General features: G+C 69.4%; 85 protein-coding genes and 1 pseudogene. 12 read left to right on the top strand and 74 right to left on the bottom strand.

Annotated elements, in window-relative coordinates; all coding sequences use genetic code 11:
- Positions 1–130: 130 nt before the first annotated feature.
- The 58 genes from ACWDAS_RS29155 to ACWDAS_RS28870 form a co-directional block, all read right to left on the bottom strand.
- Entirely contained in the window at positions 131–319 is a 189-nt protein-coding gene (locus ACWDAS_RS29155; protein WP_450396839.1) for a DUF4314 domain-containing protein, read from the bottom strand.
- Between the two features lie 85 nt (positions 320–404).
- Positions 405–584 (bottom strand): hypothetical protein, encoded by a 180-nt coding sequence (locus ACWDAS_RS29150; RefSeq protein WP_450396836.1) that lies wholly within the window; start codon positions 582–584, stop codon positions 405–407.
- Positions 585–696: 112 nt separating this feature from the next.
- The gene (locus tag ACWDAS_RS29145; RefSeq protein WP_450396834.1) at positions 697–1,908 is read right to left on the bottom strand and encodes an N-6 DNA methylase; all 1,212 of its coding nucleotides are present in this window, start codon (positions 1,906–1,908) and stop codon (positions 697–699) included.
- A 92-nt stretch (positions 1,909–2,000) separates the two neighbouring features.
- Positions 2,001–2,243, bottom strand: a complete 243-nt coding sequence (locus tag ACWDAS_RS29140; RefSeq protein ID WP_450396831.1) for a hypothetical protein — start codon at positions 2,241–2,243, stop codon at positions 2,001–2,003.
- On the bottom strand, positions 2,240–3,124 hold the full coding sequence (locus ACWDAS_RS29135; protein ID WP_450396829.1) for a hypothetical protein: 885 nt from the start codon (positions 3,122–3,124) through the stop codon (positions 2,240–2,242). The genes ACWDAS_RS29140 and ACWDAS_RS29135 overlap by 4 nt, the downstream gene beginning before the upstream one ends.
- Positions 3,125–3,198: 74 nt before the next feature.
- Positions 3,199–3,408, bottom strand: coding sequence for a hypothetical protein (locus tag ACWDAS_RS29130; RefSeq protein ID WP_450396827.1), 210 nt, complete (start codon positions 3,406–3,408; stop codon positions 3,199–3,201).
- A gap of 70 nt (positions 3,409–3,478) precedes the next feature.
- Positions 3,479–4,093 (bottom strand): hypothetical protein, encoded by a 615-nt coding sequence (locus ACWDAS_RS29125; RefSeq protein WP_450396825.1) that lies wholly within the window; start codon positions 4,091–4,093, stop codon positions 3,479–3,481.
- Between the two features lie 62 nt (positions 4,094–4,155).
- Positions 4,156–4,470: a hypothetical protein gene (locus ACWDAS_RS29120; RefSeq protein WP_450396822.1), complete on the bottom strand. Its 315-nt coding sequence runs from the start codon at positions 4,468–4,470 to the stop codon at positions 4,156–4,158.
- 97 nt (positions 4,471–4,567) lie between these two features.
- Positions 4,568–5,659: a PP2C family protein-serine/threonine phosphatase gene (locus ACWDAS_RS29115; protein WP_450396820.1), complete on the bottom strand. Its 1,092-nt coding sequence runs from the start codon at positions 5,657–5,659 to the stop codon at positions 4,568–4,570.
- Positions 5,660–5,736: 77 nt separating this feature from the next.
- A complete protein-coding gene (locus tag ACWDAS_RS29110; RefSeq protein WP_450396817.1) occupies positions 5,737–6,138 on the bottom strand; it encodes a hypothetical protein in 402 nt (133 codons plus the stop codon).
- 61 nt (positions 6,139–6,199) lie between these two features.
- Positions 6,200–6,481: a hypothetical protein gene (locus tag ACWDAS_RS29105; protein ID WP_450396815.1), complete on the bottom strand. Its 282-nt coding sequence runs from the start codon at positions 6,479–6,481 to the stop codon at positions 6,200–6,202.
- A 67-nt stretch (positions 6,482–6,548) separates the two neighbouring features.
- Entirely contained in the window at positions 6,549–6,923 is a 375-nt protein-coding gene (locus tag ACWDAS_RS29100; RefSeq protein WP_450396812.1) for a hypothetical protein, read from the bottom strand.
- Between the two features lie 271 nt (positions 6,924–7,194).
- Positions 7,195–7,776 (bottom strand): hypothetical protein, encoded by a 582-nt coding sequence (locus ACWDAS_RS29095; protein WP_450396810.1) that lies wholly within the window; start codon positions 7,774–7,776, stop codon positions 7,195–7,197.
- Positions 7,777–8,495: 719 nt separating this feature from the next.
- On the bottom strand, positions 8,496–12,248 hold the full coding sequence (locus tag ACWDAS_RS29090) for a CHAT domain-containing protein (protein WP_450396808.1): 3,753 nt from the start codon (positions 12,246–12,248) through the stop codon (positions 8,496–8,498).
- A 7-nt stretch (positions 12,249–12,255) separates the two neighbouring features.
- Entirely contained in the window at positions 12,256–12,666 is a 411-nt protein-coding gene (locus tag ACWDAS_RS29085) for a hypothetical protein (protein ID WP_450396805.1), read from the bottom strand.
- Positions 12,667–13,138: 472 nt separating this feature from the next.
- Positions 13,139–13,528 (bottom strand): hypothetical protein, encoded by a 390-nt coding sequence (locus ACWDAS_RS29080; protein WP_450396802.1) that lies wholly within the window; start codon positions 13,526–13,528, stop codon positions 13,139–13,141.
- A gap of 81 nt (positions 13,529–13,609) precedes the next feature.
- Positions 13,610–14,068 (bottom strand): hypothetical protein, encoded by a 459-nt coding sequence (locus ACWDAS_RS29075; RefSeq protein ID WP_450396799.1) that lies wholly within the window; start codon positions 14,066–14,068, stop codon positions 13,610–13,612.
- Between the two features lie 90 nt (positions 14,069–14,158).
- Positions 14,159–14,554 carry a hypothetical protein gene (locus ACWDAS_RS29070; RefSeq protein ID WP_450396797.1) on the bottom strand — a complete coding sequence of 132 codons (396 nt, stop codon included), beginning with the start codon at positions 14,552–14,554 and terminating at the stop codon, positions 14,159–14,161.
- Positions 14,555–14,572: 18 nt separating this feature from the next.
- The gene (locus ACWDAS_RS29065; RefSeq protein ID WP_450396794.1) at positions 14,573–14,758 is read right to left on the bottom strand and encodes a hypothetical protein; all 186 of its coding nucleotides are present in this window, start codon (positions 14,756–14,758) and stop codon (positions 14,573–14,575) included.
- Positions 14,755–15,099 (bottom strand): hypothetical protein, encoded by a 345-nt coding sequence (locus tag ACWDAS_RS29060; protein WP_450396792.1) that lies wholly within the window; start codon positions 15,097–15,099, stop codon positions 14,755–14,757. Before ACWDAS_RS29060 ends, ACWDAS_RS29065 begins: the two co-directional genes overlap by 4 nt.
- 42 nt (positions 15,100–15,141) lie before the next feature.
- Positions 15,142–15,576 (bottom strand): hypothetical protein, encoded by a 435-nt coding sequence (locus ACWDAS_RS29055; protein WP_450396790.1) that lies wholly within the window; start codon positions 15,574–15,576, stop codon positions 15,142–15,144.
- Positions 15,573–16,022 (bottom strand): hypothetical protein, encoded by a 450-nt coding sequence (locus ACWDAS_RS29050; protein ID WP_450396787.1) that lies wholly within the window; start codon positions 16,020–16,022, stop codon positions 15,573–15,575. Before ACWDAS_RS29050 ends, ACWDAS_RS29055 begins: the two co-directional genes overlap by 4 nt.
- Before the next feature lie 76 nt (positions 16,023–16,098).
- Positions 16,099–18,897 (bottom strand): DNA cytosine methyltransferase, encoded by a 2,799-nt coding sequence (locus ACWDAS_RS29045; protein ID WP_450396785.1) that lies wholly within the window; start codon positions 18,895–18,897, stop codon positions 16,099–16,101.
- 57 nt (positions 18,898–18,954) lie between these two features.
- A complete protein-coding gene (locus ACWDAS_RS29040; RefSeq protein ID WP_450396782.1) occupies positions 18,955–19,134 on the bottom strand; it encodes a hypothetical protein in 180 nt (59 codons plus the stop codon).
- Between the two features lie 65 nt (positions 19,135–19,199).
- Complete coding sequence (locus ACWDAS_RS29035; RefSeq protein ID WP_450396779.1) at positions 19,200–19,871, bottom strand: hypothetical protein; 672 nt, start codon at positions 19,869–19,871, stop codon at positions 19,200–19,202.
- A gap of 96 nt (positions 19,872–19,967) precedes the next feature.
- Positions 19,968–20,558, bottom strand: a complete 591-nt coding sequence (locus ACWDAS_RS29030) for a hypothetical protein (RefSeq protein ID WP_450396776.1) — start codon at positions 20,556–20,558, stop codon at positions 19,968–19,970.
- An 89-nt stretch (positions 20,559–20,647) separates the two neighbouring features.
- Positions 20,648–20,956, bottom strand: coding sequence for a hypothetical protein (locus ACWDAS_RS29025; RefSeq protein ID WP_450396773.1), 309 nt, complete (start codon positions 20,954–20,956; stop codon positions 20,648–20,650).
- Between the two features lie 79 nt (positions 20,957–21,035).
- On the bottom strand, positions 21,036–21,938 hold the full coding sequence (locus ACWDAS_RS29020) for a hypothetical protein (RefSeq protein ID WP_450396770.1): 903 nt from the start codon (positions 21,936–21,938) through the stop codon (positions 21,036–21,038).
- 65 nt (positions 21,939–22,003) lie between these two features.
- Positions 22,004–23,152: a PD-(D/E)XK nuclease family protein gene (locus ACWDAS_RS29015; protein ID WP_450396767.1), complete on the bottom strand. Its 1,149-nt coding sequence runs from the start codon at positions 23,150–23,152 to the stop codon at positions 22,004–22,006.
- 58 nt (positions 23,153–23,210) lie between these two features.
- On the bottom strand, positions 23,211–25,454 hold the full coding sequence (locus ACWDAS_RS29010) for an LAGLIDADG family homing endonuclease (protein WP_450396764.1): 2,244 nt from the start codon (positions 25,452–25,454) through the stop codon (positions 23,211–23,213).
- 27 nt (positions 25,455–25,481) lie between these two features.
- Positions 25,482–25,832: a hypothetical protein gene (locus ACWDAS_RS29005; RefSeq protein ID WP_450396761.1), complete on the bottom strand. Its 351-nt coding sequence runs from the start codon at positions 25,830–25,832 to the stop codon at positions 25,482–25,484.
- A gap of 231 nt (positions 25,833–26,063) precedes the next feature.
- Positions 26,064–26,621, bottom strand: coding sequence for a hypothetical protein (locus ACWDAS_RS29000; RefSeq protein WP_450396759.1), 558 nt, complete (start codon positions 26,619–26,621; stop codon positions 26,064–26,066).
- A 69-nt stretch (positions 26,622–26,690) separates the two neighbouring features.
- The gene (locus ACWDAS_RS28995; RefSeq protein WP_450396756.1) at positions 26,691–27,275 is read right to left on the bottom strand and encodes a hypothetical protein; all 585 of its coding nucleotides are present in this window, start codon (positions 27,273–27,275) and stop codon (positions 26,691–26,693) included.
- Between the two features lie 128 nt (positions 27,276–27,403).
- On the bottom strand, positions 27,404–27,640 hold the full coding sequence (locus ACWDAS_RS28990; protein ID WP_450396753.1) for a hypothetical protein: 237 nt from the start codon (positions 27,638–27,640) through the stop codon (positions 27,404–27,406).
- Entirely contained in the window at positions 27,637–27,861 is a 225-nt protein-coding gene (locus ACWDAS_RS28985) for an Acb2/Tad1 domain-containing protein (RefSeq protein ID WP_450396750.1), read from the bottom strand. Before ACWDAS_RS28985 ends, ACWDAS_RS28990 begins: the two co-directional genes overlap by 4 nt.
- A 5-nt stretch (positions 27,862–27,866) precedes the next feature.
- Positions 27,867–28,739: a glycoside hydrolase family 25 protein gene (locus ACWDAS_RS28980; protein ID WP_450396748.1), complete on the bottom strand. Its 873-nt coding sequence runs from the start codon at positions 28,737–28,739 to the stop codon at positions 27,867–27,869.
- A 60-nt stretch (positions 28,740–28,799) separates the two neighbouring features.
- The gene (locus ACWDAS_RS28975) at positions 28,800–29,159 is read right to left on the bottom strand and encodes a hypothetical protein (protein WP_450396745.1); all 360 of its coding nucleotides are present in this window, start codon (positions 29,157–29,159) and stop codon (positions 28,800–28,802) included.
- Between the two features lie 66 nt (positions 29,160–29,225).
- A complete protein-coding gene (locus ACWDAS_RS28970; protein WP_450396742.1) occupies positions 29,226–29,534 on the bottom strand; it encodes a hypothetical protein in 309 nt (102 codons plus the stop codon).
- A gap of 19 nt (positions 29,535–29,553) precedes the next feature.
- On the bottom strand, positions 29,554–32,580 hold the full coding sequence (locus ACWDAS_RS28965; protein ID WP_450396740.1) for a hypothetical protein: 3,027 nt from the start codon (positions 32,578–32,580) through the stop codon (positions 29,554–29,556).
- 3 nt (positions 32,581–32,583) lie between these two features.
- On the bottom strand, positions 32,584–33,672 hold the full coding sequence (locus tag ACWDAS_RS28960; protein ID WP_450396737.1) for a hypothetical protein: 1,089 nt from the start codon (positions 33,670–33,672) through the stop codon (positions 32,584–32,586).
- Position 33,673: 1 nt separating this feature from the next.
- Entirely contained in the window at positions 33,674–34,615 is a 942-nt protein-coding gene (locus tag ACWDAS_RS28955; protein WP_450396735.1) for a hypothetical protein, read from the bottom strand.
- A 10-nt stretch (positions 34,616–34,625) separates the two neighbouring features.
- Positions 34,626–35,525 carry a phage distal tail protein gene (locus tag ACWDAS_RS28950; protein WP_450396732.1) on the bottom strand — a complete coding sequence of 300 codons (900 nt, stop codon included), beginning with the start codon at positions 35,523–35,525 and terminating at the stop codon, positions 34,626–34,628.
- Positions 35,525–40,339 carry a phage tail tape measure protein gene (locus ACWDAS_RS28945; RefSeq protein WP_450396729.1) on the bottom strand — a complete coding sequence of 1,605 codons (4,815 nt, stop codon included), beginning with the start codon at positions 40,337–40,339 and terminating at the stop codon, positions 35,525–35,527. Before ACWDAS_RS28945 ends, ACWDAS_RS28950 begins: the two co-directional genes overlap by 1 nt.
- On the bottom strand, positions 40,340–40,645 hold the full coding sequence (locus ACWDAS_RS28940) for a hypothetical protein (protein ID WP_450396726.1): 306 nt from the start codon (positions 40,643–40,645) through the stop codon (positions 40,340–40,342).
- A 26-nt stretch (positions 40,646–40,671) separates the two neighbouring features.
- Positions 40,672–41,277, bottom strand: a complete 606-nt coding sequence (locus ACWDAS_RS28935) for a hypothetical protein (RefSeq protein ID WP_450396723.1) — start codon at positions 41,275–41,277, stop codon at positions 40,672–40,674.
- Between the two features lie 17 nt (positions 41,278–41,294).
- Positions 41,295–41,780 carry a phage tail tube protein gene (locus tag ACWDAS_RS28930; protein WP_450396720.1) on the bottom strand — a complete coding sequence of 162 codons (486 nt, stop codon included), beginning with the start codon at positions 41,778–41,780 and terminating at the stop codon, positions 41,295–41,297.
- A 146-nt stretch (positions 41,781–41,926) separates the two neighbouring features.
- Positions 41,927–42,370 carry a hypothetical protein gene (locus ACWDAS_RS28925; protein ID WP_450396717.1) on the bottom strand — a complete coding sequence of 148 codons (444 nt, stop codon included), beginning with the start codon at positions 42,368–42,370 and terminating at the stop codon, positions 41,927–41,929.
- A 29-nt stretch (positions 42,371–42,399) separates the two neighbouring features.
- Positions 42,400–42,810 carry an HK97 gp10 family phage protein gene (locus tag ACWDAS_RS28920; protein ID WP_450396715.1) on the bottom strand — a complete coding sequence of 137 codons (411 nt, stop codon included), beginning with the start codon at positions 42,808–42,810 and terminating at the stop codon, positions 42,400–42,402.
- Positions 42,810–43,193, bottom strand: a complete 384-nt coding sequence (locus ACWDAS_RS28915) for a hypothetical protein (RefSeq protein ID WP_450396712.1) — start codon at positions 43,191–43,193, stop codon at positions 42,810–42,812. Before ACWDAS_RS28915 ends, ACWDAS_RS28920 begins: the two co-directional genes overlap by 1 nt.
- A gap of 78 nt (positions 43,194–43,271) precedes the next feature.
- Positions 43,272–43,691, bottom strand: coding sequence for a DUF6093 family protein (locus ACWDAS_RS28910; RefSeq protein ID WP_450396709.1), 420 nt, complete (start codon positions 43,689–43,691; stop codon positions 43,272–43,274).
- A 4-nt stretch (positions 43,692–43,695) separates the two neighbouring features.
- Positions 43,696–44,139 carry a DUF6093 family protein gene (locus tag ACWDAS_RS28905; RefSeq protein ID WP_450396706.1) on the bottom strand — a complete coding sequence of 148 codons (444 nt, stop codon included), beginning with the start codon at positions 44,137–44,139 and terminating at the stop codon, positions 43,696–43,698.
- A gap of 37 nt (positions 44,140–44,176) precedes the next feature.
- Positions 44,177–44,353, bottom strand: a complete 177-nt coding sequence (locus ACWDAS_RS28900; RefSeq protein ID WP_450396703.1) for a hypothetical protein — start codon at positions 44,351–44,353, stop codon at positions 44,177–44,179.
- A gap of 128 nt (positions 44,354–44,481) precedes the next feature.
- A complete protein-coding gene (locus tag ACWDAS_RS28895; RefSeq protein WP_450396700.1) occupies positions 44,482–44,754 on the bottom strand; it encodes a hypothetical protein in 273 nt (90 codons plus the stop codon).
- The gene (locus ACWDAS_RS28890) at positions 44,738–44,953 is read right to left on the bottom strand and encodes a hypothetical protein (RefSeq protein WP_450396698.1); all 216 of its coding nucleotides are present in this window, start codon (positions 44,951–44,953) and stop codon (positions 44,738–44,740) included. Before ACWDAS_RS28890 ends, ACWDAS_RS28895 begins: the two co-directional genes overlap by 17 nt.
- 65 nt (positions 44,954–45,018) lie before the next feature.
- On the bottom strand, positions 45,019–45,837 hold the full coding sequence (locus tag ACWDAS_RS28885) for an aminoglycoside phosphotransferase (protein WP_450396695.1): 819 nt from the start codon (positions 45,835–45,837) through the stop codon (positions 45,019–45,021).
- A 79-nt stretch (positions 45,838–45,916) separates the two neighbouring features.
- The gene (locus tag ACWDAS_RS28880) at positions 45,917–46,111 is read right to left on the bottom strand and encodes a hypothetical protein (protein ID WP_450396693.1); all 195 of its coding nucleotides are present in this window, start codon (positions 46,109–46,111) and stop codon (positions 45,917–45,919) included.
- Between the two features lie 3 nt (positions 46,112–46,114).
- Complete coding sequence (locus tag ACWDAS_RS28875; protein WP_450396690.1) at positions 46,115–47,218, bottom strand: radical SAM protein; 1,104 nt, start codon at positions 47,216–47,218, stop codon at positions 46,115–46,117.
- Positions 47,219–47,469: 251 nt separating this feature from the next.
- Entirely contained in the window at positions 47,470–47,883 is a 414-nt protein-coding gene (locus tag ACWDAS_RS28870) for an ATP-binding protein (RefSeq protein ID WP_450396688.1), read from the bottom strand.
- Positions 47,884–48,078: 195 nt separating this feature from the next.
- Here ACWDAS_RS28870 and ACWDAS_RS28865 point away from each other — a divergent pair, with 195 nt between their 5' ends.
- The gene (locus tag ACWDAS_RS28865) at positions 48,079–49,383 is read left to right on the top strand and encodes a helix-turn-helix domain-containing protein (protein ID WP_450396685.1); all 1,305 of its coding nucleotides are present in this window, start codon (positions 48,079–48,081) and stop codon (positions 49,381–49,383) included.
- On the opposite strand, the gene ACWDAS_RS28860 is transcribed toward ACWDAS_RS28865, so the two are convergent.
- Positions 49,380–49,916 (bottom strand): NUDIX hydrolase, encoded by a 537-nt coding sequence (locus tag ACWDAS_RS28860; RefSeq protein ID WP_450396683.1) that lies wholly within the window; start codon positions 49,914–49,916, stop codon positions 49,380–49,382. The genes ACWDAS_RS28865 and ACWDAS_RS28860 overlap by 4 nt on opposite strands.
- 102 nt (positions 49,917–50,018) lie before the next feature.
- Between ACWDAS_RS28860 and ACWDAS_RS28855 the strand changes: the two genes are divergently transcribed.
- Positions 50,019–50,597 carry a hypothetical protein gene (locus ACWDAS_RS28855; RefSeq protein WP_450396680.1) on the top strand — a complete coding sequence of 193 codons (579 nt, stop codon included), beginning with the start codon at positions 50,019–50,021 and terminating at the stop codon, positions 50,595–50,597.
- Between the two features lie 10 nt (positions 50,598–50,607).
- On the opposite strand, the gene ku is transcribed toward ACWDAS_RS28855, so the two are convergent.
- Together ku and ACWDAS_RS28845 are read right to left on the bottom strand one after the other, a co-directional pair.
- Entirely contained in the window at positions 50,608–51,366 is a 759-nt protein-coding gene (gene ku, locus ACWDAS_RS28850) for a non-homologous end joining protein Ku (protein ID WP_450396677.1), read from the bottom strand.
- 59 nt (positions 51,367–51,425) lie between these two features.
- Positions 51,426–51,995 carry a hypothetical protein gene (locus ACWDAS_RS28845; RefSeq protein WP_450396674.1) on the bottom strand — a complete coding sequence of 190 codons (570 nt, stop codon included), beginning with the start codon at positions 51,993–51,995 and terminating at the stop codon, positions 51,426–51,428.
- 495 nt (positions 51,996–52,490) lie between these two features.
- Between ACWDAS_RS28845 and ACWDAS_RS28840 the strand changes: the two genes are divergently transcribed.
- Positions 52,491–52,691: a hypothetical protein gene (locus tag ACWDAS_RS28840; protein WP_450396671.1), complete on the top strand. Its 201-nt coding sequence runs from the start codon at positions 52,491–52,493 to the stop codon at positions 52,689–52,691.
- Positions 52,692–52,819: 128 nt separating this feature from the next.
- Here the strand turns inward: ACWDAS_RS28840 and ACWDAS_RS28835 are convergent, their stop codons facing one another.
- Complete coding sequence (locus ACWDAS_RS28835; protein WP_450396670.1) at positions 52,820–53,095, bottom strand: hypothetical protein; 276 nt, start codon at positions 53,093–53,095, stop codon at positions 52,820–52,822.
- Between the two features lie 499 nt (positions 53,096–53,594).
- On the opposite strand from ACWDAS_RS28835, the gene ACWDAS_RS28830 reads away from it, so the two are divergent.
- Positions 53,595–53,747 (top strand): hypothetical protein, encoded by a 153-nt coding sequence (locus ACWDAS_RS28830; RefSeq protein ID WP_450396667.1) that lies wholly within the window; start codon positions 53,595–53,597, stop codon positions 53,745–53,747.
- A gap of 702 nt (positions 53,748–54,449) precedes the next feature.
- Here ACWDAS_RS28830 and ACWDAS_RS28825 read toward each other — a convergent pair.
- From ACWDAS_RS28825 to ACWDAS_RS28810, 4 genes are read right to left on the bottom strand one after another with little or no spacing between them, the layout of a single operon-like run.
- On the bottom strand, positions 54,450–57,710 hold the full coding sequence (locus ACWDAS_RS28825; RefSeq protein ID WP_450396664.1) for a type I restriction endonuclease subunit R: 3,261 nt from the start codon (positions 57,708–57,710) through the stop codon (positions 54,450–54,452).
- Positions 57,707–58,933, bottom strand: coding sequence for a restriction endonuclease subunit S (locus ACWDAS_RS28820; RefSeq protein ID WP_450396662.1), 1,227 nt, complete (start codon positions 58,931–58,933; stop codon positions 57,707–57,709). The genes ACWDAS_RS28825 and ACWDAS_RS28820 overlap by 4 nt, the downstream gene beginning before the upstream one ends.
- Positions 58,926–60,548 (bottom strand): class I SAM-dependent DNA methyltransferase, encoded by a 1,623-nt coding sequence (locus ACWDAS_RS28815; protein ID WP_450396659.1) that lies wholly within the window; start codon positions 60,546–60,548, stop codon positions 58,926–58,928. Before ACWDAS_RS28815 ends, ACWDAS_RS28820 begins: the two co-directional genes overlap by 8 nt.
- A gap of 17 nt (positions 60,549–60,565) precedes the next feature.
- Positions 60,566–62,704, bottom strand: coding sequence for a hypothetical protein (locus tag ACWDAS_RS28810; RefSeq protein ID WP_450396657.1), 2,139 nt, complete (start codon positions 62,702–62,704; stop codon positions 60,566–60,568).
- Between the two features lie 241 nt (positions 62,705–62,945).
- On the opposite strand from ACWDAS_RS28810, the gene ACWDAS_RS28805 reads away from it, so the two are divergent.
- Complete coding sequence (locus ACWDAS_RS28805) at positions 62,946–63,542, top strand: hypothetical protein (RefSeq protein ID WP_450396655.1); 597 nt, start codon at positions 62,946–62,948, stop codon at positions 63,540–63,542.
- A gap of 354 nt (positions 63,543–63,896) precedes the next feature.
- On the top strand, positions 63,897–64,415 hold the full coding sequence (locus ACWDAS_RS28800; protein WP_450396652.1) for a hypothetical protein: 519 nt from the start codon (positions 63,897–63,899) through the stop codon (positions 64,413–64,415).
- Positions 64,416–64,501: 86 nt separating this feature from the next.
- Here ACWDAS_RS28800 and ACWDAS_RS28795 read toward each other — a convergent pair whose 3' ends face one another.
- Positions 64,502–64,645 (bottom strand): hypothetical protein, encoded by a 144-nt coding sequence (locus ACWDAS_RS28795; protein ID WP_450396650.1) that lies wholly within the window; start codon positions 64,643–64,645, stop codon positions 64,502–64,504.
- Between the two features lie 1,288 nt (positions 64,646–65,933).
- Here ACWDAS_RS28795 and ACWDAS_RS28790 point away from each other — a divergent pair.
- Together ACWDAS_RS28790 and ACWDAS_RS28785 are read left to right on the top strand one after the other, a co-directional pair.
- Entirely contained in the window at positions 65,934–68,393 is a 2,460-nt protein-coding gene (locus ACWDAS_RS28790) for an AAA family ATPase (RefSeq protein WP_450396648.1), read from the top strand.
- The gene (locus ACWDAS_RS28785) at positions 68,393–68,773 is read left to right on the top strand and encodes a hypothetical protein (protein ID WP_450396646.1); all 381 of its coding nucleotides are present in this window, start codon (positions 68,393–68,395) and stop codon (positions 68,771–68,773) included. Before ACWDAS_RS28790 ends, ACWDAS_RS28785 begins: the two co-directional genes overlap by 1 nt.
- Positions 68,774–68,877: 104 nt before the next feature.
- Here ACWDAS_RS28785 and ACWDAS_RS28780 read toward each other — a convergent pair whose 3' ends face one another.
- From ACWDAS_RS28780 to ACWDAS_RS28765, 4 genes and pseudogenes are all read right to left on the bottom strand, one after another.
- The gene (locus ACWDAS_RS28780) at positions 68,878–69,651 is read right to left on the bottom strand and encodes a hypothetical protein (RefSeq protein WP_450396644.1); all 774 of its coding nucleotides are present in this window, start codon (positions 69,649–69,651) and stop codon (positions 68,878–68,880) included.
- Between the two features lie 167 nt (positions 69,652–69,818).
- A pseudogene (locus tag ACWDAS_RS28775) lies at positions 69,819–69,992 on the bottom strand (hypothetical protein); the annotation flags it as partial.
- Positions 69,993–70,188: 196 nt separating this feature from the next.
- A complete protein-coding gene (locus ACWDAS_RS28770; RefSeq protein ID WP_450396641.1) occupies positions 70,189–71,082 on the bottom strand; it encodes a hypothetical protein in 894 nt (297 codons plus the stop codon).
- Complete coding sequence (locus ACWDAS_RS28765; RefSeq protein ID WP_450396639.1) at positions 71,079–74,543, bottom strand: hypothetical protein; 3,465 nt, start codon at positions 74,541–74,543, stop codon at positions 71,079–71,081. Before ACWDAS_RS28765 ends, ACWDAS_RS28770 begins: the two co-directional genes overlap by 4 nt.
- Before the next feature lie 387 nt (positions 74,544–74,930).
- On the opposite strand from ACWDAS_RS28765, the gene ACWDAS_RS28760 reads away from it, so the two are divergent.
- On the top strand, positions 74,931–75,236 hold the full coding sequence (locus ACWDAS_RS28760; RefSeq protein WP_450396637.1) for a hypothetical protein: 306 nt from the start codon (positions 74,931–74,933) through the stop codon (positions 75,234–75,236).
- Between the two features lie 600 nt (positions 75,237–75,836).
- Here ACWDAS_RS28760 and ACWDAS_RS28755 read toward each other — a convergent pair.
- Positions 75,837–76,909 (bottom strand): IS630 family transposase gene (locus ACWDAS_RS28755; RefSeq protein ID WP_450396635.1). Its coding sequence is split into 2 segments (ribosomal slippage): positions 75,837–76,454 and positions 76,457–76,909, totalling 1,071 coding nucleotides; the frame shifts between segments, so codons are not numbered across the junction.
- Positions 76,910–77,075: 166 nt separating this feature from the next.
- On the opposite strand from ACWDAS_RS28755, the gene ACWDAS_RS28750 reads away from it, so the two are divergent.
- Positions 77,076–78,485, top strand: a complete 1,410-nt coding sequence (locus ACWDAS_RS28750) for an IS701 family transposase (RefSeq protein ID WP_450396632.1) — start codon at positions 77,076–77,078, stop codon at positions 78,483–78,485.
- 684 nt (positions 78,486–79,169) lie between these two features.
- Here the strand turns inward: ACWDAS_RS28750 and ACWDAS_RS28745 are convergent.
- Together ACWDAS_RS28745 and ACWDAS_RS28740 are read right to left on the bottom strand one after the other, a co-directional pair.
- Positions 79,170–79,850: a hypothetical protein gene (locus ACWDAS_RS28745; protein WP_450396630.1), complete on the bottom strand. Its 681-nt coding sequence runs from the start codon at positions 79,848–79,850 to the stop codon at positions 79,170–79,172.
- 1,230 nt (positions 79,851–81,080) lie between these two features.
- Positions 81,081–81,257: a hypothetical protein gene (locus ACWDAS_RS28740; protein WP_450396627.1), complete on the bottom strand. Its 177-nt coding sequence runs from the start codon at positions 81,255–81,257 to the stop codon at positions 81,081–81,083.
- A 377-nt stretch (positions 81,258–81,634) separates the two neighbouring features.
- Between ACWDAS_RS28740 and ACWDAS_RS28735 the strand changes: the two genes are divergently transcribed.
- Positions 81,635–82,012, top strand: a complete 378-nt coding sequence (locus tag ACWDAS_RS28735) for an effector-associated constant component EACC1 (RefSeq protein WP_450396625.1) — start codon at positions 81,635–81,637, stop codon at positions 82,010–82,012.
- Between the two features lie 2 nt (positions 82,013–82,014).
- Positions 82,015–84,202 (top strand): caspase, EACC1-associated type (locus ACWDAS_RS28730; protein WP_450396622.1); only part of this gene is annotated, 2,188 nt, incomplete at its 3' end.

Below are 84,202 nucleotides of genomic sequence, written 5' to 3'. Positions count from 1 at the left end.
GGCACCGGCCGCACGCAGCGGGAGCTGTCCACCGCCGACGAGTGGTTCCGCGTCCTGGCCGGTACCTTCGGCATGACCCTGGTCGAGATAGACGCCGGGCCGGCGGGGCGCCGGGGGAGGTGGTGCGGGGTTAGGCGATGCGGCGGACCTCGTCGCCGTCGTCGAGGAGCATCGACAGGCGGGAGCCGCTGTCCCAGGTGACGTTGAGCTGCTGGAGGGCGTGGTTGAAGGAGCGGACGGTGCCCTCGTCGCCGGGGCGGAGCTCGGTGTGGTTGTCGGTGGTGCGGACGAGGGCGATGCGCTGGCCGGCGCGGTACATGGGCCGCCTTCCTCTTGCGGCGGTTTCGGTGGACTGGTGTGGCACATGTGCCGGGCGGTGGATCGCCGCCGCCCGGCACGGCGGTTCAGGACGTCTGAGGAACCTCGGCGGTGGTGCTGCCGTCCTCGTGGCTCAGCGTCGTGACGCTCAGCAGCGCGCCGAAGGCCCAGACGCGCGCGATGGACTTTCCGTCCTCGTGCGTGACCTCCAGCTTCCAGCTCCCGTCGAAGACGGTCGCGGTCGCGCTGATCGGCTGCTCGCTCATTCAGTTCTCCTCGCATCGTGGGCCCGGGCTCTCCCCTTGCCCATCCCTCGTATTCTACAGGCATTCAGCGCCGGACGCAAGAAAAAAATGACGTTTCCGCAGGTCAGAGACCCTATGCCCTGGTCATGAGCCGGTCGGCGAGCCGCATCGCCTCCTGGAACGCCTCGGCAACCGCGAACCGGCCCAGGATCTCGTCGCGCTCCTCGAACAGGTGCGTGCGCTCCCGCGCCGCCCGGTTCGCCAGGTCGCCGTCGGCGAGGGTGTCGCCGCAGGCGATGACCACACGCGGGCCCAGGCCCCACACGATCGCGTTGACGGCCGCGCCGGCCGCCGCGAGCGGGTCGAGCTCGTTCAGCCACCACTCGTAGTCGGCCGGGTCGCACTGCAGGTGGCGCAGGTGCTGGGCGAGGGCCCGGAACATGCCGCCCGTTCCGCCGGCGGGCTCGTGGAACTTCTGGCCCTTCGGCGGCGCCTCCGGGCAGTTCATCGCGGCCATCATGTCGCACAGCTCGGGCGGGGTGTGGTACTCGCCCATGCCCTGGCGGGCGCCGTGCGAGCGCAGCGAGGTGATCGTCCACGACATCACGTCGGTGTCCGAGCGGTGGTAGGGGTCGGGGTCGCCGGTCAGCTGCAGGATGCCGTACTTGAGGGCCGTGTCGGTCACCCGGCGCACCGCGTGCGCCTTCTCCTGCACGCCGTCCTCGGTGAGCCAGGCCATCAGCGGAGCCATGCGGGCTCCCAGCTCGGGCCGGTGCGCCCAGGCGTTCACGTAGATCTCGCGGTAGCCCTGCAGGAGCTGGTAGTCGCTGCAGCTGCTGATGATGCGGGCGACGTCCTCGCTGTGGCCCTTGATCGGGAACAGGGCCAGGCCGCCGATGATGCTGACGGGGATGTCGATGCGGTACCCGCCCCAGTTGGAGGCGTGCCAGGTGTCGGCGACGGCCTCGCCGAGGCGCTGCCCGGCGTCGCGCGGGTTGCCGATCAGCAGCGGCGCGATACGGCGCGGCGCGGGGATGGGCGTCTGCACGGACGGCAGCTCGGGCCGGGGGTCGGCGAACAGGCCCTCAGGCTCGTCGGCGGCCACGGCCGGGCGGGGTGCGGGCGCGGCGGCCGGGCGGGGCGCGGGCGCGGGGCGGGCGGTGAACGTCGCCGGGATCTCCTCGGCGAACAGGCTCTCGGGCTCCTCGTCGGCGACCACGACCGGGCGGGGCTCGGGCGCGGGGCGAGGCGCCGGCGCGGCAGCCGGGCGGGGTGCGGCCGCGGGGCGGGCGGTGAAGGTCGCCGGGGTCTTCTCGGCGGGCGCGAACAGGTCGAGCTGGTCCATCGGTTGCTCCTTGGAGGTGTGGGCATGGGGGCGCCCCGCCGCCCGGGCCGTGGTCGGCCGGGGCGGCGGGGCGCTGTCGTGCGTGGGCGGTGTTACGCGGTGCGGTGGCGGCCCGGCGCGTGGCGCGGGCACTGACACGGCGGCCAGGCCCAGGGCGACGCGAGGGGCGCGAGGTTCTGTGCGCTGGTGATCTCGCGCAGCGGCTGTTCGTCGGTGACCTTGCCGTCAGGGCCGACGCGGTAGGTGCGCAGCGTCATCAAGACGATGGTCGGGAGCCTGGCCTCGGCCGGCTGCTCGTCGGCGGCTTCGGTCGGCTCGGGTGCCGTGGTCGTCACTGGCCTTCCTCCGCGTCCGTGAGGGGGGCGGAGGCTTCCTCCGGGCGGGGCAGGCCGCAGCCCTCGCAGTGGAGCTCGTGCCAGTCCGAGTGGGCTCCACAGGCGCACCACCAGGTGGCGAAGTGCCAGCCCCATCCGCCGCCGCCGATGCTGTACAGGCCCTCGGCGTTGGGCTGGATGATCGAGGCGCCGGTGTTCTCTTCGTCGTGCCACTGCCAGCTGACGTGGACGACGACCGCTCGGGGCTCGCCCGCGCGGGTGCCGCCGTCGATGACGTGGATGGTGTCGACGCTGTCGTGGCCGCGCTCGTCGGCCGCCTGCTGTGTCTGGGCGGCGATCCGGCGGGCGGTGTCGAGGGTGAAGTGGGGCTTCAGCCAGCCGTTCCACCGGTTGGCGGGGTCGACTACGGCATCGAACGGGCCGAGCGAGTCGTCGATGCAGACTCGGGTCTGGATCTTGCGGTTGTCGACGGGCCGCTGCTGCCGGTCGGCCCAGAGGATGCGGCGCTTGAGGACCCAGTTGGTGCCCTCGGCGTTGGGCTCGTAGATGGCGAGGAGGTCGGTGTGGAGCACGTAGGCGTACTCGTACTGCCCGCCCGCGGTGCCCTCCTGGGTGAGCAGCCCCATGTCGATGCGGTCGCTGTGGTCGCCGCTGTGGCAGTAGCACTCGCCCGCGTTCCCCCTGCGGGGCAGGCTGACCCAGCCGTTGGGGTGCTCGTCGAGCAGGGCGCGGGCCGCGGCCTCGACGTCGCCGCGGTGAACATCGGAGACCAGGTAGCCGAGGGTGAAGATGCGGCCGGCGGGGTCGCCGTCGCACTGGACGTGGCGGCCGGCGAAGCCGCCGTCCGCGGTGGGGCGGGCAAGGATGGACTTGGTGGCCATGGATTCCTCCGGGCATGGAAGGGGCCGGGCGCCCGCGGTTGCGGGGCCCGGCCCAAGGGGTGGGTGGAGCGGGGTCAGGGGCGGTCGTTGGCGCGCGTGATCGTGTCGGCGAGGTAGAGCACCGCGGCGGTCAGGCCGCTGATCGCCGCGGCGATCTCGTCGGCGTCGTGGGACGTGAGGTCGCTGGGGACGAGCTGGGCGGTGTCCTCGGCGATCTGCCGCAGTTCGCGCCTGGTCGGGCTGGTGCGCGCGGTCTTTGCTTCCGGCTTGCTGGTGTCGGGCACGGTGTTCTCCTTGGGGTGCGGCCGGGCCGGGCCCGCGGTTGCGGGGCCCGGCCCGGTGGTCGGGGTGGGGTCAGAGGTCGGAGGTGGCGGCGGCGAGGGTGTTGACGAGGAGCGCGACGGCCTCGTCGTTGCGGTCGTCGGCCGCGAGCGCGGCGTACCGGTAGAGGGTCGAGGCGACGGTCAGCGGCAGCTGGTCGGCGTACTGCTCGAACGTCAGCTCGCGCTGCCGCCAAGGCCGGTGCTGGTATCCGGCGCGGAGCGCGGCCGTGGCCATGGCGTCGGCGTACCGGACGGCCTGACTGGTCAGGTCCAGGTCCCGCGCGGCGCTGTTGAGGGCCTGAGTGGCGACGGCGAGGACCTGGTCCACGTGCCGGGCGGCGGTGGCGTGGCGGCGCCGAGAGGGGCAGGCGGGCCGGCGGGCGCGGATGCTGCGGATGCGCTCGACGTCGTGCAGTTGCCGGGCGGTGCGCCGGGCTTCCTGGCTGTCGGCGGCGTCCACCTCGTAGGAGGACAGGCAGGCGACCCACAGGTCGATGCGCAGCCTGTCGCAGGCGCCCTGGTCTTGGGGGGCGGGCTCGACGGCGACGATGCGCATCCCGTACGGCTCGTCGTTGAAGGCGACGATCCAGCGGCCGCGGGGCGGGTCGAGGTTGGTCATGCGGGTCTCCAAGAGGTCGATGGTCAAACGAGCGTTGTGGCATATCTGAGGTCGGGGCGGCGGGGTTGCCCGCCGCCCGGGCCGGGGGGTCAGCGGCTGATCTGGCCGATGTGGACGTGGATGTCGGTGGCGACGAGCCACAGGCTCTTGGCGATCAGCGCGGTCTCGAAGAGTGAGCGGTAGAACAGGCAGGCGGTCTGCGTGAACTGCTCGTGGGTCAGGCCGTGCTCGCGGTCCTTGGGGAGGAAGAAGTCGCCGGCCTCGAAGGCCATGGCGATCGCCTTGTTGACGAGGTCGGTGGCGTCTCGGACGTCGGCGCCGGTGACGTCGTGGCGGTCGACGATGTCCACGATGTCGAGCCCGGCGGGAAGGGGCGGGGGCGTGAGGGTTGAAGCGGTGGTCATGTTGCTCTCCAAGAGGTCGGGTTGGGGGGCGGCCTGCCCTCCCTGCTGCTCTTATTCTACCACCCTTCGGCGCGTATGCCCTGGTGGGCCGGACTTTTCAGGCGGTCAGGCGGGGGAAGGCGACCACGAGCGCGGTCGCGTTGTCGCGCCTCTCGTCGAGGCGGCGACCCACGGCCAGGGCCTCGGACACCAGCGAGGCCGCGCTGTCCTTCGCGTCCAGCGCGAGCTCGGCGATGGCCTCCAGCAGGCCCGGCTCGTGGGTCTCCAGCGGGTGGTACACCCCGTCCGAGCACAGCAGGAGCTGGGCGGTGATCTCCACCGGCGTCTCGGCCGTGCCGATGTCGCCGTCTTCGAGGTTCGCCATCACCGAGTTGTGGTCCCACTCCTTGGGGGTGCGGCCGGCGTCGAGGAGGTGCTGCGCCCAGTTGTGGTCCTTCGTCAGCTGCTCCAAGGTGCCCAGGTGGGACAGCCGGTAGGCGCGGGCGTCACCGGACCAGGCCAGGCGCACCACCGGCTCGGCGGGGTCGTGGACGGCGACGACCGCGACCGCGCCCGGGTCCATGTAGTGCCAGCGCCGCGCCCGCAGCCGCGCCTCGATCCGGGCGCGGATCTGGGCGATCGCGTCGGCCGGGTCGCCCGAGCGGGCGGCTTCGCGGGCCAGGGCGGGCGCCCACATGCGCACGTGGTCCTGGACGTCCTGCTCGTCGCCGATGCCGTCCAGGACGACGTACGCCCACCGTCCGCTGTCGCGGTCGCGGTGCACGGCGTGCGCGTCGCACTGCAGGTCGCGGGTGCCGATGGCCTGGGCGGCGGACACCTCGGGTTCGGCGACGGCCGCGAACGCGCGCTTGAGGCGGGCCCAGTGCGCGACCAGCTCGGCGCTGGCCGGCGGCAGCGGCTGCAGCAGGCCGTCGCGGTCCGGGGCGCCGGTGACGATGACGGGGCCGCGCAGGTCCGGGCCGGGCGCGCCGGCCAGGTCGTGCCAGGTGCTGAGCGCGACCTGGTTGCGGGGGGCCTGGTGGGCGGCGGGGTTGGCGTGGACGGTCAGGTGGCGGCCGAGCCGCCAGGCGGTGACCGGCCCGTCGAGTTCGCCGGCGATCGCCTGGTGCTGGCGGTCGGTGTCGCCCGCCAGGGGGAAGTCCTCGATGTGGCCGCCCGGCTGGACGTACAGGGCCTCGTAGGTGTTCACGGTTTCCTCTCGGGTGAAAAGGGAGCGGGGCGGCCGGGCCCGTGGTGGGCCCGGCCGCCCGCGCGGGAGGCAGGAGGTCAGGAAGTGGCCGCGGTGTAGCGGGCCTTGAGGGCGTCGACGATCTGCGGCAGGACCTGGCGCACCGGCTCGGGCACGTCGGTGTGCTGCAGCGCCTGGTCCAGGGAGCCCAGCAGGACGACGTCGCCCACCAGCGGCAGCCGCAGCTGCTGCAGGCGGACGGCGTTGATCAGCGAGGTGGCGAACAGGTTCGGCGGCTTCTTCCGGGCGAAGCCGTCGGCGTCCACGGCCACCGACAGGCGGTGGGAGCCGTCGGGGCGGCCGTAGTGGGCGATCTCCACCCAGCCGTCCACGACCAGGCGCAGCGCCGCCGACAGGCCGTCGTCGGCGGGCAGTTGGAGGTCCGTGATGCGGCCGTCGGCGTCGAGGCGGATGGCCTGGATGGTGCGGATGGTGCTCATGGCTCTCCTCATGGGTGTGGGCCGGGGGCCGCCGCGGTGGCGGCCCCCGGCCGGGAAGGGGTCAGGCGAACCAGACGCCCAGGAACGCGTCGAGCGGCTCCAGCAGGTCCGAGAGCTTCTGTGGGCGGGTGTGAACGACGCTGACCGCGTCGATCGGGCCGCGCTCGGGGTCGACGGCAACGAGCTGGACGCGCAGCTCGCCGACGGCCTGCGTGCTGAGCACGACCTTCAAGACCCGCGGGTCGTCGGGGAAGCGGACGTAGAGGTTGTCGCCGATGCGCGCGACGCCCTGCTCGAACCGCTCGGCGAGGTTGGTGGCGAGCAGGCCGATGATGTGGTCCATGGATGCCTCCAGGCGGAGAGTTGTGGCACATCCGGGGGCCGTCGCGGTGGCGGCCCCCGAACGCGGATCAGCGGTGGCGGATGACGATGGCGAGCTCGGCGAGCACCTGCCGCGCCATGCGCAGCTCGTGCGCGGCGCCGAACTCGTCGTCCTCGGCGCGGGCCGCCAGGTCCACGAGGCACTTGAGCAGCGTCTCGGGCATCCGGCGGATCCACGTGGTGTAGTCCTCGCCGTAGGCGGCGGACTGCCAGGTGTCGTGAAGCGCCGCGGCGGCCGCGTGCGCGGCCGTCGCGGCGGACTCGGTGCCGAACTCGTACCGCTCGGCGAGCAGGCGCGGCAGGGCCGGGCCGCCGAGCAGGACGTCGGCGAGGCGGTCGGTGGCCTCACCGCCGGTCAGCGTGTACGGCCCGGCGAGACGGTCGGCGACGTCGGTTGCGAACATGACTTCCTCCAAGAGGTCGTTGGTCAAGGGTTGTGGCACACCTGGGGCGGTGTCCCGCCCCAGGCCCTCGCGGTCAGCTGCCGGCCGCCTCGCGGATTCCCTCGGCGGACCGGGCCGCCAGCCAGCGGCCGAACGTCGAGTCCTCGAACTCGCCGTCGACCGGTTCGGCCGTGCGGTCCTCGGCGTCCTTCACGTGCGCCTCCTTCGCGGTACGTCGGGGGGACCTTCCCCTCGCCTGCTCCCTCTTATTCTAGCTGCCAGCCTGGCCACGTCAAGCATTTTTTTCGCATATCAGCAGGTCAGAGGGCTGCTGGCCGGGCGTGTGGTCGGGCCACGGCACGGCCTCCAGCGCCCGGCTGTGCGTGTCGGGCACCGGCGCGAGCGGCCAGCCGGCCCAGTGCAGGCCCATCGCGGCGAGGATGAACGCGTCGGCTTGGTCGTACTTGCCGGGGCCGGTGCACTCGATGCCGTACCGCTGCGCGACCGCGTCACACACCATGCCCTTGGTGATGCGGGCCCGCTTCTCCTTCGGGTAGTCCTTGGCCGGGTTGGCGCTGCCGGTGGCGTAGATGGTGCGGGAGGCCGGCGCCACCACCACGTACGGGATGCCACGGTCGTACAGGTCCTGCGTGAGGATCCACCACGGGCCGGCCAGTTCGTGATGCCCGGCCTGCCCGCCGCGCCCGTACGCCGCGCCCTCGATGACCACCAGGTCGGCCAGGCGGGTGCGGTCCCGGATCTCGCGGCGCAGCCAGCCCAGGCGCTGGTGGCCGCAGGCCTTGGTCCGCAGCGCGTCGGCCCAGCCGTCGCCGGCGATGCCGGTGCACGTCAGCGACGGGTCCACGCCGATCACCAGGCGGCGGTGATCAGGCTGGCCTGGTTGGCGAGCACACAGAAGCTGCAGGACAGGCTTTTCCGAACTACTGAGATTCACAGCCTCATGTCGCAGGGCTAGGTGGCCGAGTAGCCGGGGGAGTCGCACCCCCCCGGCTACTCGGCGGGCTAGGTGTCCTCAACTGCGAGGAAGGGCCACGCGATCCCGGCCGGGGACCGCCCCCGTTGGCAGGAGTGGACGGACATGCCGTCCTTGTCGGCACCGCCCGTCTGTTCGGTGACGCCGCATCAACAACAACGAACTGGCCCCCGTTGCAGCTCTGCGATGTGTCCAGAGCCCCTATCGAGTCATCCCCTCTTGATCAGGGGTTCTGTCGCATCATCGGTGGTCGAAGTCGCTCCTGATGAGAATCCGCGTCGGGGGCGGGTCCGGTGAGGTCGTGCTGGCCGCGGGTGTGGCTGGGCAGTCATCTCCGGCCCAGCCACACCGGGCGGTCACCTTCGGGGCGGGGCCGCTGGGTGGCGGGCGTTCGTGCGCTGCCGCGGCACCCGGGACAACCTGCCTGCAGGCTCGCAACGCCAGGAGAACTCCATGATCTTGGAAGCCCGTGTCTGCTTCACTTCGAGAACGCCCACCTGCAGCCAGAATCACACGAACTGGACGCCTGGCTACTTCACCGAAGGCCTGCCCAGCTGGCCGATGCGGACTGGTCTCCGACCTCGCCGACCTGTTCGAGCTCACCCTGCGGTCTCATACCACAAGGTCACCGTTGCCAGCCATGGCGCGAAGGTACCGGGGCCGGGCCCGATGATCAGGAGCTGAGAGTCTCCAGAATTGCCGAGCCGGACGTCCGGGACGGACGATCCGGCGTGCCGCCGCACATCTGCCCTGGTCAGGACCGCACCCTCGGGGAGTGTCACCATGACGAGGTAAAGGAAGCGCCGACTACCCCAGACGTCGCGATACCGGTGCCCTCGGCCAGCCCGCCGAACCAACCCGTTCTTGTCGATGACGATCTGGCCGGGGATTCCGTCGTACCGGTAGGCGACCTCGCCTGGGACCCTGGTCCAGCAGTCGACGTCCATCACGAAGGCGTCGGTGGGCGCGTCGTGCTCCCGTGTCGGGTAGCGGATGTAGACGGGCGGCACGAGTGTCCTGGGCGGAATGTCCAAGATCAGTGATTGAGTGCGGTCGCCGATGATCTGGACATGGCATTCGCGGCCCCACGGCCCGCTCCCGGCCACGACGGCGCACTCGTCGGCCGACCGTGCGCGGGCGAGGAGGTCCCGGCGCTCGGCTGCCGATGTCCCGTCGGCCCGCAGTCCCGTCAGCACGTCGATGAGCAGGTTCCGCCGGGTGCCCAGGGCGGCAGCCAGCGGGATCCGGTGGGTGCTGATGATCTTGACGAGCTCGGCCCGCAGCGAGGGTGGCCCGGTGGGGAACTCCGCCAGGGTCCGCGTCGCCGCGTCGACGACCCCCGTGCCCAGCGCATGATCGGATCCCCTGGCCGCGGCCCTCAGACCGAGCTCGGCGTACATCCGGAGCTCCTCCCAGGCTAGGGCCGGGTCCCGTAGGTCGCAGGCGATCCGGTGGCGTTCCCGGGCCCGGACGGCGGCCTCGGCGTACCGCCGGGTGGCGTGCAGGATCTGGATGAGGGCGAGGTCGGCGTCCCACCATGCGCCACCGGATTCCGGAGGAAGGGATTCGGCGAGCTCCCGCGCCATCCGCTCGGCGGCCGCGGCGTCGCCCCGGTTGAGTCGGAGCAGCGCGAGCTGGGCGCGGGTGATGCCGACGCTGCGTTCGTCGCCAGCCGTCATCAGCAGCGGCAGCGCCGCCTCCAGGCCAGCCTCTGCCTCGTCGAGCCGGCCGGCGGCCCGGTAGAGCGCGGCCAGGTTCGAGCAGATCCTTCCCTCGTCGCCAGGGTTGCGGGCGTGGTGGAGCGCGCCCAGATAGATCGGTTCGGCGGGACGGCCTGTCCGGTCCGCGATGAGGGCTGCGGTGTTGAGGAATTCGGCGGGCCGCTTCAGCTTCGCCGCCGCCTTGATAAGGGCATCGTCGTCGATGTCAGGCGGTTCGTCGGGGACGGGTTCCTTAGGATTGGTCAGGACCGCGGCGGTTCGCAGTACCGTCCGCCAGCCGTCCTCGAGGCGTCCTGCCCGGGCGAGGAGATCAGTCATGGCTGCCAGATGCTCTACGACCGAGCGCCATCGGTTCTTTACCGCCGTCAGCCGCGTGTCGTCGGCCAGGGCGTCCTCCCATGAGCGCAGTGCCCTCTCGTGGGCGGCGATGACTTCGCTCAGCGTGGTCCGTCCCGTCGCGGCCAGCGTCGCCCAGTAGCTCACGTCGTAGTCGGCTAGGAGCGCGGGGAGCTGCCGTCCGTTCACGAGGTTGTGCACCTCGAACGCCGCGGACGGGTCGGCCTCGGCGTGGGCGCGCAGGTCGTCGGCGAGGGCGCGTGCAACCCGCTCGCGGATGAAGGCCGCCGTGGTGAGCTGGTCGGAGCGGATCAGGTCTTGTGCGAGGGCATAGACGATCGGCAGGCCGTACTCGGCGATCTCGCAGCGCTGCCGGTCGTCGATGAGCGGAGCCAGCCGGGCCGGCATGCTGGGCAGGCCGACGAGGACATAGGCATACCGGTCGTCATAGGGGACGTGGTCGCTCGCGCCAATCGCCTGTCGCAGCGCGCCGCCGATCGGGACCTCCGCGGCGGAGGTCAGGGCACCGATCAGGGCCGCGCAGATCCGTCCCGCTGCCATCGCCCGGACGGGCCAGAGCGTGCCGATGTAGGCCCGGGCCCCGGCCGTCACGAAGGCTGCGCCGGTGGTGTGGCGGCTGCCGCACGAATTGTTCACCACGACAGGAGCGCGGCGCAGCCGCCAGGCCGCGACCTCCGCCGCCGTGAGCGGCCCGTCCGCGAGCTCGACGAAGTCGGCCTCGCCATGGCAGGTCAGCATGATCAGCTCGGCGGGGAGCCCACCCGCAGTACCGCTGACGAACTCCTTGGTCGCCTCCGTGCCGCGCAGTCCCACCGGCCGAGCCGCTGTAGCCGCCGCGGCGGCGCGCATGCCCTCGAGACCGGACTCCCCGCTGTCAAACGCTTCTACGATCAGGGACGCGCCGAACCTCGGGACGGGGGCACTCTGCCGATTGAGCGACCGCAGCAATAGCGCCGGCGCCTGAGCATCCGGGAGCGTCCCGGTCTCCACCTGGTCGGCCCACCGACCGTCCCCGGCCGGCAGTAGCGAGTAGGCGAAGCCCCGGGTGAAGGCCACGGCGCGTTCCGGGGGTTCGGCGGGCAGGTGGGGTGCGATCAGCTGCTCGGCCTGCCGGGCGAGCTCCACCCGGTACCGCTCGATCCTGATCTCCAGGGGTTCTGGATGCGCCGCCGACCAGTCCGGCGGAGGTACGGGTTCCTCGTCGATGTCGAGGAGTTCGAGGGCGTATCCAGCACGTGCTGCATAGGCGGCGGCGATGACCCGGACACATGGCTCGGGCGAGTCACACACCACGAGGCCGGAGATTGGCTTGGTGGTGGACAGGTTTTCGTAGACAGCCTGTGCCGGATCCCCGTCGATCAGGACTGCCGGAGCGTCCGGCGACAGAGCCGCAGCGACCCCGCGGTACCAGTCATCCGGCCCGGTGCCGATCGTCACGACGCACTCTTGCTCAAGACCGAGCAAATCGGCCGAGCCGGCGAGGGTGTCCACGACGACGGCCCGGCCGATGCCCAGATCGGCGAGCAGCCGCCCCGCCTCGGCCATCTCGCTGTCCGAGGCGACGGGGAGCACCACGGCGAAGCGGTCCCCTGAGGTCAGATGGGCGGCCGCCGTAGCGGCAGCGTCGCCGGGCCGGACGAGCAGCGCGGTGCGGTCGATCTGGAGGCCCGGGACTCCGCCCCGCACTACCAGCAGGACGACGTGGTCGCCAGCTGGCAGGTCAATCCAGAGGCGGTCGCCGTGCGCGTGAACCTCTTGCTCGGCCGAAATCCACACCTGCAGCCCGCTAGGAAGGAGGTATCCGCCGTCCGCCTCCGCGCTCAGACCCGGGCAGTGAGCCTCCCATCGGTGGGGCCGCTCCAGGGAGTAGGTCAATTTGACCGCCGCGACCGCGTCGGCGCCGTCGAGCTCCTGATAGAGCAGATTGCGCTGGTGCCGGGGAGCGGTTTCGCCATTGACCTCCTTGCGGAGTTCCTTTTCGATGCCCGCCGAGACCTTCCGTTCCATTTCGAAGGCCATCGGATTTGCTCGATACGGCAGGCCCAGCCGCTCCAGTCCCTGGCTGATTTCCGGTTCGAGCGTCTCGAGCCCCAGCTGACCTGCCCACGAGTGGCCCTTCGTGGTGACGCAATCCGTGTCACCCGCGTGGGGAGGTGCGGTCTCTCGGAACTGGACGGGGTCGCGAGCGTGCTGGCTGTCGCTAATTCCGGTAATGGCGCCCTCGTCATCGAGTAGGAAGCAGATCCCCCCGTGGCGACCGAACCGTACGGACATCGCGCCCTCAGCCCGGTTCCGTCGTCGCAGCGGGGACGGGGTCGGCCGGGGAGCGCGGGGTCCCGTACCAGGTCGTGCCGATCGCCGCGCCGAGCAGGACGACCGCCGTGATCGCGGCCACCCGGGAGCAGGTCAGCAGGCGGGCGGCGGTCCGGGCCTCCCGCCGATACCGGGCCCTGATGTAAGGACCCGAGTAGGTCTCGACCCTGCGTGGAGTCCCCTGGGCCGCGAAAGCGCCGAGGGTGATCGCGGTGAGGGCGGCCGTGGCCGCGCCGGCAAGTAGGACCCCCGTCAGCACGTAGCCGATGTCGTTCTGGATCTTACTGATGTCGGCCGGCCCCTTGACGACCAGCACTACGCCGAAGACACTCATCACCGCGCCGAGGCTCGCGACCCACCGCTCGGCCGCGGCCCGCAAGTTCGGCAGCTCATTAAACGCTAGCTCCGCCGCCCGCTCCTCCCAGCGCAGGTCCTCTAGTGTCGCCGGGCGCGCGGCGACCGCCCTCGGGCGCGGCTCAGGACCATTCGAGCTCGACGACGGCATAGGCGCCGCACCCCCTACTTCCGTCGGGACGTCCAGCATGCTCGGCCCCGCAGGCGCACCGCACGACGACCCGATCCTGGCCGTCGTCCCGGGAACCCGGCCCTAGATACGTCGTGATCCCACCGGAATCCAGCCGTTTCACGGTCCGGTGCGCGCACCGAGGGCAGTCCCCTGCGAACTCCCATCCGTCACCGCCCTCCTCGAATCGGAAGGTCTGCAGAACGGCCTCGGCCCACGCGGCGGTACTCACCAGTTCATACGGAACGCTCAGATCGTCCAGCCCCCTCCAGCCCTCCGTGTCCGGCCCTCTCACGATAAGGCCGGGCGCCGCCCGCCCGAAAGATCCCTACCGGGCCGCGATATCGAGAAGCATCAGAAGCCGCGTGTGTACCCGCCGGGCCAGCCGTCGCGGGGGACGGGAGGGCGCGGTGGCCTGACAGTTACCGCAAGCGCCCCGACAGAAGCTGTCCTCAATGATCGAGACCAGACGGTGACCCGAGGTGGTGACGGCTGCCTGGGCTGCGGCCAGGTCGCGGGTGCCCGGCCATTCGACGTCGCCGAGGTCGCAGTGCACGACCTGCACGCGGTCGCGGACGCCGGCGGCGTCGGCGAGCTGCACGACGTGGTGGAGCATCGCCTGGCTGTCCTTCCCCGCGCTGGAATTGGCCAGGATGAGGTCGGCGTCGGCGAGGTCGGGCAGGGGTGGCGGTTCGGGCTCGAACAGGGCTACCTGCACGGGTGGGTTCCTTGTCTTCGGTTGGGTGGGCCGTGCCCGCGGGGGTGGTGGACACCCGCGGGCACGGCCCGGCTTGAGGGGTCAGTGCGGGTGGACGGCGGGCGTCTCCTCGGCGGCGGCCAGCTCCTCCTGCTCGATCTGAGCGAGGCGGGCGACGTAGCCGACGATCGCGGTGACGGAGTGCGCCCAGTCCTCGCTGCTGGCGCGTGCGGCCGTGGCGTACAGGGCCTCACAGGTCGCCGTGTCGCCGTTGAGGAAGGCGGTGATGAACCGCAGGGCGAAGGTGTGCGCGGGGTGGCGGGGGCCGTCGGCCGGGTCGGGCGCGACCAGCACCCACAACGTCTCGGGAGACGGGTGACCGTACACGCGGATGAGGGTCTGCCGTCCGGTCTCCGCCAGGGCGCAGCACACGCCGTACATCTGCTGGCCGTCGCTGCCTTGCGCGATCTCGGCCATCAGCCGCATGGCCTCTTCGTGGTCGTCGTTGGCGGCGTTGCGCAGGACGTCCATGGCGAGTTCGGCGCGGCGAGAGGTGTCCATAGGGGGCTGTGCTCCTTGACGTGGGGTTTGGCCTGCGCCCGCGGGGGTTGGTGGACACCCCGCGGGCGCGGCCGGCTTGAGGGGATTGGGTCAGACGGGCAGGAGGGCGAGGCTGTCGGCCCATGTGCGGCCGCCGGATGCCCACGCCACGGCGTGCAGGGCCAGGCGCTTGTTGGTCTCGTCCAGGGAGTTCAGGTCGGCCAGGGACAGGGCGTGGCGGCCGGTCAGGACGCACGCCAGGCGCAGGACCTGCCACTCCGAGAGGGTTCCGATCAGGGGGCCGTCGGCGGCGGTCAGGCACGCGGAGGCGACCTGGCGCCAGGCGATGCGGGATTGGCCGTCGGTGTCGGCGATGACCAGCTGGGTGCGCTGCAGCTCGCCCAGCCAGTGGCCGTGTGTGGCCAGCAGCCACACGGCGGCTTCTTCCTGCCACGAGCTGGCGGCGCGCTCTCCGAGGCGGGCGCCGAGGGCGGTGATGTCGTTCACGGGGTTCTCCTTGGGGTGTCAGCGGGTGGTGCGGGGCTTGGGGAGGTGGCCGACGTGCCAGCCGCCGCAGGTGCGGTTGCGGCACGGGTAGGCGTTCAGGCGGACGGCGCCGCCTGCGGTGAGCCGGTCGCGTTCCTCCACGGCTTCCTGATGGGTGTCGTGGCGCTTCTTGCCGGTGCAGGCCCGGTTCTTGGTGCGGATCACTTCGGGCCGCCGGGCGCGTCTTCGGCGCGGACGCAGGTGACTTCCACGGGGGTGGTCTCGACGCGGCCGGTCACGGTGCGGCTGAGTTCGCCGGTGCGGCTGGTCGGTTTCGCCACGCCGAGGTTGGGGGCGCCGATCGCCTCGGCAGCCCACAGCTCGAAGACGCCTGGGCGGGGGTAGTACAGGAACACGCGCAGGCCCACGGTGCGCTGGCCGCCGGCGTGAACGTGGTCGACCTCGATGCCGTCGGCTTCCAGGCCGGGGTGCGAGGTGGCCAGGACAGCTCCGGCGATGAGCGGCTGCAGGGCCTGGCGCACTGGGCGGGTGGTGGTGCGGGTCACGGTCGTCTCTCCAGGGGGCGGGGCGGGGCGGTGGGATGTGGGTCAGGCGGCGGGGACGAACAGCTCCAGCTGCTGGGCCGTCTCTTTCTCCGCCTTGCGGCGCGCGGAGATCTGGCGGGCCACCTGGCGGCAGGAGGCGCAGGCCCGTTCGCCGTGGCGGTTGTGGTCGCGGGCTCCGGCTTCTGTGCCGCAGGAGGCACGCAGCTTCGGCTCGGCGAGCTCCTCGTCGCTGACGACGTCGAGCGAGTCGATGACCTCGCCGTTGCACCAGAGGCGGCCGCCGGCGATGCCGTCGAACAGGACCTGGACGGGCTTGATCAAGGCGATGCACTCGGCGCGGAACGGGCACGGCTTGCAGCAGCCCAGTTGGGCCGTGCACAGGCGCCGCAGTTCGGCGGTGTTGCGCCAGTGGTCCTCGCTGGGGGCGAAGCCGTCCTTGCCGCGGCAGGGTGCGCGAGTGGTCCAGTCGGGCCTCACAGCTCCGCCTCCGGGTCGAAGAAGCGGTTGGCGACGATGGCGGTGACCGTGTAGTCGGCAGCCTCGGTGGCCGCTTCCATGCGGTCCTCGGGCATGTCCTCGTCGGGCACCCACTGCAGGTCCTCCTGCAGGCCTTGGATGTGGCGGGCGTGGCTCTCGCAGTGCTCCACGGCGGCCTCGCGGCTGGTGTAGTAGCCCAGCGAGAAACCGGAGTGCGAGGCGAGCCACATCCGGCCGTCGTCGGCCGGGGGTGGGGCGAGAGCGGCGTGGGCGTGGGCCATGGCGGTCAGCAGTCCGGCGATGCGCAGCGCCCGGTCGGCGGGCTCCTCGCCGAAGGCGATCTGCTGGGGCTGGGCCGCGCCGCCCACGGTGGCGCCGTTGCGGTAGACGGCTTCGGCTTCGGCCAGCAGCCGGGCGGCTTCCGCCCGGTGGTAGGTGGTGGTCACAGGGGTCTCCAGAAACGTGGCGTGGGGTGGGGGAGGGGCGGCGGCCAGGCCGGGTGGGGCCTGGCCTGCCGGGCGGCTACAGGGCGGCCTTGATGCGCTCGCCGATGTGCCGGGCGACGTTCACCGACACCGCGTTTCCGGCCTGCATGGTCTGCTCGGCCTGGGTGCCGATGACGATGTACCGGTCGGGGAACCGCTGGGCTCCCAGCTGCTCGCGGGGCTTGAGCATCCGGAAGTGGCAGTCCTCCATCGCGGGCGCGGAGCGCAGCAGGGCGGCGGAGTCCCGGGTGGACAGGGTGTGGACGGGCTCGCCGGCCGTCTTCACCGCGGCCTTGCGGTAGGGGATGACCAGCGTGTTGCGCAGCTCGGCGGGGACCGCCCCGCCGGGGACGACCAGGCCGTGATGGTTGCCCTGCGCGGTGACGGCGGTGACCGGCTCGGTGGCCAGGGCCGGGTTGGCGTTCTGCCGGTAGGTGATCACGAACGGCTCGGGGACGACCGTGACCAGGGCCTCGCTTTCGCGGGTCAGCCGGGCCCGCATCGGGTCGGCGACGTCGCTCGCCGTGGTGTTCCAGCTGCCGCCTGTCGGCACGAGCAGTGCGTCGCCCTGCTTGATGGTGCGGGTGGAGAACGGGCGCTCGCCCACGGCGTAGGCCCGGTCGGTTCCGTCCTTGCCGTGGTTGAGGGTGATCGAGGACGGGGTGTGGGGGAACTTGGTCAGGCCCGCGCGGATGCGGTCCAAGGTGGTGTCCGCCAGCGGCTTCTTGCGGTCGCCGATGCGCTGCCCGAGGTCGTCCCAGTTGATGACGGAGGCGGCCGGGCACACGTAGGGCTCGACCTCGACGTGGCGGCAGCGCGTGTTGGGGCAGCGGTAGTTGTAGTCGCGCAGGTACTTGCCGATGCGAACACCGGGGGTGAACCACGCCTTCTTCGCGCGGACGTCCTTGCCGCACTCGAAGCAGTGCGCGAGCGGTCGGGGCTCCAGGTCCGGCTTGGGCATGCCCTTGAGGCGGAAGACGAGGTAGATCCGGTCGCGCCACTGCGGGGCGCGCGGGTTGTCGTCGTCGCCGACGTGCGCGGAGGTGGCGCACAGGATCTGCGGGGCCTCGTAGCCGAGCTCCGTCATGGCCTTGACCCAGGTCTTGAACAGGACCCAGCACAGGGCGAACTCGACGACGTTCTCGATGACGACGTACGGGAACCGCTTCGCCTCGCAGGCCCGCACCACGCACCAGGCGGTGGCCCGGGTCCGCTCGAATGCGTCCGGGGTCAGGGCCTTCCAGGACTCGGCGTCATCGTCGCCGCCGAGCTGGTCGAGGACCTGGAACAGGTCGAGCTGGTCGGTGGGGTGAACGCGGCCGCCGGCCGGGGACACCTCCGTGCAGTTGTGGACGACGATGCCGTCAGCGATGTACGACTCGTCGTCGGCCACCGACAGGTTGTAGACCGTCGCGGACTCCTGCGCGGGGCTGACCTGCTTCGCAGCTGTCCACAGGTGCAGCTCGTCGGTCATGTGCTGGGCGTGGGCCGGGGACGGGTCCACGGTCCACGCGACCGTCCACGTGGGCCGCATGGTGACCTGGCGGCCCTCGATGACGCCGCTGGTGCGCTTGTCACTGAGGTACAAGGTGGCGACGTGTCCGAGGGATACCGCGAGCAGCCGGATCCCGATGGCGAGCTGCTTGGACACAGTGCTGCAGCGGACCGTGGTGCCGGTGCCCCGGTGGAGGTTGCCGTCGGCGGACACGTTGCCGTCGAGCAGGGCACGCCGCCACTGCTCGGGCATGGTCAAAGCCCACGCGGGCAGCCGCTTGCCGCCGGCGTGGCGGCCGAAGTTGTCCTCCAGCCACTGTGCGAGACCCTGGTGGGCGGTGATGAACACGGCCGCCGTCGGCGACTTGGAGCGGGTCCAGCGCAGCTCTCCACCGGTCGCTCTCGGCACGGCCGGCGGGGCGATGGCGTCCAAAGCGGCACTGAGTTCTTCGGCCTCGTGGCGGCCGCAGCAGATGAACACCCTGTGCTCGCTGCCGGGCTTGCGGGGCCTTCTTCCGGCGCGCTTGCAGGTGTCGGAGCAGTACGGTGAGACCCGTCCGGTGGTGGAGTTGCCGTGGGGGCGGGCCGGTTCGCCACAGGTGACGCAGGGCGATCCTGCGGGCTGCGACCGCAGCCGGGGCTGCTTGGGCAGGCGCTGCGGTTCGCAGTTGATGCGGGTCAGGAACCCGTCGCCGAGCCAGCGGCCGACCATCCACCAAAACCGTTCGGTGAACTGCGCGCCCCGTCCGGGCACGGCCGGTATGGGCAGCGGCTCACCGAACGTGCGGGGCGTGGCCCAGTGCTGCCCGGCCAGTTCGGCGGCGGGCACCCACTGTGGCTCCTCGTATTGGCGCCGGTAGTCGCGGATCTCGTTGTTCCACACGCGGGCGCTGCGGCGGGCGTAGAAGGGGTGCTCGGCGGTGGTTTCCAGGCCGGGGTGGCCGTGGCCCTTGACGGTCATGGTGGGGCCGGTGTTCACCATCGTTTTGGTGACGGCCTTCCACTGGCCGGTGTGGGTGAGTACCCGGTCGCCGACCTTCACGTCCTCGATGGGCTTGAGGCCCTGGTCGGTGAGGATCTGCGTCCCGGCTCTGAAGCAGATGATCGAGGCCCATAGAAGCAGGGCGCGGGGCAGGAACCGCATCGGGTAGCCGGTGACGTCGGCGGTCAGGTGCTCGATGGTGGGGTGGTTGGCGGCGTGGCTGTCCATCGCGGTCTGCCAGTGGTTCATGGCGAGCTTGCCGCGCCATCCGGCCTCGACGAGGCCGGAGGAGGAGCCGCCGGCGCCGGCGAGCAGGTCGTTGAACGTCAGGTCGACGTCGCGGGGAAGGGTGGTCAACACGGGTGTTCTCCAAGAGGTCGGGCCCCGCGCCGTGGTGGCGGCGCGGGGCCTGGGGTGTCAGGCGCGGGCGGGGCAGGAGCCGGTCAGCTGGGCGATGAGCAGCGGCAGCGCCGCGAGGTCGCCGATCTGGCGGGCGTAGGCGAGGGCCTTGCCGATCTCCTCGCGCTCTTCGGGGGTGACGGGGTGCGCGATGATGCAGAAGCAGGCGGCGGGGGCCGGGGCCTGGGTGTCGGTCACGGGTTCTCCAGCAGGGCGGGGGCCCGGCCCCGCGGGGTGCGGGGCCGGGCCGTGGCGGTCGGTGGTCACAGCAGGGGCTGGCGGCTGACGAAGACCGCCTGCAGCACGCCGCGGCGCACCCAGACCGTCAGGGGCCACTGGGTGCCGCCCTGCTCGTGGACCATCTGCCAGCCGTCGTCCTGCAGGAGGTGGGTCTGCCAGCCGTACTCCTTGACGGCCTGCTCGTGGCTGTCGAAGGGGCCGGTGAGGACCCGGCCGCTGCCGACGTGCTGGCCGTTGACGCCGACGAAGCTGACGGCGAACCGCTGCGCGGTGGTCAGCAGCAGCTCGCCGAGCCTGACCCCGGCGCTTCGGGTGTCCGCGTCGGTCAGGCACTTCAGGTAGAGGGCGATGGCGGCGAGCATCGTGACGACGTCAGCGCCGTGCTGGCTGTGCTCGCCCTCGGCGGTGGAGTCGTAGGCCACGTCGTTGTGGTTCGGGTTGTCCTCGTGACCGCGCACGATCCGCCAGCCGTTGACGTCGGCGAGGCGGGTGGGCAGCTCGTGGTCGTCGGCGATGGACAGGTGCGAGCCGTCGGGCAGGTTGACGTACAGGACGTTCTGGCCGCCGGCGGTCTCGATGTCGCAGACGAGTCCGGCCACGCGCAGCGGCATGGTGACCGTCTCGTACTGCCGCCACAGCGCCTGCCATTCGGGCTGACCGGTGCGGCCGTGGTCGGGAGGGGGTGCAAGGTTCATCATGATCTCCAAGAGGTGAGACGTACCGTACAGAGTTGTGGCACATTTCGGAACCGGGGGCGGGGTTTCGTTCCGCCCGCCCGGTTCCGCCGGCGGTCAGCCCGCGTGAGCGGGCTGCGGGGTCTTCGGAGTCTCGGTCATGGCGTGACCGGGGGTGCCGCATCCCAGGTGGCACAGCAGGCCGTTGGCGTGGTGCCCCCAGCAACTGCAGTGCCTGCAGTCGGCGGTCAGCCCCGCCGCCTTGATCACGCCCCGCAGGTGCGCCATTTCGGCCGCGTCGCGGACCGCGCGCTCCCGCTCGGCCTTCTCCACCTGCAGCGTGATCAGGTGGGCCTGCCGGTCGAGGCGGTCGGCCAGCCGGCGGGCCTCCTCGGCGATCCGGCGCGCCTGGTGGGCGGCGTGGCGGTCGCGCGCGCGGTCAAGCCAGAACTGGGCGCCGCCGGCGTGGGCGAGGAGCTGGTCGGCCAGCTGGTCGCGGACGTGCTCGGCGCTGCCGAGGCCGTCCAGGTGCGCCTCGGCGCGGGCCTGGTCGTCGCGGTCGGCGATATCGGCGAGCAGGGAGCTGACGACCTTCGGTTCCTCACGCCAGGCGTGGGCCAGGCCGATCAGGACGGGGATGGCCTGCGCGGCGGAGTCCAGGACCAGGCGGTCCGTGTCCTCGCTGCGCAGGGTGGGCAGGTGGCCCATGCGATTCCTCCAAGAGGTGAGGTTCGGTCGAAAGGTGTGGCACACCCGAGCCCGGGCGGCGGGGTTGTCCGCCGCCCGGGCCGGGGGGCTCAGGCCGTGTGAACGTTGGCGGCCAGCGGGAAGCCGAGCGCGACGGCGACCTGCCGGGCGCGCTCGATGCTGGCCGCGTAGCGGCCGTCGGCGTACCGGGGGGCGGCTTCGATCGCCGTGCCGTCGCCGTGGAACTCGCCGTGTGCCACGGTGATCGAGACCGGCCAGGCCTTGTCGAGGAACCCGACGACCTTCTCGGACTCGACGACCAGGACGTCGCCGTCGCGGATGTCGTCCCGGCACTGGGTCTGGTCGTACGCGTCGCGGGTGTCGCCGTCGAGGTAGTGGACGGCCGGCTGCTGGTTCATGTGGTTCTCCTCGCGTCGTGGGGTGGGCCCGTTCCGCCCTCCCCCTGCTCCTCTTATTCTAGCGGTCCTCACGTGGGGGTCAAGATTTTTTTCCGGGGGGGGCGGCCTCGTGGCCCCTCTCGCGGCCCTGACGGGCCAGCTGGCGGGCCAACTCCCGCGCCGCCTGCACATCCCCCGGCCGCGCCTCCGCGACCTGCCGAGCGGCGTCCAGGTCCGCCTGGTAGCCGCGCAGCCAGTCCTGCTGGGCCAGCCGTTGCGTCTCCGCCCTCTGCCGCTCGCCGGCGGCGCGCGCGGCGCGCGGGTTGGTTCCGCAGCCGCGACAACTGGCAGCGGGAGTGGAGTGCTTGGGGCAGCCGCGAGGCTCCCCTGCGGCGTCAGCCGCGGGGGTAGGGGGGTTAGGAAGGACATAGGAAGAAGAAGGAAGAGAAGGGGTTCCACCGGTGGAACCCTTAGGGTTCCACCCGTGGAACGTTGTGGGTTCCACCGGTGGAACCCTGGCCTCGTCCTCGTCAGGGTTCCACCGGTGGAACCCTGCCTCCCTCACGCCCTCGCCGGCGGCCAACTGTCGGGCGTCGACGTCCTCGTGGGTCATCGCCGGCCTGGAAGGTGCCGCGCGAGGAACGCCCGAGCGGGCCTTGTTCGCGTTCTTCGGCGCGGCATCCTCGGCCTGGAAACGGGCGTCCAACTCGTCGTTGGACGGCAGCGGGGGCACCCCCATCGGGAAGACCCGGTACGTCGCCCGGCGCCCGAGCTTGCCGGTCTCCACGCGCTCGATCAGGCCCAGAGCGACCAGCTCGGTGACGATGGTCGTGCACCGCTTCTCCCCCACGCCGACCCACGCGCGCAGACGCCGCATGCCCGGCCGGGACAAGCGCGTCTCGTCGTCGGCCGAGTCGCAGATCTTCATCAGCGCCAGCTTCTGGCCCTGGGTCACCACATCCTTCGGCAGGTACGCGGCGGCGACCATCAGTTGAATGGACAACGCAAGATTCCCTCCACGGGCACCGCCGCCCACCCCCGACAAGGGGGCGGGCGGCGGCAGTCCGATCAGGCCTTGAAGGGCCGCACGGTGATGGTCTTGGGCGTGGTCTGCGCGCTGCGCTTCTCCGGGACGGCCAGGCCCGCCGCCTTCAAGTTGGCGACCATGCGGTCCTCGTCGGGCACCATCGGCACCGGGATGCCCGCCTCCTCGTGCACGTCGACCATCGCCTGCACGTCCAGGTCCCACTTGGCGTTGTTGCCGCCCCACGACAGCTCGTTCTTGCCGTAGACGCCCGCCGGCGAGGTGTCGACCTTCGCGCGGGCAAGCTTCTTGACCTTCTTGCCCTCGGTCTCCAGCTCGTGTCCGCGCACGTAGTCCGCGAGGGCCTGGGCCCGGTCGGCGTCGTCGTGGATGAGGATGGTCTGCGCGGGCGTTCCGGGCGGGTCGGGCAGGCCCCAGCAGGCCGTGACGAACGGGCAGTAGTCGCACATGGCGTCCAGGCCCGGCCCGTCGAAGTCGCGGCGCCCCTCCTCCGGGCTGTTCAGCTCCCGCACCCGCTGCACCCACCAGCGGGCGCGGGTGGCCTCCATCGGGTCGAACGCGAACTCCTGGACGTGCTCCTCGCCGTTGTCGCGGTTGACGAAGCGGAAGCGAATCCGCTCGACGTCCAGCGGGCCGAGCTTGGCCAGGTACCGCTGGCCGGGCACGTCCTCGAAACCGGTCGTGCGCAGCATGTCGGCGTACAGGTACACCTGGCGCAGCTCGGCGGCGGTGGGCCCGTAGCGGCGCACCTTGTCCCACAGGAACGTCGTCTTGGTCTTGACGTCCTCCACCGTCACCCCGCGCTCTGCGGCCACCTTGGGGCGGTGGCGGGCGGGGACGCGGGCGGCGGTCGCCGCATCGAGCTGCACGGCGTCGATGTGGCCCTTGATGGTGTCGTCGGCGACGGCGCGCTCCACCAGCCAGCCGTACTCGCTGCGGGCGGCGCCCAGCAGGCCCTCGTGGATGTAGGTGCCCAGGATCGCGGCCCGCTTGTCGGACTGGTCGGTGGGGGCGGTCCCGAACAGGATGTAGGCGGCGCGGCGCTCGCACACCGTGTCGGAGGCGCCGAGCTGCCGCTGCAACGAGCGCGGCCGGCGTGCGTCGACATCGTGCGCGGCCGTCCACAGGGACGGTGTGGATGCTTCTGCGGTTTCCACGGGCTGTGCGGTCATCAGGTACTCCAAGGTCGTGGGGCGGGCCGGGCCGTTGGGCCCGGCCCGCAGGGGAAGGTCAGCGGCGGGCGGCGGCCGGCTTGGCGGCCGCGCGCTTGGCGGGGGTGCGCTTGGCGGCCGCGCGCTTGACGGGGGCCTTGCGGACGGGGCGACGGTCCGGGTCGGGATCGTCGTCGGGCTCCTCCTCGTCCTGCTCGGCGCGGCGCTCGACAGCGGCCCGCAGCCGGTCGGCGTCGCTGACCGGGCCCTGGCCCATCTCGGTGCGCGGGTTCTCGAGCTCGGCGACCTTCCGCTCGATCGCGGCGCGGATCGAGACGACCTCGCCGCGGGTCAGGCCGGTGTCGTCGGCGGCCGCGTCCCACCACAGCTGGCGCAGCTCCTCGACGTCCCGCAGCTCCTCCACGTCGTTCTCGCCCAGCCACGCCTGCACCCGGTCGCCGACCAGGGCGGGCATCTGGCGGGGCTGGGACTCCAGCGAGCAGCCGAGCCGGTTGAACACCAGGTCCTCGATGGAGAAGTCCGGCAGGTCCAGCGGCTTGCGGTCCTCCACGCGCAGCCGCAGCGAGCGGGCCTTGATGACCTGCGGGGCCTTGCCGCGGCGCATGCGCACCCACACCGAGCAGTCGAACGCCAGGTCCTTCTGGGCCTGGACCTTCCACTCCCGCAGCACCCGGCCGCGGTTGTCCTTGACGGGGTTGCCGCCCTCGTCGATGGCGGTGACCTGCTTGCCGCGGGCGGTGATGATGGCGATGCCGGGGAAGGTCTGCAGGAGGTGGATGACTTCCATCCACCGCTCGGTGGCGTCGTTCCACAGGTTCATGCCGACGTCGATCGCGGCGTCCGGGTCCTCCTGCAGGCGCGCTGCGTTGCTCCTGCCGCGCCGGGCCCGCTCGTTGGTCCAGTTCTTGAGCATCCGCCACAGCGCGCTGCCCGAGTCGACCGTCAGCACCACCGGCGGTTCGCCGGCGGCCGCGGCCCGGCGGGCTTCGAGGTACACGGCCCGGATCTGCTCCAGGATGTCCCGGTAGGAGCCGTCGTGGTCGATGATCAGGTAGTCGGCGCCGGGAATCGCGGCGTACTCGTCGGCGCTGCCCTCGGCCAGGTCGATCCAGTACATCTGGCCGATCTGCTCCGAGGCGGAGAACTCGGCGGCGGAGTAGGTGTTGTGCGTCACGATGAAGTGCTCGGTGACGTACAGGTGGTCCTCAGCGGCGACCCTGATGCACCTGGCCGGCTTCGTGCCGATGTACGTGATCTGCTTGATGATCCGCCACGGCTTCATCGCCATCTGCTTCGGGCGCTGGCTCCACCAACGATCCGCCTTGCGCGCGAGGACGAACGGACAGACCCCTTCGGGCAGGCGCACCCGCAGCCGGAATGCGAGCAGGCCCTCGCGCACCTCTCCCTGCGCCGTGCGGTACTTCGGCGTCTTGGACCAGGTGGAAGCGGTGCCGCCCAGGGACTCCACCAGCTCCCGGACATCCGCAGCGAGTTGCGCAGAGCTCGTGTAAAAGATCGCCCTGCGCTTCTCCGCCCCGCCGTCGGTGTCCATCAGGCCACGGAGCAGCGCGAGCCGGTCCTCGACGCTCGTCCGCTTGTAGAGCTCGGGGATGAACTTGTCCTCGCTGCGGTGCCCCTGGAGTCCGAGTTCACGGAGCGCGGCGATCGTTGCTCCGCCCCGCAGGTAGGCGTTGCGCGGGTCGCCTGCGTCCGGGCGCAGGATGTCGCCCTCGGGCAGGGCGGCCTCGACAGCCGCGTGGAGTTCCGGGTCGGCGCTGAAGAAGCTGACGGCTCGCGTCATGCCGCCGTCTCCGATGAGCAGTCCCAGCAGGTAGGGGTCCAGCGGGAGCGGGGTGCCGGACTCCTCGTACTGCACGGGCTGCACCATCGGCAGGTGTATGACCCGGCCGGCCTTGATCAGTTCTGCGATCGCGTCGGTGGTCAGGACGCGGCCTTCGTGGTGGCGGTGCTCACCGTTCTTGCGCTTGCGGTGCCGGTCCTGCATCGTCCAGATCCGCCACAGGTGGTCCCCGGCGGCCTCGACGGTGGCCCCGTCCGAGGTGGTGACGCGATAGATCGGCAGCTCGCCACGGTCGAAGACGCCGGTGACGGTGGTGGCTCGGCCGTCCGATCCGATGACGGTGCTGCCTTCGGTGAGGTCTCCCATGCGGGTCCACCCGGTCGGGGTGGCGACGAGAGAGTCAAGCGGCTGTGCCTTGCCGCTCGCTTCCTCACCTTCGATGAGGATGAGTGGCCACGGCACGACGCCGGTTGGCTTGCGGGTCTTCAACTTGATGCCCATCAGGGTTGCTCCAAGAGGTCGGTGGTCTCATTCGGCGCGCAGGGCCCGGGTCTCGAACAGGCGGGCCCACTCGGGGTGGCGTTCGATCAGGAGCCGCACGTACCGGCTGCGGAAGTTGTTGTTGAGGCGGAAGACATCGCCTTGGGTGGCCTCGCCGTAGCGCCAGCGCAGGAGCTCGAAGAGCATCCCGATGCCGACGCGGCGGAAGCCCTTGGCGACGCAGTCGCCGGCCAGCGCCTCCAGGTGCTGCAGCACCCACGGGTTGAGGTCGTTGAACGCCTCGAACCGCTCCTGGATGGACTGGCCGGGTTCGATGGCGGGCTGCTGGACCGGCTGGATGTCGTCCAGGCCGGGCAGTTGCTGCTGGTGAACGGGCACAGGACCCCCGAAGTGCGGAAACCATCCGAATGGTGTGGCACATCTTTCACGAAGGGTCCGACATGATCAACCAGCGCACCACACCGAAAGCCCGGCCCGGCGGTCGGCGACCGGGCCGCGACGGCGACGTCACGCATCGTTCCTCCAAAGGCAAAGGGCAGCGGCGCCATCCGGCGCCGCTGCTCTTATTTTAGCCTCTTTGGGGATCGGTGTCGAGTGACTTTCCGCAGGTCAGACGGCCTTCGCGGCAAGCCCGCGAGGCACTATCGACGAGCCGGGACCGTCGTACCGGCCCTGCCGCAGCGCCGCCTCGACCTGCGGCACGATCGCCCACATCACGCTGCGGGACTTCGCCCGAAGGTCGGGGGCGGCCTCGATGAGCGTGTCCAGGAGCCACAGCGGCGACCCCGACAGCTGGTAGTCCGCCGGCGCGAACCGGCCCTGCCGCACCACCGCCGACAGGTTCTGCTGGCTGGACAGACCGAACAGCTGCGTCGTCTCCTGCAGGCCCAGCAGCGGCGGCACTTCCTTCACGCTGCTCGCCCACACGCCGGGCTCCTGCGCTGCCACCAGCTGCTGCAGGACGCGCCGGTCCAGCTCCTTGGGTCGAGGCTGGGCCTGCCCGTACCCCTGCGCGAACGACAGCAGCCAGTACGGCGACCCAGACACGATCACCGCGTGCTCGTAGCCGAGCACGCCTCGCCCCACCCACTGCGTGACCTGCGTCGCCTTCACCCCGTACAGTGCGGCGAACTCCTGCCGGCCGACCAGGAACGGCTTCTTGGGCACCGCCGACCCCCTCCTCTCCCTCACGTATGCCTCTAGATTACAACCAGTGTGGGCGGGGGTTCCTGGGCGCTAACTGTCCAGCTGGGGAGAAGGAGCCCGGCTCGGAAGCGTCGTCCGGGGCGCATCTCCAACAACGCCGGACTCTTCCGAGATGCGCCGCTCGATGTCCTCGGTCCACTCGTAGAGGGTCCCGTGGCCGTCGCGGAACCATCGAACGCCTGCGACGTCCTTGAAGAAGATCGGCACAGGGGCGGGCTGCAAGAACTCGCCACCAATCCCGTGCCCGCCCAGACAGCTGGCTTTGGACTGGGGGGCGACCATCCCGACCGCGAGATTGCCGTGCGGCTCTCCGAATGTCTCCGGCATGTAGACGGCCACTTCGAAGACCGGGCTGTCGCTGTTGTTCAGCACGAAGTACGTGAGTTCCCGGCGATCAGGACTGTATTGAACGCCCCCCTTGGTCTCCCCCGGCACCTCCACCAGTTCGCCCCATGCAGAGACCATCCCCGCTTGCTTGCGGCGCTCCTCCACCAGGCGCTCAGCGTTCGTCTTGCGATCGTTGCGCAGCACCATGCCGCCGACCACGAGGGCCCCCGCCGTGGCGACGGCGCTGATCGACGAGGCCCATACATTGATCACTTCCGCTGTGCTCACAACGTGAAGCGTAGGCGGCTGATCGGACCCCAAGTGGGCGATTTCGCCGACTGCTACGCTGGGGGCTCCAAGAGGTCGAGACCCCCACCGCACGCGGTGGGGGTCTTGGTCTTTCTGCGCCGGTTGGGCTACGCGGCGAGGTCGTACTGCGGCGGCCGGGCGTAGCCCAGCAGCCACCCGAACTTCGGCGACACGTACTGCTCGGCCAGGCGGAACACCGCGTAGTAGCAGAACGCCGCCAGCGGGGTCAGCACCCCGGCCACGGCCTGCGCGTCCAGGTCGAGGCCGTACCGGGCGGCCAGCGCCACCAGCCAGGCCACGAGCGCCGGGACGCCGGTGCGGATGAGGGACACGAACAGGTTCACGGGGACTCCTTGGGTTGGCGGGCGATCGCGGCGTTCGCCCAGAACATGACCTCTTCCAGGCGGTACAGGGCCGCCTGCTTCTCCGCGCCGGCGGGAAGCTCGTTGTGGAGCATCAGCGCCAGTTCCAGGCATCCGGACCGGACGTCCTCGTGGGCCTGGCGGCGCTTGTCGGTGACGGCCGGGTGGAAGGTGAACCGGCGGATGACGTCGGCGGCGTCCACGGCTGTCACTTCCGGCCGTAGGCGAGGTTGTGCAGGTAGGCCCAGCCCTTCGGCCCGATCGCCGAGTCGTTCGGCTTGCCCTTGGCACGGAACTGCGGGTGCGCGGCGAAGAACTTGCGTACGCCGCCCTCGGTGCGCGTCCCGTAGTGGTCGGACAGGTCCGCATCGCTGATGGTCAGGAACTTGGCCGCGCGCAGGGCCCTCTGCAGGGGCTTCGCCGACGGCCGCGACTTGCCCGGGGCCAGGCCGACGGGGAACGCTGGCGGCACGTACGGCTTGGACGCGGGCGGCTTCGGCGTCGCCGGCGGCCTGGGCGTCGCGGGCACGCCCGCCCACTTCTTCCAGTCGGCGACCGTGTCGAAGTGGCAGACGTTGACGTCGGTGTGGTTCTTGATCCCGTACTGGTGGATCACCCACGAGTGCTGGATGCGCGGGTGGCCGGCCGGGGCGTTCGGGTCGGCGATCCACAGGCCGTCGCCGCACTTCCCGGTGGTGTCGCGGTTCTTCCAGTAGTCGAGGTTGCAGTAGAGGATCACCCGCAGGCGCGGGCGCAGCTTCTTCACCGCGGCCAGGAACGCGTCTTTGTCCGCGTTCGACGGGCGGGTCCCCGAGGTGGTGGTCTCCCAGTCGCAGGCGAGAACGTCGCCGTCCTTGGGGTTGGCGCACTTGATGAACCACTCGGCCTGGTCCTGGATGTTGCCCGGCCACAGGAAGTGGTACCAGCCGAGCGGCTTGCCCTTGGCGCGCGCGGCCTTGGCCTGCTGGACCCGCTCGGGGTTGGCGTAGGTGCGGCCCTCGGAGGCCTTGATGAGGACGACGTCCACGCCGTCCAGGTCCAGGTGTGGCTGCAGAGAGCTGATGTCGATCGCTTTGAGCATGTCGTTGCCCGGTGCTTCTCCCCCGCGCCGGACGGATGGTGCTGTGACGGGCGCAGGCCCTTACGGGCCTGCGCCGATCCTGCTGGTGAGCCACAGCTGCACCAGGCCCAGCAGGAACGGGGCGACGAACACGGCCACCAGCCACTTGCGGGTGTTGGCGGCTTGCTGCTGGTCGCTCTCGCGCTGCCGGACCGCGGCCGCCTGCCCCTCTTCGACCGCCTGGATGCGCTGGTTCACCAGACGCTGGTCGGCCTGGTAGACGTCCTTGGTGACGGTCTGGTCGAAGCGGGTACTCATCGCGGCGAGGTCGCCGCGCAGGTCGTCACGGAGCTGCTTGATGCCGTCGCTCTGGTCTTCGCGTAGCTGCTGCAGTGCGCGGTGCAGCTCCCACAAGGTGGGCTCGGCGCTCGGCTGGGTCACCGCGCACTCCTCAAGTCGGCGTGCCCCGCGCCGCACTCGATCTTACGGGCACGGGGCGATGCCACATCAGTCCGCGGGGTGGACGTTGCCCGGGTTCCGCCACGCGGCCGCCACGGCGGCCGGGACCGCGCCCAGCGCCTGCAGCCACGCGTTGGCGGCCGGTCCCTCGCCGGCGGCATCCGCCAGGCCCTGACCGGCGTCCAGAACGTGGCCGAGCCACGGGTCGACCGGCGGAATGACCGAGCTGTCCCAGTGCTCGTTGAACGCGGCCATGGCCTCCTCACTGCTGGCTTCCGTGCCGGTCTCGCCGCACTGGCCGCACGTCCACGAGAAGCCGGACGGGTCCGGGCCGACGATCGTCACCTGACGCGCCATGGTGTGTTGTCCTTCCCTGTCACAAGCTGTACTGGACGCCGTTGAACGACAGCCACGGCGGCATGTCGGTGGAGTTCGGGCCGACGATGCCCACGGTGCCGTCGGTGTCGAAGTCGACCTTCAAGGACGGCTTCGTCGACGACGACAAGGACGCCGCCACGGTGACGCTGCGCCGCGACGCCGGCCGGGCGTTCGTGGGCAGGGCAGCGGAGAACGGGTTCGCGCCATTGGGCAGGGCCCCGGCGGTGTAGGTCATGTTCAGTCCGCCACGCCACTGGACGTACTTCGTGCCCAGCAGGTTGATCACCCGGTACTGCACGGCCCCGTTGGCGTTGCCGTTTCCGCTGTAACCGGCAGCAAGGGCCGGCGTCGTCCAGTCCTTGATGACGTACAGGCCGAAGCCGCCGACGTTGAACCCGGTGGCATCCAGGCCGATGCTGGGCGTGGTGCCCGAGTAGTCGCCAACGTAGAAGCTGCCCTCCATCAGCGTCAGGAAGTACGCCCCGGCCGACAGGTCAATGCGAGGGATGGCGCCGCCGGCCTCGCCCGCCTTCATGTCGAGCTGGGCCCGGCCGTGCCCGGCGTCGGCGGTCCACAGGCTCAGGGAGGGAATGCGGCCGAACTCGCTGTTCGCGAGCCACTGCTGCAGCACACCGGGGGAGACCTCTTCCGGCAACCCGGAGTACCAGACGACGCCCGGCGGGTACGTGATGACCCCGTCGCCGTTGTCGTTGCCCAGCGGCGTCGCCGGCACCATCTCCACGCGCTGCCCGGACGCGGCGGTCCGCAGCTTCGCCCCGGTGATCGTCTGCCCGTCGATGGCGCCGGCGATGATGTTCGCGGCCTTGATGGCGCCCGACTCGACGACCTCGATCGCCATCATGTCGATCTCGGCGGTGCCCGTGCCGCCGTTGTGGTTCACGTAGAAGATCGGCGTGATGTAGCGGGCGTTGGCGTGGATCTGGCCGGGAGCGTTCGCGTTCGGAGAGGCCCCGCCCACGGGGCTGGCGGACGTGCCCTTGAGGTAGCCGGTGAACGTCACCCAGCCCCCGCCGGCCGTCAGGGTCTGGTCGAACGCGGCTATGTAGAACTGGCTGTTGAGGCTGTTGGCGCCCACGAGATTGACGGGGGTGACGCCGTCGGCGGCCAGGCCCGCGACGCCCGCGAACAGCTTCTGGTTGGTGCCGGGCGTGCCGTTGGCGACGGTCTGCCGGGCGCGGATGCTGACCCGGTACGTGACGGACGGGTCGAAGGGGATCTTCACGTCGGGGCGGGTGGCCCCGGAGATGAAGCCGACGCACCTCATCACGCTGCCGCCGGACTGAGCGTCGGGCACCGACACCGTGGTGACGGTGCCCCCGCCCGGCGCGGTCCACCGGGACGCGGAGTCCCCGAAGTCCCACCACTTCTGCCCGACCTGCCCCTGCAGGCCGACCGACAGCCGGTCCACGTTGATGCTGCCGGCCGTGATCGCCGACGCGTTGAGGTTGGTGATGGCGGCCTTGGAGGCGTCCAGCGTCCCCGTGGTGATCTTGCTGGCGTCGATGGAGGAGATCACGCCGGACGCGGCCGTGATCGTCCCGGCGAACAGCTTGTCGGCGGTGATGGTGTTACCGGCGATCAGGTCGGCGGTGATGCCCAGGGCCTGGATCTGCCCGGCCGTGATGGACTTGCCGACGATGCGGTCGGCGGCAAGCGTCCCGGCCGCGATCCGGTCGCCGTTGATCGACCCGGCGACGAGCTTCGGGGTGGTGATCGCACCGTCGGCGATCATCACACCAGGCAGGACCGGGCGGACGGCCGCGTTGTCCCACCGCACGGTGCCCGCGCTGCTGTTGAAGGTCTCCACGACGATGGCGGCCCGCACGGTCCCAGCTGGCGCGGTGACGGTGCCCGAGATGCGCTGCCACGTCGCACCGAGAACAGGCGGGGACACCCCCACCACACCCCAGGAAGACATGTTGCCCGCGGTGTCGATCCAGCCCGCGTAGAACTTCAGGGCCTCGCCGACCCAGTTCGACGAGGCCGAGTAGTCGATGGCCAGGAACAGCTGGTCGCCCGGCAGGACCGCGAACGAGGCCAGGGTCAGGTTCTTGGCGGCCGGCGTCGCCGACGTGGCGTCGACCTTGAGGGACTTCGGCGATCCGTTGCCGGTCGGGTCGATCGACCAGCCCGGGCGGTTGGCGATGAGGGATGCGGTCAGGGAGCCCTCGAAACCCGGATCCGGCAGGATGTTGGAGCTGCCGACCACGGTCAGCTTGTCGGTGGTCACCGCCCCCGCTGCGAGCTCCGCCGCGGTGACCGCCCCGGCGGCGATCTCCCTGGCAGTGACGGCGTCGGCGGCGATCTTCCCGGAGCTCACTGCACCGTCGGCGAGCTTGCCCGTCGAGACGGCCGCGTCGTGTAGGTGCTCCTGCAGGACGGCGTTGTCGGCCAGCGCCACACTGCCGACCGCGCCCGCCTCGATCTTCGCGGCGCTGACCGCCCCGTCCGCGAGAGCCAGCTCGTTGATGATGCCGTCCAGCACGGCCTGGGCGACCACAGGCGCGGGCCCGGCCGGACCCGCCACGGCGGACGGCTCGGAGGCCACACCCGAGGTCGACACGCACACCAGGCGCACCCACACCGGGCTGCCTGTCGGCACGGTCATCGTGCCGCCCTGCGCCGAGTAGAACGCGGAGAACACCGAGCCGTCGTCGGGGAAGTCCGGCGCCGTAGAGAAATGGACCTCGACATAGGCGAAGTCGGCCAGGGGCTCGCTGCCGTCGACGAAGGAACCGTCCCAGCCCACGGCGACACCGCCGAGGACGGAGACGATCGTGGGCGCGGCCGGTACGGGCGGGGTGGGGCCGTTGACGGCCGCAACAGCCAGCGTGCCGTCCGGCTGCAGGCCGATGCTGCCGCGTATCGTGCCGGCGTCGTCGTACACGGATATGGCGCCGTTCTCGATCGAGGAGTTCGCCAAGCGGCTGGTGCGGGAAAGGTCCCGCACCAGCCGCTCCAGTGCGGCGATCCTTCCCGCCAGAACGGCGAGGGTGTCAGCCAAGGGTCAGCCTCCGTAAGTGAAGGAGTCGGCGCGCGCCAGGCGCACCGTCATCCGTTCCTGCTGGTCCCCCTGCGCCGGCGTGAGCGTCCATCCGGTCACCCGCGCCCAGCCGTCGTAGTCGGTCCACTGGTCGTGGACCTGCACCCACACGTCGTCGCCCACCTGGAACGAGCCGAAGCGGGCCGCCGGGTGGTCGATGATGTCGAGCTGCTGCACGTCGCCCCGGACCTGGCGGGCGATCCGCTCGATGCGGGCCTTCGCCGCCAGCTGGTCCGTGCCCTTCACGGCGGGCAGGTCCATGACCTGCTCCAGCCGCAGCCGGCCGTCACGGACCGCGTCGATCGCGCGCAGCCGCGCCCGGCCCTCCCCGGAGCCCAGCGCCACCACGACCTGCGCGTAGGTGTCGCCGTCGTAGATGACCGGCTCCGGGTCGGCGATGTTCACGCCGGTCGTGAAACTCACGTCGGTGCGGCGGGTACCAAGCCGGGGCCAGCCGATACGGAACCGGCGCTGCGGCACGTCCCCGGCCCAGTCGACCTGCTCGGTCCACTCCGGGCCGCCGTCGACACCGGCCGCATCGACGACGATGTCCGCCAGGGTGCGCGTCTCCCACCAGCCCGAGGCGTACGGCTCGGCAGGCGTGCCGATCTTCGCCTTGGAGGTGGTGCCGTCGACGAGGACGCCCAGGTTGCCGTCGGCCTGCTCCTGGCAGTACGCCCACACGTCCCGCAGCACCGTGCACGGGTCGCCGTAGGTGTACGGGCCGCGCCCGTCCAGGTTGCCGTGCACGTCGTGGCGGCGCGCCAGGTACGAGGAGAACCCGGCGGCCTCGATCGGGTACCTGCCGGCCTCCGGCTCCGCCCGCCAGATCAGCCCGCCCCACATCAGCTTGGAGTCCCGCTCGGCGAAGATCAGCGTGTTGCCGGGGTCGACCATCGTGCCCAGCACGTGCGCCAGGTGCGGCTGCAGCGTCGCCGTCATGCTGCCCGGCCCGGACAGCTCCGGGCCATAGGCGACATCCGACAGCGGCAGGTCCCACGCCAGGACCTGCCCCGACAGCGCGTGGCACGTCAGGTAGCGGTAGGAGTGCACGTCAGAACACGCCCTCCTCGAACTCCACGTCCGCGATCGCGGTCGTGGCCGTGTCCGCCTGCAGCGTTCCGGCTTCCGCGCTGTCCAGGGAGACCAGGGCTTGCAGGAGCTGCGTGGTGCCGCGCATGGCGGCGGGCACGGTGATGGTGTCGGCGGAGATCAGCTGCACGCGCTGGGAGCGGTCGCCGCTGGTGGTCGGGCCGGTGTCGTAGTTGACTCCCTGACCCTGGGAGCTGCCCAGCTTGAAGGCCGCGTGCCCCCACGCGCTGCCCGAGACGACCTGCACCGCGGCGACGGTGAAGACGATGCGGGCCCGCACCGCCCACACGGGCACGGCGATGTTCCAGCGGGCCGCCGGCGGCCACGACACGTACGTGCCGTCCTTGTTCCCCGCCCAGTTCTGGTCCCCGCTGGGGGAGGCGGTGTAGATCTGCCGGTCCCGGCGCGGGTTGGCGATGCCCCGCAGGTCGGTGATCATCGCGTCGGTGATGGTGGCCGTGTTCGGCGGGATGGTGATGCGGGCCAGCGGGATCGCGCTCATCCCGGCCGGCGGCTGGGTCGCGGTGCTGCTGACGTTGGACACGACGTGGAAGTAGCCGATGTCGTCGGTGGCCGGGTTCAGGTTGCCCTCGTACTCGGGATCGAGGACGCGCAGTACCACCATGTCGGTGCGGCCGGTCGCCCCGGTCGGGGCGATGTTCACCGTGGCGGAGCCCACGTTGTACTGCGTGTAGGAGCCCTGGCCCGGCGCCGCGCCCCGGACCACTCCGGAGCCGTCGGCGACCTGCACGCCCGCGCCGGGGGTGGTCAGCTGGGAGACCTTGAGGTCGTTGTACTCGGTCACACCCTGGGACCCGCGCGACAGGTCGCGGATCATCATGCGCATGGTGCGGGCGGGGTGGGTGCCGCCCTTGACCATCATCGGGGGCTGGATCAGCGTCATTGGAGTGTCCTCACAGGGCGGTGTAGGCGTCGCGCCACGACAGGGTCAGGCGGCAGGTGTTGGAGTAGTCGGAGGCGGTCCAGCGGATCTCGCTCTTCTTGGGCGGGATCTGGAACAGGTCCATACGGCTGCCCGCGGTCAGGGCCGGGGCCGCGTTGCCGGACCCGTTGCGCAGCACCCAGCGCGTGCCGGGACGGGTGTCGATGTCGATCCACTCGCCGGCGGCGAGGCCGGTCTGCAGCTCCAGGTACCGGCCGGTCTGCACCACCCACACCTTGGGGTTGGTGACGGGGCCGTCGATCCGCACCGTGGGCCACGCCGCCTGGTCGCCGTTGTTGACCACCCAGCCGGGCCGCTCGTCGGGGTTGGACACCCCTGTGGTGATCGGCGCTGTGACGGGTGCGGTGAAGCCCTCGTCGTCGTCGGAGATGTCCAGCGGCAGCACCAGCGACTGCGAGTCGTCGGCGTGCCAGCGCGGGTCCAGCGCGGCGAAGTCCAGGGTGAGCGGGATCCACCCGTAGACGGCCTGCGACATGGTCAGGGCCTCCACACGCCGCCACCGGCCGTACAGGCGCTTGACGTCCCGCCCGGGCCACTTCGCGCGCAGCACCGCCAGGGTGCCCGCGGTCTTGCGAGTGGCGTCGGTACCGGTGACCTGCTGCAGGCGGGCCAGCAGGTCCAGCGCCGCCCCCGGATCGTCGGGGGTGCGGATACCGGCCTCGATCGTCACCCCCCGCGTCCCGTACAGGTCCACGCCCGGGAAGCCGCCGTCCTCGGTGGGGTTGTCCACGTCGGCGGTGCGCAGCTCGGGGGCGGCGAGGCCGGTGATCTCACCGACGGGCAGCAGCGTGCCCGAGCCGATCACCAGGCCCCCGCCGACGTCGAGCTGGTAGTCCTCAAGGGTCGTCATCAGAGCTTGCCTCCTCGCTGCGCGGCACGAAGTCGCCGCATCACCTCCGAGCCGATCTCCTGCGCAGTGCCGCGGCCGCCCGCGCCGGAGGTGACGGTCACCGGCATCTGGCCGATCAGCGGGGCCGCGGCCTCCTTCACCACCACGACCTGCACGCCGCCGGCGGGACGGGCGTCGACGGGCATCGGGCCGGTCACGCCGTGCGCGGTGAGGGTGTAGCCGAACCGTCCGGCGACGTCCTCGAGTACCGCCGTCGCGGCAGGCCGCTTCGACTGCCCGAGGGGGATGTATGCCTCGCCCCCGGTGGAGGGCTCCGCGAACCGCACCAGGCCGTTGCTGGTCGCGTACAGGCCAGGCGTCAGGACCCCGCCCGCTTCGTACGCCAGGCCCTTGTTGGCCTTGGCGAGGTCCGCGACGAACTTCGTGGCCCGTGTGCCGAGGGCCTTCTTCAGCCGGGACAGGCCCGCGTTGGCGACGTCGATGATGCGGTCCTCGCCGAGCTCGGTGGCGTCGGCGACCTGGTGGATGCCGGTCTTGCTGGTCTTGACCGCAGCGATGATCGTCAGCAGGTCCGCGAGGTCCTGGTCGGACAGCGTGGCCGACGCCGACTTCGCCGCGGCGTTCGCCTTCGTCGCGGCGCTCTTGCTCTTCACGGCCTGCGCCGCGAGGTCCTGCGCGGCCTGGTCGCCCTGCGCGGCGAGCCTGCTGGCCAGGTCACCGAAGCCGCGGGCCGCCAGCGTCGCCAGGTTCTGCTGGAACGCCGACGTGTGCTTGGCCGCGTTGCCGAGCTGGCTGGTGTACTCCGACAGCGATGCCCTGGCGGTCGCGGCCAGCTTCTCCAGGTCCTTGGTCATGCTCTTGACGTACTTCGAGCTGCCCGTGGCCATCTTGTGGGTCAGGGCGATGCCGTCGGCGCCCATCGCCTCCAGGGCATCGGCGACGTCCTGACCGGCCCGACGGGCCACCGTCGCCAGGTCCCGGCGCCACCGCTGCGCCTCCGCCACGGACTTGTGCAGGTTCTTGGAGAACTTGCCCAGGTCCAGGGCGGTGCCCTTCTTGTTCATGGAGTCGGAGGCGATGCCCGACAGGGAGTACAGACCATCCGAGCCACCGGCCGGCTGGTACGACCAGTTCGAGAGGCCGCCCTCGGCGTGGTACGTGACGCTCGCGCCGAACCGGTGCGCCACCTCGTCGAGGATCTGCTTGGAGCGGTGCCGCTTGGACGGGGCTAGCGGAATGTACGCCTCTCCCGGGTAGGTCTCGGGCTCGGCCCACACCCGCCACGACCCCGCGGGCGCAATCTGCGCCACGTGGTCCTCCCGGCGCACGCCGCCGTTGGCGTAGAACGACAGCAGGCCGCCGTCAGCCTGCACCACCGGCTTGTTGCCCCACGGCACGCCCGACCCGGGCGCGATGCGCGGGATCACCGTCACCGACACCGGCGATGGCGGGTTGATGCTGACGGAGATCTCCTTGGAACCGGGGATCTGCCGCACGCTCACGCCGATCGCATCGAGCTGCGCCTGCACGGCCGCCATGTCCCCGGACAGCAGCGCCGTCGTCAGGGCCTGCGCCGCGGCGGTGCCCTTGGTCGTGGCCACCTGCTGAATGGCGTCCAGCATGGCCGTCCACGTGGTCTTGGCCTGCCCGCCGGCCGTCTCGAAGGCGGTGACGATGCCCTGCAGATCCGCCTCGCTGATCGGCACGTCCGCGCCCCAGATCGCCTTCAGCTGGTCCATGGCGCCGGTCACGTCGCCGGACAGCAGGGCCTGCTGCAGCGCGTTCGCCACCTGCGCGCCCTGCTCGTTTGCGACCCGCGCCAGCAGGTCCATGCCGCGCTGCAGCTCCTTCTTGGCAGACGCGCTGCCCTTCTTCACCGCACGGGACATGTCCGAGACGGCCATCTCCTGCATGACCCGCGCGAACTTGCCCGCGTCGTTGGTCTGCGCGGCGTCCGCCCACTCCCGGGCGATCTTCTTGCCGTAGCGGGCGGCGATCACCGGCAGCTGCTCCAGCCCCGCCCGGAACGCGTCCTGAGAGCGAGCCGACGACTTGCCGATGATCTCCTGCAGCTCGTCGGCGACCTTCGTCTTGCCCTTGCCGAGCTGCGTAACCAGCTCGTCGAGGATCGGGGCGGAGCTCACGCCGAGCTCGGCGAAGTGGTCGGTCAGGTCGGTGTATCCGGCCATGGCCAGCGCGGTCAGGTTCTTCTGGAAGTTCCGCTGCGCCTTCAGCTGCGACTGTAGCTGGTCCATGTAGTCCTTGAGCGTCGCCTTGGCGTTCTTGTTGGACTTGGAGACCTTGTCCTGCGCGTCGGCCCACGCCTTGGCCGGGTTGACGATGTCGCCCAGGGCCTGCGCCATGGCCTTCATCTCGTCGGTGCACTTCGGCATGCCGTCGTCACCGGGCGGCACGAGGAAGTCCAGCGTCCACGCCGCGCCAGCGCCGGTCTTGGCCTTCATCACCTTGGCGTTGACGATCTGCATGGCCGCGGCCAGCTCGGCTTCCTTCTTCACCGCCTTCGACCAGACCTCGTGCTGCTTGTCCAGGACCTCCATCGCGTCCTTGGCCTGGGGTGTCAGCGACGCACTGACCAGGCCGGACTGGTCGACCACAGCGAAGGAGTTGTTCCGCCACAGCTGGCTCTTGAGGTCCGCGAGCTTCTGCCCGCCGGAGGAGATGGCGTCGACCGCGTTGGTCATGTCGATGCCGACCTGCTTGAGCTTCTTGGCGTCCTCGGAGTTCGTCAGCGACTCGGCCAGCGCCCGCAGGCCCGCGCCCTCTTCGCCCTGCTCGCGCTCGGCGCGCAGCGCCTGCACCAGGTCGTTGGTGGCCTGCTTGGCCTTCTCCTTGGACGCCGAGTACGCCGCGTACGCCAGGACGCCGACCGCCAGGAGCGCGGTGAGCCCGGACACGGCCAGGCCCGCGCCCTTCAGGGCCGCCGGCATGGCCGAGCCGCCTGCCGTCGCGGCTGCCTGCGCGGCCCGGAACTCGCGCCACTGGGTGGTCAGCTTGGTGACCGCGGCCAGTGCCAGCGCGCCCGTCGCGGTCACCGCGAGCAGGCCCGCGCCGAGGCTCTTGAGGGGCCCCGGGGCGTCGGCGATGGCGCCGGCGAACACCAACAGGGCGTTGCCGAGGGACTGCATCACCGGCAGCAGCGCCCGGCCCAGGTCGATGCCGATCGCCCTGCTGCGGTTGACGAACATCTCCCACTGCCCGGCGGTGGTGTTCATCTGCAGCTGAAACGCCTTCTGGGTGGCCCCGGCGCGCTCTACCTGGTTGGCGATACCCTGATAGGTGTCGGCGTAGTTCTGGCCGTCGCTGGCGGCCAGCGACAGCACCGCGCGCACGGCCCGCACGTCGACGAACAGCTTCGTCATGGCCTCCGCCGAGCCGCCGGTGGCCTTCGCCAGCTTGTTGACGACCACGTACAGGCCGTCCTGCTGCAGCGCCGACGCCGCCGACTCGTACCCGAGCTTGTGCATCTCGTTGGTCAGGTCGCGGGTGGGCGCCACCATCCGCGTCATCAGCTGGTTCAGCGCGGTCGCCGACTCTGCCGCCGGAACACCGGACAGGGTGATCGCGGCGAGCGCGGCCGACAGGTCGTCGAACTCCACGCCGGCGGCGGCCGCCATCGGCACCACGTCGCCAAGGTTCTGCGCCAGCTCCTCGAAGGAGATGACGCCCTTGTTGACGGTCTGGAACATGATGTCCATGACGTCGGTGGCGTCGCCCGCCGTCAGGCCGTACGCCTTGAGGACACCCAGCAGGGCCCGCGCGGACGTCTCGGTGGTCGTCAGGCCCGCGCTGGCGCCCTTCGCGGCCGCGCCGAGGATCGTCAGCGCCTCCTGGCCGTCGAAGCCCGTGGACACGATCTGGTACAGGCCCTCGGCGAGCTGGTTCGCGGACTGCGTCAGGTCCGTCGACAGGGCCACGATCTGGTCGGTGAAGCCGCCGACCGTGGCCGCGTTGATCTGCCGGGAGATCGTCATGACGTTCGCCATGCGCTTCTCCAGCTCGACGGCCTGCAGCACCCCGGCGCCCAGGACCGCCGACAGCACCACCCCGGTGCGCAGGTAGCCGTCGATGCGGGCCTGCGTGGCAGCCCGGGTCTCGGCAGCAGCAGCGGCCTCCGCCTGCCGCACCGCGCCCGAGTTCGCCGCGGCGCGCTGCGCGGCAGCACCCTCCACCTGGGACTGGGCGGCGACCGCCTGCAGGGAGCGGGCGTCGGCGGCCTCCCGTGCCCGCACCGCCCGTGTGGCCACGCCCTGCGCCCGGGTCGACGCGGCCGCCGCGGCGGCCGCCCGCTCCTCCTGCAGCGCCTGCGCCTGCGCGGCGCGGGTCGCCGCCGTGGCGGCCGCGTTCGCGGTGGCCTGCGCCGCGACAGCGCCCCGGCCGGTGGCGGCCGCGGCACGGGTGGCCATGCTCTGCGCCACGGCCTGGGCGCGCAGCGCCCGCTCCCCGGCAGCGACAGCGGCCGCCCGCTCGGTCTCCGCGCGGGCGGCCAGGTTCGCGGCCAGCGCCTGCGCGCGGCCACTGCGTTCGGCGGCCGCGCCGGCGGCCGTCTGCGCGGCCTGGGTGCGCTCCACGGCCGCGGTGACGCGGGCCTGGCCGAGGACCGCATCAGCGGAGGCAGAGGCCTGCAGCCGGGCCAGGCGCTGCGTCGCCGTGCCGGTCTCCATCAGCGTCCGGTTGACCTGCTGCAGCTGCCCGTCGAACTGGCGGAGCTGCGTGGCACCGCTGCGCAGCCCCCCGGCCAGTCCGCCGGTCGTCGCCTGCAGGTTGACGTACAGGTTGTAGCCACTGGCGCCCACCTACTGCTCCCGTCTGGGCTTGAGCCCGATCTTGACCCCGCGCCCGTCCGGTCCCTCCGGCACCTGCTCCCGCTCCATCTCCACCAGCTCGCACCCCGGACAGGTGTGCGAGTCGGCGACGTACGCGAACCGGTCCCCGCCCTGCTCCGGCCGCCACTCATCCAGCCGCGTCCCGCAGCCCGTGCACACCGCCCGCGAGAACGCCAGCCACGCCAGCGCCTTGGCCCGATCCAGCACAGTCCAGCGGCCGTCACCGGCCCCCGTGAACTGCGAGTGGGGGATGCCGTAGGCGTGGCACAGCTCCATCTCCGCCCGGAATCCGGGGTCGGAGATCAGCCTTTTCCCAGGTCCGCCCGGAGCGTCTGGTTGATGACCAGGGCGGCCGTGAACAGGGCCTTCGCCTCGGCGTCCGGCCAGGCGTCCAGCAGCTCCTGCGCGTCGGCTTCGCTCATGCCCTCCAGCTCGGTGCCGTCGGCGTCACGCTCGACGTGGCAGGCGGAGATCAGGGCGGCGGGGAAGGTGTCGACGTTGTACTCCATGCCCCTGTCGGCCTGCGCCTCGGTCGGCGCGTGGTCGCGCAGCAGCTGCTCCCACGCCGGCCGGGGCAGCGCCCGGAACGTCAGGGTCAGCGTCACCTCAGAGAGCGCGTCTTGCGCCCGGGTCAGGGCCGCATCAGCGGCCACGACCTGTGGGTTGGACGCCACGAAGGCGTCCCGCTGGTCCTCGCGGATGCCCTGCTCGGTGCACTCGGCCAGCGCCGCGGCGCGGGCCTTGGCCAAGGACAGGGCGGCGTCGGTGACGGCGGCCTTGGCGTCCTGGTCGTCGCAGATCGACATGGTGCGCTCGGGCAGCTTGCGGGCCCGCAGCCGGGCCATCTTGGCGGCCCAGTGGGCGTCCCTGGCGACGGCGGCCGCCGGCGGTTCGATGTTCGTGGACATGCGGATCCCCCCGTGGATCAGGTCGTGGCCGGGACGGCGGCGTCGAGCGTCGGCTCGTCGGACACCGCGAAGGTCACGGTGAACTTGGCCGGGTCGGAGCCGGCGGAGTAGGCCGGGGCGCGCGAGGCCACGCGGACCGGGAAGACGTCCATCGACTTCGACGTCGGGACGTCGCCCTTGCGGAGGATGACGACGAAGCCCTCCTCGCCCTTCTTGAGCAGGGTCTCGATCTCGTCGCCGGCCTTGTCCTCGTAGAAGGTCAGGGTGGAGGCGTCGGCCTTGTCCTCGCCGGGGATCGACGTGGTCAGCGTCGAGCCCAGGTCGGGGGTGTCGATCGGGGAGTTGCCGAGCGACCAGCCCGCGATGTCGGAGATCGCGCCGGACAGGTCGGTGCCGCCGGTGATCTCGGCACGGGTCGGGATGTTCGTCGCCGCGGCGATGTCGGACAGGAAGAAGATCTTCGTGACGCCACGGCGCATGAACCGCTGCTGGGTGGTACCCAAGGGGGGTGCTCACTCTCCGGGGACACGAGCCCCGGTGTACGGAGGCCCGTCCCCAACAGGTCGCAAGACTGCGAACCAGAGGGTCAGCCCGTACCGTGTGGCCGGACGTCCGCGTAGGGGCCTCCGCGGTGAGGTGCGGTCAGGCGTCAGCTGTTCGGTATCGAGACCGTCAGGACGAACCGCTGCACGTAAGTGTAGGTGGAGCTGACGACACTGGTCCCTTCCTCCCGGTCCAGCTCCCGGCCGATCACGGTCGCCCCGGACACGTTGATCGCGTTGAGGAACTGGCCGCTGCCCGGCACGCGGGCCAGGAACGCCTGACGGGCCTTGTCGGCTTGCAAGCTCGCCTGCTCGGCTGTGGTGCCCACCGACGACACCTGCAGCAGGACGCGGGCATCAGCGTCGCTGTCCCCGAACGCCGGCCCGAGCCCGGCGGTCTGGCCCAGCTCGTACAGCACGCAGTACGGGATGGTGTTGCCTGTCGGCTGCGATGCCGTCGTGGGAGCCGTCCCGTACCCGCACGACCTGCCGGTGGCGGTCTGCAGCATGGCCTGCACTGCGAGGGCCACTTGGCGGCCGGACACGCTCATCTACTCGTCCTCCTGTTGGCGATGGTTCTTCATGGCCGGTGCCCGTCGGCGACTTGGCCCAGGGCTGCCACGAACTGCGGGCCGATGCTCTCCACAGCCGGGCCGACGTGCGCGTACGGCGGCTGGTTGAAGACGCGGCCCAGGCTGTCCGGGCCGACGTAGCCGTACTCCAGGCGAGCCGCCTGCGGCTTGTTGGTGCCGACGACGGCCGTCACCGCGTCGCCGCCGACGTGCATCTCGTGCGTCCACGAACGGCGGTAGTCGCCGGTCGGCGCGTTCGGGCCGGGCCGGCCGGAGGCGTTGGCCTTGATCCGCGTCTCCAGCAGCATCGCGTAGTGCTGCACCACCCTCACCGTCGACGGCAGCACCGATGCGGCGCGGGCCTGTAGCTGGGCTGCGATCTCTGCGGCGTTGCTGGAGGCGCCCAGGCGGCTGGCCACTACGCGGTGACCTCCGGCTCCCACTTGCCCAACGCCCACTCCTGCAGCAGCCGCAGCATCGCCCGGGTCAGCTCGTTGGGTCCGCCGTCCATCAGGTCGTGCCGGGACAGCGCGTGCCGCTCCAGCTCGCCGGCGTCGAGCGCGGACAGGAACGCCGCGGCGGCAGGGCCCGGGTCCGGGTCGACGCCGACCACGACGCGGGCCAGGCCGTCGAACTCGTCCTTCACCACCGGCGACAGGCGCAGCATGAGCTCCGCTGGCCCGCCCGCGTAGTGGCGCAGCTCGTAGCCGGAGACCTGGCGGGAGATGTCGCGGCCGTCGAGAGCCACGCTGCCGCCGACGCCTTGGGCCGTGATCCGCACGGTGTGCAGCTGATCATCCATGCCGATCAGCCTACGAAGGGGCGCGGACAGCACTGCGGCCCCGCGCATCGTGCGCGAGGCCGCCCAAGAGGCCAGCAGTCAGATGGCGCTGGACGCGGTCGTGACGCGCTCGGTGAGCATGGTCGACCGGCAGATCTCCAGCGTGGACGCCTCGGTGACCTCGTCGGCCAGCCACGTCCGCCCCGCCAGGCCGCCGACCTCGGTGACGACCTCCACCAGGTCGCCGCGCTGCGCGATCGGCGCCGACACGGGCGTTACCAGCCGATACCAGGCCGAACCTTCCGACAGCCAGTCGATGCCCAGGACCTGCTGCAGCACGATCTGCCCGTGCGTGGACAGCACCGCGCCCGGCCCCTCGTACACCACGCTCGTCGGGGTCTGGCCCGGCTCCCCCGTGACCGGGTCCAGGACGGGCTGGCCGGCAGTGCGGGAGATCCGCACCATGTCGGTCAGCAGCGCCTCCAGGTCAGCCCTGGCCTGTTCGAGATCCAGCGGCACCGGGTCAGCCCTCCGTGGTCTGGGTGGACTCGTCCAGCCACGTCGTGCGCACCACGGCGAGGCTGTTGGCGTCGGAGATGTCCAGGACCCGCCACACCCGGTTGATCAGGCCCCCGTCCTGCGTGGCGTGGGTGACCCGCACGTGGTCCTCACGGGATGCCAGCGGCGCGGCCAGCGGCGTCAGCAGTCGGTAGCGGTTGCGGGTGTCGTCGGCGTACGCCTGCCCCTCCAGGGACAGGACCAGACCGGGGCCGCCGGCCGAGAAGATCGCACCGGGACCGTCGTAGATGATCGTGTCCGGGCCAGGGATGTACTCCCCGGAGTCCGGGTCGAGGACTGGCTCCCCGGGGCGGAAGATCTCGACAGTGTCCACGAGGATGCGCGTCTCGACGATGGGGGCTACGGCTGCAAGCGAAAGCCCCTCGGAGGGCGGAGGAGGAGTGCTCATACGTTCGAGCGTAGGACTGTGCCCGGACAGCCCCTCCTCAAGAGCTGGGCGGCGGGACGGGCTTGATGAGGAACCTGAACAGGAAGATCGACACGGTGTAGGCGGCGACCACGAGCGCGGTGATCACTGCTCGAGCCACCACGCTGGCGTCCGCGAAGACGTTCCGCCATATGAGGAACAATCCCACGGCCAGGCACAGGCACCACCAGCCCATCAAGACCCACCACGCCCGCTGGCCAGGATTACCGACGGCTGCATCAGGCGCATTCGGGTTCCCTCCGGGGGCCACAAGGGCCCCGCCCCCCGAACGGGGAAGCGGGAGGCGGGGCGGTCAGGGGTCGGTCAGACCTCGAAGTAGGCGACGATGACGATCGCGCCGAGGACGGTCACGTGGTAGATCACGCGCGTGGTGCCTTCGGTGTACTCCCTCAGCGGCACATGCCCCTCGCGGGTGGGCCGCTCGGCGCCGATCGTCGGGTCCATGGAGATCGTGACGATGGCCCTGTCCAGACGCACTAGGTCCGACACGGACAGCTTGGCCAGGCCGGGCTCACACTCCGGGGTGAACGCGACCTTCGCGCGTCTGCCGGGGGTGTGCTTAGGCGACACGGGCATCGCCGCCGTTCCCGGTCACGTCGATGCCGTGTGCCGCGAACAGATCCACCCGGGCGGTCTCCCAGTCGCGGGACAGGTCGATGCCGTTCTCGGCGATGCCGCGCAGCGACGCCGCGAGCAGCGTCTTGCCCGCCTCCTCGGCCTCGTGGGCCTGCTCCAGGATGGGCGGCTTCTCGTCGTCCTCGAAAACCAGCCGCATGGGTATGCCCTCCATTACCTCGTCTCTCTGTAAGGTACGCCCGCCGTGGGGCGGTCGTCTGTGATTCAGTCCATGGCCGCCCAGTAGGCGCACCAGTGCTTCGCCATGCGGGCCATGTGCGTCTTCCACGGGGCGGCGGGTTGCTGCTCGGCGATGCTCGCCCACAGCCGCGCGTTCGCGTCCGAGAACAGGGCCACCTCCGCGCGGTCGGCGCCCTGCCACGCCGGCAGGACCTGGCACACCGCGTCGGCCTCGGCCGGGGTGTGCCCGGCCTCTAGCAGCCGCAGGATGAGGATGACCGGGTCGACCCATGCCGGGCCGACCGTGGGCCACGCCCAGTCGATCAGCCAGTCCCGCCCTTCCCCGAGCAGCACGTTGTGCGGCGCGAAGTCGGTGTGCAGCAGCGTCCGGCCGGTGTTCCAGCGTTCGGCCGTGTCCGGGTCGGTGTACTCCGACATGCGTTGCCCCATGTTGCGGACGACCGATGCCGGCGGGGTGTCGAGCTGTGCCAGGTCGGCGGCCAGCCGGAGCACGCGCGGCAGGTCGGGCGAGCCGGGTGTGTAGTCGGCGTGGCGGCCGTCGGCGAACTCGTACCCGAGCAGGTCCCACCCTGCGTCCTGGACCCGCCACAGGATTCTGGGGGCCAGACGCGGCGCGACGTACGGGTTGATCGCGGCCTCGCGCTGCTGCGCGCGGTGCTGCGAGTGATCGGACGGCATTCCCTTGACGAACAGGCGATGCTCGGCCGTGAACACGAGCGCGGCGATCTGCGAGTTCAGCCCGCCCGCTACGGTCTCGGCTTTCAGGACGGGCCCAGTGCGGGCCTCCACCGCCTGGTGGACTTCCTCGGGCAGGTGGTCCCAGTCGATGCGCGACATGGACATGGTTGGCGCCGTTCCTACTCGGACGAAACGGGCGGGGCCGCCCCGGTGGAAGCTACCACCGGGGCGGCCCCGCGAACTGTCAGTAGGCGTTGTCGTCGCCGGCGGTGCAGCTGCAGCTGGCGGCGTCCAGGACCTTGTCCAGGTCGCCGATGAAGATCAGCTCATCGTCACCGATCGGGCCCGGCAGCGACGCCCCGAGGGGCGGGGTGCTGCTTCCCTGCAGGGCCGCCCCGCGGGGCGGGCCCATCGTGATCTCTACGGCTACGGCGGTCATCTCTTAACCTCCTGCGTGCTGGCAGTAACTGGACAGTGGTGCCTTGGCCTCCTGGTAGAGCTTGGCCAGGGGCCTACAAGTCCGGCAGGAGCCGGACAGGGCGCAGCCGGAGCAGCCTCCGGTGCGCAGCTGGAGCGAGTCCGCGATGCCTCCGAGGCGTCGCAGACCCTCCACTCCTTCGGCCATGAGGTCGATCTGCGGGTCGCGCCCGATCTTGCAGATCGACGCCTTGCCGAACGGGTCGGAGTGGAAGAACGTGTGGCCCGCGTTGCAGCCGGTGAAGACCTCGCGGGCCCGCTGGTAGCGGATGGACTGCGTGGCCAGGCCCGCGCCGTCGCCGCCGATGGTCGGCGACATGTTGGGGAACACGTGGTGCGGGCCGTACCGCTCGGCCAGCGCCTCCATCTCGGCGACCTCGTGCTCGTTGTCCTTGGCCACGACGACGTTCATGCGCAGCGGCAGCCCGGCCTCGCGCGCGGCGTCCAGGCCGCGCATGAACAGCTTGAAGGCGCCGCGGCGGCGAGTGGTGGCGTCGTACGTCTCCTCGGTCGCCCCGTACACGCTGACCGTGACCCGGTACGGGGGGCGCCCGCGGAACAGGTCGAGGATCGCCGGGGAGTGCAGGCGAGAGCCGTTCGTGGAGACCTGCAGCATCATCCCCAGGTCGTGCGCGTAGGCGTAGACCTGCGGGAACCGCCGGTCGATCAGCGCCTCCCCGCCGGTGATCTGCAGGTACAGCACGCCGGCGTCGGCCATGATGTCGAGCAGCTGTTTCTGCTGTTCCCAGCCCAGGCCCTCGAACTTCTTTTCGCCGAGGTAGCAGAACTCGCAGTCGAAGTTGCAGCCCAGGTTGATCTCGTACGACGCGCGGACGTACCCGTACACGGACGGCTCGCGGACCAGGATCGACTGGCCGATGGTGCGGCCGACCAGATCCACGCCCCACGCCTGCCGGGCCGCGTCAGCGGCCCACGCCGGGATGGCGCTGTCCCGGCCGGCGTTGGCCAGCTCCTTGAAGCGGCCTGCGCCCATGCGGAGTCCGCTGTACTGGCCGGGCCGCAGTAACAGGTGGCCGTCCATGAACGGGCTGGCGATCAGGTCGTGCATGTCTCCTCCTCTCCAGGTGGTTTCCGTCCGGCCGCCAGCTGGGAGGCGAGGCGGTCGGACAGGAGCGGACGGGAGGGGGCCGTTCCCCCTCCCACGTCCTCTTATTTTACCGGCATTCGCGCTCGATGTCAGCGATTCTCCGGAAAAATTGCAGGTCAGAGGCCTTCTGGCCCTGTCGGGACCGGGCGGCTCGCAGCCCGATTGGAACCGGCCCGGCAGGACGACGGGGCACGCACTGCCGGGCCGGGGCTTCACGCGGCGGGCTGCCGGGGGACGGTCGCCCACACGGTCTTGCCGACCGGCTCGCGGTCCCGGGCGCCGAAGTCGGCGGCGGCCGCCCGCACCAGCATCAGCCCGCGCCCGCTCTCGGCGTGGCTCGGCGCGACCGCCGGCCGGGGACGCTGGCGGCTGGGGTCGGACACCTCCAGCAACAACTGGGCGCCGTCATCGGTGACCTGAACGTGCACCAGGTGCCGGGTGTCGCAGTGCCGGATCGCGTTGGTGACCAGCTCGCTGGTGATCAGCACCGCGGTGTCCACGGCATCGTCAGGAACGCCCCAGCCGGCCAGAACCCGGCTCACCTGCCTGCGGGCGATGTACACGGTCTTGGGAAACGGCGTGAACCACATCTCCCATGCCTGCGTGGTCGCATTGGGTTGCGTCATCACGGGGAAACAGCTCCCCCTTCGAGGGGCGGCACGCCCCGTTCGGGTTCCAAGAGGTCACACCACTCAAGTGGTGTGGGAAGCGTCCCTCCGACCCATAACCCACGTGTAGGCCCACGTGATTACCCAACGTGGATAAGATTCCGGTGCGTCAGATTCGTTCACTCTGCGCAACTGAGGCGAGGGGGATCGCCGATGGCCAAGACCGACGGGCCGCGTGAACTACCAGCCGCGCTGCTCACCGACCCCGACATGGTCAGCGCCTGCCGAACGCGCGAGTTCTCCACGATCTTCGCCCTCGTGCGGCGTCGTGCCGGGATCTACCCCTCCCGCATCGCCGCCTTATGCGGCATGACCCCCAGCCGGGTCGGGGAGATCATGGCAGGGCAGCGCAAGCTCGCACACATCGACGTCATCGAACGCGTCGCCGACGGGCTGCGCATCCCCGGCGCGATGCTGGGACTCGCCCAGCGCCCCTGGGAAATCCCACCGCGGGCCACGGTCACCGAACCCGACCCGCAGCCGCAGGCAGCCCTGGCCACGGCACCCGCCGCCCCCACCGCCGAGCTCGACACCATCCTCCACCTGGTCGACGCAGCCGACGTCACCCGCTCCACCCTCGCCGCCATCCAGTCCGCCATCGAGGACTACTGGAAGCGCGACGACCAGCACGGCGGCGCAGCACTGCGTCCTGCAGTCGTCGGCCATCTGCGCTACGCCCAACAGCTCATCGACGGCACCCGCGAAGGCCCCCTGCGGCGTGGCCTGATCGCGCTGGCCGCCGAGCTCGCACGTATGGCGGGCTGGGCCTACTTCGACGCCCGCCAGTACAGCACCGCCCGCACCTACTTCACCCAAGCCCTGCACCTCGCGCAGAACCTGGGCGACCGGCAGTTCGTCGCCAACGTCCTGTCGTGCATGAGCCTGCAGGCCACCTACGAAGGCGACGCCGGCGAAGCCGCTGCGCTCGCCCACGCCGCCCAGGACACCGCCCGCACCACCGAGGCCCCGGAGCTGGTGATGGCCATGCTCCACATGCGGGAGGCATTCGCCCACGCCACACTGCGCGCTGCCGACGACTGCCACCGGGCCCTCGCCCGGTCACACGCCGAGTTCGAGCGGGCCGACACCACCAACGCGCCACAGTGGGTGCGCTACTTCGACGAGACCAAGCTGATCGTGGACACCGGCATCGCCCGCGCGCAACTCGGCGAGCACCGTCAGGCAGAACCGCTCATCGCCGAAGGCCTGCGCCGCGAGAACCGCGACCAACAGCGCGGCCGGGCCTTCCACGCCTTCTGGCTGGCCACCACGCAGCTGCACAACCGGTCTCTCGATCACGCCTGTTCCACCGCCGGCATGGCCCTGGACCTGGCCACCAACGTGGACTCCCCGCGCGTCGTCGGCCACGTCCGCGAGTTCCACGCCCGGCTATCCCCCCACGCGGGGGAACCTCCGGTGATCGCCTTCGAGGCGAAGATAAGGGAGGCCTTCGCCTAGCCCTTCGTGGCCTCATCGAGCAGCAGATACAGCACCCCGATCAGGGAGCCGCTGGAGACGATCTCCCGACGGTCGATCATGCCCCGGATGTCGGCCATGGGGATCCACTCGATCCGATCCGTCTCATTGACCTCTGTCGGAGGCCCCACGTATGTGCCCGCCTCGGCACGGAACACGTAGTGCTCGGAGTCCGTGATGCCGTTCGCCGGCTGCCCGTAGATCAGCGGCTGAGCTGCCTTCACCCGCCAGCCGGTCTCTTCCTCCACCTCACGGACGGCGGCCTGCTCCGGGGCCTCCCCGTCCTCGACCAGGCCCATCGGCAGCTCCCACGCCCAGGTGTCGGTAATGAAGCGGTGCCGCCACATCATCAGCACCCGCATCTGGTCGTCCACAACAGCGGCCACGGCCAGGTGCCGCAGCTTCACCACGTGGTGCTCCCAGCGGCGGCCGTCGGGCTGCTGCACGTCCACCAGCCACAGGTTCACCCACCGGTTCTCATAGATCGGCCTCTCACCGTGGACCTCCCACTGCATGCCGCCCCGCCTCTCTCGCCGGTAACGTCCCCAGCATGTCAGCCGCCGGGACGCGCCCCAACCTTGCTTGTCGGGCCCCGATTCAAGGATGTGGCACGGCGCTTGGCGCGCTGCAACGGATCGGCCGCCGACTGCGTCTCCACCGCTGACGACAAGCTGCAGAGGCAGGAGGGGGGAACAGTGCAGATAGGTCAGGGCTTGGACTGGGGCACCGTGCCGGCGTGGTTCAGCGCCGTCCTCGGCGGCCTCTCAACGACGCTTGCCCTCTACATCATCTGGCGCGATCGCCGAAAAGAAGAACGAGCGGACGCGCACAGGGTGATCTGCTGGGAGAGCAAGACCACGCCGTTGACCGCGCACGTCGTTAACGCGTCTGACCGCGCCATCTACGACGTCCGCTTCTGGGTCACAAGGAGGGTGGGGAACGCGGCCTCCTCGCTACGCGGCGGCAACCAGGACGTTCTGAAGCCAGGTGAGGAAGCGATCCTTGCCTATGCCGATCCCGAAGAGTACGAGGGCTACACCAGCGCGTCTGTGACCTTCCAGGACTCTGATGGCCAGAACTGGACGCGTAGCCTCTCTACACGGAGGCTGCAGCCGCTGCAGTGGTCCTGGACTCGGAGAGCCTCCGATAAGGATCTAGCGAAGATCTCGACTGTCCCTGAGCGTCGAGGCTTGTGACCCCGCAGCTCTACCGTTCGGCGGCGGCGCGGATGCTGGCTTCCAGCGCCGCCATCAGATCAACGGCCGGAACCGGCTCGCCCAGCTCCTCCAGTTCCCCGCCGGTCATCTTCGCCGCCACCAACTGCTCCAGCGCCGCGGCGTACTCGTCGTGCAGATCGGCGATCTCCACTCCGGCGAGCTCGTCCATCAGCATCTCGGCCAGCTGCAGCCCCCGCTCGGTCACCGGCGCCGGACTGGACAGGTCGCCGGGCTCACGGATCTCCTCCGGCCACAGCAGGGTGTGCAGGACGAGCATCCCGTGCCGCGGCCTCAAGACCGCCAGGCGCTCCCGGGTTCGCAAGGTGACCTTGGCGACCGCCACCGTCCCGTGCCGGGCCAGCGCCTCCACCAAGAGCGCGTACGGCCGCTGGCCTTGCTCGCCAGCGCCTCCGATCCAGTAGGGCTTGGCGTACAGCACGGGGTCGACGTCGCGCTCGTCGACGAAGCCGAGGACGTCGACGGTGCGCTTCGTCGGGAGAGGGAGCGCGGCCAGGTCGTCATCGAGGAGCACCACGGTGCGGCCGTCGGGACGCTCCCAGCCCCGCGCGATCTCCGACTGCGGAACCTCCACGTCCTCGCTCTCACAGATCCTCCGATGCCTGATCCTGGACCCGTCGCGCGCATGAACCTGATGGAATCCGGTGCCGTGCTCCTCGGTCGCGGAGTAGAGGTGGACAGGCAGGCTGACCAGGCCGAAGCTGACGTAGCCAGTCCAGATCGCGCGCATAGGAACAGCGTGAAACCCTGGGGCGGTACGGCGCGCGGGCTGATGCTCCGGCCCGGTGATCAGCGCACTACGCGGATCGCGTCCGGGTTCCACCAGTACGTGCGCCAGTACGTCACCGGGAAGTCGTCGCCCTCGAGGAACGTGACCTTCGCCTGGACGGCGTGCCGACCATCGCGGTGGCGGATCTTGTACCAGACCACCGCGTCGTGCCACCGGCCACCAACACGGACCTGGACGCGCGGCTGCTGCCCCGGCTCGAAGCCCTCGTACTTCGGGATCTGGTCGTGCGGGACCTCGCCCCGCCGGATACGCATCACGTCCCCGTTCTGCAGCTGCATCTCCACGGGGCTGACTGCGGTCACCGACGCGCGGACCTCGAACACGTCCGTCGACCACCAGAACCAGGCCCGCCGCCGGCCGTCCGGCAGCACGGGCCACACCATCAGGTGCACGGACTCCCGGCCGTCGGCGTGCGTCCGCCGCTCGGTCACCCACGCCCGGTAGCGGCGGCCGCCCAACTTGAACGCCACCCGCTGCCGCCGGTGCTCGGGAAGAGAGTCGACGAACGCAGGAGGTGCCGCCCCGGGCTCCCGGGGCGGCACCTCCACCGCATCACGCCACTCGCTCACATGTTCGACTGTAGGGCGGGGGAGGGGCACAACCAACCCCGGCCAGCGCCGCTCACTCCTTCGAGTGGCCACCGCCCCGCCTTCGCTGCCCTACCCACGCCGCCCATTGACAGGCCCTGAGCACAGCCGAAAGCGATCTCCCCGCCGCCCGACCGCAACGCTGTCGACGTGGCCTCACCGGCCCCGTCGACCAGGTCGCCCGTGTCCGCGCCTGGATCCAGGCCAGCGCCACCGGCGGAAGCAGCATGCTCCTCGACCTGCCTTAGGTCGGCCTCGGCCTGGTCCGCTGCCGCATGCGGAACTCCGCCCCGCCGGAGGTGCAGGGTTTCCCGCTTCGGGGGTTTCGGTGACGCGTGCGGGGTAAGGCGCCCTGCCGGAGCCGCCCGCTTCGCCCCCCGACCGGGCGGCTCCCGAGAGGCTCCCCCCTCTCGGCGGTCAGCACCCTTGCGAGCTGGGGCCTGCTCTACTCAGGCCCCGGCCAGCGAGGAGGTCACGATGGACGAGAAGACCCGCATGCATCGCTCCGGAGAGAAAGTCCCGGTCAGCGGCATCTACGAATGCACATGCGGCGAGGGCCACCGCTTCACCATCACGAGTACAAACGTGCAGGGCCACACCTTCCCGCCGGTCCCGGAAAACTGCTCCGGAACCGGCTGGAACCTCCTGACCCCTGCCCACGCGGAGCGAAGCCCATAGGCCCCCAGCAGCCCGCCCGGTTACGTAGTGAGTGCCGGGCGGGCGCCCTGCACGGCCCCGCCGAACACTGACCCGCCTGCCGAGACGGGACCGCTCACGCCTCAGGTGGCGGGAGGGCGAGCGGCTGGCTACTCGCCGGCGTAGTCGTCGCCGTATGCCGCCTTCCGGATGGCCCTGCCCAGCTCGTACGAGCCGTGCTCCGCTGCAAGGCCGGACTCCTCGATCGCAGCCCGCAACTCCGCCGCGACCTCCACCCACTTCGCCTGAAGCACGGCGCTCTCGGCTCGCTGCTCCTCCGACCACTCCAGTACCGGAGTCTTCGTCGCGCGGTGGTGAGCTTCGATTGCCTTTCGGGCTGTGTCGTACTGCCGTCGCAGGTCAGCAAGTGATTCGGGAACGTCCATGGCGCGGATGCTAACCGCGGGCACTGACAGCGGCCGGGCTACGCCTCGGGCAGATGGTCAGGTCGGGGTCCGAAGGCGAGCGTGCACAGCGGGGGGAGAGATCGGCCACGCTGCAGCCCCCTCGACTGTCCGTAGGTGCTTACGGCCTTGAGGGTGTGCTTGTGGCTGGCTCAGCCACAAGCGGCGCCGTCGAAGCCCTGTATCTACTGCCCCTCAGCTTCCGACCCTAGACTCGCCAGAATCGCTGCCAATTGAGCCGGACAGGGGCCATTCCCTGTAGGGGACGTTATGGCTGTTTCTCAGGGCGGACAGACCCCCTACGCAGCACCCAGGCGTTCGTGCCCTGGCTGACGTCCCATCCCAGAGCGGAGAGTCACAGGCCCCTCCTGCTTGCATGATCAGCAGCCGGCAACCTGCCTGGTGGCGCGAGGCTAGGTCCGAAGCATGGATGACCTTGCTCGGCATGATACGAGCATCAAGCCTCCGTACACCGGCCAACATGCGTTCTTACCTGCTGATTCTCGGCAAGCGAGAGGCCGTCGCCTGGGTGCTGCGCGAGCGACGCATGGCGTTTCCGCCCGGTCGGCGGGTCGAAGTCACACGCCTGGAACCGGGCGACGAGCTGCTGATCTACACAACGCGAGGCTGCTGACACAACCCGGCGCGGGACCGGGGCAGAATCATCGGCCAGGCGCGAGTCGCCTCGCCTGTGAAGGTGCTGGAGACGCCGGTTGAGTTGGCAGGGCGGGAGTTCACCTCAGGGTGTGAGCTCGAGGTACAGACACTCACCCCGTATCTGAGCGGGGTGGAACTGGCACCGCTGGTCGACCGGTTGGAGGCGTTTCCGAGTATGACGGCTTGGAATTCCATGCTGAGGCGCCCGCTCTTGGAGCTGAGTATCGGAGACTCGGCGATGTTACGGAGGGGGCTGGCCGACATGGAGCGTTCAGCGGACGAGCTTGTGGGGGAATACCTGGCATCGATCAAACCCGTCCAGGAGCAGCGACGTAGTGGCCGTGCTGCACTGAGGTGAGACGTGCCGTGCCTGGGGGTACGCCTGGTGCGCCGACCGTGAGGTCGAGGCGAAACAGCTCGTCCGGCCAGTGATCACATAAGAAGAAATTGCCCCTGCCCGGCGAGAGATTATCGAGGTCTTTGTTCCTGCCGCCATCAGAGGCACTTTCAAGGTGAAGATGTGTATCGGGTCCTACCCGCGTGTCAGCGTCGAGGTCGGTGGTTGCGAGATCATCTCGCAGGCGGGGGCCATGTTGTTGGTGGAGAAGCGACATGCTGTCCCGGCAGAAAGACACTCCTGCCGGGGCAGATCCGTGGCCGCAAAGTGCCGGAGTCGGCGTCAGCTGTCCGCTACGCCGGTCGTGGACCACTCATTGGCGAAGTGCTCCATCTGCTTCAGGACCAGGTTGATGGCCTCGACTTCCTGGTCCGGCGGGTAGCCCCGGCGGGCCAGGAGGCGCTTGATGGCGCTTCGGAGGCGGGCGCGGACCGGTTCGCGGGCGATCCAGTCGGGCTTGAGCTTGCTGCGGACCTCTGCGACCAGTTCGCGGGCGATCCCGGCCAGCACTTCATCACCCATCACCGAGCGTGCCGTACCGTGGTCGGCCACCGCGTCGTAGAAGGCGAGCTCGCGCCAGTCCAGCGGCGGCTCGAACTTCTCGCCACGCCGAGTGTCTTCGACGACCTCCTTGGCCATCTCGACGAGCTTGGCGATGAGCTCCGCGCTGGTGTACTGCTGCCGCATGTACCGGACCATGAGGTCCTGCAGCCGCTCGGAGAACGTCGTACGCCGGACGATGTTGTGCCGGGTCACCTCGCGCATCTTCTGCTCGATGAGCCGCCGCAGGGCCTCCGCCGCCAGGTGCGGAGTCTCGCTGTTCTGCAGCTGAGCGACGAGCGCGTCGTTGAGGTGCGTCAGATCGGCCATCTCCAGGCCGGCTTCGGCGAACAAGTCTGTCACACCGCCGGTCTCGACGACCGAGGACGTCAGCTGGGCGAGGTACAGCTCGACGTCGCGGGCGACGGGCAGACCGCGGGCCTCGCGTTCCATCGCATCGAGCTTGGCCATGTAGGCGCGGACTTCAACGAAGAACTGGATGTTCCGGCGCCAGGCGGGGTGGTCGGGGAACCGCTCGTGGATGTTCCGGGAGCTGGCGGACAGCGCGTAGAAGCGTTCCAGGCGGTGGGCGTGGTCGCGGAAGCGGCGGCCGAGGGTCTGGCGGGGGTCGTCGAGCTTGTCCGGGTCGTTGCCCGGGGTGCGCGGGTCCCGCAAGTAGTTGGCGGTCTTCATCGCGGCGTCGATGAATGCCGTCTTGGTCGGCTGTGTGAGCCGTGCCCGCCAGTCGAAGGCGCGCAGGATGTCGGTGAGGATGTCGTACTCATTGCGCAGTTCGTCCAGAGCCCGATCGAGGTCCTGGCCGAGGGTGCGGTCCTGCTGGTCGGCGTCGGTGTACTCGGCGATCGCCCGCTGAAGGTTCTCAGTGAGCGGCGCGTAGCCGACGAGGAGGCCGTCCTCCTTGCCGCGGAAGCGGCGGTTGACGCGAGCCAGGGCCTGCATCAGGTTGGCGCCCTTGAGCGGCCGGTCCAGGTACATCGTGTGGACCGGCGGGGCGTCGAAGCCAGTCAGCAGCATGTTGTTGACGATGAGCAGTTCCAGCTCGTCGTCGGGATCCTTGGCGCGGTTGATGACCGCCTTGCGCTGGCTGTCGCGCAGGGCATGGGCGCGTAGGTGGTCGGGGTCCTTGCGGGAGTCCGAGGAGAAGACGATCTTCATGGCGCCCTTGTCAACCTCGTCGCCGTGCCACTCGGGCCGCAGCTCGCGCAGGGCGTCGTAGACCCGGACGCAGATCTCGCGCGTCGCGCACACGACCATCGCCTTGCCGGCCGCGCCGCCATTCTCGGAGACGCCGACGAACGGCTTCATCCGATCGCGCCGCGCCTCCCAGTGCTCCACCAGGTCCCGAGCAAGGTCCCTTATGCGGGCGGGCGCGCCGTACATCGCGTTCATGGTGGCGACGGCCTGCTCGACGCGGCGGCGTTCGGTGTCGTCGAGGCCGTCGGTGATGCGGTCGGCCTCCTCGTCGATCTTCGTCGGGTCGACATCGCCGTCCAGAACGAGCTGGATGACGCGGCCTTCGTGGAAGACCTTGACAGTCGCTCCGTCGTCGGCGGCGCGCTTGAGGTCGTAGACGTCGATGTAGTCGCCGAAGACCTCGCGGGTGTTGCGGTCGGCCTCGGAGATCGGTGTGCCGGTGAAGGCGAGGAGCGTGGCGTGCGGGAGCGCGTCGCGCAGGTGGCGGGCGTAGCCGTCGAGGGAGTCGTAGTGGCTGCGGTGCGCCTCGTCGACGACCAGCACGATATTGCGGCGGTCCGACAGCAGCGGGTGATCGGCCCCGGACTCCTTTTCCTCCTTGGTCCTGCCGAACTTCTGGAGGGTGGTGAAAAGGATGCCGCCGACGCGCTTGGCCGCGAGCTCCTCGCGCAGTTCCGCCCGGGTGAGGACCTGCTTCGGGGCCTCCGGGAGGATCTCGCTCTCCAGGAAGGTCGTGTACAGCTGATCGTCGAGGTCAGTGCGGTCCGTGATGATGACGACCGTAGGGTTTAGCAGTGCCGGGTCGCGCATCACCATCGTCGTGGTGAGGACCATTTCCTCGGACTTACCAGAGCCCTGCGTGTGCCAGACAACGCCGGCCTTCCCATTGCTCGCGGCAGCCTCCCGAACGGCCTCCGCGGCCCGGGTCACCGCGTGGTACTGATGCGGTTTGGCAATGCGCTTCATCCGCTTCGACGGGACGAAGTTGATGAAGGACTGGATGAGAGAGAGGAAGCGTGACTGGGTGAACAGACCGCACAGTGCCAGGTTCTGGCCCGAGTCCCATATCCCCTCGGCGTCGAGCGCGTTGACCCGCGCGCCGAACTCGTCCGTGTTCCACGGCGCGAAGTGTTCGTACGGGGTGAAGGGCGTGCCGTACTTCGCCGTGATGCCGTCGGAGAGTAGGACGACGGCGTTGTAGCGGAAGGCGGTCGGGAACTCCTCAACGTAGCGGGCCACCTGGGAGTGCGCGTCCTGGAGGGTGGCACCCTCGTCACCGGCGCGCTTCAGCTCCAGGACGGCGAGCGGAAGGCCGTTGACATACAGGACCACGTCGAAGCGGCGGTTCTTCTCGCCGTCGATGACGGTGACCTGGTTGAGGGCACGGTAGATGTTCGCGTCCGGATTGGCCAGGTCGACGAGGCGGAGGGTCGGGTTGTGCTCGGCGCCGAAGGCGTCGGTGTAGGTGACGGAGCGGATTCCTGCCGTCAGGTTGGCGTGGGCGGTCCGGTTCTCCTCGTATGTGTCCTGTGAGGCCGGGGTCGTCGCGATGGCGACGGCGTCGCGGATGGAGTCCGGGGGGATGTCGGGGTTGAGCCGCTCGACCGCCTCGCGGAGGTCGGGGTAGAGGATCAGGTCGTCCCATGACTTGCGGTGCCCGGAGCCGGGTGCGAACTCGTTGCCGGAGGCGGACAGCCAGGCCAGCTCGGCGAGTTCGTCGAGCGCGAGCCCCTCCCAGTCGGCCTCCAGGGGGCGGTGGTGCTCCTTGCTCTCGTCGTCGTACGTCATGTGTGATCCTCGACAATCGTCTCGGCGTCCTTGACGCGGAGTCGGCCGGACATGAGCTGGGGGAGGAGGGTATCGCGGAGGGTGGCTAGGGTCAGGTTCTCTCTCAGTGCCTGGGCTCCCATGGCAAGTAGGGGGGTTGTCTGAGAGCTCCATTCTTGGAGAAGGGGGAGGTCTGGAGTTCTTACTTCGAGGCTTGTTACGACGCTCTTATTGATGTGCTGCTGCGCTCCACCAGTTCCGTGCTTAATGAGTTCATTTCGATGATGCCTGATCCAGAAGAAGAGCCAGTCGTTAAGCGGGCGCTCGCGGCTCCATACACCTACCAATGACTGATTACCGCTGGTTTCAATTTCCAAGCGCGAAACTTGCCCCATGGTAGCCCCCGTAATTGCCACGACGGTTGCCCCACAGGGCATGATCTTCGCCGCACTATTCTCGAGTGCTTCCTGGGTGATGAGTGCACTTGGCTGCATTACTCGAAAGTCGTTCGCCTTCCCTGAGTTTACCCAATTGACGGTGCCGTCCGCCCAGTATGATGGATTTGCACGGCTCGGGGTGCCGCCCAATACAACTGTCGCCAAGCTTCCAAGGGGCGTGGTCATTCCATTGAGATGGCGCAGTGCTTGCTTGAACTGTTCGTATGCCAGTTCATCCGCCGTAGCCGCGATGCGCTCATTGACGACTATCTTGTCATCCAGCCCCCCGAGCAGGGCTACCACCGCGCGCTGTTCTACAACAGGCGGGTGGGGGACTTTGAACGACTTCACGGTAGCGACAGGTTGGACCAGGCCTGGAACTCCCACGGTTGAGACGTGTTGCAGGATCTCGCGTTGTCCGGCAGGAGAGGTCAACCAGTAGTAGTAGAACTCGGGGATGGCCTGCGCAGAATTAAGTCGAGCTTTTACTTGACTGGTAGAGAGAACGTAACGATCGTACTTCGGTGATCGTGGGATCATCGAAACCTGGCCGATGGTACCCCGGTGAGTAATTACCAAGTCGCCTGAGGTCAGATTTGCACCAGGCAGACTGTCCGCCTTTTCTTTGGTGATGAAGACGAAATCGTCGTCACGGAAGCGGCCATTCCCGAGATTTACACCCCGCACGAGTGGAACCCCAGAAGGAACATAGTCGTTCTTCGTATAGGCCGATCCGTACGGCTTCGAGAAAGAACTCTTTTCCGGTGCTGCGAGTTCCTCAAATCGGACTACAGGCCACTCAGACATTGACCCTCCCCAGCTGCTGCCGAACCTTTTCCTCCAGCTCTTCCGACCTGTCGAACAACCTGTACAGCTCCTCCGTCAGCTTCGTGATCCTCTCCGCCACAGCCTCCGCGGCCTCCTCCTCCGCCTCCGCAGCTCCCACGTACGGCCCTGGCGTCAGCATGTACCCATGCTCGCGGACGGTCTCCAGGTCGGCCGAAAAACAGAACCCCGGCTCGTCCTCATACGTCAGCCCCTCTTCACGCGCCGACGCCGTCCCACGCCACGCGTGGTACGTCCCGGAGATCTTCGTGAGGTCGGCGTCCGTCAGGATGCGCTCGGTCCGGTCGGCCATCTCGCCCATATCCCGGGCGTCGATGAAGAGGATCTCGCCGCGCCGGTCGGTTAGCCGCCGTGCGCCCTGTGGGGTCTTGTCCTTGGCCAGGAACCAGAGGCAGGCCGGGATCTGCGTCGTTCGGAACAGCTGTGGCGGTAGCGCGACCATGCATGCCACCAGGTCCGCCTCGACCATCGCTTGGCGGATCTCCCCCTCGCCACTCTGCTGAGAGCTCATGGACCCATTGGCGAGGACGATGCCAGCCGTGCCCTTCTCGCCCAGCTTCGAGATCATGTGCTGGAGCCAGGCGTAGTTGGCGTTGTTCCTCGGCGGTACCCCGTACTTCCACCGGGGATCGGTCTCGTCCCTCGCCCAGTCCTTGATGTTGAAGGGGGGGTTGGCCATGACGAAGTCGGCCTTGAGGTCGGGGTGCTTGTCGTCGGCGAAGGTGTCGCCCCAGCGGGGGGCGAGGTTGCCGTCGATGCCGTGGATGGCGAGGTTCATCTTGCCCAGGCGCCAAGTGCGCTCGTTGAGCTCCTGGCCGTAGACCGAAAGGTCGGCCTTGTGGCCGCGACCCCGGTGCGCCTCGATGAACTTGGCCGCCTGGACGAACATGCCTCCCGAGCCGCACGCCGGGTCGTACACCCGTCCCTCGTACGGTTCCAGGATCTCCACGATCAGCTGGACGACGGAGCGGGGCGTGTAGAACTCCCCGCCCCGCTTGCCCTCGGCACGGGCGAAGTTGCCGAGGAAGTACTCGTACACCTCGCCCAGCACGTCCTGCGCGGGCTTGTCCGCGCTGCCGCCGAAGCGGGCGTCGCTGATGAGGTCGACGAGTTCGGACAGGCGCTTCTGGTCGACGTTGTCGCGGTTGAAGATTTTCGGAAGGACACCGGTCAGCGCCGCGTTCTCTCGCATCACGGCGTCCATCGCGGCGTCGAGGAGCTTGCCGACACCCTGGCTCTTGCCGTGGGCGGCGATCCACGACCAGCGGGCGGTCTCCGGGACCCAGAAGACGTGGGCGCCGGCGTACTCGTCGCGGTCTTCCAGGAAGTCGTCGAGGCGGTCCTCGGCGATGCCGTCCTCGGCGAGCTCCTTGGCCAGCTCGGCGCGGCGCTCCTCGAAGGCGTCGGAGACGTACTTCAGGAAGATCAGGCCGAGGACGAACTCCTTGTACTGCGCGGCATCGATGGAGCCGCGCAGCTTGTCCGCGGCCTTCCACAGGATGTCCTGGATCTCCTTGGCGGTGGAGGCGCTGAACAGCTCCGCCTGGTCGGCGGGCTTCTTTTGGCCGGGAATCATGGGGTGGAGCGTCTCCTTCATCTGTCGGTTCCGGGGAGGTTCTGGATGGTCAGTGTGCCGTCGGCAATGCCGGCGGCGGTCACGCGGGCCAGGGCGTCGAGTGCGGCGGACTGCTCCCGCAGGAGCGCCGCGCGGCTCTCGATCTCGGCGAGCACGGCGTCGAAGCGTTCGGCTTCGTCCCGGCTCAGGTCGGGGATGAGAAGGTCCTCGATGCGCCGTGATGCCCGCACCGCGCCGCTGGTGCGCGCGTACTCGGATGCTGCCGCTCGCAGCAGTGCCGCCAGCACGCGCGGCTGGAGCGGGGGGTCGGCGTCGGGGTGGACGCGCAAGATGCGGGCCGGGGCGGCGACGACCGATACGCCCTTCTCGTCGACGTAGACGCCGAAGCGCGGGTTGACGGTTATGACGATGTCGCCCGGCTCGGTGAACTGGGCGTGCTCGTAGGCGGTGAAGAGCACGCCGCGGTCGATGCGGCGGCTGCCTCGGCGCGTGGCGTCGAGAATCGCGTCGGGCGTGAGCACGGGGTAGTGGCCCTCGGCAGTGAGGTGCTCGGCGGCGATGCGGTGGCCGGGGCGTCGGCGCAGACGGCGCTCGGCGAGGAGACGGCGAACGGTGGTGCGCCGCACCGGCTGGTCCTCGGGGCGTAGAACGGCCTGGGCGCGCAGTGTGGCGCGCAGGCCGGCGTACTGTTGGGCCTGCTCGTGAAGCTCCGTCAGGCGCTGCTCCAAGTCGCTGATACGTGCCGGGCGCTCGATGACGTTGCGGGTGTAGCGGGCCGCGGTCGGGCGGTGCTGCGTGGTGAAGGCGGCGCCCGGCCGGTCGTCTAGGTCCTTTGCGGGGACGATCACGGCGTTGCGCGGCTCGTGCCGGAGGTCCTCGCGCCAGCCGGAGGCGCGCCAGATGGCGATGTCCTCGGCGAGCGTGTCGAGAACGGGTTCAGTGAGCGGCTGCGCCGAGAAGTCGGAGAGGAGCACTTGGCCCGCGCGCTGTGCCTCCGGCGTGCGGGACAGTACCCAAATGGCCGTGCGGTAGCCGGGGCGGTATGCGAATGCGCCGTCGGGGAGACTGATCGCGGCCTTGAGAAGACCCTCCTGGAGGAAGGACCGGCGCAGGCGGTCGGCCTCGCCGTGTCGGGCAAGGGGGCGTACGAGCACGTCGGCGGGACCCAGGACGACGGCCGTGGAGCCGGTGCCGAGGTAGTCGGCGAGCGCCTGAACCCGCTCCAGGACGGCCTGCGGGCTGCGGGTCTCCGCCGCCTCGTACGGGAGGACGCAGACCAGCAGGTCCGGGTAGTCCCAATCATCGGCGGACAGGTTCTCGCCCTCTATGACGTCTAGTTGGAACTCGTACACTCCGCGGACGAGCATCCGGCGGCGGACGAGGCGGACCCGGGCGGGGTCGGGGTCGGCGGCCAGGTAAGTGTGGGCGGAGGCTTCGGGGGCCTGGGTGTGGAGGGCGGCGAGGAGGTCCCCGGCGCCGGCGTGAGGGGTGGCGATGACGGAGCCCTCGTCGAGGGTGTCGACGCCGGAGAGGGCCGCGAGGGCCCGGACCACCGCCGGGGTGGGCTCGTCGGCGGCCAGATCGTGGGAGCCGAGGCGGCGGCGGGCCTCCAGGACCCAGTCGAAGGCCTCGGCGGGGGTGTAGGCGGCCTCGGTCAGCTCGTCGGCTAGCGCGGCCAGCGCGGGGCCGGTGCGGTCGGGGTCGGGTACGGCGCGCAGCTCGGAGAGGAGGAACGTGTCCTCGGGGTCGAGGCCGGCGGCCCGGTCCAGGACCGATCCCCAGCTCTGGCCGGAGACAGCGATGTCGAGCTGCTGACGCAGGCAGATCAGCGCGGTCAGCGCCCCCACCAGGACAGAAGCGGAAAGGGAGGGCGTCCGCCAGGCGGAGAGGGTGTGCAGAGCCAGCTCGGCGCGCAGGTGGCGGGGGTCGGCGTTGCCGTGGCCCGTCGCCGTCAGCCAATCGACGACCGTGCGGGCGTCGAACAGGGGCCGCCCGTCCTCGTGGGCGACGGGCGCGGGAAAGTCCGGGTGTCTGCGGCTCCAGGTGGTGGGGACGGGCCGCTGCACTTGGGCGAGGGCGGCAATCTCGGAGTACGTGATCCGCCAGGCCGGCAGCTCGGGCAGGATGAGCGACGCCGTTTCGCGCTCAGTGGTCATCGGATCCCATCCCCCTGTCCCCTGTAAGTCGGGCCTCTCCTGCGAGTCTGGGCGGGCCGTCCGGCTCCAGGGCAGGTGCCAGAACTTTACAGCGATTGGGGTGATACGACCCCCATCGTGAGCTGATAACCCCGGTTATCGCGTCGATCCAACACTCCTGGCATCGGCGGACGGCACCTTGGGTCGTCACCTGCCACGCAGCACAGCGTGCGCACCGCGCGACGATCCGGAGGTACCCCGCATGACCAGCACGCCCTCGATACCGCCCGCCGGCCAGCAGCCCTACAGGTCCGGCGGGACCACCAGCTGGGGCGTGGCGCAGCCGCCGATGCCGCCCATGCAGCCGCCCGCCGGCACCAAGCCGTCGCGCCGCAAGGCGTGGCTCACCCACGGTGCGACGGCGCTCATCGCACTGAGCTTCGGTACCGCGATCGGCGGCAACGGAGGGTCCGGCGACACCACGGCTTCCGACCGCCCCGCACCCGCCGTCACCGTCACCAAGACCGCCGCTGCAGCCGCGCCCGAGCCGGCCGCGACGGTCACGCAGAAGGTCACCGAGAAGCCCAAGCCGGCCAAGAAGCCCGGCGCGCCCACCACCATCGATGGGGACGGCCAGTATCTGGCCGGCGAGGACATCAAGGCCGGCACCTACAAAACCGCGGGGCCTCAGGACGACGACTTCGGTCTCGGCTGCTACTGGGCCCGGCTCAAGAATGCCTCCGGCGAGTTCGACGCGATCATCGCGAACGACAACATCACCGGGCAGGCGCGCGTGACGGTCCACAAGGGCGAGTACTTCGAGACGAAGGGCTGCCTGAAGTGGGAGAAGGTCGGCTGACGCCCCGGCGCCTCCGGCTTCTTCCCTACCCGGCGGGGCGGGACTGCGGCACCCGCAGCGGCCCGCCCCTCGGCGCACCTCTCCCCGGCCTTCGTCTTCGGGCCCTCATCTCCCGTACGGCCGCGTCTCCGCCAGTCCACGCGCGGCGCTCATCTCCAGCGCACGACCGTACGTCCGCAGCTCAGCTCCGCCCCAGTCCACTCCGCGAAGGGAATCACCGCAATGTCCGAGCCCGAGCAGCCCACTCACGTCCCCACCCCGGCGCCGGATCCCGAACCTGCCGTACCTGCCCCGTCCCCGCACACAGCCCAGGTCCCGGCCATGCCCACGGCCACCCCGCCGGGCGACCTGGCCGTGACCGTGCCACCGAGCGGTTCCCGCTGGACGCTGCTGTCGCGGAGCACGGTCCTGGCCCTCGGCGTTGGCATCGGAGCCGCAGCGGTGGGAGCCTGCTGGCTGTCCTTGTCCCTCCTCGGCGGTGACGAGGTCAAGGCGAATGCCAGCAGTCCTTCCAGCACCGCCGCAGTTGAAGAGACGCGGGCGCCGGAACCGTTCGGGACGGACGGCACGCTCACTCTCATCAAGGTTGGCACGGGACTTGAGACCGGGGAGCCGTGTTCCGGTACGGGTGGCTACTCCGACATTGACTTCGGCACCCAGGTCAACATCACCGATGCGGACGGCACCCTGGTCGCCACCGGCTCCCTGGACTTCGGCGAGAAGACCGAGGCGGGCTGCACGTTCGCGTTCACGGTCGACGACATCACACCGGGGTCGAAGTTCTACACCGTCGAGGTGTCCCATCGTGGCGGCCTCACGCAGACCGAGACCGATCTGCGCGCGGGTGGACTTGAGTTCACGCTCGGCGACTGATCCGTACCCGGCTCAACCAGCCTCGGCTGTCCGCCACCGCTGGCTGGAACAGGCCCGGCTTGCAGATGACGCGACGGAGGGACAGCTCATACGAGCTCGAGGCGGTGCCGGAAGGTGCTGCGGCTTCCGTCCGCGTCCCAGTCCTGGTGCTTGTCGACAGGGGTACGCCCGGGAACCCGCGCCAGTGGGTTGGGGAGCGACAGCGACGCCTCGGCCGTGCCCGTTGACATCGTCGGACAGCAGCCGTACCAGTCAAAGGTCTGCGCCGCCGTCCCGAGGGCGGGGCCAAGCGGTTATTCACTCTCGGCCAGGAAGGCCCGCGACCTTGCTGAGGTGAACGCCAACCGCTTTTGCCTTCTCCTTCAGACCAGAAGCTAGGTCTGCAGAATCCTCCAGCACCACTACGGGCTGAAGCTGTGCTTGTGAGGAAGCACCCCGGACCAACCTGCCGACATGCAAGACGGCTTCCTCCAGTCGGTTCAGTCCTCCAGTTCCTGGTGGCTCGGGGCTGGCTACCCACGTCCCATATGCGGTCTGCCCGTTGATCCAACCGAGGTCGAATTGTGGACCACGGCGTGCCGGGGCTCGAATTTCGAGTGATGCCCGTCCAGCGATCTGATCAATCAGAATCGACAGCAGCTTTTCGTGTCGAGGGGTTCCACGTCCCAGCACGTCAGCCTCAAGCCGACTGATCCCGCGACTCCGTAGGCGGAGTCTGTCAAACGGCCCGCCGAGGAATCCGTCTCCGACCTCAGGCATTACCGACACTTGATCACCCTGCATCTTGAGATTCCGGCAACGAGCCGGAGCCCCGAACAGTAGATCCGAGTAGCCGGCAGCGTCGACCACGTGAATATGCCGTCCCGCTGTGCGCGACTGCATCACTGCCAGGAGCTTTCTGCTCAGCCCGCGGTCCGCATCCTTGACGTTGCCTGCCAACTCTCCATGAACGACGAGGGTTACCTTCCTGGAAAAGCTATTCTGGCAGACAGCGCCTAATGTCTCGGAACGAGACATGCAGTCCTTACGGAAAACCCACTCTCCGTCCACCAGGGTCCTGCCGGTGAACATGAGTGTTTGCCCTCGGAGTTCGTGTATCCATCCAGTACATAGTGCGGGCACTCTCCTCAACCTCCCAGAGGTCGAACGGCCATTATTTCGCAGGGTACTTTCTGGTGGCCGTGACAGGAAGGCTTATCTCGGCGATCGAGGCTTTTCTGTGTCTCGGCCTGGCCAGGACCGCAGGGGCTCCCCCGCCGTACGGACGACTCTGCGCGGCCGCCTGGTGATCGTCCGGCCCGTCTCGCCAATGCTGATGCCGAGGAAGCCCGGCAGCAGTCTCTTGCTATGTCTGCTCTGAGAGGTTGATAACCCTGGTTATCAGCTATCCGAAACACTTGAATGCGCGATCTCCATATCGTTGCGTCTCGTCGGCGAGTAGCGCGTCAGACACCTCCGCACCACCGCTCGCCCTGCCCATCCCTCACGCACCACCGACTGGCGCCCGGGAGGCACCTCATGACGGAAGAGCCCGAGCAGAACGTGCACCACTCCACCGACCCGGCCGAGCCGAACCCGGCCGACCAGCCCGCGACCGTGGCCGAACTCGTGCAGAAGCGCCTCGCGGAGTCGTCGCTCAGCGATCCCGTAAAGGTGTTGCTGCAGGAGGCGCTGGGCGACGGCGAGGCCCGGGGGACGTCGTCCGTCGGCCGGATCTACCTCGACTCCGTGGCCGTCACCGGGTTCCGCGGCATCGGCCCGCGGACCTGGCTGGGCCTCAGCCCCCGGCCCGGCGTGAACCTCGTTGTGGGCCGCAACGGCTCGGGGAAGTCCAGCATCGCCGAGGGCATAGAAACGGCTTTCACCGGCGTCAACATGAGGTGGCATGGTCTGCACGCCTCGCGCAGCAGCAACTGGCGCAACCTCCACCACGGCGGCGGCAAGCCGGAGATCGAGGTCAAGCTCGCCATCGAGGGCGACCCGAGCCGAAGCACGCTCACCCGCACCTGGGACGGGGAGGACTTCGTCGCCTCCCAAGGTGAGTTCAAGCGGCCGGGATACGGCCGCGTCTCCGTCGACCAGGTGGACTGGAAGCAGGCCATGGAGGACTACCGGCCCTTCCTGTCGTATGTCGATCTCGACCGCATGATCAGTGGGAAGCCCGCCCAGATGTACGACGCCATCGCCTCGATCCTCGGCCTCAGGCACATCAGCGCGGCTGACAGCCGGCTCCGGGCGGAGGAGAAGGCACTCGACGACGCGGCGAAGGCGGCGAAGGGGGAAGTGCCGGAGCTCATTGCCGCCCTGTACGCCCTGGAGGACGACGAGCGTGCGGTCCACGCGCTCGTGGCCATCGACACCCCGGACAGCCCGGACTTCAGCGCCCTCCGGGCGCTCGTGGCCGGACTCCCCGACGACACCGAAGAGGGCCTGCTCGCCGAACTGCGCCTCGCGGCCGGCGTACAGGGGCCCGACCTGGTGCAGGTCGACGCGGCTCTGACCCGGCTGGATAAGGCTCTTGGCGCCGAGGAGGACGTACGCGGCACCAGCGCCGAGGACGCACACCAGCGCGCCGACCTCCTCGCCAGGGCCCTGGCTCACAGCGATCGGCACCCCGACGAGGAAGCCTGCCCGGTCTGCGGGACGGACGGCGCCCTGGACGCGGACTGGGCCGCGAGCGCCGCCGCGCAGGTCGCCGTCCTGAGGCAGGAGGCGAAGGCCGCCGACGACGCGCGCTCTGAACTGCGTTCGGCGGCGAGGGCTGTGCAGGACCTCGTGTACAGGCCTCAGCGGATCCCGGCCGCTCTGAGCGATCCGTGGGATGCCTGGACCGCCTGCCGGGCGATCAGCGATCCGGGCGAGCTGGCCCGGCGCGCCCGCGAGGCCGCCGCGGCCCTGGCCGACGCTTGCGCCGTGGTCAGGGAGAGTGCCGCCAAGGAGCTCGAGAGGCGGGACGAGCGGTGGCGCCTGATCGTCGTCCGCATCGCCGCCTGGGCGGAAAGAGCCCAGGCCGCTGAGGAGAACGATCCGCGGTTGAGGAACATCCGCAAGGCCCGCGCATGGATCAAGAAGCTGAGCACCGAACTGCGGGAGCGGCGCATGGAGGGCTTCGCGGATCACTCGCAGCGGATCTGGGAGAAGCTCCGCCAGGAGAGCGACATCGACCTCAACGGCGTGAGCCTGCGGGGCGGCGAAAAGGCCGCCGTCCGTTCGCTGGTTATGGACGTCTCCGTCGACGGCCAGGATGCGTCGGCCCTCGGCGTCATGAGCCAGGGGGAGCTGCACTCTCTCGCGCTCTCCCTGTTCCTGCCCCGTGCCGTCACGGCCGACAGCCCCTTCGGTTTCATCGTCGTCGACGACCCCGTGCAGTCCATGGACCCCGCCAAGGTCCACGGGCTCGCCCAGGTCCTGCACGAACTCGGGAAGCACCGGCAGGTCGTCGTGTTCACCCACGACACCCGGCTCCAGCGGGCGTTCACCAGCCAGGAGCTGCCAGTGACGGTGTTCCAGGTCGAACGGGCGAAGGCGTCCAAGGTGAAGGTCACGCGGGTGAACGACCCGGTCGCGCAGGCGCTCGCCGACGCGAAGGCCATCGCCGCCACGCCGAACCTCCCGGTCGCTGCACGCACCCACGTACTGCCCAGCCTCTGCCGCATCGCCCTCGAGAACGCCTTCCTGGAGGCGGCATGGATCCGGCACCACCGCAGTGGCGGACCCGAGCGGGAACTGCACGCCGCAGTCGACGACGCCGAGAAGTTCAGGAAGGTGGCGGCGCTAGCCCTCTTCGGTGACATCAAGAGGGTCGGCGACGTCGACCGAGAGGTGCGCGCCCGTTACGGGGCACAGGCGGCACAGCTCGTCAAGCAGTGCCAGAAGGGCGCGCACCCCGATGGCGCCCAGATCACCGACCCGCTGCGCTTCGTCGAGGACATCGATGCCCTGGCGCAGAAGCTGCGCAAGCCGGAGGTGGACGCGTGATGAGTGCCTCTGCTGCCTCCGTCTCCTCCATCGAAGACCTCCTGCTGACGGCCGACCGGCTGCTCGCCGACGACGTCGCTGGCGCAACGGCCGCCGGCCGTCACCGCGGGGCTTCCCTCGCCCTGCGAACCGCCTTGGAAATCTGCATAGACCGAGTACTCGACACCGCGGTCCCCGGGCTGTCCCGCACCACGGGCCGGGCCAAGCTGCTCTGTCTGCGCTGCTACACAGCGGCAGAGACGGCCCGCCGGGCCAAGGCCGTGTGGTCGCACCTGTGCCTGGGATGCCACTACCACCAGTACGAGATCGGCCCCACCCACGACCAGGTCCACGCCTGGCGGTCGGAGGTCGGGGACCTGGTCCAGGCATTGACCCCCTGACCGCCTGTTTCCTGGATGATTCATTCCAAGGGGTAGCTGCGCAGCCGGAGCGAGGATGTCCACGCGCGGATCCGGGCATCACGACCCCTTGGGATGGGGGCGACCTATGCCGGACGGGGTAGCACCTGGTCTTCGTCCGTCACCTCGTACACGTCTATCCGCAGCATACGGCGGACATGGGGCGGAACCCGCTCGGCTGCCTTCACGGAGGAAGTCGGCACGATCAGGGCGAACCGACTGGTCGTGGTCTCGTCTGTCATTCGCCGCAGGAGCTGACCGTAGGCAATGTCGGCGTCAATGCCTTTCTCGCTGGTGCGGCCCTTTGCTTCACAGATCAGACGTTCTTCACCGCGCACGGCTTCGATGTCTGTCCAGCGGTCGGTGGGCGTGACCGGAGTCCACCCCTCGGAGACCAGCCACCGTCGGAACGCGTCGGTCACGCGGTCTTCGTCGCTGGTTCGGGCGAGGAGCTTGCGCACGGCCTCCAGGTCGGAATCCCGGTTTCGCCGCAGCCGGCCTCGACTGTCGGCGTCGAGGTCCGCAGGCCGGATCACCACGAGTCGCAGTCCGCGTGCTGGAATCTGGCTGTCGCGGCGGGCGTCGTACATAGCTCGCTGTTCGCCGCGATGCACCCCGCTTACGGTGAGTTTATCCGGTTTATCAAAGTGCGGAACCGGCTGGTCGTGCTGGATTTCCCGGTACTCGACCACCAGATGGTGGCCCGGCCAGAAGGCATCGACTGGCAGTTTGGCCTGTCGGCCACTCGTGCCAGGGTCACCAAGCAGCCAGTCGAACTTGTGCTGCGTGAGTGCTGCTTCCTCAAGGACCTGATTACACAGGTCGACCACGTACGCTTCGTCGCTGTCGTCTCTGCTCACGTCTCGGAATGATGGCACCTGCCACTGACGCTACCCAAGGGCCCTGAGGGGGCATTGCGGCTGCGTCGACAGCTCGACGGACGCGAGAGAGGACATGGGGGGTAAATACATCAAACCCGGCAGCAGCGAAACCTGCTTATGGTGCAGGCCATTTCTTAGGCGCCCACTCAGAATGAGGTTCGGAGTCGCCTCAGGCAGATGATGCTGCACGGACGGTCCCATTCGACGGGCCAGACCGGCGCGGGCGGCGGCTGCGGCAGGACCAAAGCGGCGGCCAGATTCTCGATAACGCCGACCGCCTCCCACGCCGTGCCGGTCCACTCCTCGATCGATTGCTGGGCGTCGGGGTCGACCTAGGCTCCGAGGTAGGGTCCGTCGCCGAGCGGCATGACACGCTGCGATCGCCTCGCCGAGGCGCCGGGGCACTGCCTCGGCGCCTGGCTCTTGTATTTCGACGGGGATAGCCCCGACTGGGGTGAGGAATCCAGACACCCTTCCAGTGACAGCGCGAGAGCGGCCGGTAGTCCAAGTGTTGGATCAGATGCCGAAGTAGGGGGCGATAGTGGCTGCTGTGGTCGCACATCGCAGGTAGTTTTCGGCGTGATGGAAACGGAAAAGAGCACTGATGGCAGTGGTGTGATCCAGGGTGATCCCGTCGAAGAACCGGCCCAGCCGGGGCGGCACGGCGACGGGGTCACCAGGATCGGCGATGTTCACCCAGCGTGTCCCGCCAGGCAGACCCTCACCCCGCAGTTGGGGACTGCTGGCGGCCCGTGGTGCGGGGATGAGACGTTCAAAGACCACCCGAGGCAGCGCCAGCGGCGAGCCCAGCGTGAGAAACAGCTCAGGCTGTAGTTCCGGATGGGCGTGCATGGCCTCGTAGGCGACGACCGAACCCAGCGAGTGCGCGACAACGATACGCGGCCGGTGCTGGGCGATCCGAGCAGCAACTTCCTCGCGGGCCGCCGCGCGTTCAGGGGCGTCCGCAGAACGCAGGTACGCGGCAACCTCGCCGCACAACAGCCGAATGAAGACACTCAGCGGCCCCTCTGCCAGGTCAAACCTGCGCGCCATCCAAGACGAGAACGCGCGCAATGGCACTGCGGCGTGCCCCTGTGCCACCTCGTCCGGCACTCCCAGCTCCTGTGCCCACGCGTCGAGCATCTCCTGCGCCAGCGGGTCATCCAGGAAGTCGCTGTCCTGCCCACCCTGTGCTGCCAGCCTGGGACGAAGCCGGTCCGCATAGTAGGCGAAGTCGACATCGAGCCGGTTCGGCGAGACACCGAGACCGCTTGCCAGATCCCGCCCCCAGGCGGCGGCCTTCAGCGCGCGCAATTCCTCCCTGCGCGCGTCGGACACTCCGCTGCCGAAGCTGTTGTAGATGCCGTGCACGGCGACGACCCGCAGCGGTGAAGCAGTGTTAGTGGTCAACGGAGCCTCCTGATGAGGGGTTCAAGGCTGAGGGCGGCCACTTCGTGGCCGAAGCCGGCTACCACGGTGCCGTCCGCGGTGAAAGTTACGGCTCGCACCGCGGCTGGCAATCGAAACGTGGTCAGACAGGTTCCCGTGGCCAGATCCCATACCAGCAGGAAGCCGTCGTCGTCGCCCGTGACGGCGTGTGGACGATCTCCCAACACAGCCGCCGCCACTGCGCGTACTTCGCTCGTGTGACCGACCAGTTCGCGGACCTGGTCACCGGTGGCCAGGTCCCACACCCGTACCGACCCGCCGAAGCTGCCGCTGGTGATCGCGCGCGGACGACCCTCCAGTAGCGTCACCGTCACCGCGTACACCGTGCCGGTGTGACCGACCAGTTCGCGGACTAGGTCGCCGGTGGCCAGGTTCCACACTCGTACCGACCCGGCGTCGTCGCCGGTGATCGCGTGCGGACAGCCCTCCAATACCGCCACAGCCACAGCCACCGTCACTGTGCCAGCGTGACGGACCAGTTCGCGGACTAGGTCGCCGGTGGCCAGGTTCCACACTCGTACCGACCCGCCATAGCCGCCGGTGATCGCGTGCGGACAGCCCTCCAATACCGCCACCGCCGCCGCACTCACCCAACGGGCGTGGCCGTCCAGTTCGCGGACTAGGTCGCCGGTGGCCAAATTCCACACTCGTACCGACCCGCCGCTGCCGCCGGTGATCGCGTGCGGACAGCCCTCCAATACCGCCACCGCCACGGTTTTCACCCAACGGGCGTGGCCGTCCAGTTCGCGGACTAGGTCGCCGGTGGCCAAATTCCACATTCGTACCGACCCGCCGCTGCCGTCGGTGATCGCGTGCGGACAGCCCTCCAATACCGCCACCGCCACGGTTTTCACCCCACCGATGTGGCTGTTGACAGTGCGAGCCAGGCTTGATGAGACCTGGCTGCCCGTTGCCCATTGCACGTTCCAGTCGGCGTCGCCGGGCAGCTCGTTTTGGAGCGGGGTGTTGCGGAAGCGCGCGGCGTCCAATGCGAGGAGCTGACGCCGTGCCGTGGGTGGCAGCCTGTGGTGGACGTCCCAGGAGGTGCGGTAGACGGCGGCATTGAGCCTGGCCTGGTCGGAACTGGCGTAGGGCAGGGCGTCGACGAGGGCGTGGGGGTCGGCGTGCTGGAGGTAGTCGACGTCGTTGAGGAGTTCGTCCATGCGCCCGGCATCGACTGCGTGCTGAGCGGTGTGCCGCAGCAAATAGCCGACGGTGTGCTGCCATTGCATGCGGCCGGCCGAATCCCGGGGAACGCACTCCAGGAGCCTCTCGAACAGGTTCTCTGCCCGGCCAGGCAGGGGATCCGTCTGTGTCGAAGAATCCTGGCTGGCCGGTTGACTGGTGGGCCGGCGGAGCCAGTCTGCGAGACCTTCGTGGAAGAGCCGGTAGAGGGTGGTGCCGTCGCTGTCAATGTCGCGCCGCAGGTAGAAACGTGCTTCGCCGTCAAGGAGGGCATACAGGTCCTGCAAGGACAGGGGAGGGTCGCCGTCGAGGGTTAAGGCGGCGTGGACCAGAACACTTTCGGGCATGCCTCGGCCTTGGGCGAAGGCTAGAGCCGTGAGCACCGGGCGCAGGTGGTTCCGGTCGGCGTGGCGCTGCAGGTCCAGTTCGAGGAGATTTGGCAAGCTACGGGGCACAGCCCGGCCCAGCCGCGCGGCCTCCTCGGGTGTGGCAGCGGGTGGGATGGCCAGGAGATGATGGATGTAGAGCCCCGCGGTGAGGAACTCGCCCCACTCGAGGGCTTCGGTGCCCTGGCCCGGGCCAGCCGGAGCGTGTGTGGTGAGGGTTTCAGCGATCGTTTCTGCCAACGTGTCCCGGACGGCCCGCAGGGCGCTGCCGGTGTATGGGCCGTCGGCGGTCAGGAGCCGTTTGGCGTAGGCGGCCACATCCTGGCGGACCTCGTGCGGTGGGATGGTGCTCAGGTCCGTGCATGCTCCGGTGCCTCGCGTCAGGCTGAGGAGCTGGTCGAACCGTGCGTCCTCGCGGGTGGCGATCAGCAGCCGCAGCCGGCTGTCCGCCGTCTGAGCGTGTCGGGCGAGCGGGAGCAGCAGGGCGGTGGTGATGTCCTCGGGTTTCAGGGCTTCGTCGAGGGCGTCGATGACGATGGAGACCGGGCGACTGCCGGGGGGGAGCAGGTTTAGCAGTTGCTCTGCTGGTTCTCCGGCCGTGTCCTGGGTTTCTTCATCCGGGTGGGGAGGGGCGTCGGAGGCCGTGATGTGGCGTAGTTGGCGGGTCAGGGAGGCAATGATGTCGTCAAGGCCGAGGCGTCGGGCGTGGACGGCGGCGATCCGGTTGTTCTCGCCGGGTACGTGGTCGTCGAGTCCGGCCCACAGGGGGCGGGTGGGGCGGCGCAGTGCCGGGTGGGCGGCGCAAAGGAGGATACCGAGGAGCGCGGACTTGCCGGCGCCCGCTTTGCCCGTGACCACACGCAGTGCCGGGGCGGCCGTGTCGTTGTCGAGCCATGCAGTGATGGTGTCGAGTTGCGTGGTGCGGCCGCTGAAGTAGCCCTCGGCCCAGTCGCGGTCGACCGGTTCGGCGCCGCCGGCGCGGCGCATGAAATGCAGGGGGTCTGTGGCCCAATCGGCCAGGCGGGCGATTTCCGGGGACAGGCCCAGGGCCAGCGCGGATGTGGCGCTTTGGGGGGTGTAGGTGGGGTTAGGGAAGAACGGTAGTTGGGACAGGTCGGCGTGGCTGGGGACGAGGCTTGTCGTGATCGATTGCGGGAGTCCGTTGGCCCGTTCGGCCAATTCTGCGACGGCGTGGCCAATGTCCCGCCACACGGTGCTGGCCGGGATGTAGCGCAATGAGGGGTCGAAGCGGACCTCCAGGTCGCGGTACTTCTCCATCACCCGTACCAGGGCCTGGCTTAGCCGATATCCGAACGCCTGTTTGTCTGGTCCAGTCGCGGCCAGCACCCAGGCCCGGCGTTTGTTCACGTCCATCCGCGAGTGCCAGGCAGTCACGGCGGCCTGCCCGGCGTAGCAGACGTCCAGGACGAACAGTGTCATCGGCCGATGCCGCTGAGGGTGGTCTTCGATCAGGTCGATCCACCCGCCCACCGGCCGGCCCAGGCGGTCCCCGTTGCTGCCGAGGATGTACAGCTTCTCGCTGCTACCGTCCGCCAACTCTCCGTGCCCGACGATGTGCACGATCAGTACGTCGACGTCCTCGGCCTCGACCGCGGCCTCCACCAGCTTCCCGTAATCGGACCGTCCATCTGGTGCTGCGGTCGGGCGCTGCGTATACCGGAACTGCTCCAGGATCTTTGCGACCCTCTCGGCGTGGATGGGTGCGTCCTCCAAGACGTCCAGGCCGAACCGCGGCGAGTCACCGTCCTCGGTACGCGTCAACGCGATCCCCAGTGACAGTACCAAGTACCGCAGTTCGCCCGGACCCTCCGCCTGCACCACGCCCGCCACCGCCCTCCGTCCCTTGACCCTTGGCAACTTGATCAGCAGTGCGCTTCGACGATAGACACTCCACGCCTCCGTGGTATTCAGATCTCAGAGTCTCTGAGTGGGCCTTGCGGCAAGTCATCGGTTCGATCAACGGAGACCATCAAGGGAAAGTTCGACCTCGAACAGAACGGGGACGTACGCCCGGGCAGCGCGGGGTACGGGCATTGCCCGGTGCAGCACCTGGGGAGGCGCTGCAAGGGAGGGGAGTCATCTGGGCACCGGCAGTCGACGAGGCGGGCCTTGAACAGGCCAGCCGCGCCGAGTCCACCCAACAACAGCACAGGCGGGCCGTCAGCTCTGTCCCCCGCCCAGGCAAGTGAACCGGAGAACTAACTCACGAACGACACCGTGCCTCGCGCCGTGTGCCGGTGCGAGCGTCTGCTGAACAAGCTGGAGGACTGCCCCAAGAGCAACACCGGCACGCCGCACCTGGACGCCACCAGCGGCACCATCACCGTCGGCGTCCTGGTGAACGTCGTCATAGACCTCGGCAAGTGGAACGAGGGCTTCGGCGGCAGGGACGACGGCCGCGCCGCCGTCGAGGAGGTGCAGCACTATCTAACCGAGACCTTTGAGGACGCCGGCCACGGCGCCAGCTGCACAGGCGCCGCCAATCTGGTGATCGTCCACGTCCCCAAGCCCAAGGATGACTGATAGTCATCCACAAGAACCGGCATACCAGCTAACGGTTGATGCCGACCGCAGACGTCCTCCCCGCCCGGGGCTATGCGGCGGGGCCGACGTGCTGAATTACGCCCGCCGCGTCGACGGGCCCGTGCGCGTCATCTGGCCCCAGATGCCACCCGACACTGACTGGCCAATGGTGGCATTCCCCGCCATCGCGGCTGCGGCTGTTGCACACTGACGCACATGCCGACTTCCCGACGAGCCCTGTCCGGTTCGGGCTGGCCTCTGCCGGCTGGTCGCGAGGTTACTGTGGCCGTAGTGATCTCAGGAGCGTTCTGCCGCTGGCAGGCACGGCAGTGCCAACCTGACTCACCGTCAACCCACGCCACCGCCGGAATTAACGAACTACCGGTAGCTCACGCTCTCTACCAGAGTCGGTGGGATCAACAGCAACCATGGCGCCAGTATGCAGCGCGACCCGAGCTGCCCGTACAGCAGAGAAGTACAGCAACCTCCGCGCCCACAACTGACGGCCACCAGCCCCAGGCGACCAAGTGACGCGCGCGGCAGACCTCAGCGACCGCCACGCCCATACTCCGGTTGAATTCGCGAAGTCCTGGCTCATGATCACGGGGGTGTGATGATCAGGCCGGTCCCGGCGAGGCAGCCGTCGACCTGGTCGGGGCGGTATTGGATCCTCTTGAGCTTGCGCTTCACGACGCGGGTGAGGTGGTCGAGGTTGGTGGCGGCGAAGTTCGCCAGGGAGCCTTTGAGCTGCGCCCAGATACCTTCCTGCGGGTTGAGCTCAGGCGCGTACGACGGCATCTGGAACACCGTCAGCCACTCCTTGTTCTCCGCGGCGAAGTCGAAGAGTTCCTGGACCAGGTGCACGTTCAGGTTGTCCCAGCACCACACCATCGGAGCGCGGAGCTGCTGATGGGTCAGGACGATCAGGTCCCGGTAGTCCCGCCAGGTGAACGCCTTCGGCTCGCCCCTGCGGCCTGGGTAAACGTGCAGCTTGTAGAAGAAGTGCGAGCGGTCCCCGGGGCGGTAGCGGACCACGCCGGCCACGTTCACCCGGCCGCGGCTGCTGCCGCGCACGTGCACCACCGGGCGCTCGCCGCGCGGCGCCCACGTCCGTCCCCTGGGCGGCCTCAGCCCCTGGCCTGTCTCGTCTTCGAAGCAGATCCAGCCGTGCCGGGCCGCCGCGGTGGTTTTATCTGCGGCCACACCTCGCGCTTCCACACCTCGATCGCACCGTCGTCCCGCTCCAGCGCCCGCCGGCTCGGCATCTGTGCGGACCAGCCGTGCCGGCGCAGCAGCTTCCATACCCCCTGCACCGTGTACCCGACGTGGAACATCCGGCCGATCAGTGTCTTGATCCGCTTCAGCGTCCACCGCTGGTCCTCCTCGCCCCAGCCGTGCACCAGCGACCCTCGCTTCAGCTCCGCCTCCAGCCGCTGCCACTGCTGGGGCGAGAGCCGCTCCACCGACATCGGCCCCTTCGAGCGCAGGGCCTGCGCACCCCCCGCCCGCCACAGTGCACGCCATCGGCGCACCGAACGCTCGGTGACCCGTAACTCCCGCGCGATCTCCCGCGTCTCCTCACCCCGCGCAAACCGCTCGGCCGCCTCCAGCCTCAGCGCCTCGCGCGCAGCCTGCTCCCGAGGCGTCATCCCGCCACCCTGCGCATACCTCACGAACAGGACGTACCGCAGGGATCACAAAGCGTCAGCCCCTCCGGTCATCACCAGTTCAGCCGGAGTAGCGGTAGTTCGTTAATTCCGGCGGTGGCATGGGTTGACGGCGGGTCAGGTTGGTCGTAAGTCGGTGGTAGGAATCAACTGCCATGCCAGGGGGCTGAAGATGACCGCTCGCCGTCCGTGTCCGCCTGCGCCGGGGCCGTTGGAAGAGTACGCGGCCCGGTTCGACGACCTCTTCTTCAGCCTGGCACAGCGGCGGGGTTTTCGTGAGTATCTGACCGGACTGCTTGCGCCGCGGGACCGGAACAAGACGATCACCTGTCTGGCGGGGGCGGAGCCGGTGACGGGTGCGGGGATACCGGGGGTGCAGCGGCTGCAGTTCTTCCTGTCCGAGTCCCCCTGGGAGGCCGAGCAGATCAACGACCGGCGGCTTGAGCTGCTGCGCGAGCAGCAGGCCACGGCTCCGCACGACGGCGGAGTCATCGTGATCGACGACTCCGGGGACCGCAAGGACGGCACGGCGACCGCGCATGTCGGCCGGCAGTGGCTGGGCCGGTATGGCAAGACCGACAACGGCATCGTCACGGTCACCACGGTGTGGACCGACGGCCGCGTGTACTACCCGCTGCACGCGACTCCCTACACCCCTGCCCATCACTTCGCCCGCGGCCGCTCGGATCCGGCCTTCCGTACGAAACCGCAGCTGGCCGCCGCCCTCGCGGCCCGGGCGAAGGAGGCGGGCTTCGGCTGCCGGGCGGTGGTCGCCGACTGCGCCTACTCCGTCAGCGACGACTGGTACCTCGCCCTGCGCGAGGCCAGTCTGGGCTACGTAGTGGCCCTCAAACCCCACAAGGGCACCTGGGCCCCGGCCGACCAGCCGCACACCCCCATCGATGCCGCCTACGCCCTGAACTGGCACGATGCCGACCACCCCGGCGAGTGGACGCCCGTGGAGCGTCACTTCCGCGACGGGCACAGTGAGACCTGGTGGGCCGCCGATGCCCGCCTGGGCGGCTACGGCCCGAACTCACCCTGCCGCCTGATCGTGGCCACCACCGACCCAGCAGCCCTGCCACCGAAGGCCACCTGGTACCTGGCCACCAACCTGCCCCACCCCGACGCACCCCACGCCGCCACTAGCCCGCACCCGCCGGCCGACCTCGCCGAGATCGTCCGTCTCTACGGCCTGCGACCGTGGATCGAGCAGAGCTACAAGCAGATCAAGGACGAACTCGGCTGGGCCGACTTCCAGGTCCGCTCCGACCGCGCCATCCGCCGCCACCAGACCCTGGTCAACTGCGCCTTCTCGTTCTGCTGGGACCAGTGGTTCGCGCCACCCGGACCACTGGATGCCACCGCGCCCGAACCGTGCCCCGACGACCGGCCAGAGAGGGGGACCAATCGAATCCCACCCGCCTTAACTGCCCTGCTGGCCCAGGGCCTTACGCGCAATCCGCACATGGCTCACCCCCGCCATCACCCTGAATCGCTGGTGGCGAGCCTGGACGGACAAGGACCCGCCCTCCGACCTCCAGGCCTTGATCGACGCGGTCACCACCGGCCACGGCATTGATCTCTACTGCCGGGTTTAACGAACTACCGGTAGTTCGCATCAAGAGGGTCACCAGGGCGAAGCCCGTGGCTTACAGAGCAGATGTCGGCGTCTCGAAACCGTCCACGCGCACCAGCAAAAGACCCCCAGCCGATCACGCCTGGGGGTCTTCGACATCCAGCCCGCCGCATCCGGACCATCCGTCTCCGCCGGCGATCTGGTGCTGGCCGTGACCGGGGTGTCCTCGTCTATTCGGGTAGCCTCGGCGCCAACTGACGAGCGAACTCTGCCAGTGCTGGCACCTCGTCAGTGGCAGCAATTCGCTCAACTTGATCTCGAAAGCCACCTGGTGAATGCTCAGCCAAGGCCCGAAGGGTCCATTTCCGCACACCGGGATCACTATCTCGCAATAGTCGTGCCGTCAATTCACCCAGATCCACCTGGTGTAGAAGGGCTGCGGCTGCTGAAACACGCACGGTGGGATCAGGGTGCATGGATGCTGCCCCGATCACCTTGCGAGCCGACTCCGCAGACAGGAAGCCAGCCAAGGAGGCGGCTTTGGCAGCTAGTCCCACGTCGCTTCCTTGGGACAACTCGCGCAAGACATTTGCCGCCTCGTCACCTAGTTCGCGTGCGGCGTCGAGATACCTCGGCTCATCCGGCTCAAGTGCACTGATCACGGACTCTCTGTCAACGGTCATGACATCACTTCGGACAGTTGTGGATCCACTGAGACGAGCGCACAGCTTTGATCTCCGAGGCATCCAAATCGGGCGGTGGGTTCGTAATGGTGTTGGTGCCGCGCCCGGTCATCAATCGATCTGGCTGTGCGGCATTGGGTGGATTATCGACGTGATCGATCCCTAGAACATGACCCATTTCATGAGCCAGTGTCCATCTGGTTGCTACGCGGGCAACAGTGACCGTTGGCTGACCGGTTGGGTGGGCCGAGCATCCAAATGAGGCCGGAACGGTAGACCGAACGAAATAGGCTACAACTTCATTTGAACCGACATTGTTGCGATTAGCGAAGAGTTGCGTTTGTTCCAATGTTAGTGTGCCAAGATTTCGCGCGCTGCAAGCTCCTACATCAAGGTCAAGGAGCAGCGTGAATGCAGGGCCAGTGAGATCTTCGCGACTTCGAACACTGACCCCGATTGCGGCAGCATCATAGGTAGCTCGCATGTCGACCAGCATGGCATGCACCGCAATATCGGGATCCATGACGAATTTTAGATGCAGAACCAGGCACTTATCGTGAGGGCATTTGCCGTTGCGGATAAGCGTAGCCAGTGACAGCGGGAAGGGAACGCCGCCCTTAATTGCGAGCTGCCGCACACTTGCCGGCCAGGAATCAAGTAGACATGAATCAGAGATGCTGGGCATTACCTCACCAGACCTTGCCTCGAACGGTGCCACACCGAGGAATCCGAAGAGGTTGGACTGGCGTCTTCCCTCTCCGAACCGCCGCGATCAGGGTCACTCGCTTCCAGTGATTGACTTCCCAAGGGGAATTTCGCGCCATTCAGCAGGGGCGTCTCCCAGCAAGGGCATATATCCCACGCAAACCCAGAGCGAATAAACCCCACCCATCAATTCACCGTTGAGGAGCGTTGTATTGTGCAACATCTTCAGAGTGCCAACGCTTGCGGTTTTGGGGAGCTTCGGGGCTCCAGTCTGACTTTCAACCTGAAGAGTCAGTTGGGCGTTGATAATATTCACACCTCCGGGGTAATCTCCGTTATAGTTTACGGTTAGCCCATCATCTTGATTATGGACGAGTGCTCGCCGAAATCGCCCCCCTCCTGCGTGTCGTCGAACAGGTGAGTCCAAGATCAGGTCGGCAGTTTTCGCTTGAAGGACCGAGCCCTCAATCGTCACCCATCCGTCACCGGCCTCGTCCAGCTTAATGTCACTCGGCATTTTCCCTCACCTCACTAGATTTCCACTCTCGTTCCCTTTTAGTGTCTCGCGGCCCCCTTCGGAACGCCTGACGAGCTAGGCCAAACGTGCTCGAAGCCGTGCGGTCCCACCAGAACTAGGCCCGCCGGTGCCCGTCCGGCTGTGTGGGCTCAGTTGCACAGCCACCCGGCCGTCCCAATGTTCGCAGTGCTCGGTATGCTCGAACAGCAGACGCACTCGTTTGGATGTCGCGCTCTGATGATTGACTTCACCGCCAGGCGAGGATGCTGAACCGTCAGCCTGGCTACGCAATTTTGTGCGATCGCGGCAGCGACGGCAGCGCGGGCTGCGACGGCACTCAGCGGTCACAAGTGGAGCGGGTCCCGACTGCTCTTCGTGGGCCTGCCGCATTTCTAGACGCCTGCTCCCTCGCCTTGACATCACCAGGTGACCTCAACACTGGCGGATGACTACGGAGCTGGACGATCGCGGATCAACCAGAGGCCACCCGCGTAGGGGCCTTCTGGTAGCCCGCACGAGGCCCGGCCCGAACTTGTAAAGCGGGCGGCACTCCGCAAGACGAGCAGCATCGCGGGGCCGTCTCTGGGCCGTCCGAGGGCGCCCAGGGGTGGCCAACGCTGACAAGCGTTGACGGGGCGATTGCAGGTCACAGGGGCGCTCGCCCAGGTGATCCCAGGTCGGCGGGAGCCCCATTCACTTCCTGTTCAAGAAGAACAAGAAGGCCATCGTCGGCATCGGCATCGGCATCGGCATCGGCATCGGCGCTGCGGCTGTTGTCTTGACCGGCTTGATCATCAAGCTCTCCGAGAGTCGGGAGATCAGCGAGGACATCGAGTCCGACGCGCCAGCGGAGCTCGAAGAGGTGCCCACCCGTGCACGCTGCGCTGACGGTTGGCTGTCGGAGTCGATCGGCAGGCAAGGGGCCTGCACTTACCACGGTGGCGTAGCAGGGTAGTTGGGGAAGGCCGGGGCCCTGCGTCGGCCGGAAACCCACTGCCTGCAGCAACGCGTCGGGCCGCGGCCCGAACGCCCGCCCGCATCGCGGGGCGGGAGATCTCCAGTTCGACCCGCAAACCTCAAGATCGGAAAGACAACAGCCTCTTAATTACTTCCGACACGGTGCCTCGCGTCCCGCAGTCAGCCACACTGAGGAGGCGCAGCTTCGCACATTTGGCAGTGCCGGGGGGAATCAAGTGCAAGATGACGTTTCTACAGGGGGCGCCGAAGCGGCATGGCGTGCTGCTGAGGTGGTGGACGTGCTGTTGGTGGTGGCGTCCGACCCAGATCATGATGCTGAGGTCGCCGAGCAGCTGGTGCGGGGCTTGAGGGCTGAGATCGTTGAGCTGGACGTCGAATCAGTCCGTCTCGGCCCCTCCGTCACGGCTCCGGAGGGGGCCAAGGGCTCCGATCCGGTCACGTTCGGGGCAGTCGTGGTGGCGCTCAGTGCGTCCGGCGGAGCGTTCTCCGCGCTTGTTGAGACTGTGCGGGACTGGCTTGGCCGGCATTCCGCGCGGCATCGCGTCTCGCTGACCATTGACGGCGACACGATCGAGTTGGAGCGGGCGTCCGACGCCGAGCGGCGAGATCTGATCGATGCATACATCCAGCGTCACACGGGTCGTTGATCATGGGACGCCGCCTGGCGCTGTTGGTCGCCACCTACGACTACGAGGACACCGGCCTGCGAAGACTGACTACCCCCGCACATGATGCGGAGGCATTCGCTGCCGTTCTCCAGGACCCGGACATCGCCGGGTTCGAGGTCACTACGCTGATCAACGAGCCGCACTACCGCGTCGGTGAGGCCATCTCCGACCTTTATCGGGAGCGGCGCCGTGACGACCTCACACTGCTGTATTTCACCGGTCACGGCCTAAAGGATGACGACGGCCGCCTTTATCTGGCCACGGCGAACACCCGGCGCAGCAGCCTTCTGTTCACATCGCTGCCTGCCGAGCAGATCGACCAGGCCATGTCCGGTTCTATGTCCCGCCGCAACGTGCTGATTCTCGACTGCTGCTACAGCGGAGCGTTCCCGGCCGGCCGTACGAAGGGCGACACGGACGTGCACACCCTGGAACGCTTCCAGGGCCGCGGGCGCACCGTGCTGACGGCATCGGATGCCACGCAGTACTCCTTCGAGGGCAACCAGCCGCAGGGTGAGGCCGCGCAATCGGTGTTCACCCGGTACCTTGTCGCGGGCCTGCGCGATGGCAGCGCCGACCTCGACGGTGACGGAGACATCACCATCGACGAGCTGTACAGCTTCGTTCACGACCGGGTCGTCGACGAGATGCCGCAGCAACGGCCCAAGAAGCAGGACAACGTCGAGGGCCGGATCGTCATCGCACGTAACGTCAACTGGTCACTGCCGGCGCACCTGCGCAACGCTATCGACAGCCCGATCGCCAACGCCCGGATCGATGCCCTCGACGGACTCGCTCGCCTGTACCGGATCGGCAACGAGACCGTCCGCGGCACTGTCCTCGAAGAGATCCGCCGTCTCGCCACCGACGACAGCAGAGGCGTATCCGCGGCCGCTGCCGCGCAGTTGCAGTTCATCCTGCCCGTACCACTCCAAACCCCGGGCGAACCGACGGCCAGCCATGTGCCCGACGCGCCGCAGCCAACGATCCTGGCACCGTCCAAGACCACTGGGGCTCCCCCCGGCCAAGCCCCTCAAACCCCGCTGGGGCCGGCACCGGGGATGGCTTCGGACGGGCCGCTGATGGAACCACTGACCGCCGACACCGCAAGCCCTCCACCCCCGCACCGGCTGCGCGCGCTCAACGCCACGGGGCCGGAACGGGCAGCGGCAGTGGAACCGCTGGACCACATGCCACCAACGCCTCGGCACGCACCGCGGGGCGGGACGGTGCAGGGCCGCCCCAGCACCACGCACGAAGCACAACCCATGCCCGGAACGCTCGGCGGAATCACACCGGCCCCTGTCCCCGCGTCCACCGGCCCCACCGCCCCCGCCGACCCTGGGCATGAGTACAGCGACGAGCGCCAGCCGACGGCCCGCAGTACAACGGCCGGATCCGGGCGGGATGCGGTCGTCGCCGCCTCCGTCCCCCAGCCAGGGGACAGCACCACGCCCGACCGCGCAGCGGCGCACGTCGAAACCGCCGAAACCCCGAACCACTCCTCGGCATTGCCGGACCGCACGCCCGCAACGCCGCAAGTAGCACACTCACCCCACCCGGCCCGGACCCGGCGCCGCGCCCTATGGCTCGGCACCGCCATCGTCGTCGCCCTCGCAACCATCAGCACCATCACCGCACTGGTCATCACATGGGACCCAGGCAACTCCCACCATCAGCCTCACGCCACGCCCCCCGCCAGCGCCTCCCAGTCCCACACACCCAGCCCAAGCCCCACCCCGCCTCTCCACCACACCTGGGCCTACACCACCGGCAACATGGTCTTCTCCTCGCCCGCGGTGGTCGGCGGCATCGTCTACGTCGGCAGCGACGACGGCAAGGTGTACGCCTTGGACGCCGCCACCGGCACCCGGAAGTGGGCCTACGCCACCGGCAATACGGTCTCCTCCTCGCCTGCGGTGGTCGGCGGCATCGTCTACGTCGGCAGCTATGACGGCAAGGTGTACGCCTTGGACGCCGCCACCGGCACCCGGAAGTGGGCGTACGCCACCGGCCTCTCGGTCTACTCCTCACCTGCGGTGGTCGGCGGCATCGTCTACGTCGGCAGCTATGGCGGCAAGGTGTACGCCTTGGACGCCGCCACCGGCACCCGGAAGTGGGCGTACGCCACCGGCCTCTCGGTCTACTCCTCACCTGCGGTGGTCGGCG

The organism is Streptomyces sp. NPDC001070, from assembly GCF_053598835.1.
The sequence above is the reverse complement of the archived record's forward strand: the minus strand, read 5'-3'. Positions and strand labels throughout refer to the sequence as shown.

What these genes read in the sequence shown, in the direction of transcription:
- ACWDAS_RS29155 (WP_450396839.1), bottom strand. Translation starts at nt 319, where the DNA reads ATGTACCGCGCCGGCCAGCGCATCGCCCTCGTCCGCACCACCGACAAC.
- ACWDAS_RS29150 (WP_450396836.1), bottom strand. Translation starts at nt 584, where the DNA reads ATGAGCGAGCAGCCGATCAGCGCGACCGCGACCGTCTTCGACGGGAGC.
- ACWDAS_RS29145 (WP_450396834.1), bottom strand. Translation starts at nt 1,908, where the DNA reads ATGGACCAGCTCGACCTGTTCGCGCCCGCCGAGAAGACCCCGGCGACC.
- ACWDAS_RS29135 (WP_450396829.1), bottom strand. Translation starts at nt 3,124, where the DNA reads ATGGCCACCAAGTCCATCCTTGCCCGCCCCACCGCGGACGGCGGCTTC.
- ACWDAS_RS29120 (WP_450396822.1), bottom strand. Translation starts at nt 4,470, where the DNA reads ATGACCACCGCTTCAACCCTCACGCCCCCGCCCCTTCCCGCCGGGCTC.
- ACWDAS_RS29110 (WP_450396817.1), bottom strand. Translation starts at nt 6,138, where the DNA reads ATGAGCACCATCCGCACCATCCAGGCCATCCGCCTCGACGCCGACGGC.
- ACWDAS_RS29105 (WP_450396815.1), bottom strand. Translation starts at nt 6,481, where the DNA reads ATGGACCACATCATCGGCCTGCTCGCCACCAACCTCGCCGAGCGGTTC.
- ACWDAS_RS29100 (WP_450396812.1), bottom strand. Translation starts at nt 6,923, where the DNA reads ATGTTCGCAACCGACGTCGCCGACCGTCTCGCCGGGCCGTACACGCTG.
- ACWDAS_RS29090 (WP_450396808.1), bottom strand. Translation starts at nt 12,248, where the DNA reads ATGTCCGTACGGTTCGGTCGCCACGGGGGGATCTGCTTCCTACTCGAT.
- ACWDAS_RS29075 (WP_450396799.1), bottom strand. Translation starts at nt 14,068, where the DNA reads ATGGACACCTCTCGCCGCGCCGAACTCGCCATGGACGTCCTGCGCAAC.
- ACWDAS_RS29035 (WP_450396779.1), bottom strand. Translation starts at nt 19,871, where the DNA reads ATGAACCTTGCACCCCCTCCCGACCACGGCCGCACCGGTCAGCCCGAA.
- ACWDAS_RS29030 (WP_450396776.1), bottom strand. Translation starts at nt 20,558, where the DNA reads ATGGGCCACCTGCCCACCCTGCGCAGCGAGGACACGGACCGCCTGGTC.
- ACWDAS_RS29025 (WP_450396773.1), bottom strand. Translation starts at nt 20,956, where the DNA reads ATGAACCAGCAGCCGGCCGTCCACTACCTCGACGGCGACACCCGCGAC.
- ACWDAS_RS29015 (WP_450396767.1), bottom strand. Translation starts at nt 23,152, where the DNA reads ATGACCGCACAGCCCGTGGAAACCGCAGAAGCATCCACACCGTCCCTG.
- ACWDAS_RS29010 (WP_450396764.1), bottom strand. Translation starts at nt 25,454, where the DNA reads ATGGGCATCAAGTTGAAGACCCGCAAGCCAACCGGCGTCGTGCCGTGG.
- ACWDAS_RS28980 (WP_450396748.1), bottom strand. Translation starts at nt 28,739, where the DNA reads ATGCTCAAAGCGATCGACATCAGCTCTCTGCAGCCACACCTGGACCTG.
- ACWDAS_RS28970 (WP_450396742.1), bottom strand. Translation starts at nt 29,534, where the DNA reads ATGGCGCGTCAGGTGACGATCGTCGGCCCGGACCCGTCCGGCTTCTCG.
- ACWDAS_RS28955 (WP_450396735.1), bottom strand. Translation starts at nt 34,615, where the DNA reads ATGACGCTGATCCAGCCCCCGATGATGGTCAAGGGCGGCACCCACCCC.
- ACWDAS_RS28950 (WP_450396732.1), bottom strand. Translation starts at nt 35,525, where the DNA reads ATGACGACCCTTGAGGACTACCAGCTCGACGTCGGCGGGGGCCTGGTG.
- ACWDAS_RS28940 (WP_450396726.1), bottom strand. Translation starts at nt 40,645, where the DNA reads ATGGAGCTGTGCCACGCCTACGGCATCCCCCACTCGCAGTTCACGGGG.
- ACWDAS_RS28935 (WP_450396723.1), bottom strand. Translation starts at nt 41,277, where the DNA reads ATGTCCACGAACATCGAACCGCCGGCGGCCGCCGTCGCCAGGGACGCC.
- ACWDAS_RS28925 (WP_450396717.1), bottom strand. Translation starts at nt 42,370, where the DNA reads ATGAGCGTGTCCGGCCGCCAAGTGGCCCTCGCAGTGCAGGCCATGCTG.
- ACWDAS_RS28915 (WP_450396712.1), bottom strand. Translation starts at nt 43,193, where the DNA reads ATGGATGATCAGCTGCACACCGTGCGGATCACGGCCCAAGGCGTCGGC.
- ACWDAS_RS28905 (WP_450396706.1), bottom strand. Translation starts at nt 44,139, where the DNA reads ATGAGCACTCCTCCTCCGCCCTCCGAGGGGCTTTCGCTTGCAGCCGTA.
- ACWDAS_RS28900 (WP_450396703.1), bottom strand. Translation starts at nt 44,353, where the DNA reads ATGGGCTGGTGGTGCCTGTGCCTGGCCGTGGGATTGTTCCTCATATGG.
- ACWDAS_RS28895 (WP_450396700.1), bottom strand. Translation starts at nt 44,754, where the DNA reads ATGCCCGTGTCGCCTAAGCACACCCCCGGCAGACGCGCGAAGGTCGCG.
- ACWDAS_RS28890 (WP_450396698.1), bottom strand. Translation starts at nt 44,953, where the DNA reads ATGCGGCTGGTTTTCGAGGACGACGAGAAGCCGCCCATCCTGGAGCAG.
- ACWDAS_RS28885 (WP_450396695.1), bottom strand. Translation starts at nt 45,837, where the DNA reads ATGTCCATGTCGCGCATCGACTGGGACCACCTGCCCGAGGAAGTCCAC.
- ACWDAS_RS28880 (WP_450396693.1), bottom strand. Translation starts at nt 46,111, where the DNA reads ATGACCGCCGTAGCCGTAGAGATCACGATGGGCCCGCCCCGCGGGGCG.
- ACWDAS_RS28875 (WP_450396690.1), bottom strand. Translation starts at nt 47,218, where the DNA reads ATGCACGACCTGATCGCCAGCCCGTTCATGGACGGCCACCTGTTACTG.
- ACWDAS_RS28870 (WP_450396688.1), bottom strand. Translation starts at nt 47,883, where the DNA reads ATGACGCAACCCAATGCGACCACGCAGGCATGGGAGATGTGGTTCACG.
- ACWDAS_RS28865 (WP_450396685.1), top strand. Translation starts at nt 48,079, where the DNA reads ATGGCCAAGACCGACGGGCCGCGTGAACTACCAGCCGCGCTGCTCACC.
- ACWDAS_RS28860 (WP_450396683.1), bottom strand. Translation starts at nt 49,916, where the DNA reads ATGCAGTGGGAGGTCCACGGTGAGAGGCCGATCTATGAGAACCGGTGG.
- ku (WP_450396677.1), bottom strand. Translation starts at nt 51,366, where the DNA reads ATGCGCGCGATCTGGACTGGCTACGTCAGCTTCGGCCTGGTCAGCCTG.
- ACWDAS_RS28840 (WP_450396671.1), top strand. Translation starts at nt 52,491, where the DNA reads ATGGACGAGAAGACCCGCATGCATCGCTCCGGAGAGAAAGTCCCGGTC.
- ACWDAS_RS28835 (WP_450396670.1), bottom strand. Translation starts at nt 53,095, where the DNA reads ATGGACGTTCCCGAATCACTTGCTGACCTGCGACGGCAGTACGACACA.
- ACWDAS_RS28830 (WP_450396667.1), top strand. Translation starts at nt 53,595, where the DNA reads ATGCGTTCTTACCTGCTGATTCTCGGCAAGCGAGAGGCCGTCGCCTGG.
- ACWDAS_RS28825 (WP_450396664.1), bottom strand. Translation starts at nt 57,710, where the DNA reads ATGACGTACGACGACGAGAGCAAGGAGCACCACCGCCCCCTGGAGGCC.
- ACWDAS_RS28820 (WP_450396662.1), bottom strand. Translation starts at nt 58,933, where the DNA reads ATGTCTGAGTGGCCTGTAGTCCGATTTGAGGAACTCGCAGCACCGGAA.
- ACWDAS_RS28815 (WP_450396659.1), bottom strand. Translation starts at nt 60,548, where the DNA reads ATGATTCCCGGCCAAAAGAAGCCCGCCGACCAGGCGGAGCTGTTCAGC.
- ACWDAS_RS28810 (WP_450396657.1), bottom strand. Translation starts at nt 62,704, where the DNA reads ATGACCACTGAGCGCGAAACGGCGTCGCTCATCCTGCCCGAGCTGCCG.
- ACWDAS_RS28805 (WP_450396655.1), top strand. Translation starts at nt 62,946, where the DNA reads ATGACCAGCACGCCCTCGATACCGCCCGCCGGCCAGCAGCCCTACAGG.
- ACWDAS_RS28795 (WP_450396650.1), bottom strand. Translation starts at nt 64,645, where the DNA reads ATGTCAACGGGCACGGCCGAGGCGTCGCTGTCGCTCCCCAACCCACTG.
- ACWDAS_RS28790 (WP_450396648.1), top strand. Translation starts at nt 65,934, where the DNA reads ATGACGGAAGAGCCCGAGCAGAACGTGCACCACTCCACCGACCCGGCC.
- ACWDAS_RS28785 (WP_450396646.1), top strand. Translation starts at nt 68,393, where the DNA reads ATGAGTGCCTCTGCTGCCTCCGTCTCCTCCATCGAAGACCTCCTGCTG.
- ACWDAS_RS28750 (WP_450396632.1), top strand. Translation starts at nt 77,076, where the DNA reads ATGACCGCTCGCCGTCCGTGTCCGCCTGCGCCGGGGCCGTTGGAAGAG.
- ACWDAS_RS28745 (WP_450396630.1), bottom strand. Translation starts at nt 79,850, where the DNA reads ATGCCCAGCATCTCTGATTCATGTCTACTTGATTCCTGGCCGGCAAGT.